Raw genomic sequence first — 95,924 nt, forward strand, 5'->3', positions numbered from 1 at the left:
GGCATTATTGAACAGGTGTATGTACTGCACTATGACCTGCAAGGCCTCGCGCAGGTTGGGCTGGTAGCTCAGCAGCAGGCTGACCTCGCCAAAGTCCGACAGCTGGCGATGCTCCGCCATGCGCAGACCCAGGCTCTGGCAGTTCCCGGTGCGGGCGGACAGCTCGAGCAGGTTGACGATGGTGGAGACGGGGATGCGCTGATTGGGCACATCCAGAATGGAGGCGCTGAGGCCGGCCTGCGACAGCAGGTTGGGGGTATTGAGGCCCAGCTGGCGGGCGACATCGAGATAGTTGGTGAGGGTGGCGGCTCTGGCAAGGAGGGTCATGATGCAATTCCCATGGCGACAGCTCATCTGCTGGTTGCTTGTTGTTAACTGGTTTTTATCATTTCGTTTACAAGTTGGAAAGTGCTTATTAACTGATCTATTAGTCGCAGGTGCCATGTGATGACCCTGCGTGCCAGCCCGATCCATGGCCTTTCGAGTCCGGTTCTATGCAGCCCGGTGGCGCTCACGCCATCAGACTCCTGTCATATAAAGACAACTCCATGGCACCCAAGGTAAAGCAGCCGGTAGCCTGGCACCTTACTGTGGTCCTGATGTCATCCGGCCGTCGCCGGAGCGCCTGAACAGGGGAAGAGAGATGAAGACATTTCAGCCCGAGGCCACAGTACTGATAGTGCCCGGCCTGCGTGACCACGTAGCGGATCACTGGCAGACCCTGCTCGCCGAGCGGCTTGAGAAGGTGGTGACAGTGCCGCCGTTGACCTCGGACAAGCTGAGCTGCCAGGCCAGGGTCGAGGCCATAGCGCAGGCGCTGGCGCGCATCCAGGGCCCGGTGATCCTGGTGGCCCACAGCGCCGGGGTGCTGATGCTGGCTCACTGGGTGGCGCAGCAGGGCGCGGCCCTGCATCGTCACCCCATCCGGGGCGCCCTGCTGGTGACGCCGCCGGATCTGGACGCCAGCTGGCCATCCCATTACCCGAGCCCGCAAGCCATGCAGGCCGGAGGCTGGCACCCGCTGCCCCGCATGAAGATGCCGTTCCCGAGCCTGGTGGTGATGAGCCAAAACGATCCCCTGGCGAGCCCGGCGGCGGTGCGTGCCCTGGCCCAGGACTGGGGGAGCGAGCTGGTGGATGCCGGGACAGTGGGACACCTCAACCCGGCGAGCGGATTTGGCCCCTGGCCCCATGCCGAGGCCTTGCTGCGGCGTCTCGACGCCCGCTAACCCAGATGGCGAGGGGAGACTGGCTCCCCTGCGCCCAGACACGAATCGGAAGGAGTCCGTATGGTGAAGACAAGGATCATACCGCCAGCCCAGGGAGCCCATGCCTATCCCTTGCTGATCAAGAGCCTGCTGTTATCCGGGGTGCGTCAGCACCCGGACCGGGAGATAGTCTATGCAGATCGACTGCGCTATGACTATCGCACCCTCAACCAGCGCATCCACCGCCTCGCCAACCTGCTGACGGCCTCGGGCATAGGGCCGGGGGACACGGTCGCCCTGCTGGACTGGGACAGCCACCGCTCCCTCGAATGCTTCTTCGCCGTGCCCATGATAGGCGCCGTGCTGCACACGGTGAACGTGCGCCTCTCGCCGGAGCAGATCGCCTTCACCATGCACCACGCCGAGGATCATCTGGTGCTGGTTCATGACGACTTCCTGCCCATGATGGAGAGCATCCAGGAGAGGCTGCCCACGGTGCGCGGCTATATCCGGCTGACCGATGGGGAGCTGCCGTCCACCGCACTGCCCCTGCTCGGGGAGTACGAGACGCTCTTGGCCGGGGCGCAGAGTCAGTTCGATTTCCCCGACTTTGACGAGCATTCGGTGGCGACCCTGTTCTACACCACGGGCACCACAGGGGATCCCAAGGGGGTCTATTTCAGCCACCGCCAGCTGGTGCTGCATACCCTCAACGAACTGGGCACCCTGGCGGCCCATGCGGGCCAGTCGCTGCTCTGCTCAGACGATGTCTACATGCCCATCACCCCCATGTTCCACGTCCATGCCTGGGGCGTCCCCTATGTGGCGACCATGCTGGGGGTGAAGCAGGTCTATCCGGGGCGCTACGAGCCGGACAAGCTGGTGCGGCTCTACCGCGACGAGGGGGTGAGCTTTTCCCACTGCGTGCCGACCATCTTGCAGATGATCCTCGACTGCGAGGAGGCAGCAAAGACCTCCCTTGTGGGCTGGAAGATGCTGCTGGGGGGCAGTGCGCTGCCGCTCGGGCTGGCGACCCAGGCTCACCGACAGGGGATACTGGTGCACGCCGGTTACGGCATGTCGGAGACCTGCCCGCTGCTGTGCGTGGTGCACCTCGCTCCCGAGGAGCTGGCACTGCCCATGGCCCAGCAACTGCCGCTGCGGATCCGCACCGGCAAACCCATCGGCCTGGTGGACTTGCGCATCATCGACGAGCAGGGCCGGGCGCTGGCCCACGATGGCCAGACCATGGGGGAGATAGTGGTGCGTGCACCCTGGCTGGCCCAGGGCTACCTGAAAGAGCCGGGCAAGGGGGCCGAGCTCTGGGAAGGGGGCTGGCTGCACACGGGGGACATGGCCTCCATCACCCCGGACGGCACTGTGGAGATCAGGGATCGCATCAAGGATGTGATCAAGACAGGGGGCGAGTGGATAAGCTCGCTGGCGCTGGAGAGCCTCATCAGCGCCCACGCCGCCGTTCATGCGGTGGCCGTGATCGGGGTGCCGGACGAGCAGTGGGGGGAGCGGCCCCTGGCCCTGGTGGTCGGCAAGGAGGGGTCGCATCTGGATGCTCAGGCCATCAAGGCCCACCTGCAGGGGTTCGTCGACAGCGGTCGCATCAATCGCTGGGCCATTCCGCGCCAGATCCACATAGTGCAGGAGATCCCCAGGACCAGTGTCGGCAAGGTGAACAAGAAGCTGATCCGGGAGCGTGAATGCCGCCCGGCGGCGGAAAACTGAGGGCGCCATCATGGATCCAGAGGCCTGTCTCTCAGTCATCCCCACTGCCTGAGGGGCCGCGTTGGCCTGGCTGCCATGGCTTGACTACGCTAACTGAGTTATCAAACAAGAGGCGTGCGCCATGAACAGAACCCAGATTCATCTCGTTGATGAAGAGGTGGATTTTCCGTCCAGTGAACAGTTGGTTTCCACCACGGATCTTCAGGGGGTCATTACTTATGCCAATGACCACTTCTGCCGGGTGGCGGGATACAGCAGGGCAGAGATGATAGGCCAGCACCACAACATGGTGCGCCATCCTGACATGCCCAAGGCGGCCTTCGCCGATCTCTGGGGCAAGCTGAAGCAGGGCAAGCCCTGGCGCGGCATGGTGAAGAACCGCTGCAAGGATGGTCGCTACTACTGGGTGGATGCCTATGTCACCCCCATCTTCGAGCAGGGGCGGATAAGCGGCTACCAGTCGGTGCGCAGCCGCGCCGAGCCCGGGATGAAGGCCGTCGCCGCCCGCACCTACGCCAGGCTGAAGGCGGTGGAGCGGGGGGAGCGCAAGGGGGGCCTGCGTCTGCGCCCCGTGCGCCATGGGGTGGCCATCGCCGGGCTGCTGCTGATGCTGGCGGCGGGCGCCTATCTGACGGGGCCCCTGGGGGCCCTGTTGATGCTGCTGCCGCTCTTGTGGCTCGGCCTCCTCTATCGTCATACCCTCATCACCACCCCCCGTTACCTGAGCCAGCTGGCCGAAGAGTACGACAGCCTGACCCGGCTCATCTACTCGGGGGATGAACCCAGCGCCATTGCCGACTTCCACATCAAGCTGCTGCAGGCCAGGATCCGCACCGTGCTCGGGCGGGTGGACGACGCCACCCTCTCCCTGCAGGATCTGGCGGTCCATCTCAAGACCGCCTCCAGCGAGGCGAGCGCCGACATCGCCGAGCAGGACATCCAGACCCAGCAGGTGGCGACCGCCATCACAGAGATGGCGGCGACGGCCCACGAGATAGCCCGCAACATCCAGGAGACGGACAACCAGATTGCCCAGGCCAAGGTGCATTGCCAGCATACCGACCAGCAGCTGGAGGATACCCAGCACAGGGTCACCGAGCTGGCCACCCAGGCGGAGCACGCCTTCACGGCGGCGGTGGCGCTGGCGGAGGAGTCGGACCGCATCGGGATCCTGATGAGCGAGATCCAGGGCATAGCGGATCAGACCAATCTGCTGGCCCTCAACGCCGCCATAGAGGCGGCCCGGGCGGGAGAGCAGGGGCGCGGCTTCGCCGTGGTGGCGGACGAGGTGCGCACCCTCTCAACCCGGACCCACAAGGCGACCGAGCAGATCCAGGGCAGCATAGGGCAGATCCAGCGCACCCTGAATGGCTGGAAGGGGATGATGCAGCAGAACCTGGAGCAGACCCAGTCCTGCGTGACCCTGACCCGGCAGGGTTCACAGAGCCTGCACCAGGTATTGGCCGAGATAGAGCGGGTGGTGGATCTGTCGACCCAGATCTCGGCGGCGGCGGAGGAGCAGCAGGCGGTGGTGGAGGACATCAGCCGAAACGTCAACGTCATCTCCCAGCACTCCCACGCCAACAGCAACAAGATGCACGACATGGATGCCTCGAGCGACATCCTGCTCACCAAGGCGCGCCAGCTCAAGTCCCTGGGGCAGACCTTCGGCTGACGGCTGCCTCGAGCAAACACAGGATGACAAAAGGCCACCTTAGGGTGGCCTTCTTGCATGGGCGCTGCGGCGGAGTGGGTTAGGCCGCCGTCAGCTCGTCTGCTCAGCCAGCGCAATGAAGCCGCCGCTCTTGTCGCAATACATGGCCCTGTCCGCCTGGATCAGCCACTGCTCCGTGCTCCAGCCCCGCTGGTAGTGGCTGACCCCTATGCTGATCCCGACCTGCATGGCCTGGCCATTGACCACGAAAGGGACCTGCATGGCGTGCCGGATCACCTCGGCCACATCCTGTGCCTGGGCGCTGCTGTAGCCGGGCAGCAGCAGGATGAATTCATCCCCCGCCAGCCGGGCAAAATAGCACTGGTGGCCGATGGCGTCATGGAGCCGGTTGGCCAGCTGGCAGAGGATGGCATCCCCCTGACTGTGGCCGAAGTTGTCATTGATGCGCTTGAAGTCATCGAGATCGCAAAACAGCAGGCAGCCGGGATCCTCGAGTTGAACTTGCTCCTTCAACTGCTCCATCAGGCTCAGGCGATTGGGCAGGCCGGTGAGGGGATCGAGGCGAGCCAGCTGCAGTATCTCCTGCTCGCGCAACTTGCGCAGGGTCACCTCCCGATTGAGCCGCTTGTTGCTGACAAGCAGATAGAGGGAGAGCAGCAGGATGAGGGCGCCGACCCCCAGGCTCAGCAAGAACCAGGGGCGCCAGAAGATCCACTGCGCGGAGGGGGCCTGATAGAGCAAGCGGGTCAGAGGCACCGCCCTCGGAACCAGGCCTATCTCGACCAGCTGCTGCATGATGTGGGCGAAGCGATCCGGATTCATATACCCGATCTCCACATAGAGCGGCTGTATCATCTCCTTGCTCATCTGCAGCTCGTACTCCATGTGGGCCTGACTGCGGTTGACGCCATACTCCTTGCGCAGCAGGTCGATGGCCTCCGCCGGGTGGGCGAGGGCGTAGCGCCACCCCTTGAGGCTGGCGGCCCGGAACTTTGCCACCCGCTCCGGGTTGACGCGCTCCTCGTTCTGGGTGGTGAACAGGATGTCGCTGTAAAAATCGATGCCGTAGTTGCGCGGATTGATGACGGAGACCGAGATGCCGCGCTCCTCCAGATAGAAGGGCTCGTTGCTGAGATAGGCGTTGAAGATGTCGATCTTGCCCGCGATCAGATCGTCTATGTTGACCGAGGTGGGCACAGGGATGAGCTGGCGTTCGTGCAGCCCCTGATAGTAGAGGGTGGCGAGCAGTTCGGCATCCTGATGGCCGGGGAACATCATGATCCGTTTGCCACGCATGTCAGCAACGGTGAGAATGCCGCTGTCGCGACGGGCCAGGAAGATGGAGGGGGAGTGCTGATAGACGCTGGCGAGGGCCAGCAGGGGTTCGCCATTGGCGTAGCTGGTGAGCACCTCTGTGTTGCCGACGCCAAAGTCGGCGCGCCCGCTGAGCACTTCCTGGACCGGGCTTATCCCCTTGCCGCCTGGCCTTATCTCGACATCCAGTCCGGCATCGGCATAGTACCCCTTCGCCTTGGCCATGTGATAGCCCACGAACTGGGGTTGATGCAGCCAGCGCAACTGCAAGACGACCCGATCCGGAGGCTCATGGGGACGGTCACTTGCCAGGACAGGGGAAGCATAACTGGCGCCAAGCAGTAGCAGCCAAAACAAGTATCTCTTCATCCGTGCGATTCTTGTGCTGAGGATCCATGGGGTGGCCAGCAGGCCCGCATTCAACTTGTTAACAAATCACATTCTAAAGGGTTATAGATGTACCGGATACAGTTGCAGCACAAAGATTTCATGGTGATCAACAAGGGCCCTGGCCTTGGCATGCACGACGAGGGGGGTGAGCCCGGGCTCGTCAATCGGGTCAAGATGGATACCGGCCTCGAACTCTATCCGGTCCATCGCCTCGACAAGATGACCTCGGGACTGGTGCTGCTGGCCCGCACCCCGGAGGCGAACCGCGCACTCAGCATGGCCTTTGCCGCCCGGGAGGTGAGCAAGCAGTATCTGGCCCTCTCCGATCGCAAGCCGAAGAAGAAGCAGGGGTGGATCAAGGGGGACATGGAGAAAGGGCGTGGCGGCAGCTGGATGCTGGCCCGCACCCAGGAGAACCCGGCCATCAGCTGGTTCGATTCTGTCTCGGTGCGGGAGGGGCTGCGGCTCTATCGCATCAAGCCCCGGACCGGCAAGACCCACCAGATCCGGGTTGCCTTGAAAAGCGTGGGGGCCCCCATCCTCGGGGATGTGCGCTACGGTGGCACGGCCGCCGATCGCGGCTATCTGCACGCCTGGCGCCTGCAGTTTACCCTGGCGGGGGAGGACTTCGACCTCGTCTGCCCGCCGGATGAGGGGGCGCTGTTCCTCCTGCCCGAGCTGCACACCGCCATCGCGGGATTGGGCGAATGACCAGCTCCCGCGCGGCGCCCGGCTCGGGCTGGATCCTGGCCGATTTTGACGACACCCTGGCGCCCGGGGACAGTCACGCCGGCCTGCTGCGCTTCATCCTGCGCCGGCGCCGCTGGCCACTGCTGCTGCTGCCGGTGATCGCACTGGGTAGCCTGGTGTATCTGGTGCCCAGCCTGCGCCGTCAGGGGATCTCGCTTATCTGGTGGGCCATCACCCTGGGGCTCTCGCCGCCGGGCTGGCGCCAGCTGGTGCGGGCCTATTGCCACACACGGCCCGGGCTCTTTCGGGAGGCCCGCTCCCTGCTGATGGCCGAAAGGGCGCGCTGCTGGGTCATCTCCGCCAGCCCCCGGGCCCTGGTCCGAGCCCAGCTCCATCGACAGCTGCCAAGGCTTCCCCATCGCATCACAGGCTCGCGGATGGGCTATCGCCTTGGCGGCCTGGTGCCGCGTTTTTATTGCCACGGCCGGCACAAGATCCTGCCCGAGATCCGCGCCCTCAGGGTGACGCTGGCCTTGAGTGACAGCCTGCACGACTTGCCGCTGCTGGTGCTGGGGCAGCAGGCCTGGCTCATCAACCCCGACGTCCGCCGGCTGCAACAGGCCAGGCTCCAGCTGCCCCATCTCGAGGTGAAAAACTGGCGGCTGTAAGGCAAAGCTGACAGCCCGGCGGTGCGCCGTGGGGCTGTCTGCAAGGCCCAGACTGCAATGTCACAATCTATTTACATCTTTTGGCGCTGACCCTCGCCAAACTATCTGAAACCCGCCTCTTCTCTTCTGCTCCGCCCCTGCCTCTAATGAAACAAGTTGTTAACAACGCCGTCCGGGCTGCCTGTCTAGCCTTCCCGGCGTGACCCGTTTCGTTATCAGTCCATCGCAAGGAGCGCATCATGACGACCTCTTCTTCCCCTTCTCGCACCATCAATCCCCTCGGCACCGATGGGTTCGAATTCGTCGAGTACACGGCCCCGGATCTCAAGGGCATTGCCGCCCTCAAGGCGCTGTTCGTTTCTCTTGGCTTTGCCGAGGTGGCCAGGCACAAGCACAAGCAGTGCTGGCTCTACCGCCAGGGGGACATCAATTTTGTGGTCAACGCCGAGCCTCACTCCCAGGCGGAGCAGTTCGCCAGCCTGCACGGGCCCAGCGTCTGCGGCATGGCATTTCGGGTGGCGGATGCGGGCCGTGCCCAGCAGTACGCCATCGCCAAGGGGGCCAAGCCCTTCGTCGGCAAGATAGGGCCCATGGAGCTCAACATCCCCGCCATCTACGGCATCGGCGAGAGCACCCTCTCCTTTGTCGACCGCTACGGCGAGCAGGGCTCCATCTACGACGTGGACTTCGTCTTTTACCCCGACTGGCAGGCGCGCATGGCCGAGGTGGATGCGGGGCTCTACGAGATCGATCACCTGACCCACAACGTCCATCGCGGCAACATGGACGTCTGGTCCAACTTCTACGAGCGGATCGGCAACTTCCGGGAAATTCGCTACTTCGACATCGAAGGCAAGCTGACCGGCCTGCATTCCCGCGCCATGACGGCCCCCTGCGGCAAAATTCGCATCCCCATCAACGAGTCCTCAGACGACAAGTCCCAGATCGAGGAGTACCTGCGCCAGTACAAGGGGGAGGGGATACAGCACATAGCCCTCGCCTCCCGCGACATCTACCAGACCATCCGCACCCTGCGTGGTCGCGGCACCGGCTTTATGCCGACCCCGGACACCTACTACGAGAAGGTGAACAGCCGGGTGGAGGGGCATCAGGAGGATCTGGAGGCGCTCAAGGCACTGCGCATCCTGATCGACGGCTCGCCGACGAAAGATGGGATCCTGCTGCAGATCTTCACCGACACCGTCATAGGCCCGGTGTTCTTCGAGATCATCCAGCGCAAGGGCAACGAGGGATTTGGCGAGGGCAACTTCCAGGCACTGTTCGAATCCATTGAACTGGATCAGATCCGTCGTGGGGTGCTGAGCGGGGCCGAGCAGGGCGAGAGAAAGGGAGAGCCGAGCGATGCGTAACCATATGGGCGATCGCCGGCCGGTATCTATGTCATGGGAGACACACAGCCATGCGTAACTGGATAAGTTTTCCCCACCGGGAGGGGACCCACTCCCGCCAGGCCCACGCCGATCTGCCCGAGCAGGCCATCTACGAGCGCGAGCTCGGGCGCTCCGGCTTCTTCGGCCCCGCCACCCACATGCACCACAAGCATGCCCCCACCGACTGGAGCCACTGGGAGGGGCCGCTGCGGCCGCGGGCGTTCGACTTGAATGAGCTGCAGGAGGAGGTGAGCTCCCTCTCCCCCTGGGTGATGCCGGATCTGCTCAGCAACCCCCACTGCCGCTACCGGATGTGGCGCCTGACCGAGAGAATGCCGTTTCTGGTGCGCAACGCCGACGGCGACGAGCTCTTGTTCATCCACGAGGGGGGCGGGGAGTTCTTCTGCGACTACGGCCATCTCACCCTGCGGGACGGGGACTACCTGGTGATCCCCCGCGGCACCATGTGGCGCATCGAGCCGACGGCGCCGCTGTTCATCCTGATGATAGAGGCGACCGAGGACAGCTATCAGCTGCCGGACAAGGGGCTGGTGGGCAACCACGCCATCTTCGATCCGGCGGCCCTTGACGTGCCCGCCATCAACGAGCGCTTCCTGGCCCAGCAGGACGAGGATCCCTGGTCGCTGCAAGTCAAGCGCCACGATCAGGTCTCTGTCATCACCTGGCCCTTCAACCCCCTGGATGCCCAGGGCTGGCACGGGGACTTGTGCGTGGTGCGCCTCAACTGGCGGGACATCCGCCCCCTGATGAGCCACCGCTACCATCTGCCGCCGTCGGCCCACTCCACCTTCGTGGCGAGCCGCTTCGTCATCTGCACCTTCGTGCCGCGCCCCATAGAGAGCGATCCCGGGGCGCTGCGGGTGCCCTTCTATCACAGCAACGACGATTTTGACGAGGTGCTCTTCTACCACGCCGGGGACTTCTTCAGCCGGGACAACATAGAGCGGGGCATGGTCACCTTCCACCCCGCCGGCTTCACTCACGGTCCCCATCCCAAGGCCTTTGCGGCGGGGCAGGCCCACGCCAAGACCTTCACCGACGAGGTGGCCGTGATGCTCGACACCCGGGATGCCCTGGGAGTCGGCCAGATCTGCGAGGGGATAGAGAATCCCCACTATGTGTCCAGCTGGCAGCGGCCAGACGGCACCCCCGGCAAATAAGGAATTCGATATGAAATTGGCAACCTTGAACAATGGCAAGCGCGATGGCGCCCTAGTGGTGGTCAGCCGGGATCTGACCCGGGCGGTGGCCGTGGCCGACATAGCCCCCACCCTGCAAGGGGCGCTGGACGAGTGGAGCGATCTCGCCCCCCGGCTGACCGCCGTCTATCAGGCCCTCAACGACGGCGCCTGCCCCGATGCCTTCCCCTTCGATGAGACGGCCTGTCTCTCCCCGCTGCCCCGCGCCTACCAGTGGGCCGACGGCAGCGCCTACGTCAACCACGTGGAGCTGGTGCGCAAGGCGCGCGGCGCCGAGATGCCCGAGAGTTTCTGGCACGATCCCCTGATGTACCAGGGGGGCTCCGACAGCTTCCTCGCCCCCCGCGGCCCCATCGTCATGGGGTCGGAGGAGTGGGGCATCGACTTTGAATCTGAGGTGGCCGTCATCACCGACGACGTGCCCATGGGCACCTGCGCGCAGAAGGCCGAGGAGCACGTCAAGCTGCTGATGCTGGTCAACGATGTGAGTCTGCGCAACCTCATTCCCGGGGAACTCGCCAAGGGCTTTGGCTTCTTCCAGTCCAAACCCTCCAGCAGCTTCTCGCCGGTGGCCATCACCCCGGACGAGCTCGGCGGCGACTGGCGGCAGGGCAAGGTGCATCTGCCCCTGGTGACCCAGCTCAACGGCGCCCTGTTCGGGGAGCCGGATGCAGGGCTGGACATGACCTTCAACTTCTTCGAGCTGATCGCCCACGCGGCCAGGACCAGACCCCTTGGCGCTGGCTGCATCATAGGCTCGGGCACCGTCTCCAACTACGACAGAAGCCGGGGATCCTCCTGCCTCGCCGAGCGGCGGATGCTGGAAATTATCGAGTCAGGTCAAGCCACTACACCCTTTCTTCGCTTTGGTGATACAGTGTCCATCGCGATGCAGGATCGCAACGGGATGAGTCTGTTTGGCACCATTTTGCAACGGGTCACGCAAGGGGGCGCCAGTCAGACGAGCTAGCAAGGCTTGGGCCGGCCAAGGTCGGCCAGGCGACACGGCAGGTGGCGCACACCTGCCACCATAGGGACATAATATGCTGCAGTTGTTTGGATATTGGCGTTCATCGGCCAGCTTTCGCGTACGTCTGGTGCTGCAACTCAAGGGACTTGGTTATGAGCAGCACCCGGTCAATCTGAGACAGGGTGAGCAGAAAGAGAAGGCCTATCGCCGGGTCAATCCCCAGGGGCTTGTGCCTTTTCTCATCGACGGGGATGTGCAGCTGGGTCAGTCGGTGGCCATCATGGAGTACCTCGACGAGACCTATCCGGCCTACCCCCTGATGCCCTCCGCTCCCGAGGAGCGGGCCAGGGTGCGCCAGATAGTCAACATGATCGCCTGCGACACTCACCCCCTCAACAACCTGAGGGTGCTGAACTACCTGGAGCAGGAGCTGGGGCAGGGCAAGACGGCGCGCGATGCCTGGTATCGCCACTGGATTGACGAGACCTTCACCGCCCTGGAGCAGTTGTTGATGACCACCGCCGGCGTCTATTGCGTGGGCAACGAGGTGACCCTGGCGGACTGCATGCTGGTGCCCCAGGTCTATAACGCCCGCCGCTTCAACATGACGCTGGACGACTACCCCACCATCGCGCGCATCGTCGCCAACTGCGAGCAGTTGCAGGCCTTTATCAAGGCGGCTCCCGCCAATCAGCCGGATGCGCAGCCATAACTATTATTTCCACGTAAACCACTGTTAGAGGGAGTTAATGATGGGAATCAAACCTGGTCCGAAAAGAAAAAATGAAGACGGAACACCAGATAAGCGGCAACGGGTTACACCTGAAAAGCAAAAGGAACATCCTGCACTCAGGCCGCACAAGCATAAACCGGGTGAATGATATTCGAGATACGAATGTTGGGCTTTGTTTTGGAAGCCCAACATATATGACCTGACGCAGGGCGATTCCCCCATCATCAATCACATCGCGCCAACTACAGGCCTTTATCAAGGCTTCACCAGAGCAGCAACAGGATGTACAGAGAATGTTCCGTGGGACCGCGTAACTCGGATGTCGGGGTGGGGGGGCGAAGCCAGATACACCTCGCTGCAATATGTTTTCATATATAAAAATATATTTCAGCTAATTGTTAATCGGGCTTGTCTGCTTTATCAGGTTTTGGTGGTGCAATCTGGGTCTTCCTTTTCAAAAGATAACTTACAGTGGCGCCATAACAAAAGGCCATTATGGCAAACATAATGGTTATTATGAAGTAACCTTTCGTTGAGTTATTATCTTCAGTAGTGGAAAATGCGATAAATGTTGCAAGGGCAAGCATCACACCACTTATGCTACTTCCAAAGAAGTAAATGGTTTTTGGAAGTTCAAAAAGAATTTCATCAATGAGTTCATTGACCAACTCACTGTCCGTCAATTTCTGAACTGTGGTAAAACAGCCAATAACAAACAAGATAGCTGAAAAAGTTAACAATAGTTCTTTTAAACTGCCATTGTTTATTTTAGTAGCAGCAAGTTCAGCTAGGGCTTTTTCATCAGATAAGAGACTGCTAGTCAACACAGCTACAAAGAAAAATACTAAAATCTGAGATGTGAAGACCACAAACTCTTTGATGAGAAACTGTTTTTTGTTTGTTTGGGTTTGTCAATGCTATCCATCGTATCCTCTTGGCTAAAGCCAAATTGTGTTCATGGGAAGGGGCCTGCGTTGTTCTATATCAGTAAAGGCTAATCATATTAGCTATGAAACTTACTTGTTGGTAGATATGCTTCACCTGTTTGTGAGGCATGGCGCCTTACTCTTGAAATTATTTCACCAAAGGCCATTGATCCAGACAGGAATAGATACAAATGGCTGGCATCCATAATTATTAAAGTTGTCTTGCTTCCAGGATGCCTCAGAGATCGCCACATTACTGTAGCCGCTGATTGAAATCATTATTCCCATTGTGTTATCGGCCATTTTATTGACTTTCGCTTTAAGCGAATCAATGTCTGTGGCTCCTGACTGATCTTTTGTGAACTTTAATTCTACAAGGTAGGTGGTGCCTTCATGTGTTAAAGATCCATCAATTTGCCTTCCGTCAGTTTTATATGGCCTTCTATTAGGTATTTCACAATAATCAAGCAATTGGTAAAACCAGTCTTCAAATGCGTAGCCACCTTCTTGAGTACCTACATTCGGGTGCATTGCATCAAGATGCTGTTGAAGTTTCGTTTTGTCGGTTAGAGATCGTTGAATACGCTCTCTTTCAACTCGGGCACGCTGCTGAGTTTCTTCGCGCTCCCTCTCATGTTTAATCTCTTCATCTTGCTTTTTCAAATAAGCTTTGAGCTCTTGAACTGCTTTGCTAGCATCTTGAATTTTTTGAGTAGAGTCTTCCCAGTTTCTAAGATCGGGGAATGTAGATTGCTCTGACAAGCTTCTTGCCATTTGATAAATTACCGCATTGCCTTTGTCTGTAGTTTGTAATTTTTGGAAAAGACGGTCCAGTAAGTCACGTTTTGACTCATCTTCTGACCACGTAGCGACAAAGTTACTAGCGACATGTGATGCAATGAGAAATTTCCGAAGGGCATTCTTACGCCAATAAGACTTGAGTACAGCTTCGTAAGTTAGCTCGATCAAGCGGGGTGTGATTTTTGTAGCCAAATCGGTACTTCCTCATAAAATAATCTGCGATTTTTAGACTAACAGGTTATGTTCATCAAACCTGTATTCTCAGGGTCAATAGATGTGAGGCGTATTTTACGGAGCCGGAAGGCATCGAACCATCCGTTTAATAAGACAATCATCACAGAAATTTTCTTTTTACATTGGCATAAATCCTGATTTATTTATGGCTAACACCAGATGTTTAGAAAAAAAGCCCCTCGTGAGGGGCTTTTCTGATGCTGGCAGCTAGGCCTACAGGCTGTCCGTCAACGGATCAGTAGCTCTGCTGGTGGACGTCCATCACGGCGCGGCCTGAGGGGTCGGCCATCTCCTTGAACTTGGCATCCCACTCCAATGCGGTCGGGGTGGAGCAGGCGACCGACTTGCCGTAGGGCACGGTGCGGGCGGCGGACTCCAGCGGGAAGTGCTCGTCGAAGATGGCGCGGTAGAAGTAGGCCTCCTTGGTGAGCGGGGTGTTGATGGGGAAGCGGAATGCGGCCGCCTCGAACATCTGATCCGTCACTTCGGTCTCGACCATGGCTTTGAGGCTGTCAATCCAGGAGTAGCCCACGCCGTCGGAGAACTGCTCCTTCTGACGCCATGCCACCTCGTGGGGCAGCAGCTCCTCGAAGGCTTCCCGCAGTATGTGCTTCTCGATCTTGCCGTTGCCGCACATCTTGTCGGCGGGCTGCAGGCGCATAGCCACGTCCATGAACTCCTTGTCGAGGAAGGGCACGCGGCCCTCCACGCCCCAGGCGGCCATGGATTTGTTGGCCCGCAGGCAGTCATACAGATGCAGGGAGGCGAGCTTGCGCACGTTCTCCTCGTGGAACTCGCGGGCGTTGGGGGCCTTGTGGAAGTAGAGGTAGCCGCCGAACAGTTCGTCGGAGCCTTCCCCCGAGAGCACCATCTTGATCCCCATCGCCTTGATGTAGCGGGCCATCAGGTACATGGGGGTGGAGGCGCGTATGGTGGTGACGTCATAGGTCTCGAGGTGATAGATGACGTCCCGCAGGGCATCCAGCCCTTCCTGCACGGTGAAGTGGATCTGGTGGTGTATGGTGCCGAGGTGATCGGCCACCTTGCGGGCGGCGGCAAGGTCAGGCGAGCCTTCCAGGCCGACGGCGAAGGAGTGCAGCTGGGGCCACCAGGCTTCGCTCTTGCCATCGTCCTCTACCCGGCGGGCGGCATAGAGCTTGGTGATGGCGGAGATGACGGAGGAGTCCAGACCGCCGGAGAGCAGCACGCCGTAGGGCACGTCACACATCAGCTGGCGCTTGACCGCCGCTTCCAGGGCGGCTTTCAGCTCGGCCTTGTCGCTGACATTGTGCTCGACCGCGCCGTACTCCATCCAGTCGCGCTTGTACCACTGCTTGAGCTCGCCATCCTTGCTCCAGAGGTAATGTCCGGGCGGGAAGGTCTCGACGCTCTTGCACACCGGCACCAGGGCCTTCATCTCGGAGGCGACATAGAAGTTGCCGTGCTCGTCGCGGCCGGTATAGAGGGGGATGATCCCCATGTGGTCGCGGCCAATCAGGTAGGCATCCTGCTCGGCGTCATAGAGGATGAAGGCGAAGATGCCGTTGAGATCGTCCAGGAAGGCGGGGCCCTTCTCCTTGTAGAGGGCGAGCAGCACCTCGCAGTCGGAGTGGGTCTGGAACTTGAAGTCGACCTTGAGGTGCTTCTCGAGTTCCTTGTGGTTGTAGATCTCGCCGTTGACGGCCAATACGTGAGTGCGCTCGGGGTTGTAGAGCGGCTGGGCGCCATTGCCCGGATCGACGATGGCCAGGCGCTCGTGCACCAGGATGGCCTTGTCGGAGCTGTAGACGCCAGACCAGTCAGGCCCGCGGTGACGCAGTCGCTTGGACATCTCCAGGGCCGATTTGCGCAAGGTGGCGGAGTCGGTCTTGATGTCCAGAATGCCGAAAATAGAACACATTGGCGGTAATCCTCTTGATTTTTATATGAGCCCCCCACGTTCGGGCTCGAAATTCCATTTACATTCCTCGCCAATCACAATGCCTAGCGCAAAAACCTTTTGCAAGCGGGAAAACCGCACAAAATCATGCCGCCAACGTCAAGTCGGCGGGTGAGAATGGTGTCGACAACGAGGGGCTTGCTTGACGTGCGCGTCAGGTCGCGGCGGGTTCGAAGATCACATAGAGCTTGCGGCAGGCCACCAGGGTCTCCCACTCGCCGACGAAGCCCGCCGGGATGACGAACTGATCCCCCGGCTTGAGGTGCAGCTCGCCCCCCTGGCCGTCGTGGATCCGCGCCTCGCCCTCCAGCAACTGGCAGTATTCGTGCTCTGTGTAGCGCACGGCCCAGCGCCCCGGCTCGCAGGCCCAGAAGCCCACGTGAAACTGCTGGCTGGGGTCCGAATAGTGGTTCCAGAGGGTCTGGCTCGGGTTGCCGGCCCGGATCCGCTCGGGGGCGGGCATCAGCGGGGTGGGGGAGACGGGGTGCTGGTCCAGCAGGATCCAGTCGTTCAGGCTCTTCATGGTGCGTCCTTGGGGTGGCGAGGGGAGCGTCCTGCTCCCGTTTAGTTTGTTTAACAATGTTGCGCTTACGTTAAACGATGTGCGCCACCTTGCCAAGGGGGCCAAGGAAGGGGATCAGACGATATCGATGTCCACCACGGAGTCGAAGATGTGATTCGGTCTGAACGGCATGCGGTCGATGTCCGCCACCTTGCTCACCCCGGAGAGCACCAGCACCGTCTCGAGGCCAGCCTGGAAGCCCGCCAGTATGTCGGTGCGCAGGTTGTCGCCGATGATGATGGTGTCGTCGGAGTGGGCCTCCATCCGGTTCAGGGCCGCGCGAATGATCCAGGCGCTCGGCTTGCCGACGTAGAAGGGCTTCTTGCCGGTCATCCGCTCGATGGGGGCGCAGAGGGCGCCACAGGCCGGGTGCATCATGGGGCCATGGGTGTCGGGGTTGGTGGCGATGAAGCGGGCCCCCTGATCCACGAATTTGGCCCCCAGCTGCATCATGGTCCAGTTGTAGTTGCGGGTCTCCCCCACCACCACGAAGTCGGGGTCGATGTCGGTGATGGTGAAGCCGGCCTTGTAGAGCTCGTGGGTCAGGGCCCCTTCGCCAATCACATAGGCCTTCTTGCCATCCTGGCGCTTGAGAAAGTCGGCGGTGCCCATGGCGGAGGTATAGAAGCACTCCTCCGGCACCTCGATCCCGGCGGAGCGGAAGCGGTTTTGCAGATCTTTCTGGGTCTGGGCCGGGTAGTTGGTGAGGAACAAGAGCTTGCTGCCCTGCTCCAGCAGGCGATGGACGAAACGGTCGGCGCCGGGCACCAGATCGTTGTTGTGCAGGATGACGCCGTCGATATCACAGATGACGCTTTTCTTCATGGAAACTCCTTGTAGGGGGAGGTGGTTGCCAACCTCGAATGTCTTCAATCACTTATGGCTTTTTTGTGCCGCCATTATAAGGCGCTTTGATGACAAGTCTCCCCCGGCGCGCCAGATGGGTGCACAATGACTGCAGAGGGAGGGCGCCGCTGGCGCCTGGACTTGCCTTAACCATCAGGCGCTGACGATGGAGCCGTCATCATGGAGAACTTTATTGCCGGCTTGCCCAAGCTGGAGTTGCACCTGCATATCGAGGGCACCCTGGAGCCCGAACTGCTGTTTGCCCTTGGCCAGCGCAACGGGGTGACCCTGCCCTGGCCCGACGTCGAGAGCCTGCGGGCCGCCTATGAGTTCGACTGCCTGCAATCCTTTCTCGATCTCTACTACCTGGGGGCCAGCGTGCTGGTCACCGAGCAGGACTTCTTCGACCTCACCTGGGCCTATCTGGAACGCTGCGCCGCCGACAAGGTGGTGCACGTGGAGATCTTCTTCGATCCCCAGACCCACAGTGCCCGCGGCATTCCCTTCGAGACGGTGCTCGGCGGCATAGAGCGGGCATTGCAGCAGGGGGAGCGGCAGCTTGGCATCAGCTGGCGACTCATCATGAGCTTCTTGCGCCACCTGAGCGAAGAGGATGCCTTCGCCACCCTGCGCGAGGCCGAGCCTTATCTGGCCCGGCTGCACGGGGTCGGCCTCGATTCGAGCGAGCTCGGCAATCCGCCAGGCAAGTTTGCCCGTGTCTTCGCCCGGGCGAGGGAGCTGGGACTGCCTGTGGTGGCCCATGCGGGGGAGGAGGGACCGGCGGCCTACATCTGGCAGACCATCCAGGAGCTGCAGGTCAGACGCATCGATCACGGGGTGCACTGCGCCGAGGATCCCGAGCTGGTGCGCTTCCTGGCCGATACCCGGCTGCCGCTCACCGTCTGCCCCCTCTCCAACGTACGGCTCAGGGTGTTTGACACCATGGCGGATCACAACGTGCTGACCCTGCTGGAGCAGGGGCTCTGCGTCACCATCAACTCCGACGATCCCGCCTATTTTGGCGGCTACATGGGGGCCAACTTCCAGGCCCTGGCCGACGGGCTCGGCGCCACGCGGGAGCAGCTCTGCCGTCTCTCCCTCAATGGGGTGGAGGCGAGCTGGCTGAGCCTTGCCGACAAGGTGAGGCTGACCCAGGAGATCAGGGGCTATGGTGCCTGCCACGGGGTGGCTCTCTACTAGCGCCGGATGTTCAACAACAACGCGCCCGCCGATAAGGGCGGGCGCGTGGCACCGAGGCCAGGCTGGTTGCCAGTCTCAGGCAGGCTGTGACGCTGTCTCGGCCTGATAGACGGGGTAGTCGATGAGCCCCTGCTCGCCGCCGCCAAACAGGGTGGCGGGATCGTGGGGCGCAAAGGGATAGCCGTGGCGCAGCCGGTTCGGCAAGTCGGGGTTCGCCACGAAGGGGCGACCGAAGCCAATCAGGTCGGCCCAGCCCGCCTGCAGCGCGGCTCTGGCCCGCTCGCCGTCATATTTTCCCGCATAGATGAGGGTGTTGGGGAAGGCGTCCCGCAGCCCCTGCTTGAAGCCCTCCGCCATCAGGGGGGCATCGTCCCAGTCCGCCTCGGCGATATGCAGGTAGACGATGCCTATTTCCCCCAGCAGCTTCGCGGCAGCCAGATAGGTCTCCTGCGGGTTCGCATCCACTGTGCCGTTGAGGGTGGTGAGTGGCGCGAGGCGCACCCCAACCCGATCGGCCCCGATCTCGTCACTGACCGCCTCGGTCACCTCTTTGAGGAAACGCAGCCGGTTCTCCAGGGATCCGCCGTAGTTGTCGGTGCGGGCGTTGGACTCGGAGTCGAGGAACTGGTTGATGAGGTAGCCGTTGGCGGCGTGCAGCTCGATGCCGTCAAAGCCAGCCTCCATGGCATTGCGGGCGGCCTGGCGGAACTGACCCACCACGGCGTCGATGTCGGCCTGGGTCATGGCGCTGGGAGTGACCGTCTCCACAAAGCCGGGAGCATCGCTGCCGTTGTCGACAAACACTTTCACCCCTTCGGCCTTGATGGCGGACGAGGAGATGGGCTGGGCGCCGCCTATGTTGTCCGGGTGGGTGACCCGACCCACGTGCCAGAGCTGGGCAAACATGATGCCCCCCCTGGCGTGCACCGCATCGGTCACCTGCTTCCAGCCGGCCACCTGCTCGGCGCTGTGGATCCCCGGGGTCCAGGCATAGCCCTTGCCCAGGGGATCTATCTGGGTGCCCTCGCCGATGATGAGGCCGGCGCCCGCGCGCTGGGCATAATAGGTAGCCATCATGGCGTTGGCCACGTCACCGGGCTGGCTGGCGCGGGAGCGGGTCATGGGCGGCATGACGATGCGGTTGGAGAGGTGCAACTGGCCGAGGCGAAGGGGGCAGAACAGGGGATCGTGGTGCATGGTGAATTCCTCGTGTTGAGATGGAGGATACTCTAGAGGGGATTGTCATTGTGAAAAAGAGGGGTAATTGCAGAAGAGAATTGCCATTGGCACAGCAATGGGCCTGAAACCATGAAAAAGAGGGCCTGTTGGCCCTCTTTCAGTGTCGCGGCAGATCAGGCGGCGCTGGCGCCTATCGGGGTGACCCGCACCCGCTCTATCCGGCGCTCGCTCACCGCCAGCACCTCGAAGCAGAGCTGGCCGAGGCGCAGTTGCTGGCCGCTGGTGGGCAGGCTGCCGAAGTGGGAGAGCAGCATGCCCGCCAGCGTCACGTACTCATCGCTCTCGCTCACCAGACCGTCATGGCCTAGGGTCTGCTCTATCTGGTGGATGTTGGTACTGCCGTTGATGAGCCAGCTCTCCCCCTCCTGGACGATGTCCGGGGTCTCATCCTCGTCCGGCAGCTCGCCGACGATGGCCTCCAGCAGATCGTGGTTGGTGACCAGCCCCTGGATGATGCCGAACTCGTCCGCCACCAGAATGAGGCTGCCCCTGGCCTGGCGCAGCTCCGCCAGCAGCCGGATCACGTTGATGGTCTGGGGCACTATGATGGGGTCATTCTGCCTGGCGAGCTCGGCCAGGGACTGCCCCTCGTTGAGGGCAAACAGCAGATCCCGCGCCTTCACCACCCCGATGATCTCGTCCAGCTCCCCGTCGCAGACCGGGAACAGGCTGTGGGGGGCCCGCTGCAGCAGGGTTCGGATCTCGTCCGGGGAGTCATTGACGTCGATCCACTCCATCTCGGCACGGGGGGTCATGATGGTGCGGATGGAGCGCTCGGCGAGCGACAGCACCCCGGTCACCATGTAGCGCTCTTCTTCTCCGAAGCTGATGGGGCGGGGGGCCTCCAGCTCCTCTTCCTCATCCTGCTGCGGGTGCTGGTTGGCCCGGCTGCCCCCCATCAGTTTGAAGATGGCGGCCGTGGTGCGCTCGCGCAGGGGCTGCCTGGATTCGTGGCGCTGGGCACTGCGCTGGGCGAGCTGGTTGAAAAACTCGATGAGCACAGAGAAGCCGATGGCGGCATAGAGATAGCCCTTGGGAATGTGGAAGCCGAAGCCCTCCGCCACCAGGCTGAAGCCTATCATCAGCAGGAAGCTCAGGCAGAGCACTACCACGGTGGGATGGGCGTTGACGAAGCGGGTCAGGGGTTTGGAGGCGATCACCATCACCACCATGGCGATGGTCACGGCCGCCATCATGACGCCCAGGTGTTCCACCATGCCGACCGCAGTGATGATGGAGTCCAGGGAGAAGACGGCATCCAGCACCAGGATCTGGGCGATCACCACCCCGAATCCGGCATAGACACCGGCCGGGCCCTGCTCCTCCGGCTTGGCCTCCAGCCGCTCATGCAGCTCTGAGGTGGCCTTGAACAGCAGGAAGAGGCCGCCCCCCATCAGGATGAGATCCCGCCCCGAGAAGGGGTGATCCCAGATGTGCAGTATGGGGGTCGTGAGCGTCACGAGCCAGGACATCACGCTCAGCAGGGCGAGGCGCATGATCAGGGCCAGTGAGAGGCCGATGAGCCGGGCCTTGTCCCGCTGGGCGGGGGGCAGCTTCTTCACCAGGATGGCGATGAAGACCAGGTTGTCGATCCCGAGCACTATCTCGAGGATGATCAGGGTGAACAGACCGACCCAGATAGACGGGTCCAGCAAGAATTCCATTAGGATGACCTCAATAAAAACAGATGCAGTGGATGTCGATCACGGCAAGGGGCCGTGACAGGGCAAGGCTGTTTTCAGAGGCGTTGGTTGAGCAGGTACAGATAGGTTTTGATGGGGAAAAACGAAGGGCTACTTCGGGGATTGTCCATGATGGGCAATAAAACCTCGGGTCAAAAGTGAGCCCTGATGATAACGGCTATCACCGATTTGGCAAGCGCCGGGCGCACATCACATAGAGATGAGCGACTACCGGGCACGGGGCGCCTGCGCTGCCGGGTCGGTCCATGGAAAGCCGCTCGCCATATGGAGGAAAAAGGCACAAGACGCAGGGGCTGTATATATCCGCGACTGGACAATGTGTAACAACCTATTTCAGGCGCCTATTATTTGGTGCTTGTTTTAATAAGTGTCAGCTCATTTGGTTATATAAGAAAGCGGTCGGCCCGCGGCTGTTTATGGTGTCGATGACAGGGGGGTATTTGAAGGGAGGCTGACGCCTCAATATAAAAAATGTGAATCTGAAGAGAGGCGTGTTGGCGCTTCAATATAAGGCGTTGAACATGAAGACAGGGAGGCATTGCCTCCCTGTCGGTCAATCCCCTCATGTCATGGGGATCGGATGTCGAGCACAATGGACCCCGTCACTGGCCCGTGTAGGCAGCGCCCTGAACATGGCCCTTCTTGTCACTGAGGCAGGACCAGGGGGCATCGGCACCCGGCACCTTGATGGTGACGCCGACCCCGGCTTCGGAGTCCATGACGTCAGTCACCTGAAGCTGGGCCTGGGGCACGTTCGTCTTCTCTGAGACCGCCTTCAGACAGGCTTTCTCCGCCGGGCTGGCAGGACTTGCCGAGGCCGCAGGCGCTGCTGACGTGGCTGCCGGGTGGCAGACGCCCGAGCCTTGCTTGCTGTTGTAGGAGACATCGTACTGGCCCCCGGTGTTGCTGATGGAGAGGGTGACCCCCGAGCCCTTGGCCTCATAGAAGTCATCGCTGAACTTCTTGAGCTTGGCCTCCTTGCCATTGATATAGACGGGGCCCCCCTCATCGCTGTGCATCTGGATCTGACCCGGGCACTCGTAATTAAGCTGGGGAAGGGCAGCACTGGCGGTGCCCGCCATGGTCAATGCAAATACTGTGATCAACACCTTTTTCATGGGACTTACCTTAACTGTTTAACAAAGTGGAATAAGTGTATTTGTTTTTATTGTCCGGTGGATAACTACATCACTGTATTTCGGCGCGCAGTCTGCCGTTTGTCCTTGGCGAAAACAAATAGCTGGCCGACTTAATTTTAGCAACGAAATTTTCGTAACTTTTTGTGCCGTTGAAAATGGTTATTGATTCAAGGGACTCGGCAAACGGTTTTCCCTGTCAATGGTTTAAAGATTAAAAAAAGCAGAGAAATTACGGGCAGGAGAGGGGCGGCGAGAGTGACAGCAAGAGTGATGCAGGGGGAGGTGGCAGGCGGGTTGCCGGGGCCTTGCCTGGGGCCCTTGTCACGCGGGGCGGCGGGGCCCCGCGTTGCATCAGGATGGCAAGCGCCGGATCAGAGCCAGCGTTTCTCGCGGGTGAAGCAGACCGAGAGCCAGGCATCCCCCAGGGTATCGCCGAGGCGGGACCAGAGCTCCTGGCGCAGGGCATCCTGGCGCTCTATGGGCCACTCCTGATCCGGGGCCACCAATATGTTCAATTCCAGATCGAAGCGGCGGCCGCTCTTGGCCAGATGGCTGTAGCACTCGATGCCATGGCGCAGGCGCAGGGCCTCGACTTCGCTGGCCACCAGCTGGGAGACATCCCCCTTGGGGGCGATTTTCAACACTTCCCGCAGGTTGCGGCCGAGCACCTTGATGGGGATCAGGGTGGCGCACAGGGCGAGCAGGGTGACCAGCACCGGGTCTATGTAGCGGTTGTACTGGCCGTAGCCGAGGGCGTCGAGGCCGATGGCGACCACGAAGCCGATGAGCAGGGTGGTGCTGAGCAGGGTGTCGACCAGCCACTCCTTGGAGTCGACCCGTACCAGTTCGGAGTCGATCCGCTCGGCGACGCCCGCCTCGATCCGGTAGATGATGGCGCAGAAGAAGGTGCAGACGGCGGCGTAGATGAGGGCGTGACCAAGGTCTATCTCCCGTCCCCCTTCGAGCAGGGAGGTGATGCCGCTATGGAGGGCGCCGAGGCAGAGCAGCAGTATGATGGTGCCGTTGATGACGTTGGTGATGGGTTCGAAGTGGGCGTAGCCATACTGGAAGCGCGCATCCGAGGGGCGGGTCACCAGGTAGGCGGTGATGAGTCCGAGGCCCGTCATGCCCATGCTGAACAGGGTGAAGATGCCATCGAGCATGATGGCGTTGGAACCGACGAAGAGGCCGTAGCCGATCCCGAAGATGGCGAAGCTGATGCAGCCGAACAGTGACAGGGTCAGGGCCTGTTTCTCGGTGCGAACCAGCGTACTGATAACATGGCTGTAATGAGCCATAAAAGTCCTCCTTTCAAATGGTGAAGATTGAACGCGCAAGCGGTTTTCTAGCTGATATACTGCCCGCTCACATGTGAGCGGACTGGTTCGGGCGCCCGCGAAGAGGCAGCCCCGAACGGTCGTTGTCGCCGGAATGCCGGCATCAAGCAAAGGATGGGAACAAGGATTCATGATCCCGAGACTCGATTACCAGGACAGTTTGTCACCTACAACCCTGCAGTTTCTTGAGTTGCTGGCGCGATCAGCATTTCGTGGTGATATCGAAAAGTCTTATGCAAGCCGGTTGGCGATGGCGACGGATAACAGCGTCTATCAGGTAGTACCTCAGGCGGTTCTCTATCCGCGCAGTGCGGATGATATAGCGGTAATGCTCAAGTTGGCTCAGGGGCCGGAGTACACCACCTTGAGTTTCTTCCCTCGCGGCGGCGGTACCGGCACCAATGGCCAGTCCCTGGGCGGCGGCATTATCGTCGATCTCTCGCGCCATATGAACCAGATCCTGGAAATTAATCTGGAGCAGGGCTGGGTGCGCGCCCAGGCCGGGGTGGTGAAGGATCAGCTCAACGCCTACCTCAAACCCCACGGCTACTTCTTCTCGCCGGATCTCTCCACCTCCAACCGCGCCACCCTGGGTGGCATGGTCAACACCGATGCCTCGGGGCAGGGGTCCCTGGTGTACGGCAAGACCTCGGATCACGTGCTGGGACTCAAGGCCGTGCTGGAGAACGGCGACATCATGGCGACCGAGCCGGTGAACGGCCAGCGGCTGGCAGACAAGCTGGCCCTCGAGAGCCGCGAGGGGGAGATCTACCGCACCCTCTATCGTATCGGCAAGGAGAGACGCGCCGACATCGAAGCCACCTTCCCCAAGCTCAACCGCTTTTTGACTGGTTACGATCTCAAGCACCTTTATCAGCCGGAGAGCGACACCCTGGACGTGAGCCGGGTGCTGTGCGGCTCCGAGGGGTCGCTGGGCTTCATCACCGAGGCTCGCCTCAACATCACCCCCATCCCGCGCTACCGCACCCTGGTCAACGTCAAGTACGACAGCTTCCCGTCGGCCCTGCGCAATGCCCCCTTTATGGTGCAGGCCCACGCCCTGTCGGTGGAAACCGTGGACTCCCGGGTGCTGGGGCTGGCCCGCGCCGACATCATCTGGCACTCGGTGAAGGACCTCATCCAGGACGTGCCCGGCAAGGACCTGCAGGGGCTCAACATCGTCGAGTTTGCGGACACCGACGAAACCGAGCACGAGGCCAAGGTGGCCGAGCTGTGCCGGCGCATCGACGGCCTGCTGGCCAGGGGGGAGGCGGGGATCATCGGCTATCAGGTGTGTGACCACCTGCCGAGCATCGAGACCATCTACGGCATGCGCAAGAAGTCGGTGGGGCTGCTCGGCAACGCCGAGGGGCGCAAGAAGCCGGTGGCCTTTACCGAAGACACCGCCGTGCCGCCTGAGTCACTCGCGGACTTCATCATGGAGTTTCGCGCCTTGCTGGACGGCCACGGCCTCGACTACGGCATGTTTGGCCATGTGGATGCGGGGGTGCTGCACGTGCGCCCGGCGCTGGATTTGTGCGACCCCGAGCAGGAGGTGCTGCTGCGGCGCATCTCGGATCAGGTGGTGGCCCTCACCGCCAAATATGGCGGCCTGATGTGGGGGGAGCATGGCAAGGGTTTCCGCTCCGAATACAGCCCCGCCTTCTTCGGCGAGCTGTGGGAGGAGCTGCAGCGGGTCAAGGGGGCCTTCGATCCGGCCAACCGCATCAACCCGGGCAAGATCTGCATCCCTTATGGCAGCGGCGCCGAACTGGTGTCGGTGGACGGGCCCAAGCGCGGCAAGTTTGACCGCCAGATCCCCATTGCGGTGCGCGAAAGCTACACCCGCGCCATGGATTGCAACGGCAACGGCCTCTGCTTCACCTTCGAGACCGACTCCCCCATGTGCCCCTCGGTCAAGATAAGCCGCGATCGCCGCCACTCCCCCAAGGGGCGGGCCGGGCTGATGCGCGAATGGCTGCGCCAGCTGGCGGAGCAGGGCTTCGATCCCCTGGCCGAAGAAGTTGCGCTGCAAAGCGGTGGTCTGCGCTTCAAGGCCATCGTCGACAAGTTTCGCAACACCCTGGCCCGCGCCCGCGGCCAGTACGACTTCTCCCACGAGGTGATGGAGGCGATGGAGGGGTGCCTGGCCTGCAAGGCGTGCACCAGCCAGTGCCCCATCAAGGTGGACGTGCCGAGCTTCCGTGCCCGCTTCATGCAGCTCTACCACAGCCGCTACCTGCGCGGCCCCAAGGATTACTTCGTCGGAACCGTCGAAGCTTACGCGCCCCTGCTTGCCAAGGCCCCCAAGCTGGTCAACTTCTTCCTGGAGAAAGAGTGGGCCCAGAAGGCGACCGAGAAGAGCATCGGCATGGTGGATGTGCCGCTTCTGAGCGTGCCCACCCTGGCCGAGGAGCTGCGCGATCACAAGGCCCGCTATTTCGATCTGCCGGGCCTCGAGGCCATGAGCCCCGAGCAGCGCCAAAAAGTGGTGCTCATCGTGCAGGATCCCTTCACCAGCTATTACGACGCCCCCGTGGTGCGCGACCTGGTGAGGCTCGCCAGCAAGCTGGGCTATCAGCCCTACCTGCTGCCGTTCAAGCCCAACGGCAAGCCCCAGCACGTGAAGGGCTTCCTGCGCGCCTTCGCCCGCACCGCCGCCAGCGGCGCCCAGTTCCTCAACAAGATGGCGGCGCTGGGCATCCCCATGGTGGGAGTGGATCCCTCCCTGGTGCTCTGCTATCGCGACGAGTACGTGAAGGCGCTCGGCCCCGCCCGCGGCGACTTCCAGGTGCTGCTGCCCCAGGAGTGGCTGCTCTCTCTTCCGGCCCCGCAAGTCAGGGCCGCAGCGAAAGAGCCGGGAGAGGCCGAGCCCTGGTATCTGTTTGCCCACTGCACCGAGAAGACAGCAAAGCCCTCGACCCACGGCGACTGGGGTACCCTGTTTGGCCGCTTCGGCGCCAAGTTGCAGCCGGTGTCGGTGGGTTGCTGCGGCATGGCGGGCACCTATGGCCACGACGCCAAGCAGGTAGACAACTCCAAGGGGATCTACTCCTTAAGCTGGGCTGAGCCCCTGGCACGCCTGCCCAAGGATCGCTGCCTGGCCACCGGCTATTCGTGCCGCAGCCAGGTCAAGCGGATGGAGGGGGAGAAACTCAAGCATCCGCTGCAGGCGCTGCTGGAACTGCTCTGATGCTGCGCTTCCCCAAGCGGTTTCGGGTGCCGCAAGCCTATCGGCACCCGAGCTTTCTACTGCTGCCTGCCAGCCCGAGCCAGGCCGTGGTGGAGTTCGTCGCCATGCTGCGCGAGCGGGAGCAGCTCCATCAGCTGTTTCGCCCCGATGACGTCTGGCCCTCGGCCCAGTTCAGCCTGAGCCAGCACGAGGCCGATCTGGAGTGGCAGCGCTCGGAGTTTCTCGCCAAGCGCTCCTTCGCCTATGGCCTCTGGAGCCCGGTGCGGGAGCCCGAGTTCTGGGGCGGGGTCTACCTCTACCCCTCGGTGCTGCCTGAGGTGGAGGTGGAGCTCTTCTTCTGGAAGGTGGCCGAGGCTCCTCTCGATGACGCCGTGCTGGAGGCCGAGCTGCGTGCCTGGCTGGGCAAGGTGTGGCACTGGCATCACCCGCGCCTGCCGGGGCGTGAGCTGCCCTGGGCCGAATGGCCCGGGGTGACCTACCCCTGGTGACGCAAGGCACTTGTCAAGATGCCCCGGTTCGGGGCATCTTTTTTCTTCGTCTTTTTTGCCGGCACTGATCGTGCCCAACTCATTGATCACATAAGGAGTCTGCTCGCCATGAGTCAAGAGAACGCCCCCATCTGGCGCAAACCCATGAGCCTTGAAGGGCTCAATGCCAGCTCCCGCAACACCCTGATGGCCCACCTTGGCATCCTCTATACCGCCTTTGGGCCCGACTGGCTCGAGGCCAGCATGCCGGTGGATCACCGCACCCATCAGCCGCTCGGCATGCTGCACGGCGGCGCCTCCGTGGTGCTGGCGGAGACGCTGGGGTCACTGGCGGCCAACATGGCGGTCGGGCCTGACAGTTACTGCGTGGGGCTGGAGGTCAATGCCAACCACCTGAGGGCCAAGCGGGAGGGGGTGGTGACGGGGCGGTGCTCGCCACTGCATCTGGGGGCCACGACCCAGGTGTGGCAGATTGAAATTCGGGACGAACGTGAGCGTTTATTGTGCACCAGCAGACTGACCATGGCGGTGCTCAAACACAAGCGGGACAAGGACTCCGGCGAGGAGTGATCTGCAATAACGCACCATGGGTGCAAAATAAGCAAGCCATAGTCGCGAGATCCCTCTATAATTGCCAACGTCTTGAGAGCCTTATCACATTTTTCAAGACAGCAGAACAAAGTGGCGCTATAATCGCCGCCTTTTTGCTATTCCGCGGTGTTAGCCGCCTGCCTTAATCTGGAAGAATCTATGTCTGATACCGAACAACTGCCCCTTTTTAGTGAGCTTGGACTGGCCGCGCCTGTATTGAAAGCGCTGCAGGACGTGGGCTATGAGCGCCCGTCACCGATCCAGGCCGCAGCAATTCCCCACCTGATGGCGGGACACGATCTGCTGGGGCAGGCGCAAACCGGTACAGGGAAGACCGCTGCTTTTGCCTTGCCTCTGTTGTCTCGTCTGGAAGCTGGTAACCGTAACACTCAGATTTTGGTGCTGGCACCGACCCGTGAGCTGGCGCTGCAAGTTGCCGAGGCGTGCCAACGTTACGCCAAGCACATGCCTGACTTCCATGTCCTGCCCATCTACGGTGGCTCCTCTTACGAAACCCAGACCCGCGCCCTGCGCCGTGGTGCCCAGGTGGTCGTCGGTACCCCTGGTCGCGTGATGGATCTGATCCGTCGCAAGAACCTGGACCTCTCCGGCCTGAAAGCCCTGGTACTGGACGAAGCCGATGAAATGCTGCGTATGGGCTTCATCGACGACGTGGACTGGATCATGGAACAGTGCCCGGCCACCCGTCAGGTTGCCCTGTTCTCTGCCACCATGCCGGACCAGATCCGTCGTGTTGCCCAGAAGCACCTGAAGCAACCCAAAGAGATCAAGATCATCACCAAGACGTCCACTGCACCGACCATCCGCCAGCGCTACTGGCAGGTAACCGGTCTGCACAAGCTGGACGCCATGACCCGTCTGCTGGAAGTCGAACCGTACGAAGCCGTACTGGTCTTCGTGCGCACCAAGAACGCCGCCGAAGAGCTGGCCAGCAAACTGGCCGCCCGTGGTCACGCCTGTGAAGCCCTGCACGGTGACATCCCGCAGAAGCTGCGTGAGCGTACCGTCGACAAGCTGCGTCAAGGCCAGCTGGACATCCTGATCGCCACCGACGTGGTCGCCCGTGGTCTGGACGTCGAGCGCATCACCCACGTGGTGAACTACGACATTCCGTACGACACCGAATCCTACGTTCACCGTATCGGCCGTACCGGCCGTGCCGGTCGCAAGGGCGAGGCCATCCTGTTCGTGGCTCCCCGCGAGCGCCGCATGCTGCGCGCCATCGAGCACGCCACTCGTCAGGCCATCGAGCCGATGAAGATGCCGAGCACCGAGGACATCAACCAGCACCGCATGACCAAGTTCAAGGAGCGCATCCGGGAAACCATGATGGGCGAAGAGCTTGAGATCTACGTGAACCTGGTGAACGAGCTGATCGAAGAAGATTCTGCCGATCCGCTGGAGCTGGCTGCCGCCCTGGCCAAGCTGGTACAGGGTGACCAACCGCTGCTGCTGGATGACTCCATCCCTGAACCGGCAAGCGATCGTGCTGGCCGTGAGTTCGAGCGCCGTGACTTCGGTGATCGCGCTCCCCGTGATTTCGGTGACCGTGGCGATCGTCCTGCCCGTCGCATGCCGTCCCTGGAGCCGCGTCCGCTCAAAGACAATCCTGACGTGGAGATGGAGCGTTACCGCGTAGACGTGGGTGCCCATCACGGCGTCAAGCCGGGCCAGATCGTGGGCGCCATCGCCAACGAAGCGAACATCGAGAGCCGTTTCATCGGCAACATCGACATCGCCGATGACTTCTCCACCGTCGATCTGCCGAAAGGCATGACAGCCGACGTGCTGGAAGTGATCAAGAAGGCCCGTGTCTGCCAGCGTCCGCTGCAGATCACCCGCTACACCGAGGTGCCGGCCGGCAGCAACACTGCCCCCCGTCCGCCCCGCAGCGATCGTCCCTTCAACAAGGATCGCCGCCCCAGCGGTGACCGTCCGTTCAACAAGAGCGGGGAGCGCCGTGAAGGTGGCTTCAACAAGGATCGCAAGTTCGGTGGCAACAAGCGCCGCGACAGCTGAGTCCAGATCTGATTGATGAAAGGCCGCTCCATGAGCGGCCTTTTTTTGTGCGCCTCGTTTGGACAAGAGTTCGGGCAAACGGATCGCGCCAGACAACGGACAGGATGGCAAGGGGCCAGCCCTGGGCCATGTCGGACAGGGGGGCGGCCGAGGAGGCGGGATGTTACCTTGTGCCACTGGATGCCGACGGCGCAAGGTGAGACGCCGCCGGCAGTGACGGGCAGGGGAGAGACGGATGGATCGATTGGGGGTGATGGAGGTCTTCGTGCTGGCGGTGGAGACCGGCTCCTTCTCGGCGGTGGGGCGTCGGCTGGGACTGGGTCAACCCACAGTCTCCAAGCTGATTGCCCAGCTGGAGGAGCGTCTTGGCTGCCGCCTGCTGCTGCGCTCGACCCGTGGCCTGGCCCCCACCGAGGCGGGGGAGGCCTATTATCGGCGCGCCAGGGAGATATTGGCGCAGGTCAACGAGGCCGACGCCATGGTGCAGCAGTGCCGGGCCGGCCTGAGCGGTCGCCTGCGGGTGAGCGCCCCCGTCACCTTCGCCCGCCTGCACATCATCCCGCACCTGTCGGATTTTCTCGGGGATCACCCTGGGCTGGATCTCGAGATCCTGCTGGATGATGGCAACGTCGATCTCATCTCGGCCGGCATCGATGTCGCCTTGCGGCTCGGGGAGCAGGCGGATTCGGCGCTGGTGGCCCGCCGTCTCTCCCGCTGCGAGATGCGGGTGCTGGGCACTCCGGCCTACTTCGCGGCCAGGGGCATGCCCGCCTCCCCCCAGGGGTTGCAGGATCACGATCTGGTGCTCTACAGCCCCAAGCCCGGCATGGGGCAGCAGTGGCTGTTTTGCCGGGGAGACGAGCGGATTGCGGTGCGAGGGCGGGGACGGCTGACGGTCTCGGCCGCCGAGGGGATGCGGGCCGCCGTGCTGGCGGGGCTCGGGCTCGGCATTGCCTCCGAGTGGATGTTCGCCCCCGAGCTTGCCCGGGGGGAGGTGGTGGTGGCGCTGCCGGAGTGGCAATTGCCGACGCTGGAGCTCTGGACCCTGCTGCCGGCAGGTCGCGAACTCAGCGCCAAGGCGCGCGCCTTCCTGACCTTCGTGGCCGGGCTGCCCGGCGTGGGGCAGGGGCCGGAGCATGCCGGGGTGGAATAGGTGTTATGGCGGGGCGCCTGCTAGTGCCGCCCCGTGTCCATGGGTAGTCTGTGCTCATCCAGCCCGTGCCTGCACGGGGTTCATTCATCTATGAGGATGGCATCATGAGTTCATCAGTCTCCACCGACCGGGTCGCCATGGCGAGCCGCACCCCAAGCCCCGCCCTTGTCTTTGCCATGGCCCTCTCCTGCGGTCTGGCGGTCGCCAACATCTATTACAACCAGCCCATGCTGGCGGTGATGGCACAGGATTTTCCCGGCCAATCCGCCATTCCCCTGATCGCCATGCTGACCCAGCTCGGTTATGCGGCCGGCCTGTTGTTGCTGGTGCCGCTCGGGGATGTGGTCGAGCGCCGCTGGCTCATTCTGGGGCAGTTTGTGCTGATTGCGCTGGCCTCCACGATGGCGGCCATGGCCACGGGGGCGACCATGTTGATGCTGGCCTCCGTCCTGCTCGGGATAGGCGCCACGGCGGCCCAGCAGATAGTGCCGGTGGCGGCCACCCTGGCCGATCCCGCCAGGCGGGGAGCCGTGGTCGGCAGCGTGATGAGCGGCTTGCTCGGCGGTATCCTGCTCAGCCGTACTCTGGCAGGCCTGGTCACCGCCTATGGCAGCTGGCGGGCCATGTTCTGGTGCGGGGTGCCACTGGCCCTGCTGGGGGGGCTGCTGATGGCCAGGATGATCCCGCAGGGATTGCCCCGCTCCACCCTGAGCTATCCTCGCCTGCTGGCCTCTCTCATCGGGTTGTGGCGCGAAGAGCCCGCCTTGCGCCGCGCCACCTTGACCCAGGCCTTGCTGTTTGCCTCCTTCAGTGCCTTCTGGACTGTGCTGGCCTTCTATCTCGCCGATCCCGCCTATGGGCTCGGTGCCGAGGTCGCCGGTCTGTTCGGGGTGATCGGCGTGGCGGGTGTGGTGGCTGCCCCGCTGGCGGGACGGATGGCCGACAGTCTGGGAGCAAGGCCAGTGGTGCTGGTGGGTGCCCTGCTGGCGGTGCTGGCCTGGATACTGTTCGAGACATGGCTCTCCCTGGTCGGGCTGTCGCTCGGGGTCATCTTGCTGGATCTGGGGGTACAGAGTGCGCTCGTCGCCCATCAGCAGCTCATCTATGGCCTGAGAGCCGAGGCGAGGGGACGGATCAATACCCTCTTCATGACGGGCATGTTCCTGGGAGGGACGCTCGGCTCAAGCCTGGCCATGCTGGCCTGGCAGCAGGGGGGCTGGGTCGATGTGGGCTGGGCGGGCCTCGCGCTGGCGCTGACGGCCTGCTTGGCCGCCCTCGCCGGGAAGCGGAGTCTGCAACCGGCCTCCTGAGACGAGTGCCAGAGACAACAAAGGCGACCCTGGGGTCGCCTTTCGTCTGCCTGCGTGGCGCCTTGTCAGAGCACCATGGCGGCTATCCAGCCGAAGATAATGAGCGGGATGTTGTAGTGAATGAAGGTGGGCACCACGCTGTCCCAGATGTGGTCGTGCTGGCCATCGGCGTTGAGGCCAGAGGTGGGGCCCAGGGTCGAGTCGGAGGCGGGGGAGCCCGCATCCCCCAGCGCACCCGCGGTCCCCACCAGGGCGATGGTCGCCATGGGGGAGAAGCCGAGGTGGATGCACAGGGGCACATAGATGGTGGCGATGATGGGCACGGTGGAGAAGGAAGAGCCTATCCCCATGGTGATGAGCAGGCCCACCAGCAGCATCAGGAAGGCGGCCAGCCCCTTGTGACCAGCCATCATGCCGGAGACGGACTGCACCAGGCTCTCCACCCCGTGGGTCTCCTTCATCACGGCGGCGAAGCCGGCGGCGGAGATCATGATGAAGCCGATGAGGGACATCATGCGCACGCCCTGGGTGAAGGCGTCCTGGCTCTCGCGAAACTTGATGACGCCACCACAGGTGAAGATGATGAAACCGGCGAGGGCCCCCAGCACTATGCTGTTGGTCATCAGCTGCAGCCCCAGGGCCACGGCGATGGCCAGCAGGGCGACCCAGATGTGGTTGAGGTTCAGTTCGACGGTTTCCGGCTCGGCGGCCAGGATCTTCTCCAGATCATACTGGCGCGGCTTGCGATAGCTGAAGAAGACTGCCACCAGCAGCCCGACGAACATGCCGAGTACCGGAATGGCCATCGCCAGCGGCAGCTGGCTGAACTCGACCGCCACCCCGTTGTCGATCAGGTTCTTGGCCAGGATGTTGTTGAGGAAGATGCCACCAAAGCCCACCGGCAGCAGCATGTAGGTCGCGGTCAGGCCGAAGGTGATGACGCAGGCCACCTGGCGGCGATCGATCTGCATCTGGGCCATGACGTGCAACAGCGGCGGGATCAGGATGGGAATGAAGGCGATGTGGACCGGGATCAGGTTCTGGGAGGAGATGGATACCCCCAGTACCGAGGTGAGCAGCAAGCTCTTGACCCAGAGGATGCGGGACGAACTGGCATCCTTGCCGAGTTGGCTGATCACCTTGCGGGCCAGCAGGTCGGTGATCCCGGAGCGGGAGATGGCCACCGCGAAGGCACCCAGCATGGCGTAGGAGAGGGCGATTTCGGCGCCGCCACCCAGTCCGCCGGTGAAGGTGCTGAGGGTCTGTTCGAGGGAGAGGCCGCCGAGCAGGCCGCCGACGATGGCGCCGATGGCGAGAGAGACCACCACATTGATCCGCAGCAGGCTGAGCACCAGCATCAGCGCCACCGCGATAACAACAGGATTCATTTGATTTCCTTATAGATTGTGTTGCTGTCTGTCGGGGGAAAGTCAGCTAGTTTGCGAAAAACGTGACAAATGTCGAGAAAAAAAACGGCAAAATGGCCTCTTCACGGTATTCCAGCCGAGCTAAATCAGTTCTGTCGGGATGGCGTGCTGAAAACGGTGCTGGATGACCCTGTTTGTGCCGTTCTGGTCAAACCAGCTGCCTGGCGGCGGCTCCGACCTCATGGAAAGAGGCTGCCAAGGCAGCCTCTTTCTCATTCCCCAATGGCACTGCCGGGGTTGTCATCGGCGGGCACTTCCTCCGGATTGGCCAGGGGCCAACCCCCCAGGCTCTTCCAGCGGTTGACGATATGACAGAACAGCTCTGTGGTGCGCTCGGTGTCATAGAGGGCGGAGTGGGCCTCTTTGTTGTCAAAGGGGATGTTCGCGCTCTGGCAGGCCTTGGCCAGCACCGTCTGCCCCAGGGCCAGGCCCGAGAGAGCCGCGGTGTCGAAGGTGGCGAAGGGGTGGAACGGATTGCGCTTGAGACCGGCACGCTCGGCGGCGGCCATCACGAAGCCGTGATCGAAGGTGGCGTTGTGGGCCACTATGATGGCCCGGCCGCAGTCGCTCTCCTTCATGCCCTTGCGCACCCCCTTGAAGATCTCGGTGAGCGCTTCCTTCTCGTCCACGGCGCCGCGCAGTGGGTTGAAGGGGTCTATGCCGGTGAACTCCAGGGCGGCCTTCTCCAGATTGGCCCCTTCGAATGGCGCCACATGAAAATGGAAGATCTGATCGGGCATGAGCCAGCCCTGCTCATCCATCTTGAGGGTATAGGCGGCGATCTCCAGCAGGGCATCGGTCTTGGCATTGAATCCGGCGGTTTCAACATCGATGACGACGGGGTAAAAGCCACGAAAACGGCCCTTGAGGGTGTGAACGGCGTCGGTCATGGTATCTCGGTCGGCGTGAAAGGAGGCGGCATTATGGCAAAAAAGCCGGCCCTTGTCCCTCCTGGGCCGCCATGCGCAGGCCAACTGGTTCTATTAAAAGCAGTTGCGCTTATAATTGGCCACTTCAACCATGGAGGGGCGAGGCGATGAAGAAGCTGGGATTGGCGCACAAGATGTTGCTGGTGGTCTGTCTGCCACTGTTGGCCCTGCTGTTTTTTTCCGGTCGATACGTCTATGAGCGTTATCGGGCCGAGCAGGAGATGAGTCAGGCAGAGGCTGCACTCGGGGTGGTGCGGGAGGCGGCGCAGCTCGCCCATGAGCTGCAAAGGGAGCGTGGCATGTCGGCCGGCTTCCTCGGCTCTGGCGGCAACAAGTTCCGTGATGCCCTGCCTGCCCAGCGCAAGGTGGTCGACACCCTGCTGGTGCGTTTTCATCAGGATCCTGCCTTGCTGGCATTGACAGAGGTGCAGCAGGAGTTGCCCGGGCTCACCGCCATGCGTGAGCGGGTTGGTGCCCTGGGGGTCGAGGTGGCGGAGCAGGTCGGCTTTTACACCCGTCTCATCACCCAGTTGCTGGCGGTGGTGGATCAGGTCAGCATTCGCAGTCAGGATGCCACCATAGCGCTGCAGACCAGTGCCTACGCCGCCTTCTTGCAGAGCAAGGAACGCATGGGGCTGGAGCGGGCGACCCTGAGCAATGTGTTCGCGCGAGGCAGCTTCACCCCGGCGCTGTTGCAGCAGTACATCTCCCTCCTCGCCGCCCAGAATACCTATCTCGAGCGTTTCCAGGCGTTAGCCAGCCCCTCACAACGTCAGCTGCTGGCCGACAGTCTGGCCTCTCCCGTGGTGGCCAAGGTGGCCGACATCGAAAAACTGGCGCTGGAGAAGGCGGCAAGCGGTGGCTTTGGGGTGGATGCCGAAGCCTGGTTTGCCTTGAGTACCGACAAGATAAGCCTGCTCAAGGAGAGCGAGGATCGCCTCTATCAACAGTTGTACGATCGGGTTGAGCAGATGCGGGCCAGGAGTGCCAGCGACTTCTGGTGGGCCGCCCTCGGCGTACTCTTGTGCGTGGCCCTGACCAGTGCCGTCTGCTGGCGGGTGGTGCGCGACCTGCATCTGGGCTTCATGGCGCTGCATCAGACCTTCAAACGGCTGGTGCAGGAGAATGACCTGACGGTGCGGGTCAACTGGCGGTCCGGTGATGAACTGGGAGCATTGGCACAGGATCTGAACCGCTTCCTCGAACATCTGGAAGGCCTGTTGCTGGCGGTGCGCCGCTCCTGCGACGTGCTGGCGCGCAGCGCCGCCGCCTCGGCAGAGGTGATAGCACAGGTCAACGCCGGTGTGGCCAAGGGGGTTGGCCAGGTGGATCTGGTCGCCACCGCCGCGACCGAGATGGCCTCGACGGTGGCGGAGATTGCCCGCAACGCCACCCAGACTTCGCAGGCGACCCAGCAGGCCATCGGACGTGCCCATCAGGGTGACAGGGAGGTAGATCAGACCATAGACGCCATCCAGCAGGTGGCGGGCACCCTGGTCGATACCCAGCAGCTGGTGGACAACCTGCATCGGGAGACGGAGTCGGTCGGCGAGGCGCTCAGCCTCATCAAGCAGATCTCGGACAGAACCAATCTGCTGGCCCTCAACGCCGCCATCGAGGCGGCCCGCGCCGGCGAGTCCGGTCGCGGTTTTGCCGTGGTGGCGGAGGAGGTGAGGGCGCTGGCCTCGCGCACCCAGCAGGCGGCGGATGACATTGCGGGTATGCTGGATCGTCTGCGCCAGGGCGCCAGTCAGGCGGTGACGGCCATGCACCTGGGCACCGAGCAGGCGGGGCTGAGTGTGACCGAAGCCAAACGGGCCGGCAGCGAGCTGACCGATATCGTCAAGGAGGTGCGCAAGGTGAACGACATGACCGCCCAGGTGGCGACCGCCACCGAGGAGCAACGTTATGTGACCGACGATATCCAGCACAACGTGCTGACCATTCGGGAGGTCTATGAGGCCCACCGCCTGCACTCGGAGACCCTGCAACAAAACAGTGTCGAGCTGGATAAGCTGGCCCAGGATCTGACGGCCCGCATCGCCAGCTTCAAACTGATGGATCGCCCCGCTCCCCATTGAGGTTTTGCCCTAAAGCTTGGCTTGCCGCTGCCGATAGTTAATCCGAGATCGTGTGGAGGGCAAGCCGTTGAATGCTTGGGTGTTAGGGTTGATCAGCATATCCGTGAGTATGCAGTTGCAGGCGGGAGTGACCGAGTTCGGTGCCGGTCTGGATCAATCCGTCTGGCGGTTGACCTCGGATACTCAGGTGGAGTGCCGTCTCGAACACCCCATACCCCGCTGGGGCACGGGCGCCTTCGTCAGCCGGGCCGGTCGCAAGATCAACCTGGACTTCGAGCTGAAGGGGCAGCGGCCGCAGGCCAGGACCCAGACGGTGAGCCTCGGGATCATGCCCCCCAGCTGGCGCCCCGGTGTCTCCGGACGCCAGATAAGCCAGCTGCAGTTCTATCAGCAGTTCGACGGCCTGGTGGCGGGGCAAACCGCCTGGACCATGCTGGACGAGCTGGAGGGGGGGCGCATGCCCACCTTCCAGTACAGAGACTGGTATCGCCAGGACAGGCCGGTGCGGGTGTCGCTCTCCTCGGTCAACTTCAGGGTCAAATACCAGGCCTTCATGGATTGCCTGAGCGGCCTCTTGCCCTACAGCTTCAACGACATCGCCTTCAGCGTGCTCTCCTATGACAAGAACAGCGATCAGCTGTCGCCTGCCTCCAGGCGGCGGCTGGCGCTGATCGGCGACTACGTGAAGGCGGACAAGAGCATAGACGTGGTGGTGATCGACGCCTACAGCGACAGCTACGGCGGTCGCTGGCCGAATCAGAAGCTCTCCGAGAAACGGGCAGATGCCATCAAGCAGGTGTTTGTGGATCTCGGCATCGAGGAGGGCAAGATCTCGGTGGAGGGGCATGGCGAGAAACAGCACGTGGCCTCTAACGAGACGGACGCGGGCCGAGCCAAGAACCGGCGGGTCGTGATCAACATGGGGCGTAACGGCACCATCTAAAGTGAATAACCGTGCACCTCTAGCCTGCTCATCTGGAACTTGGCAGGGGCCGGTTCCACGCTGCAGCGGCTGATTTTCCCGATCACTGAGATAAAAAAATGCCAGTCGGCTGGGCCGACTGGCATTTTTTTCAAGGGTTTGCGACTGACCTGGCCAGCTTATTTAGCCAAAGAGTCCGGCAGGTTTTCGCGGATCTTGCCGAGCATCTCTTTCAGGACGCGCGGGTTGGCAACCACCATGTTGCCGGAGTTTTCGTAGTTGTGACCACCCACGAAGTCGGTGACGATGGCACCGGCTTCCTTGGCCAGCAGCTCACCGGCGGCCGTTTCCCAGGGCTTCAGGCCGATTTCCCAGAAACCGTCGATGCGACCAGCGGCCACATAGGCCAGATCCAGGGCGGGGCAGCCGGCACGGCGGATATCGGCGCACTCGATGAACATGCTCTGGAACATCTTCAGGTACGGCTCGATGTGGTGCTTCTGCTTGAACGGGAAACCGGTGGCCAGTACGGTACCAGCCATCTCTTTGGCCTTGCCGACACGGATGCGGTAGCCGTTCAGCTGGGCGCCGTTGCCACGGGTGCTGGTAAACAGCTCGTCACGAATGGGATCGTAGACGACGGCTTGTTCGGTCTTGCCCTTGACGCGCAGGGCGATGGAGACGGCAAAGTGCGGAATGCCCTTGACCAGGTTGGTCGTGCCATCCAGTGGGTCGATGATCCATTGGTAATCCGGATTGGTACCGGCAATCTCACCAGACTCTTCAGCCACGATGCTGTGTTCCGGGTAAGACTTCTTGATGGTGTGAATGATGGCCGCTTCGGCTTCACGGTCAACGTTGGTCACGAAGTCGTGGCTGCCTTTTTGGATAGCCTCGATGTTCTCGGGCTGGGAGAAGGCTTTTACTACAACTTGACCGGCGTTGCGCGCAGCGCGCACGGCGATATTCAGCATCGGATGCATAGGTTCACCACTGGATGTTAAAGAACGGGGGATAAAAGGACGCGGTATCTTACCAAGATATTCTGGAATAGCAACCATGGTACCCGCATTCGGTCATGGTGGGGGCTGGCAGATCTGACGGCTCCAATAAAGGCCTGTTATCGGCTAGTCTTATCGCGACAGCCGGCTAACAGGCTGTGGTGAGCATAGGGACATGAGCCATGAATCTGTCATTAGTCAGTCAAAAACCGTCGGCAGCGACGACATTGGGTGTGCTGGCCGCACTGCGTGCCGCCAGTGGAGAGGGGGATTACTTCACCGAGGTGAGGGTGGCACAACCGGATAGTTGGCAACCGTCGAAGGAGGAGGCGGCCATCTTGCTGCTGGAAGAGGATGATGCGGCATGGCCGGAGCCGGTCTGGCCCGCCAGCGGCGCTGCCCTGGGATTGCCCGTGCTGCCCCTGCTGGTTCACCGACAATATGACAGCCCTCCCCAGGGGCCGGATGTCAGGGACCCGCGCTTTTACTTCGTCTCCAATGGCATAGTGCTGGATGAAACTGAACTCGCGGATCCCGCCTGCAGCCTGGTATTGCAGAGCAAGTTAGAGTCCTATTTCCCGCTTCTCTCCCGCCTCATCCTGCTGCGCCAGCGTCAACCCGTGGTGCTGTGCAGCTAACCGATCCCCCTCTATTCGGGCTGTTCAAGCGGCGCAATATTTGTCATAACAGACCGATATTGCGCCGTTTGGCTTTTGCTCCTCATGGGAATGGGAAGCGGCCCGCAGTGTTCCCGACAACGGAGGCGAGATGACGGTCTATGAGTTGAAACGTGCCCCCCAACGCCCGCCGGGTCAGGATGTTTCTGGCGGAGAAGGGCATAGTGGGGGGAGAAGTGCAAGCAGCAGGCCCTGACCTGGTTTGCCAGGCTCGATGCCCGCCTTGCCGAGGGCCCTATGTGGCAGGAGATCGCTTCACCATCGCCGACATCCTGGCCCTGTGCACCATCGACTTCGGCAAGGTCGTCGCTCTTCGCATCGCCCAGCACCAGCATCACTTGCAGGCCTGGCATGAGCGGGTGAGTGCCCGTCCCAGCGCCCAGGCTTGATCATTACGTTTGAACGACCAAGGAGTCCAAGATGATAGAGTTGTACACTGCCGCCACGCCCAATGGGTTCAAGGTGTCGATTGCCCTCGAGGAGCTGGGGTTGCCTTACAGGGTGATCCCGCTGGATTTCTCGACCATGGAGCAGAAGAAGCCCGAGTTTCTGGCCATCAACCCCAATGGCCGCATTCCGGCCATCGTCGATCGGGATAACGGTGACTTCGCCGTGTTCGAATCCGGCGCCATCCTTATCTATCTGGCGGAAAAAACCGGCAAGCTGCTGCCGCAGGATCCCAAGCGCCGCTCCCAGGCCATCCAGTGGCTGATGTTCCAGATGGGTGGCGTCGGCCCCATGATGGGGCAGGCCAACGTCTTCTACCGCTACTTCCCCGAGAAGATCCCGGCGGCCATAGAGCGTTACCAGAAGGAGGGGCGCCGTCTGTTCGAGGTGCTCGACGGTCACCTGGCGCACCATGAGTACCTGGCCGACGAGTACAGCATCGCCGACATTGCCACCTGGCCCTGGGTGCGGATCCATGACTGGAGCGGCATCTCCATCGAGGGCCTGCCCCATCTGCAGGCCTGGATGGCGCGCATGGAGGCCAAACCCGCCTGCCAGAAGGGCATCACCATTCCGCCCCGCAACGAGAGCCCCGAGGATCAGGTCAAGCGGGCACAGCAGATGGTGACCCGCTAGGATGATGACGATGGCCCGATGACGGGCCATCGCTTTTTATGATTGCCGCCCCATTGTCCGCCTGCTGGGCCGCTCATCTGTTCCCCCTTTCCCGCTGCAAATAAGCCATCTATCAAAAATGAAAAGTCATTCATTCTGATTAATTGTTATGTTATAACGCCAGATCTTGGTTGGTAATCATTATCGTTTGGATGGAAAGGATGACAAAAATACACGCCCGTTGGGGATGGTGCGCCCTGGTGTTGATGGCCGGGATGAATGTTGCTCACGGCAAGCCGCTGGCCATGGTGGGGCCCTGGGAGATCCACAGTGTCGACCCTGCCAGCAACGGGGTTTTCTTTACCCGCATGCAGGTGGCGGAGACCCTGGTCGAGGTAGACAGCCAGGGCAATCTGCAGCCCGGGCTCGCCAGCCAGTGGTCTCACTCCGAGGATGGCCTGCAATGGCGATTCACCCTGCGCCCCGGGGCCCGCTTTCACGATGGCAGCGAGGTGAGCGCCGAGCAGGTCGCCTTTGCCCTGCAGCAGGCATGGCGCAAGCCCGGCGTCATGACCAGCGCCCCCATCGCGTCCATCGAGGCCCATGAGGGGGCCCTGCTGGTCACCCTCACCGGCCCCTTCGCGCCCCTGGCCGCCGTGCTGGCTCACCCCAGCACCCAGATCCTGGCGAAGGGGGCCTATGATGCCAAGGGGGAGGTGACCCAGGTCATCGGCTCTGGCCCCTATCGCATCACCCGGTTGCAGCAGCCCCAGCGAGTCGAGACCGAGCGCTTCGATGGCTGGCAGGGCCCCCAGCCTGCCATCTCGCAGGTGAGCTACCTGACGGTGGGCCGCGCCGAGAGCCGCACCCTGATGGCCGAGAGCGGTCAGGCCGACATCGCCTGGGGGCTGGATCCGGTCAGCATCCGCCGCTTGCAGCAGGCGCCCCGGGTCTCCATCGTCTCCGTTACCCTGCCGCGCACCATACAGCTCAAGCTCAATGGGGCCGATCCTCTTCTGAAGGATCCGGCGGTGCGCCGCGCCCTCAGCCTCGCCATCGATCGCCGTGGCATGGCGGCTGCCCTGCTGCGGGATCCCGAGATGGCGGCGACCCAGCTCTTCCCTCCCACCCTGGGGGAGTGGCATCAACCCGGGTTGACCCCGCTCGCCTATGACGTCAAGGCGGCTCAGGCGGCCTTGGCGGCGGCAGGCTGGCTGTTGGGGGCGGATGGCGTGCTGCACAAGGGGGAGGAGCGCTTCGCCCTGACCCTGCGCACCTTCCCGGATCGCCCGGAATTGCCCCTGCTGGCCACGGCACTGCAGGCGCAGTGGAAGGCGGTGGGGGTGGACCTCAAGGTGGCGGTGGGCAACTCGAGCGAGATCCCGGCCGGTCATCAGGATGGCTCGCTCCAGCTCGGCCTCTATGCCCGCAACTATGCCCTGGTGCCGGATCCCCTGGTCACCCTGCTGGGGGATCTGGCCCCCGCCGGTGCCGACTGGGGGGTGATGAACTGGCAATCCCCGGCCATGGAGCAAACACTGGCCCGCCTTGGCAAGGAGACCCTGCCCGCGGGGGAGGCCGCGGCACTGCGCCGTGACATCGCCACCACCCTGCAGCAGGAGTTGCCTCTCCTGCCCATCGCCTGGTATCGCCAGAGCGCGGCGGTCAGCCGTGAGCTGAAGGGCTTTGAGCTGGATCCCCAGGAGCGCAGCTACCGTCTGGACAAACTCACATGGAGTGCACAATGACAGCGGCGCCCTTCTCTGCCGTCATGGGAATACTGGGCCAGCGGCTGGTGCAGGCGCTGATGGTGGCGCTGCTGGTGGCCGGGCTCTGCTTTCTGATGGTGCAATCTCTGCCCGGGGACATCGCCTTTCGTATCGCCGCGGGCCGCTACGGCTATGACTATGTCACCGCCGAGGCCGCCAACGCGGTGCGAAGCGAGCTGGGGCTGGCCGGCTCGGCCCTCTCTCGCTTCGGTGACTGGCTGGGCGCCCTGCTGCAGGGGGATCTTGGCAGCTCCCTGGTGACGGGCGCACCTGTGGCCAGCGAGGTGGGCCACCACTTGGGGGCCACCCTGTCCCTGGCGGTGGCCGCCGTGGCCCTGGCCCTGTTGCTGGCGCTGCCGCTCGGCAGCCTGAGCGCCCTGCGTCCGGGGGGATGGTGCGATCGCCTGACCCTGGGCTGGAGCGTGCTGATGCGCGCGCTGCCTCCCTTCCTGCTCGGCCTGGTGCTCATGGTGCTGCTCTCGGTGGAGCTGGGCTGGGTCAGCGCTGCCGGTCACGGGGAGAGGAGCAACCTGCTGTTGCCCGCCCTCACCCTGGGGCTGGGGCTTTCGGGCGTGCTCTCCCGGGTGGTGCGCGAGAGCGTGCTCACCGTGGTGCAGTCCGGTTATTACCGCTTCGCCCTCACCAAGGGGCTCTCGCCCGCCCGGGTCTTCAGGCGTCACGGCCTGCGCAACACCGGGGTCAGCGTCATCGCCTACACAGGGGTGCAGCTGGTGCTGCTCATCGAAGGGGTCGTGGTGGTCGAGAGCCTGTTCGCCTGGCCCGGCATCGGCCATGCCCTGGTACATGCCATCTTCTGGCGCGACATCCCCATGGTGCAGGGAACCGTGCTGGTGCTGGCTGCGCTCTTCGTGCTGCTCAATACCCTGACGGATCTGCTCTGCCTCGCCATCGATCCCCGCGGTCCCAAGGAGTCCTGATCATGTCTTTCTCTGTCAAGGCGGGAGCAAGCCTGCTCCTGCTGGTGGTGCTGTTCGCCCTGCTGGGCCCCGTGTTCTGGCCCGATCCCGCCGCCCAGGATCTGGTGCAGTTCCTGGCCGATCCCTCCTGGCAGGAGCCGCTCGGGCGGGATCAGATGGGCCGCAGCCTGATGGCGCGGCTCGCGGCGGCGACCCGGCTCTCCCTGCTGCTGGGGATGCTGTGCGTCCTGACGGCGGCCCTGCTGGGGTCGCTGCTGGGCTGGCTCTCAGCCTGGCGCGGCGGCTGGGTCGACGGCCTGCTGCGCAGCCTGGCCGACGGCGTGCTGGCCCTGCCGAGCCTGCTGCTGGTGCTGCTCTTCTCCGCCATGGCCCAGGGGGGCTTCGCCATCCTCTATCTCGGGTTGGCCATGGCCCAGTGGGTGGAGTACTACCGGGTGGTGCGGGCCCGCAGCCGGGCGCTGCTTGCCTCGCCCCAGGTGGAGGCGTCCCGGCTGCTGGGCTTTGGCAACGCCCACATCCTGCGGCGCCACCTCTGGCCCGAGCTGGCCCCCCAGCTGCTGACCATGATGGCCTTTGGCCTCGCGGGGGCCATCCTGACTCTCTCGACCCTGGGCTTCGTCGGGGTGGGCATCCAGCCACCCACCCCTGAGCTCGGCCTGATGATGACGGAGGCGCTGCCCCACTATCAGGAGGCGCCCCGCCTGCTGCTGGCCCCCATACTGGTGATGGGAGTGATGCTGCTGGCCCTGGTGCTGCTCAATCAGAAGGGCACCCTTCATACTGGATCCCCGCAAGGAGTCACCCCATGACAACCATTCATATCAAGGGCCTGCAGGTGGATGACGGTCGACAGACCCTGCTGCAGGCGCTGGATCTCACCCTGCTCCCAGGCAGCGCCTTGACCCTGATAGGGGAGAGCGGCTCGGGCAAATCCCTGCTGGCCCATGCCCTGATGGGGACCCTGCCTGACCCCCTGCGCGGCCGGGGTGAGATGGCGATGGGCGGCCTGTGCCACAGTCTGGCGGACCCCTGCGCCCTGCGCGTCCTCTGGGGGCGGGAGCTGGCCATGTTGCCCCAGGAGCCGGTGCTGGCGCTGGACCCCACCATGGGGCTGCTGCCCCAGGTGGAGGAGAGCTGGCTGGCGGGCGGCAAAGAGGCGCGCTCGCGGGCGCGGGACGCCCTCGAGCGGCTCGGGCTTGCCGGGCGGGAGCGCCACTTCCCGCACCAGCTCTCCGGGGGCATGGCCCAACGCGCCGCCTTTGCCGCCGCCACCCTGGGGCAGGCGCGCCTGCTCATCGCCGACGAGCCCACCAAGGGGCTCGACCGCCGGGCCAGTGCCAGGTTGCAGACATTGCTGCAGGGCTATCTGACCGAGGGGCGCCACCTGCTGACCATCACCCATGATCTCTCCCTGGCCCGGGCGCTGGGGGGCTGGGTGCTGGTGGTCAAGGGGGGCGAGATAGTGGAGCAGGGGCCCGCCGAGCAGGTGCTGCAGGCGCCTTCCCATGCCTACACCCGCGCCCTGCTGGCGGCGGAGCCCTCGGCCTGGCCCGAGGCCGTGCATCCTCCGACCGGCGACTGGCTGCTCAGGGGGGAGGGGCTCGCCATGGGCTACGGGGATCAGACCCTGTTCGAGGGGCTCGATCTGCCACTGGCCCGGGGGGAGCGGCTCGCCATCATGGCGCCGAGCGGTGCGGGCAAGAGCACCCTCGGCAATGTGCTGCTGGGGTTGCAGCGCCCGCTGCGAGGGCGGGTGTTGCGCCAGGGGGGCATAGCCCCCCACCGCTGGCAGAAGCTCTATCAGGATCCGGTGCAGGCCTTCGCCAGCCGGGTGCGTCTCGCCACCCAGTTTGACGATCTGCTGCGCCTGCACCGGCTGCCCCGCCAGCCCCTCACCGACTATCTGGCGAGGCTCGGCCTCGATGAGCGGCTGCTGAGCCGGCTGCCGAGCCAGGTGTCGGGGGGGGAGCTGCAACGGCTGTCGCTGATCCGGGCTCTGCTGCTGCGCCCCGTGCTGCTGTTTGCCGACGAGCCCAGTTCCCGGCTCGATCCCCTGAGCCAGCAGCAGACCATCGCCTGCCTGCTGGGTGAGCTGGCGGAGATAGGCTGCGCCCTGCTGCTGGTGACCCATGACGAGGCGTTGGCGGGCAAGGTGGCCGGGCGCTGCCTGCGACTGGGGGCGGCGGGCACAGCCGAGCACGGGCTGGCGCCTGCCGGGTTGGGGCGGGTGGGCTAAGGGGAGCGGGGCGCCTGGGCACAGGCGCCTCGCTCCCGTTCGATGTCAGTTCGACGGGGCCGCAGGCCCCGTCACATTAGAAAAACTTGGGAAAGCAGATTATAAAGATTCGTTCGTTTTTTGTGACATGAATCACTAAGATCACCGCAAGCCAAAGAGCGTCCTGCTCCTGGCGGGTGCGGGTCCTCCGCCTTGCGTTTCACCTTTGATTGACCCTGTTTATTGGATCCCCTCTGCGGTTCTCTGCCAGAGGCGGGCAGCTTTTCGATGATTTTTCGGGACTGAGATATGTATCGGCACAGTTTTTATCCGCTGTTTTTCCTGACCATTCTGATGGTCGCCGTGGGCCAGATGACCCAGACCCTCTATGTGCCCTCCATTCCCATGATGGCGGGGGACTTTCATGTGGCCTCCGGCCAGTTGCAGGCGGTGATGGCCTGCTACCTGATCCCGTACGGCCTCTCCCAGTTCGTCTACGGTCCGCTGTCTGATCGCATCGGCCGTCGCCCCGTGCTGCTCATCGGCATGATGGTGTTTCTGGTGGGCACCCTGACCATTCAGCTGATCCCGCACTTTGCCGCCCTGCTGGCCGGCAGCTTCATCCAGGGGCTGGGCACGGGGGCCGGTGGCGCCATGAGCCGGACCGTGATGCGGGATCGCTACAGCGGCGCCGAGCTCAACCGCGCCAACAGCCTGGTGAGCATGGGGGTGATCTTCTCCCCCCTGCTGGCACCCGTGCTGGGGGGCTGGCTGACCGAGCTGTTCAACTGGCGCGCCGGCTACTGGTTCCTGTTCGGCTTCGGCGCCCTGACCACCCTGGCCCTGCTGGCCTGGTTTGGCGAGACCCTGCCGGCGAGCGCCCGTCAGCAACCGCTGCGGGTCGGCGCCGCCTACCGTCACGTGCTCGGCAACCCGCGCTTTCAGGGCAACCTGCTCTGCCTGATGGCGACCTTCGCGGGACTCGCGGTATTCGAAGCGGCTGCCGGGGTGCTGCTCGGCGATGTGCTCAAACTGAGCGCCCGCACGGTGAGCGTGCTGTTCGTGCTGCCGCTGCCCGGCTACCTGTTCGGCGCCTGGCTCTCGGCCCGTCTGAGCTTTCGCCTGAGCCAGGGCAAGCTGATGCGCCTTGGCATCGCCTTCCTGGGGCTGGGGGCCCTCATCATTCTGGTGCCCGGCCTGTTCGGGGTGGTGAGTGCGGCCTCTTTGGTCGGGGGCGCGGCTGTCTACTTCATCGGCAGCGGCATCCTCTACCCGACCGCCACCTCCTGCGCCATCGAGCCCTTCCCGGGTCAGGCGGGCACCGCCGGGGCCATCCTGGGGGGCATGCAGAACCTGGGGGCAGGTATCGTCACCTTGCTGGCCGCCAGCTTCCCGATGGAAGGGCAGGTGACCCTGGGGGCCATCATGGTGGTGATGGTGCTGATCGTGGCCCTGAGCTTCCTCTGGCTGCGCCACCATGGCTCCCCCCACGAGCAGATGGCCGTCTGAGGCAGCCCACTCAGGTGAAGAGCCCGCCCTCGTCGGCGGGCTTTTTGTTGTCCGGTGTCTGGGGAGGGCCGCCCGCCGGTTTGCGGCGGGCCCCGCCTTGCGCCATGGCGGGTCAGTAGAGCGGCAGCCAGCGTCCGTCGGCGGCGTGGCTGGCCAGACTGGTCTCGATGAAGCGCATGCCCGCCACCCCGTCCTCCACCGTGGTGAGCGCCAGGCTCTCGGGGGGCGGGGCCTCCCCCGCCGCCAGGGCGTGGATCTGCAAGGCCGCGTCCGTGTAGAGCTGGGCGAAGGCCTCCAGATAACCCTCGGGATGACCGGCGGGTACCCGGCTGGCATGGGTCGCCGCCGGGCTTGCCACCCGGCCCCGGGTCAGCCGCTGGCTGGCCCCGCCAATGGGGGTCAGCCAGAGTTCATTGGGTGCCTCCTGGCGGAAGATCAGGCCGGCCTTGTCGCCATAGAGGCGGATCTGCAGCCGGTTCTCCTCGCCGCTGGCGACCTGGCTGGCGTTGAGCGATCCGCGCATCCCCTGGGGGTAGCGCAGCCAGACCTGCAGATGATCGTCCACCCGCCGCCCCGGCACGAAGCTGTGCAGCAGGGCGGCGAGCTCATTTGGCAACTGCCCGGTGATGAAGGCCGCCAGCTGGTAGGCGTGGGTGCCGATGTCGCCGAGGCAACCGGCCCGTCCGGCGCGGGTCGGGTCGGCCCGCCAGTCCGCCTGCTTGTTCTGACCCGGGGGGATGGGGTTGGCGAGCCAGTCCTGCAGGTATTCGACCTGCACATAGCGCAGCTCCCCCAGCTCGCCGGCGGCGACCAGCTCGCGGGCGTGGCGCACCATGGGGTAGCCGGAGTAGGTGTGGGTCAGGGCAAACAGCCGCCGCCGCTGGCGGGCGAGCCGGGCGAGTTCTTCCCCCTCGGCCAGGGTCAGTGCCAGCGGCTTGTCGCAGATAACGTGGATGCCGGCTTCGAGAAAGGCGCGCGCCACCGGGGCGTGCAGGTGATTGGGGGTGGTGATGGCCACCACCTCTATGCCGTCGGATCTTGCCGCCTCGGCCTGGGCCATCCTGGCGTAATCCTGGTAGGCGCGGGCCGGATCCAGCCCGAGGGCGAGGGCACTTGAGCGGGCGTTGGCGGGGTCGGCGGAGAGGGCGGCGGCGAGCAGCTCATAGTGATCGTCCATGCGGGCCGCCAGTCGATGCACGGCGCCGATGAAGGCTCCCTGGCCGCCGCCGACCATGCCCAGACGCAGTCGTCTCTTCATTTTTTCTCTCCCATCTTGCCGCCCGGATGACCGCTTACGCTGTCGCCGAGGCCTAGCAGGCTTCTGACCGTCTCCCGCGCCAGGCCGCTGCCCGCGAAGTCATCGAAGGGGCGCTCGGCGACCCGGATCAGGTGGCGGCGGATGAAGTCGGCCCCTTCGGCGGCGCCATCCTCCGGGTGCTTGAGGGCGCACTCCCACTCCAGCACGGCCCAGCCGGGGTAGTCGTACTGGGCGAGCTTGCTGAAGATGGCGCCAAAGTCTATCTGGCCATCCCCCAGGGAGCGAAAGCGCCCCGCCCGCCCGAGCCAGGGGGCGTAACCCCCATAGACTCCCTGGCGCCCCGAGGGCCTGAATTCCGCATCCTTCACGTGGAAGGCGCGCACCCGCTCGTGATAGAGGTCGAGGAAGGCGAGGTAATCGAGCTGCTGCAACAGCATGTGGCTGGGGTCGTAGAGCACGTTGACCCGGGGGTGGTCGCCGGTCGCCTCGAGGAAGCGCTCCAGCGTGGCGCCATCGAACAGATCCTCCCCCGGGTGCAGCTCGTAGCAGACGTCCACCCCGGCCTCGTCAAAGGCATCGAGCAGGGGGAGCCAGCGGCGGGCGAGCTCGGCGAAGGTCTCCTCGATGAGCCCGGCGGGCCGCTGGGGCCAGGGGTAGAGATAGGGCCAGGCGAGGGCGCCTGAGAAGGTGACGTGGGCGCTGAGGCCAAGCCTTCGAGAGGCGAGGGCGGCCGCCCTGAGCTGCTCGCCGGCCCACTGGGTGCGGGCGGCAGGCTTGCCGCGCACCTCTGGGGGGGCGAAGCCGTCGAACAGGGCGTCATAGGCGGGATGGACGGCCAGCAGCTGGCCCTGCAGATGGGTGGAGAGCTCTGTGATGACCAGCCCCCGCTCGGCCAGCAGGCCGCTTGTCTCGTCGCAATAGTCCTGGCTGGTCGCTGCCAGGGTCAGATCGAACAGGCGCGGATCCGTCGGAAGCTGCAGGCCGCGAAAGCCGAGGCCGGCGGCCCAGTCCGCCAGGCCGGTGAGGGTATCGAATGGCGGCTTGTCCCCCATGAACTGGGCGAGGAAGATGGCCGGTCCCTTGATGGTCTTCATGGGCACTCCTGCATCAAAGCACGGTGAAAGGTTGCACGGATGACGGGCTGGCGATCGGCGGTGCCGATCGCCAGCCATTGCTTAGAACGGGGAGTCGGGGAAGTAGAACTCCTTGGCCGTCTGCGGGGTGATCAGCACAGAGGGGATGATGGTGTTGGCCGGCAGGCGTTCACCCTTGAGGCGGGCCTCTGCGGTGAGCATGATGGCGTCGTACATGAACTTGGGGGAGTAGGAGACGTTGGCCTGGATGCGGGGATCGCTGCCCTCCATCAGGGTCTTGATCGCCCCCTTGGCCCCGGCGCCACCGAACACCAGCTTGATGTCGGTACGCTTGGCCTGATCGATGGCCTTGAGTACCCCCACCGCCATGTCGTCATCGGCGGCCCAGACGGCGTCGATATGCTTGAAGCGGGTCAGGAAGTCCTGCATCACCTTGAAGGCGTCATCCCGGTTCCAGTTGCCATATTTGGCGTCGAGGATCTTGATCTCCCCGTGCTGCTTCATCACGCCGCTGAAGGCGTCGAAGCGCTCGTTGTCCAGGGTGGTGGGAATACCGCGCAGGGCGACGATATTCCCCTTGCCATTCAAGGTCTTGGCGATGAACTCGGCGGGCAGCTTGCCGAAGGCGGTGTTATCCCCGGCCACGTAGGCATCCTGGGCGCTGGTGTCCGTCAGCCCCCGATCGACCACGGTAACATAGACCCCCTTCTGCTTGACCTGGGCCACCGGCTTGGTCAGGGAGGCTGACTCGAACGGGAAGATGACCAGCGTGTCTATCTTGTTGACCGTCAACAGATCCTGCAGCTGGTTGGCCTGCTCCGGGGCATTGGCGGCGGTCTTGACGATCACCTTGAGATCGGGATGGGCCTTCTCCAGATCCTCCTTGGCCTTGTTGGCCCACCAGACGATGCCGGCGGTGAAGCTGTGGGTCGCGGTGGGGATGGAGACCCCCAGGGTCATCTTCTCGGCTGCCGAGGCGCTGCCGGCTGCGATCATCAGGGCGCAGGCGCCCAGGGCGTGTAGCATCTTGTTCATCTTGATAGCCTCTTGACTGTTGGGCTTGTGCCCGTTCCTTGTCTCTGGCGAGGGGAGGCCCCGCCACTGGTGTCACTGCCGTTTCTTCGCTTTCGTCTTCCTGTCCACAACAGCCTCAACGCCTGTGTTGCATGAAGGCAACCATGATGATCACTATGCCCTGCACGGCGGCATTGAGGTAAACACTGATGATGCTGGTCAGATTGAGGATATTGCTGATGACCGACAGCAGGATGGCGCCCACCAGGGTGCCGAAGATGCGCCCCTCTCCCCCCCTGAGGGAGGTGCCCCCCACCACCACGGCGGCGATGGCCTCCAGTTCCCACAAGAGCCCTGTGGTGGGGGTGGCTGAGCCCAGGCGCGGCACATAGAGCAGGGTGGCGATGCCGACGCAGAGCCCGAGCAGCGCATAGGTGAGCAGCTTGACCCGATCGACCCGGATGGCGGCGTAGCGAGCCACCTGCTCGTTGGAGCCGATGGCCTGCACATGGCGGCCGAAGGCGGTGCGGTTGAGCAGCAGCCCTCCCGCCAGTGCCACCAGCAGCAGGACCCAGACCGGGATGGGCACCCCCAGCAGGCTGCCGTAATAGACGGGGCTGTAGCTATCGCCGAGGGCATCGTCCAGGGTCAGGGCGCCGCCGTCGGCCAGATAGGTCAGCACGGCCCGAAAGATGCCGAGGGTGCCCAGGGTGACGATGAAGGGTTCAATCCTGCCCCGGGTGATCAGCAGGCCGTGACAGGCGCCAAACAGCAGGCCGAGCAGCAGGGCCAGCCCTATGCCGAGCACGACCACCAGCAGGGGGGCATCTGCCAGCACCCCGGCGCCGAGCCGGTTCATGATGAGGATCATGGCCCCGGCGATCAGGGCGGCCATGGCGCCCACCGAGAGATCGATGCCGCCGGACATGATAACGAAGGTCATGCCCACCGCTATGATGCCGATGAAGGCGGTGCGGGTCAGCACGTTGAGCAGGTTGTCCAGGGTGGCGAAGTCGGGGTTGAGCAGGGCGCCGAGCAGGCACAGCAGGATCAGCCCGAGCAGCGGGCCACTCCCCGATAGCAGGGAGAGCAACCGCTCTTTGCGGCTGTCAGTGGGTTCCGGTTGCATAGGCGATCAACTCCTCTTCGGTCAGATGGTGGGCGGGCAGCACCGCCTGGAGGCGACCGGCCCGCAGCACGGCGACTCTGTGGCACAGGCCGATCAGCTCGACCAGCTCGCTCGAGATGACGATGACGGCGCGCCCCTCGGCGGCCAGTCGCTGGATCAGGAAATAGATGTCGCGCTTGGCGCCCACATCCACCCCCCGGGTGGGCTCGTCGAGGACGATGACCCTGGGGTCCGGGTGCAGGAACTTGGCGAGGGCCAGCTTTTGCTGATTGCCCCCCGACATCATGCGGGCCCGGGCCGAGTGGGCGCCGGCCTTGATGCCGAAATCATTGATGGCCCGGGTGAGGGCCGCCTGCTCGGCCCCCTTGTCCAGCCAGGGGTGGGCGTAGCGCGCCAGCGTCATCAGGGTGAGGTTCTCGGCCAGCCCGAGGTCGATGTGCAGCCCCTTGCCCTTGCGATCCTCCGGCAGATAGGTGAGCCCCTGGCGCATGGCGGCGAGCGGACTGTCGATGCGCACGGCCTTACCTGCCAACTGGATGCGACCCCCCTTGCGCTCGCGCAAGCCGAGGATGGCCTCGAAGGCCTCGGTGCGACCGGCCCCCACCAGCCCGGCGAAGCCATAGATCTCGCCGCTGCGCACCTCGAAATCGAGGTCGACCACCCAGCCGGGGACGCAGAGTCCGCTCACCGCGAGGGCTATCTCTGCGCTCTCCGGCGGTGGCAGCCTGGGGGGGAACATGTCCGACATCTCGCGTCCCACCATGAGGTTGGCCATCTGCTGGCGGGTGAAGGCCGCCGTCTCCCCCCGGCTGACGAAGCGACCATCGCGCATGACCACCACCTCGTCGGTGATCTGCTTGACCTCGTCCAGCTTGTGGGAGATGTAGATGATGGTGGTGCCCTGGGCCCTGAGCCTGGCGATGAGGGCGAACAGCCGCGCCGTCTCCCCCGGGGTCAGGGTGGCGGTCGGCTCATCCATGATCAGCAGGCGGGCCTGCCGTGACAGCGCCTTGGCGATCTCCACCAGCTGCTTCTCCGCCACGATAAGCTGCCGTACCTTGGTGGAAGGGGCGCGTTGCAGCCCGACCTGCTCCAGATAGTGCTGCGCCCGGGTCGCCATGGTGCGCTCGTCCAGCAGGCCGCCCCTGGTCAGCTCATGGCCGAGGAAGAGGTTCTGGGTCAGGGTCAGGTGCTCGGCCAGGTTGAGTTCTTGATGAATGAGCACGATCCCCGCCTGCTCCGCCTCGCGGGAGGAGTGCCAGCTGCGCGCCTCGCCATCGATTCGGATCACCCCGGCGCTGATGGGCTCGTACCCGGCGAGGATCTTCATCAGGGTGGACTTGCCCGCGCCATTCTCCCCCAGCAGGCCGTAGACCCTCCCCGGCGCCAGGCTGAAGTCAACCCCGTGCAGCACCCGGATGGGGCCGAAGTCCTTGCAGACGCCGCTAAATTCGACACCAAGACTCATCGTCTTCTCCTTTGTCTATCTCGCGCACTCTGCCGACGGGGGCTTGCATCAGGCGCTGGCTCTGCTGACGAGCCGATGGGGGAGCAGGCGCCCGATCAACGGGGTATCGGGGGCGTTCAGGCGCTGCAGCAGCAGTTGGGCGGCCTCGGCGCCGAGCTCCTCCATGGGTTGCGCCATGGTGGTGAGCGGTGGATTGAGCTGGGCGGCCATGGGTATGTCATCGAAGCCCATGATGGCGATGTCGTCCGGGATGCGCAGCCCCGCCTCCTGCAAGCGGTGCATCAGGCCGATGGCCAGCGCATCGGCGACGGCGAAGATGGCGGTGGGGCGCTGCGGACAGTCGAGCAACTGCTGCGCCGCCTCGGCCCCGGCCAGGAAGCCGAGGCTGGTGACCCGGATATTCCACTCATCCACGAGAGTTAGACCGGCTTCTGCCAGGGCCTGGCGGACCCCGGCCTCTCGCTGGCGGGCGTAGAGGTAGGCGGGATCCGCGCCTATGAGGGCGATCTGGCGATGGCCCCGGCTCAGCAGATAGCGGATCGCCGCCGCCGCCGCCCCCTGGTTATCTATGCCCACGTAGGGAACCGGCATGGCGGGGTCAAACTCGCAGCAGGCGACCCAGGGCAGCGCGTTGATCTCCTGGCTCAGTCCCTGCTGGATGGAGTCGGGATCCAGACAGATGGCGCCGTCGGCTCTGTGGGTGCGCAGCAGCTCGAAGGCCGAGCGCTCCCGGCCCGGATCCGCGCCTGTGTCGCACAGCAGCACGAAGTAGCCGTGCTGGCGGGCCACCCTGTCGATGCCGCGCACTATCTCGATATAGAAGGGGTTGCCGAGGTCGGGCACCATGATGAGCAGCAGCCAGCTTCTGGCGGTGCGCAGGCTGTTGGCCAGCTGATTGACGCGATAGCCGAGCTCCTCGACGGCGCGGTTGACCTTGGCCTGGGTCTTGTCGGTGACCCCCTCCTGATGGTTCAGCACCCTGGAGACGGTGGCGACCGACACCCCGGCCCGCGCCGCGACGGCGGCCATGGAGACGGGATTGACAGGGGCGGGGGCGCGGCTCATTCCAGGTTCCTGTGATTGAAATGTAATCGATTACATTTTTAGGTGACGTCGGGACAGTTCGCAAGGCTGAAATAACAAAAAAACAACAAATGGCTATTGCATTGATATGGTAGGTATTTTTAATGGCGGTTTTGCTGTGGTGGGGGCAGGGAGTGCGAATAAAAAAAGCCCGTCATATCAATGACGGGCTCTTGCACTAGGTACCCCGGAGATGCCGTTGCCGGTTTGGGCCCTTGAACCGTGAGTTCAAGGCGGAGTTCTAAACTGGCCGCAGGCTTCTCGGTCGGGCCGAGCATGCGCAATAGTCAGAAGATAGAACTCCTGTTGGGTATGATTATCGGCTCGGGGACTTGAACCGGCTGACGCACACCCCAGGGAATTTTAAAACGGGTCGCGGTTAGGGCTTAAGGCCCTCATCGCTGGAATCACCATATTGTCCGTGCTCGATCAAGGCCGCTTCTATGGTGCGCTGCAGCATCTTGATCCGCTTGTCCATGGTCTCAGAGTATTGGTGGTTCTTCTCTTTTTCAAGGCAGAGCTCATGACAGAAATTGAGCGCCGCCATGATGGCAAGCTGTTCATTGCTGGAGACCTTGGAGCGTTGACGCAGCTCGATAAGCTTGTCACTCAGCTGGTCGGCGGCCTGGCGCAGGGCATCCTGTTGTCCCAAGGGACAGGATACCTTGTAGGGACGTCCCAAAATGACGATTTCTACGGCCTCTATGCTCATGCCTTCCTCAATACGGCGGGGCTGATTCCCGCCTTTATCCACGTGGACAACTGGGCGGGACTATATAGGGCAGATGCAGAAGTTTCAAGGCCTTGCTGGCTCTGGGAGGGGGAGAATGCTAGGATCTCGGCCATAATTTTTGCATATTTGCCTGAACTTTGAGCGGATCTTCGATGAGCAAAACGAACCCCCTGAAATACGCGGCCGTGGCCGACCTGATGGAGCAGCACGAGCTGATGGCGACGGCTGTCGAGGCCCATGGCGTGATCTGCGGCCTGGTGTGCGGTGGCGTGGTACTGGATGACAAGAGCTGGCTGCCCCCTTTCAACGATCTGATCAACGATGGTTTCGGCCTGCCGGCGCCGGTGCGCCAGGTGATGACAGATCTCTATCAGGGGGTCATCGAGAGCCTGATGGCGCAAAAAGGGGTCGAGCTGCTGCTGCCAAGCGACGAGGCGCCGCTGGACGAGCGCATCGATGCCCTGGTGGACTGGTCCCAGGCCTTCCTGGCCGGTTTCGGCGTGGTGCAGCAGGAGCTCTCCAAGGCTTCCGAGGAGCTGCAGGAGATGATCCAGGACATCGCCAGCATCACCCAGGTCTCTGCGGAGTTCGATCAGGAGGATGACGAGAACGAAGCCTCCTTCCTGGTGCTCTACGAACACGTGCGCCTCGGGGTCATGATGGCGTTCGAGGAGTTTGGCAAGCGCCCGGATACCCCGAGTACCCCGCCGACCCTGCACTGAATCCCGCAAGAGTCCCCACTCGGACATAGAAAAGAGCGCCTGATGGCGCTCTTTTTACCTGACGGCTCCGGGCGGGGCAGGGGAGTGCCAGGCGCTCTCTTGCGGGCCAACTGACGGTGCCAAATCGGTTTTTTGCCCGTGGCCTCGCATCCCGCCCCCCGCCTTTGTGATAGCATTGGCCCACGTTTTTAGCCTATGCCCTCTTCTCATGTCTCATTCTGATCCGGTTCACGTCGACGTGGCTATCGTCGGCGGTGGTATGAGCGGCGCCGTGCTGGCCCTCTCCCTCGCCGCCCTGAAGGGGCCGAGCGGTACCCCCCTGCAGATCCTGCTGCTGGAGGCGAGCGCCCCCGAACTCAATGCCCATCCCGGCTTCGATGCTCGCGCCATCGCGCTGTCCGCCGGCACCTGCGATGCGCTGGCCCGTCACGGGCTCTGGTCCCGTTTTGTCCCTCACTGCGCCCCCATCACCCATATCCATGTCTCGGATCGGGGCCACTGCGGCCAGACTCGGCTCACGGCGGCGCAGTTTGGTCTGCCCGCCCTCGGCCAGGTGATCGAACTCTCCGCCGCCGGCATAGCGCTGCAGCAGGGGATGGACGCCACCGCGAACATCAGGCTGTGCTGTCCGGCCCAGCTTTCCACCATAGCGCCGCAGGAGGAGGGGGTGACCCTGACCCTCGCCAGCGGCGAGCGCTACCAGACCCGGCTGCTGGTGGCGGCCGATGGGGGCAACTCCTTCGTGCGCCAGCACTTCAAGCTGCCGGTCAGTCGCCATGACTATGAGCAGAGCGCCATCATCGCCACGGTCAAGACCGCCGAGGATCCCGCCGGTCGGGCCTTCGAGCGCTTCACCGAAGGGGGGCCGCTGGCGCTGCTGCCCATGCAGGAGGGGCTCTCCTCCCTGGTGTGGAGCGTCCCGCGGGACGAGGCGCAGGCCCTGATGGCGCTGGATGATGCCGCCTTCCTGGCCCGCCTGCAGCAGGCCTTTGGCTGGCGGCTCGGGCGCTTCGTGCGCACAGGGGCGCGCCACCTCTACCCTCTGGTACTGACGGTGGCCGACTATCCCCTGGCCCAGCGCACCGTGCTGGTGGGCAATGCCGCCCACCTGCTGCACCCCATCGCCGGCCAGGGCTTCAACCTCGGCATGCGCGACCTGGACCTGCTCACCCAGGCGGTGGCCCGGGCGCTTGCGGCCGGGGAGGACATCGGCAGTTTCGAGGTGCTGAGCGCTTACTGGCAGCGGCGCAAGTGGGATCAGGAGCAGACCATCTGGCTCACCTCCTCCCTGGCCCAGCTCTTCTCCAACGGCCATGCCCCCCTGGTGGCTGGCCGCAATCTGGCACTCTCCCTGATGGAGCGACTGCCCTGGCTGCAGGCGCCGCTCGCCTCCCGTACCCTGGGGTTTGTCGCCGATCTGTGCCGGAAATGAGGTGTGCCCAGAAGAGGCCGCAGCAGACAACTTGATGCGGGGATGCCAGCGGGCGTCCCCCTGCTGATCCTGGCGATCAGCCACGAAAGGATAGAGATGATGCAGATGCAAAATGTGGATGTGGTGATTGTGGGGGGCGGCATGGTGGGCCTTGGGCTCGCCGCCGCCCTCAAGAGCAGCGCGCTCAAGGTCGCCATCGTCGAGGGGCAGTTGCCCGACACCCAACTCGGGGAGGCACCGGACAACAGGGTCAGCGCCCTGAGCCTCGCCAGTCAGCGCATCCTGCAGGGGGTCGGCGCCTGGGACGGCATAGTGGCGCGCCGCCTGCAAGCCTACGACAGCATGGCGGTGTGGGAGCAGGACAGCTTCGGCCATATCGGCTTTGATGCCGCCAGCCTGCGCCAACCGGCACTCGGCCACATCGTCGAGAACCGGGTCATCCAGCTGGCGCTGCTCGATGCCATTGCGGGAGCGAGCAACATCAGCCTGCTCACCCCGGCCCGGGCCCAGAGCCTGCAAGTGAGCGAGGCGGGGGCCCTGTTGCTGCTGGAAGATGGCCGCGCCCTCTCGGCGCGCGTGGTGGTGGCCGCCGACGGTGCCCACTCCTGGGTGCGCCGCCAGGCGGACATCCCGCTCACCAGCTGGGACTACGGTCACCACGCCCTGGTGGCGACGGTGCGAAGTGCCGAGCCCCACGAGGCGGTGGCCCGCCAGATCTTCACCCCCGAAGGCCCGCTCGCCTTCCTGCCCCTGTGGGAGCCTAACCTCTGCTCCATCGTCTGGTCTGTGCCCGCCGCGCGGGCCGAGGCGCTGTGCGCCATGGATGACGAAGGGTTCAGTCGCCAGCTCACCGCCGCCTTCGATGGGCGGCTTGGGCTCTGCAAGGTGGAGGGGGCCCGCAGCGCCATCCCGCTCACCGCCCGCTACGCCCGGGACTTTGCCCGCGAGCGGCTGGTGCTGGTGGGGGATGCGGCCCACACCATACACCCGCTAGCGGGGCAGGGGGTGAACCTCGGCCTGCTGGATGCGGCGGCCCTGGCCGAACAGCTCCTCAAGAGCCAGAGCGCGGGGGCGGATATCGGCCTGCTGGCCAACCTGCGCGGCTATGAGCGCTGGCGCAAGAGCGAGGCCGCCCGCATGCTGGCGGCAATGGAAGGGCTCAAGCGGCTATTTGGTGGCAGCCACCCCCTCAAGAAGCTGGTGCGCGGGGTGGGATTGCGGGCCGTCGATGGCCTGGCGCCGCTCAAGCACAGCGTGATCCGGGCCGCCATGGGGTTAGAGGGTGAGCTGCCTGCCCTGGCCAAGGGGAACAATTTGCCGACCCGGCCGAAGTAAGAGGGTGAACCGGGTAGCAATGGGGCTGGACGGTGAGCTGCCGGCCCTGGCCAAGGGTGAAAAAATCTAATCTTACTCCCGGGTTTTGACAATAAAACTAATCTGACAAGGCTGAATGCCCCTCCGGGGTGTCAGCCTTTAATGTTGGCGGGAAGCGAAACGTTTTTCTGTAAATTGTGACGTAACGGTAAAAATCAACATTAAATCTCGCGCATGCCGGGTTTGTACTGTTTTTATCACTGTTTTTGTCTTAGTGTCTGGTGTCAGTTTGTCGGTGCGGTATTAGTTTTTTTTGAGCGGCACCCAGGCGCTCTTGTCATATAATCCGCACCGTTCAAGGAATCACTCCTGCCCCACGGGTGGGAACGAGCACAGACCTTGTGGTCCGCCCTCCCGCTGTGCTGGGGAGCCGGAGCGGATTGCGAGCGTTGTCGCGAACGCTTAAGGAAACACAGCGATGATCCAGACTACTGTACTGCATCCCAAACACCTGGAAGCTGGCGCCAAGATGGTGGACTTCCACGGTTGGGAAATGCCCATCAACTACGGCTCCCAGCTGGAAGAGCACCACGCGGTGCGCAGCGATGCGGGCATGTTCGATGTCTCCCACATGACCATAGTCGACCTGACCGGCGAGCGGGTCAAAGCCTTCCTGCAACACCTGCTGGCCAACGACGTGGCCAAGCTCACCGTCCCCGGCAAGGCCCTCTACAGCGGCATGCTCAACCCGGAAGGCGGCGTCATCGATGACCTCATCACCTATTATCTGACCGATACCTTCTACCGCCTGGTGGTGAACTCCGCCACCCGTGAGAAGGATCTGGCCTGGATCCGCCACCACGCCATCGACTTTGCCGTGAGCGTGACCGAGCGCCCCGAGCTTGCCATGATCGCGGTGCAGGGCCCCCACGCCAAGGCCAAGGCGGCCAAGGTGTTTACCCCTGAGCAGAATGCGGCGGTCGAGGGCATGAAACCCTTCTTCGGCGTGCAGGCCGGGGATCTCTTCATCGCCACCACCGGCTACACAGGTGAAGACGGTTACGAGATAGTGGTGCCCCAGGAGAAGGCGTGCGATCTGTGGCAGGCCCTGCTGGACAACGGCGTGGCCCCTTGCGGCCTGGGTGCCCGTGACACCCTGCGCCTCGAAGCGGGCATGAACCTCTACGGCCAGGACATGGACGAGAGCATCAGTCCGCTCGCCGCCAACATGGCCTGGACCCTGGCTTTTGAACCTGGTGACCGCCAGTTCATCGGCCGCGCCTCCCTAGAGGCCCAGAAGGCCGCCGGCACTAGCCCTAAGCTGGTGGGTCTGGTGATGGAAGAGAAAGGGGTGCTGCGTGCCGGCATGCCGGTCACCTTCACCAGCGCGAGCGGTGAGCAGCGCGAAGGGGTGATCACCTCGGGCTCCTTCTCCCCCACCCTGGGTTACAGCATCGCCCTGGCGCGGGTGCCTCGCGACATCGGCGCTGAAGCCCAGGTGGAGATCCGCAAGAAGCTGGTCACCGTGAAGGTCACCAAGCCGGCCTTCGTGCGCAACGGCCAGCCCCTGGTGTAATGATTGATTGCGGCGAAGGGGTGTCCCTTCGCCGACCCATTTTTGTTGAAGCGATCCAAGAGCATAAAGGAAGCACAAATGAGCCATATCCCGAGCGAACTGAAATATGCCACCTCCCACGAGTGGGTTCGTGTTGAAGCCAACGGCGAAGCCGTGGTCGGTATCACCGAGCACGCCCAGGATCTGCTGGGAGACATGGTGTTCGTCGATCTGCCGGAAGTGGGCAAGCAGGTGAGTGCCGGCGAAGATTGCGCCGTGGCCGAGTCTGTCAAGGCCGCCTCCGACATCTACAGCCCGGTGAGCGGCGAGATCCTGGCCATCAACGAAGAGCTGGAAGGCAGCCCCGAGCTGGTCAACTCCGACCCCTACGGCGCCGGCTGGCTGTTCCGCATCAAGCTGGACGACGCGGGCGAGCTCGCCAACCTGCTGGATGCCGAAGGCTACCAGAACGTGGTGGACGAAGAGTAATGCCCCCGGGCCCTGCCAACACAGCAGGGCCCTCTTGTATGACTGCCATCCTGCGACCATGGAGGTTGCAGGAAGGGCGCAGCCTTTGCGCCTTCGGGATGCCCTTGCCGCATTCCCCGTCTGCCTGCGGCGGACACAGAACATGAGTGGAGCCGGTTTCCGCCGGCTATCAGGAACATCAGGTCTTGGTTATCAGGACTTAATACCAGGAATAGGGAAATGACCCAGTCACTGTTTGAACTCGAGCAAAAAACCGATTTTATCCGCCGTCACATCGGCCCGGGTGAGGAAGAAGTGCGGGCCCTGCTCGCCACCGTGGGGGCCGAGAGCCTGGACGATCTGATTGAGCAGACTGTCCCTGCAGCCATCCGTCGCCCGGGCCCGCTCGGCATCGGCGCCCCCATGACCGAAGTGGAGGCCCTGGCCAAGCTCAAGGGCTATGCCGCCAAGAACCAGATCGCCAAGAGCTACATCGGCATGGGCTATCACGACACCCACGTGCCCCACGTCATCTTGCGCAACGTCCTGGAAAACCCGGGCTGGTACACCGCCTACACCCCCTATCAGCCGGAGCTGGCCCAGGGCCGTCTCGAGGCGCTGCTGAATTTCCAGCAGCTCACCCTGGACTTGACCGGCATGGATCTGGCGAGCGCCTCCCTGCTCGATGAAGCCACCGCCGCCGCCGAAGCCATGGCGCTGGCCAAGCGCATGGCCAAGTCCAAGTCCAACCTCTTCTTCGTGGCCGACGACGTACACCCCCAGGTGATCGACGTGGTCAAGGAGCGCGCGGTGCACTTCGGTTTCGACGTGGCGGTGGGCCCCGCCTCTGACGCGGTGAGCGAAGAGGTGTTCGGTGCCATGTTCCAGTACCCGGGCACCACAGGCCAGGTGACCGATCTGCGTTCCCTGATCGCCGCCGTCCAGGCCCAGAAGGGGCTGGCCTGCGTCGGGACCGACATGCTCTCCCTGCTGCTGCTCACATCCCCGGGTGAACTGGGGGCCGACGTGGTGTTCGGCTCTGCCCAGCGCTTCGGTGTGCCCATGGGTTACGGTGGCCCCCACGCGGCCTTCTTCGCCACCCGCGATGCCTACAAGCGCTCCATGCCGGGCCGCATCATAGGCGTCTCCAAGGATGCCCGTGGCAAGAATGCCCTGCGCATGGCGATGCAGACCCGCGAGCAGCATATCCGCCGCGAGAAGGCGAACTCCAACATCTGTACCGCCCAGGTGCTGCTGGCCAACATGGCGAGCTTCTATGCCGTCTACCACGGCCCGGTGGGGCTCAAGACCATCGCCTCCCGCGTTCATCGCCTGACCAGCATCCTGGCGCTCGGCCTCAAGGCCAAGGGCCTGGCCCTCAAGCACGACAGCTGGTTCGACACCCTCACCGTGCTGACCGCAGGCAAATCTGAGCTGATCGCCCGTGCCGAAGGGCTGGGCATCAACCTGCGCGCGGATCTGGACGGCGCGGTCGGTGTGTCCCTCTCCGAGACCACCACCCGTGGCGACGTGGCCGAGCTGTTTGATCTGTTCCTCGGCCAAGGTCACGGCCTGGATATCGAGGCCCTCGACAAGGCGGCTCAGGGCCATCAGGCCATCCCGCAGGATCTGCTGCGTACCGACGCCGTGCTGACCCACGAGGTGTTCAACAAGTACCACTCCGAGACCGAGATGCTGCGCTACATCCACCGTCTCGAAGCCAAGGATCTGGCCCTGAACTACGCCATGATCTCCCTGGGCTCCTGCACCATGAAACTCAACGCCACCGCCGAGATGATCCCGGTGACCTGGCCCGAGTTCGGCAAGCTGCACCCCTTCGCGCCGCTCAAGCAGACCCAGGGCTATCAGCTGCTGCTGGCAGACCTCGAAGACTGGCTGGTGAAGGTGACAGGTTACGACGCCGTCTGCATGCAGCCGAACTCCGGCGCTCAGGGCGAGTACGCGGGCCTGCTTGCCATCAAGAAGTACCACGAGTCCCGCGGCGAGGGGCATCGCGATGTCTGCCTGATCCCGGCCTCCGCCCACGGCACCAACCCGGCTTCCGCCCAGATGGCGGGCCTCAAGGTCATCGTCACCGCCTGTGACAAGGCCGGCAACGTGGATCTGGACGATCTGCGCGCCAAGGCTGCCGAGGTGGGGGACCAGCTCTCCTGCCTGATGGTGACCTACCCCTCCACCCACGGGGTGTACGAGGAGACCATCAAGGAGGTGTGCGACATCGTTCACCAGTATGGCGGTCAGGTCTACCTGGACGGCGCCAATATGAACGCCCAGGTCGGGCTGACGGCGCCAGGCTTTATCGGCGCTGACGTGTCGCACCTCAACCTGCACAAGACCTTCGCTATTCCCCACGGCGGTGGCGGCCCGGGCATGGGCCCCATCGGCGTGAAGCAGCACCTGGCCCCCTTCGTGGCCGGTCATGCCGTGGTCAAGACCGAACTGGCGAGCCGTGACAACGGCGCCGTGTCTGCCGCCCCGTTCGGCTCGGCCAGCATTCTGCCCATCAGCTGGATGTACATCGCCATGCTGGGTGACGAGGGGCTCAAGAAATCCACCCAGGTCGCCATCCTCAACGCCAACTACCTGGCCAAGAAGCTCGGCGACTCCTTCCCCGTGCTCTACACCGGGCGCAACGGCCGGGTGGCCCACGAGTGCATCCTGGACATCCGCCCGCTCAAGGAGGCCTCCGGCATCAGCGAGATGGACGTGGCCAAGCGCCTGATGGACTACGGCTTCCACGCGCCGACCATGAGCTTCCCGGTGGCGGGTACCCTGATGGTCGAGCCGACCGAATCCGAATCCAAGCGCGAGCTGGATCGCTTCGTGGAGGCCATGACCGCCATCCGTGCCGAGATAGCCCGGGTGCAGGACGGCCACTGGAGCCTGACCGACAACCCCCTGGTCCATGCGCCGCACACCCAGGATGATGTCATGGACGAGCAGTGGAGTCGCGGTTACACCCGCGCCGAGGCGGTCTTCCCGTCCGAGGCCGTGCGCGCCAGCAAGCTGTGGCCCTCGGTGAACCGCATCGACGACGTCTACGGCGATCGCAACCTGTTCTGCTCCTGCGTCCCGACCGAGGATTACGCCAAGTAATAGCGGCGCCCGGAAGGGCTTACAACCCATAAGCACAAGGCCACCCCCAGGGGTGGCCTTGTCGTTTGTAGAGGTGGTTGTGAAGAGTGCGCTGGCACAAATAATCAAAGCTTTGCAGAAGTTGCCGGCGAAAATCGTACTAGCCAAAGTCGATTTCATTTTGCTTGATTATAGGGGTGAGCATTAACGTCAAAAAATGAGGTGGTGGGAATGATTTGTCTGAGTAAGCTCGCTGTTTACGAACGATCTAATATAGCCCGAGATCCGACAACTCCCTCGGCGGTGTTGGTTGCATTGACGAGTGATGAAGAGTCGTTGGTTCGCTACTACCTGGCTCTCAATCCCGCGACTCCTATCGAGGTGATGATTGAGCTGGCGGGTGACGATGATGACGACGTTAGCCGGATTGCATCTAGCAGCCCAGCTCTCCCACCCGATACGTTTATGGCACTGGCAGAACACACAAATGTAGTGACTCGCGTCACTGTGGCCAGAAACCGATCAGCTCCGCCCGAGGCGTTAGCAATGTTGGCGTGTGATAGGGATAAGCATGTTCGCCGTGGTGTCAGCTGCAATCCAATTACACCGATATCTGTATTGGATATGCTAGCCAATGACGCAGAGGAGGATGTTCGAGCGGGCGTGGCCTGCAATCCTACAACACCACCTGATTTGCTTGATCGGGTTCTGAGCTTGATGAACCATGATGAAGTGAAGATCTTGATGGCTGTGGCAAGCAATCCTTCCATGTCGCCAGACACTGTCGGCAGATTGGCGTCTGACGATAGACCAGTAATCCGTACGGCGGCAGCGGTCAACCCCATACTGCCTGTTAATCAAATGGTCGAACTGGCTTGTGATGAGGATAAACATGTTCGCCTAGCTCTCCTCAATAACCCCGCCTTACCAACTCAGGTTCTGCTCAAACTGGCAAGTGATGAGGATGAATGTGTCCGACAAGCCTTAACTGAGCACCCGTCTTTGTCTGCGGAGGTGCTACTCCAACTTGCCTTAGATGATGGAAGGGGCTCCTTTGGTTCCCTGTGGCTGCCCAATGTGCTACTTAAACTGGCTTGTGATGAGGATAATGATGTTAAAAAGGCCCTTATCATTAATCCTCTCTTAACCGCTATGGTTCGGAACAAACTGAATAGAGTCGAGATGCCCTATATTGGAGATAAGGATATTCGAATGGCTTTAATCAACCACCCTGCTATACCCCCTCAATTGTTGCTATTGTTAGCATTGACAGATAAAAACTCTGAGGTGAGAGAGGCTGCACGGCTTTCTGCCCAAGCAAAACCAAATATCTTCTGGCAACAAGAAATCTGGATAATAGCGACGGGGAATGTGATGAATGAAGCTCTATTTTCTGCTAAGGAGTCTGTGACTAAAGCCATATTTAATACACTGCACATAGCAAGAAAAGTGCTTTTTAGCGTAAATCATCTATTGAGCTGCAATCCTCAACAGGATTCTAATTTCTTATGTTAATATTATTTGACTGCGTTAAACATTTAAGTGTAAACATTTATTGGTAAATGATTGTATGCATTGATAATAGGAGTTTTAATAGCGGCATTTATATGTCATCGAATCTATGTTTTTTAAATTTCATACTGGAAGGATCTAAGATGTTGGAACCTGATGTACTTCACTCTATTTTAAAGGGAGCGGCAGAAAGAGGTGAACTGGTCACTTTAAGTACCGTAGTTCAGAGTGTATTTGTGGGGCTGGTAAATGACCTTCCTCCTTACGTTGAAATAAAAATTAAAATAAATAATGAGACCAAGCTTACACAGTTCCGCCAAGAGCTTAGTGCCGAGCTATGTGCGCTATACCATATCGACATTGCTGCCCATAGGCTGCCACTCAGTGCTTTGTTCGTTTGCGAAAAATCCCATCAGCCTGGACCACCGCTCAGAAAACTTATGGAGTCAACTTATGGATTAGAGTTTGCTACTGATTCTGAGTGGTGCACCTATTGGTGTGGCATCGTTGACGCAATCTACAAACATTACCAACAGAATTTAGCGATTATCTTGTGACGACAGTCACGTAAGTTGTTCTTATTACTTTAATGTTTTCCTGCGATCATTCAAAGTTAATTTTAAGAATACAGTTCGATGTGTTTAGGTCCGAGCATAAGACATTTTGTGTCAGGGATGAGGAATTTGATGTGACATATAGCATGCGTAGTTATCATCAGCAGGCACAGCCTAAGATGATAGTGGAATGTTTCCCACGTATGCGGATAAAGTGAATTCTTTGTATGTCGTTGTTGATATCATAAATTTCAGCAATAAAAATACTTATTTCTTTTGTCGTAAAAGAATGATAGGCCCTCAATATTTAGGGCCGTAAAAATCCCATGCATATATTTAACATCCTTTTGTTTATAATGAGAGTTATGATGGAACATCACATTTTTATATCAAAACAAGCAACTGCACAGTTGATTCTCAATGGGTTCGAGGCATTTGTTGTTCAGCACAATGGTCACCGACGTAGTGGTATAGAGATTCATGCTTCGGTCTATGGAACAGTAAAGCAAGGGAAAAGTAAAACCAAATATAAAGTTGAATTTATTTCCGTGGATACCACGGCAGATATGCAAGCTGGTTCAGTGGCATTCAAGGGTGAGACACAATATCTGAAAGAGCACTTGGCTAAGCAGATCGGTTTTGAAAGAATAGGTGGAGTTCACACTCATCCATATCTTGCTCATGAAGGGGATATGAATTTTATAAGAAAGGAAGGATGTGATTTTTCTCCTGGTGACTTAAGTTACATTATCGACAAATTGGATAGCCAGAAAAATTTACGCGTAGTGGAATTCTTGTTAACAATAAAGCAGAATCAGAGAGAAAACACAAAACGAGATGGAGCTCTTGACGATCAAAAGAATGTGTTTGAATTTTCAGTAGGGAATTGCAAATGCTTCATCAGAGCGCAAGTGTTCTCTCTTAATGAGAATAATAAGCTAAATTATGAAGAAACGATTCTGGAGGATGAATTTTTCAAAACCTTTGAATATCTTCTTGCAGATTTTGGCCGTATAAAACCTAAAGATGGTCGGAAGCATATATTGGAATATAATTGTTAATAATTTTTTCTGCTGCTTAAGTGTGGTTTTGTAAAGGTGTTTTGAGGCATTATGACTTTATGGAAGGTGCTAACAAGCACCTTCCATAATAGAGTGGATATTTTTGGTAATTTCAATTTAATCGTTTACAGAAGCACTATTCTGAGCTTGGTGACTGACTTGCACTTTCTCTAGAAGGAGTAAGTCTTACCAAACGTGATAAAACAACCAAACGTGATAAAACAAACAGTATTGCAGTAATTTAAAAATTGTCATGTTGATGCCCTAGCGGGCTGTACTTATTTTCTGCTGCTCTGGAGGTCCCATGTCTTTTATTGATCGTATTATTGCCGCAGCTGAGCAAGGTGATGCCAAAGTGCAATGCAGCCTAGCGAGGCGGTACAGGACCGGTTTGGGTGTGTCGCGGGACCCCCAGAAGGAAGCTACATGGTATCGCAAGGCTGCTGAGCAGGGGGATGCTGGAGCGCAATGCTCCCTAGGGGATATGTATAACGATGGTCGAGGCTTGCCGCAAAATTTTAGACAGGCAGCCATCTGGTATCGCAAGGCGGCTAAACAGGGTGATTCTTGGGCGCAATTTAAACTAGGCGATATGTATCTCCATGGTAAGGGTGTGCAGCAGGACGACCAGAAGGCTGCATCTTGGTTACGCAAGGCGGCTATGCAGAATGATTTCGACGCACAATTTAAGCTAGGCGATATGTATCGCTATGGTCGGGGTGTGCTGCAAGATGACTATCAGGCGGTATCCTTGTTTCGTAAGGCGGCTGAACAAGGGCATGCTGCTGCCCAATACAATTTGGGAGAGATGTATCGCCTTGACCTTGGCGTGAGCCGAGATGCACGACCAAACTATTCTGAACATAGTCAGCAGAAGTTGTATTGGTGTCGCCTAGCTGCTGAGCAGGGGCATGCTGATGCTCAATTTGATCTTGGGTCGTATGAAGCCTTTGATACAGAAGCTGGTGTGTTTGACTCTAGGCGGGGAGAGCCTTGGTATCGCCTTGCGGCTGAACAGGGACATGCCGCAGCGCAACAGGTTTTGGGTGATATGTATTTTGAAGGCAGGGGAGTGCAGCAGGACGACCAGCAGGCTTATGCTTGGTCCTACTCTGCGGCGGTCAATGGCCGCAGCCATGCACTGGAAATGTGCGATAGAGTGGCCAAGCGCTTGACCTCGGCTGACCTTGCCCAAGCGCAAGCCCTCGCCGCTCAATACGTCAAGCAATATCAACCCCAATAAGGCGGGTGGGAATGGTTACACCAAGACTCAGTTATGGGCAGAGCAGAGAGGCCACTTTGACAAGAACAGTGCCGGGCTCATTAGTGAGTGCGATGATGGAAACGATGAATCAGCATAGGCAGGATAGGGACGATCCGGCGTTGTGATGTAGGCGAAATACAGGTGTCTGCTTGAATATTACACATCAATTAATGTTTGGTTTCCAACTTAATTGTCACACTGGGTATCGCTAAGATATTGAAATATTTGATTCGCGAGTTTCCAACTTAAATGGACATGATCACATGAAGGGGACATTCGAGCCCAGACAACAAAAGACCACCCCCAGGGGTGGTCTTTTTTTATCTTCAATCCGTGGTTCTCACCCCTTTCCCGGGCGTGCTTGTGACGCTCGTCCCTGGCCTCAGAAGCTGTGCTCTGGGCCGGGGAAGGTGCCCGCCTCGACATCGGCGGCGTAGTCGCGCGCCGCCTGATGCAGCAGGGTGCGCATGTCGGCGTATTGCTTGACGAAGCGTGGCAGGTGCCCGGTTCGCAAGCCGGCCATGTCTTGCCAGACCAGCACCTGGGCATCGCAGTGGACTCCGGCGCCTATGCCTACTGTGGGGATGGCGACCGCCGCCGTGATCCTCTCGGCCAGCTCGGCTGGCACCATCTCGATGAGCAGGGCGAAGGCGCCAGCGGCTTCGAAGGCGAGGGCGGTGTCGACAAGCTGCTGGCCATCCTCGCCGCGTCCCTGCACGCGGTAGCCACCGAGTTGATGCTCCGCCTGTGGAGTGAAGCCGATGTGGGCCATCACCGGGATACCCGTGCTCACCAGTTTTTCCACCTGGGGCAGCATCTGCTTGCCACCCTCGAGCTTCACGGCGTGGGCGCCGGCTTCCTTCATGAAGCGAACCGCAGTATGAAAACACTGCTCGGCCGAGCCCTGATAGGAGCCAAAGGGGAGATCCGCTATCACCAGCGGACGGCGGGTGGTGCGGGTCACGGCCCGAACCAGCGGGATCAGCTCGTCCACCGTGACCGGGAGCGAGGTCTCGTTGCCATAGACGTTGTTGGAGGCGGAGTCTCCCACCAGCAGCACCGGGATCCCCGCCTCCTCAAAAATGGCGGCGGTATACATGTCGTACGCGGTCAGCATGGCCCACTTCTGTCCCAGCGCCTTCATCTGCTGGAGGTGAGGGATCCTGATACGGGAGACGGCCCGGGTGTCTTGACCGTATGGGGAGGCGTGTTCACTCATGTTGGGGTTCTCGCGGGGTTGGAATGACATTCAGGGGAAGACCTGATCGACGAACAGGAGCATGGCAATGGCGATCATGGCCGCGCCGGAGAGCTGGCTCACTCTGCGCGCCGCCAGGGGGCGGGTGCTGAGTATGGCCTGGGCGCCGTACCCCACCAGCAGGTAGACGATGGCGCAGCTGGCGACATGGACCAGTCCGAGCGCGACTATCTGTCCCGGCACCGGCCAGGGGGCGGCGGGATCGGTGAACTGGGGCAGCAGTGCCAGGAACAGCAGGAAGACCTTGGGATTGAGGCCACTCACGCAGATGCCCTTGAGGGTCCAGTGGTGCCAGCCTCCCGGGCTCTGATCCTTGTCCGCCGCCGGCATGGCGGGGTGCAGCAACAGGTTGATGCCGAGCCAGAGCAGGTAGGCCGCCCCCAGGAGGGTGAGCAGGCTGAGTGCCAGCGGGTTGCTGGCCACCAGGGCTCCCACCCCGGCGGCCACGATCAGGATGGCCGTCAGGTGGCCGAGCAGCAGCCCGGTCACGGCGGGGATCACCACTCGCCCCCGCATGCTTGCCGAGATCGCATAGGCCCAGTCCACCCCTGGGGTGATGACGAACAGGATGGAGACCGCCCAGAAGGCGCCAAAGAGAGCGAGTGTCATGATGAGGAGACCTCCTGCAAGGGGGGCGTCGCCATGCGTGCAAGCGGCCAACTTCTGATGGCCATGGCCGGGTCAGTGGATGGGCGGATTCGCCCGTGGTGTTTGGCCTGCCGGCGCAGGGCAGGGGACTCCCTCATGGCCAGCGCAACGAAGCCACCGTCAAGGAGTTCGCGATTCATCTTTTCTCTCCTGTGTGGGTATGAAACTGAGGTTGAAACTGCCAATCCTCATCCAAGATTGAAAATAATATCCCCCGATGATTAGAATGTGCTGTCTGATATTTGCCAATATCGCTCTATAAATGGGAAGATTTTCCAAATGGACAGAATTGATCGCAGGATCCTTGCCGAGCTGCAGTCTGACGGGCGCCTCTCCGTCACCGAGCTGGCCGAACGGATCGGGCTCAGCGTCTCCCCTTGTCACCGGCGGGTGCGTGCCCTCGAGGAGGCGGGGGTGATCAGGGGCTATCGCGCACAGCTCGATCCCGGCAACCTCGGCCTTAACTTCTCCGCCATCGTCTTTGTCACCCTGAGGGAGGGGGATCGCCAGGCCGTCGCCACTTTCGAACAAGCCCTGGTGGCGATCCCCCAGGTCATTCAGGCACAGCGTCTCTTCGGCGATCCCGATTACCTGCTGAACGTCATCACCCGGGATCTTCCCGCCTTCCAGCGCTTGTATGATGAGCAGCTCTCGGCGCTGCCGAGCGTCCAGCGACTCACCTCGACCCTCGTCATGAAGAGCGTGGTGCAGGAGCGGTCGCTGCCCCTTTGAACTGATGGCCAAGTAAGGGAAGAGGGGTCACCCGGGGCTGCGCTCTCGCCAAGCCGCATGAACGAACAGACCCCGCCTGCTGGCGGGGCCTGTTCGTTGGCAGGCGGTGGAGCTGAATGGGCGCTCAGCCCCGGCGCGCCGCCTCTATGGCGGCGATATCTATCTTGCCCATCTGCATCATGGCCTCGAAGGCGCGTCTCGCTGCCTCGGGGTCGGGATCCGTGATCGCCTCGGTGAGGGCCAGGGGGGTGATCTGCCAGGAGATGCCCCACTTGTCCTGGCACCAGCCGCACTCGCTCGCCTGGCCGCCATGGTCGATGATGGCGTGCCAGTAGCGATCCGTCTCGGCCTGGGTCTGGGTGGCCACCTGGAACGAGAAGGCCCAGCCGTGGCTGACCCCGGGGCCGCCGTTGAGCCCGAGGCAGGGGATCCCCATCACCCTGAACTCGACCGTCAGCACATCCCCTTTCTTGCCGGCGGGGTAGTCGGCAGGGGCCCGGTGCACGGCGTCGACGGCGGAGTCGGGGAAGAGGCTTGCGTAAAACCGTGCCGCCTCCTCGGCATCCCCGTCATACCAGAGGCAGATCCTGTTCTTTGCGGCTGTCATCATCTCGTGGCTCCTGTCGGTTGCTGTCATCCTGTGCCCCTCCCTTTCTCTTGCCCCAGTGGTTGCTACCTGGCGCCCTCTGTTGCCAGCCGGGGAGTTGCATGATGTCGTCAAGTGTAGTGGCATAGGGATCCGGGCCGCCCGGTTTGGCAGGCAGAGCGACAGGCTGGGCGACCGGATGCCCCGCCAATGACAAGAGAGGTGTGCGCGATGGACAGTACCCAGCGATTCTCGACCCGGGTCGAGGCTTATGTGAAGTACCGCCCCGGTTATCCGGCGGCCATGCTGGACTTTCTGGCTGACGAGCTTGCCATGGGGCCCAAGGCCCAGGTGGCCGACATAGGGGCGGGCACCGGCATCCTGACCGCCCTGCTCGCACCTCGGGTGGCGCGGGTCTGGGCGGTGGAGCCCAATGACGAGATGCGCGCCGCCGCCAGACGGCTGCTGGCGGAGGTGGGCAACATCGGCTGGTCCCACGGCAGTGCGGAGGCCACCGGCCTGCCGACGGGCTCGGTGGACCTGGTGACGGTCGCCCAGGCGTTTCACTGGTTCGATCGCACCGCCTTTCGGCAGGAGTGTCAGCGGCTGCTCAGACCCGGTGGCCGGGTCGCCCTCATCTGGAATGACAGGCTGACCGACACCCCGTTTCTCAAGGCCTATGAGGAGGGGTTGCACGCCTATTCGGGGGATTACGAGGAGGTCAATCATCGCAACCTCGGTGAGCACGACTTTAGTGCCTTCTTCGAGGGGGAGTACCGGCTCGATCGCTTTGAAAACCGCCAGCTGTTCGATCTGGACGGCGTGCTGGGGCGGCTCAACTCCTCCTCCTATGCCCCCGCCGTCGGCACCCCGGCCCATGAGCAGATGACGGCCCTCATCCGCCGCGAGTTTGCACGTCATGCCGTTCACGGCAAGATAGCCTTCAACTATTGCACCCTGGTCTACAGTGGCCGGGTTTAGCCCCGGCAAGCGCTGACACCCGCAGTGAAAAGGCCCCCGCCAGTGATGGCGAGGGCCTTGTTTCATCTGGACTGCCTGTCGCATCCGGGCGGTGCGAAGCAGACAGTCGCGCGGGGCATGGGCAGTGTCAGCCTTGATCAATGCCGAGGATGGCCATGGCCTTGGCCAGGGTATCGACGGATTCCTGATGCTTGCCCGCGTTATGCAGGGTCTCTCCTTCGGCCCTGAGCTGCTTCACCTCGGCCAGTTTCTCGGCACTGAGGGCGGGGTTCGTGGCCAGGGCATCATCAATCTTCTTCATGTCCATGGGGCAGTGGAAGGCGATGGCGCTCCCGGCGAAGAGCAGGGCTGCCAACAACAGCATGAGTCTCATCTTGACGACCTCCTTGATGGGATCCCGTTAAGAATAGCCCGGAAGGGCCGGGACTATTGGGTTGAACCGGGCAAGAAACAGACGCTACCATGATCTTTTCGTCACGAGGAGGCGTCATGACACTCACAAGGTTGCTGTCACCCCTGACCAGTCTGGTGATCTTCATTCTGGGCCACGGCATGTTCAATACCCTGCTGACGGTGCGTCTCTCGGCCGAACAGGTGTCGGTGCAGGCCATCGGCCTGGTGTCGGCCGCCTATTTCGGGGGCCTGGTGCTGGGGGCCTTCATCAATGCCCGTCTCATCATACGGGTGGGTCATATCCGGGCCTATGCGGCCTATGCCTCCCTGCTCTGTTTCCTGTTCCTGCTGCACGGCATGGTGGTGGAGCCCGTCACCTGGGCGGCGCTGCGGCTGCTGGGGGGCTTTGCCACCGGCGGCCTGTTCGTGGTGCTGGAGTCCTGGATGCTGGTCTCAAGCACCCCGGCGAACCGGGGCCGGTTGATGTCCCTCTACATGATCCTGCTCTACGGTTCCCTCGCCCTGGGCCAGTTGCTGCTCAAGTGGGTGGATCCCATGGTATTGACCCCCTTCGCCCTGTGCGCCATGGCCGCCACCCTCTCCGTGGTGCCGCTCGCCCTCTCCCGGGTGACCACCCCTGCCATGGTGGCGCCCCAGCCGGTGGGGGTGCTCGAGCTTGTCCGGCTCACCCCGGCGGGCATGGGCAGCAGCTTCACCTCCGGCCTCATCCTCGGGGCCATCTATGGCCTGTTGCCGCTCTACTTTACCGACAGCGGCGCCTCGCTCTCCCGGGTGGCGGACATGATGGCGCTGGTGATCCTGGGGGGCATGTGCCTGCAATACCCCATAGGGCGAATGTCCGACCGCTATGACAGGCGGCTGGTGATCCTGCTGCTGTGCGGGGCGCTGACCCTGCTCGCCCTGCTGATGGTGCTGCTGCCCGGGGCGTGGCGCGAGCCGATCGCGGGTGCCCTGGTGTTCCTGTTGGGGGGCATGGCGTTCTCCATCTACCCCTTGAGCCTCAGCCACGCCTGCGACGAGTTGCGCCCGGATCAGGTGCTGGGGGCCAACCAGGGGCTGCTGCTCGCTTACAGCCTGGGGGCCATGATAGGGCCGCTGCTGGCGCCCTTCGTCATGTTGCAGTTCGGGCCAGAGGGGCTATTCGTCTATTTCGCCCTGTGCGGCGCCCTGCTGGCGGGCTATCTGGGCTGGCGCCGGCGGCAGCGGGCACCCATTCCCCTGGCCGAGCATCAGGTGTTCATGCCGGTGCCGCCCAATACCCCCATGACGGCGGAGCTGGAGCCGAGAACGGATCTGGAAGGGGAGGCGGTGCCCGCGAGCTATGCCGCGCCCGAAGTGGAGGACGTGGAGGGGATGGAGGAGCCGCAGGTTCGCTGAGGCAGCCAGCCCGAAGACACGCATAAAAAAAGCCGACTCCAGGGAGTCGGCTTTTTGTCGGGCGATGAGCCTGTCAGGCGGTCACGGCCTCGCTCTTGGCCGCAGCGGCTTCCGGCGCCGCATTGCGGATGAGGTAATCGAAGGCCCCCAGGGCTGCGGTGGCACCGGCGCCCATGGAGATGATGATCTGCTTGAACGGCACCGTAGTGGCATCCCCTGCGGCGTAGACGCCGGGCAGGGAGGTAGCGCCCTTGGTGTCGATCTCTATTTCGCCAAAGCGGGTCAGGGCGACTTCGCTCCCCTTGAGGAACTCGGTGTTCGGGACCAGACCTATCTGCACGAAGATGCCGGCCACCGCCAGGTGCTTGATCTCGCCTGTGGTGCGATCCTCGTAGTCCATGCCCACCACCTTGCTGCCGTCACCGATCACTTCGGTGGTGCGGGCGCTCATGATGATGTCGATGTTGCCCATGGAGCGAGCCTTCTTCTGCAGCACTTCGTCGGCGCGCAGGGTATCGGCGAACTCCACCACGGTGACGTGCTCGACGATACCGGCGAGATCGATGGCCGCTTCTATGCCGGAGTTACCGCCACCGATCACCGCCACCCGCTTGCCCTTGAAGAAGGGGCCGTCGCAGTGGGGGCAGTAGGCCACGCCCTTGGTGCGGTATTCGAGCTCCCCCGGCACGTTCAGATCGCGCCAGCGGGCGCCGGTCGCCAGGATCACGGCACGGCTCTTCAAGGTGGCACCGGAGGCGAGATCCACATTCACGTAGCCATCCTTGCTGATGGCGGCGGCACGCTGCTCGGTGATCACTTCCACGCCGTACTGCTTGACGTGCTGCTCCAGGCTCGCGGCCAGCTTGGGGCCCTCGGTGTAGGGCACGGAGATGAAGTTCTCGATGCCGACGGTGTCCATCACCTGACCGCCGAAGCGCTCGGCGACGATGGCGGTGCGGATCCCCTTGCGGGCGGCATAGATGGCGGCTGCGGCGCCAGCCGGGCCACCGCCCACTACCAGCACGTCGTAGGGGGCCTTTTCGCTCAGCTCTTGCGCCTTGCGCTCTGCCGCGCCGGTATCGAGTTTCGCGACGATCTCTTCGAGCGAGGTACGGCCCTGGCTGAACGGCTGGCCGTTCAGGTAGACGTTCGGGACCGCCATGATCTGGCGCTCGTTCACCTCGTCCTGGAACAGGGCTCCGTCGATCATGGTGTGGGTGATACCGGGGTTCAGGGTGGCCATCAGGTTCAGGGCCTGTACCACATCAGGGCAGTTGTGGCAGGAGAGGGAGATATAGGTCTCGAAGTGGAACTCGCCCTTGAGGTTTTTCACCTGCTCCAGCACGGCCGGATCGGCCTTGGAGGGATGGCCGCCGCTTTGCAGCAGGGCGAGCACCAGGGAGGTAAATTCATGACCCATGGGGATGCCGGCAAAATGCACGCGCGGTGCCTGGCCTTGTGGCGCCACGCTCATGGAAGGCTTGCGGGCGGCTGTGCCATCGGTCATGGAAATCTTGGGGGACATCTCTGCTATCTCGTTGGCCAATGCCAGGAGCTCTGCGGATTTGTCGCTGTCATTGCCGGACACGCTGATCTCGATGGGATTGACGATGTACTGCAAGTAACCGTTGAGTTGTTGTTTGAGGTTGGTATCTAACATGGTCGAATTCCTTCTTGTTATGGCGGTCGGCACTATTGATGAATACAGAAAGCACTGGATGCAAAAAACAGTGAATGCAGGAAGCGCTGGGCCAGAAAGCAGACCGGCCCTTGAGTGGGCCGGTCTTGGAGAGCAGGAGGCTTAGATTTTGCCTACCAGATCCAGGGACGGGGCCAGGGTGGCATCGCCTTCTTGCCATTTGGCCGGGCACACTTCACCCGGGTGAGCGGCAACGTACTGGGCAGCCTTGACCTTGCGCAGCAGCTCCAGAGCGTCACGGCCGATACCGCCGGCGTTGATTTCAACGATCTGGATGACACCGTTCGGGTCGATGACGAAGGTACCGCGGTCAGCCAGGCCAGCTTCTTCGATCATCACGCCGAAGTTGCGGGTGATGGTGCCGGTCGGGTCGCCGATCATCGGGTACTGGATCTTCTTGATGGTGTCAGAAGTGTCGTGCCAGGCCTTGTGAGTGAAGTGGGTGTCGGTGGAGACGGCGTAGATCTCGACGCCCAGCTTCTTGAAGGAAGCGTAGTTGTCAGCCAGATCGCCCAGCTCGGTCGGGCAAACGAAGGTGAAGTCAGCCGGGTAGAAGAAGACCACGGACCACTTGCCTTTCAGGTCAGCGTCAGACACCTGAACGAATTTGCCATTGTGGTAGGCGGTAGCGTTGAACGGCTTGATTTCGGTGTTGATATAGGTAGACATGTATTTGCTCCTTGGTGATGTACATATGCCCGTCTGGTCGTGAAGTGCTTGGCCAGGCGAGGCGCTTAACTTTCGATGGAGGCATCATAGGGCTTTTCTCTAATCGGTCAAAGCCACAATTTTGAATCACTTAAATCTACTTATTAGATAGCCCATCGCAACTGTACCTAATATGAATATCTCAGGCCTTCAGAGATAACTCATTGTCGAAGTTCAATTTCTGTCCTCCATGTCACATTTTCAAGTCCCGGATGGCAACTTGTTTTATGCCGGAGGTGATGAGAGGGGTACTGAAGGCGCGTCGGGGCAGAGGGGGAGGGGGTGAGAGACGGGCAAAAAAAATCCCGGCGCCGTCGCACAGACAGGGCCGGGTCATCAAACAAGGAATGGCGATATAAAAATGCTTTACAGCAAAGACTAACTACGGGGTGTGCAAACTTGCAGACATATGAAGAGAAGACATCGGGTGCACAATCCTCATCTCCTCTTCGGCAACCATTGCATGGACGGCATCATAGTGTGATGGAGATCACAAAGCAAGTTTGTGGTGTAATTTTTCAGTCAAACTGAAAGTGTTTCAGCTATTTAGCCGATTAATCAGGCTGAAAACGCTTTTATTGTAATTTTATTACAGTTTTTAGTGATCAGAAATCGGAGGGTGGCTCCTGCTCCTCCATCAGTTCCAGCAGATTGATGGCGACAGTGATGAAGTCCGACTCCGTGACTATGCCCACCAGCTTGCGTCCCCGCACCACCGGCAGGCAGCCATATTTGTGGCGCTGCAGGTAGAGGGCCGCCTCCTTGATGCCGGCGTGGGGATCCACGCTCGCCACCTGGCGGGTCATGATCTCGTCGAGCTGGACGCTGTCGGTGAATTCCGCCTCCCGCTCCGGATTGATCAGCAGCAGCTTGGAGTCGCGGGTTGCCAGGATGTCGGAGAGGGTGACCAGCCCCAGCAGATGCAGGTGCTCGTCGACGATGGGGATGTGGCGGATCTGCTCCTGCTGCATCAGCTCCATCGCCTGCTTGACGCTGTTCTGCGGCCCCAGGGTGAAGGGGTGTTCGGTCATGATTTCAGTCAGGGTCATCATGGTGGGCCTCCTTGTGTCTCTGATCTCACCCTAGCTCAGCTCCTGGCCTTGGAACCTGATCAGGGTCAATACAGATCATTAAAGAATCATTAACCCAGGGTTGTTGGCACGGCGGGGTACAAATTGGTGTCCAAGCGCCCGTGTCGGCACGCCAAGGGCCCCCAAGGCTCGCAAAAAGAGCGCTATCCCTTGCCGGCCTTGGGTTTTTGGTCTTTTGGGTTGCCTTGGCAGAGGGGGATAACTAGACTAGCCGCCGATTCCCCCGAGGTGAAAGATGCAAGTATCCGATTTTCATTTTGATCTGCCAGACGAGCTGATTGCCCGCTATCCGATGGCAGAGCGTACCGCCAGCCGCCTGTTGCAGCTCGATGGTCAAAGCGGCGCCCTGCGCCACGGTCAATTTGTGGATGTGCTGGACCAGCTCAACCCGGGCGACCTGCTGGTGTTCAACAACACCCGGGTCATTCCGGCGCGCATGTTTGGCCAGAAGGCCAGCGGCGGCAAGCTGGAGGTGCTGGTGGAGCGCATTCTGGACGAGCACAGCGTGCTGGCCCATGTCCGCTCCTCCAAGTCTCCCAAGCCCGGCACCCGCCTCATCCTGGATGGCGGCCCCGATGGGGAGAAGGTGGATGCCGAGATGCGCGCCCGCCACGATGCCCTGTTCGAGATCCACTTCCTGGACCCGCGCCCGGTGCTTGAGATCCTGGAAGCCATCGGCCACATGCCGCTGCCCCCCTATATCGACCGCCCCGACGAGGATGCCGACAAGGAGCGCTACCAGACCGTTTACAACCAGAAGCCGGGCGCCGTGGCGGCGCCGACTGCCGGGTTGCACTTCGACGAGCCGCTGCTCGAGAAAATTCGGGCCAAGGGCGTGGAAACGGCTTTCGTTACCCTGCACGTGGGGGCGGGCACCTTCCAGCCGGTGCGGGTGGAGAAGATTGAAGATCACCACATGCACTCCGAATACGCCGAAGTGCCCCAGGAGGTGGTGGACGCCATCGCCGCGACCCGCGCCCGCGGTGGCCGGGTGATTGCGGTGGGGACCACGTCGGTGCGATCCCTCGAGAGCGCGGCCAAGGTGACCCTGGCCCAGGGCAAGCCGCTGGCGCCGTTTTTCAGCGACACCGACATCTTCATCTTCCCGGGTTACCAGTTCCAGGTGGTCGATGCCATGGTCACCAACTTCCACCTGCCCGAATCCACCCTGATCATGCTGGTCAGCGCCTTCGCGGGGTACGACAACGTGATGACGGCCTATCAGGCTGCAGTGGAAGAGCAGTACCGTTTCTTCAGCTACGGGGACGCCATGTTTGTCACCCGTCGCCAGGTCGAGGCATAAGCCTTAGCCTTCAGAAGCCGTTCAGGGAGGCCTTGTCAGGATCCTTGCCGGTTTCTTGTATCGGGCCCATGGGGCCCTCCGCTGTCAGACTGTTTCTCTGACTGAATAGAGGTAGCAATGAAATTTGAACTGAAAACCACAGATGGTCGCGCCCGTCGCGGTCAGCTGGTATTCGAGCGCGGTGTGGTCCAGACCCCGGCCTTCATGCCGGTCGGTACCTACGGCACCGTCAAGGGGATGACCCCGGAAGAGGTGCGCGAGACCGGTGCCCAGATCCTGCTTGGCAACACCTTCCACCTCTGGCTGCGGCCGGGTCAGGCGGTGATGCGCGCCCACGGGGATCTGCATGACTTCATGAACTGGCAGGGCCCCATCCTCACCGACTCCGGTGGTTTCCAGGTGTTCAGCCTGGGTCACATTCGCAAGATCACCGAGGAGGGGGTGCACTTCCGTCATCCCATCAACGGCGAGAAGATCTTCCTCGACCCCGAGAAATCCATGGAGATCCAGTACGATCTGGGCTCCGACATCGTGATGATCTTCGACGAGTGCACGCCCTATCCGGCGACCTACGAAGAGGCGCGCAAGTCCATGGAGATGTCCCTGCGCTGGGCCAAGCGCTCCCGCGAGAAGTTCGATGCCCTTGGCAACAAGAACGCCCTGTTCGGCATCATCCAGGGCTCCGTCTACGAGCCGCTGCGGGATGTCTCCCTGGACGGTCTGCTGGAAATAGGCTTCGACGGCTATGCGGTCGGCGGTCTGGCGGTGGGTGAGCCCAAGGAAGACATGCATCGCATCCTGGATCACGTCTGCCCGAAGATCCCGGCCGACAAGCCGCGCTACCTGATGGGGGTGGGCAAGCCCGAAGATCTGGTGGAAGGGGTGCGCCGCGGCATCGACATGTTCGATTGCGTGATGCCGACCCGTAACGCCCGCAACGGTCATCTGTTCACCACGGACGGGGTGGTCAAGATCCGCAACGCCAAGTATCGCGAGGACACCAGCACCCTGGATGCGGACTGCGACTGCTACACCTGCAAGAACTACACCCGCAGCTATCTGTACCATCTGGACAAGTGCAACGAGATCCTCGGTGCCCGTCTGAATACCATTCATAACCTGCGTTATTACCAGCGTGTGATGCAGGGTTTGCGGGACGCGATCGAGCAGGGTAAATTAGACGACTTTGTAACTGAGTTTTATCGTCGGCAAGGGAAGCCCGTGCCTCCGTTAACTGAAAATGACGTGAAATAACAACGACATATAAGTTAGTTTTCAAATCTACATCAATAAGAGGTTGTTAAATGAGCATTATCTCCAAGGCGTATGCAGAAGGCGCAGCTCCGGGTGCACAGGGTGGTGGCATGGAAATGATCATCATGCTGGCCGTGTTTGGCCTCATCTTCTATTTCATGATCTACCGTCCCCAGGCCAAGCGCGCCAAGACTCATCGCGATCTGATGAGCTCCCTGGCCAAGGGTGACGAAGTGCTCACCTCAGGTGGCCTGGTCGGCAAGATCGCCAAGGTCTCCGCCGATAGCGACTACATAGTGCTGGCCCTGAACGATCAGACCCAGGTCACCATCAAGCGTGATTTCGTCTCTGCCGTTCTGCCCAAGGGTTCTATCCAGTCCCTTTAATCTCCCGAGGAGCACAGCGTGTTAAATCGCTATCCGCTGTGGAAATACCTGATGGTGATCGTCGTGATCGCCATCGGTTTTCTATATGCAGCCCCCAATCTTTACGGCGAAGACCCGGCCTTGCAGGTATCTGCCAGCCGTGGTGCCGAAGTCAAACTAGAGACGCTCGATCAGGTGAAGGAGACGCTCGAAGCGGCTCAGATCCCGGTCAAACATGCTGCGTTCGAACACGGTTTCATCCTGATCCGGTTCACCAATACCGAAGACCAGCTCAAGGCACGTGACATCGTCGCCAACAAGCTGGGCGACAACTTCATCACTGCCCTCAACCTGGCACCTTCCACCCCTGCCTGGCTCGAAGCCATCGGCGCCGCTCCCCTCAAGCTGGGTCTGGACCTGCGCGGTGGTGTGCACTTCCTGATGGAAGTGGACATGGCCGAGGCGCTGACCAAGCAGCAAGAGCAGATGGTGCAGGATTTCCGCTCCGAGCTGCGCACCCAGAAGATCCGTTACTCCGGCGTGCGCCGGGTGGGTGATCAGGTGCAGGTGGTGTTCCGCGAGGAGGCCGATCAGGCCAAGGCGGCCTCTTTCCTGCGTCGGCAGAATCCGGATCTCACCTTCACCACCGAGCAGAAAGGGGATGACTTCATCCTGCTGGCCGGCTTGAGTGAAGCCAAGATCAAGGAAGTGAAGAAGTACGCCCTCGAGCAGAACATCACCATCATCCGTAACCGGGTGAACGAGCTGGGTGTGGCCGAGCCGCTGGTACAACAGCAGGGTGCCGAGCGCATCGTGGTGGAGCTGCCCGGTATCCAGGACACCGCCCGTGCCAAGGAGATCCTGGGGGCCACCGCCACCCTGGAGTTCCACATGGTCGATGAGGCCGCCGACATCCAGGCCGCGGCCGCAGGCCGGGTGCCGCCGAGCTCCAAGGTCTACAACGATCGCAACGGTCGTCCCGTGGTGCTGCAAAAGCGCGTGATCCTGACCGGTGACCACATAGTGGGTGCCCAGTCCGGTTTCGATGAATACAGCCGTCCCCAGGTCAACATCAAGCTCGATGGCCAGGGTGGCAACAAGATGGCCAACTTTACCAAGGACAACGTCGGTAAGGGCATGGCCACCGTCTTCATCGAGTACAAGCCGGTGGGTCAACCCGGTCCGGACGGCAAGCGCAAGTTCCGCAAGCAGGAGGAGGTGATCAACGTCGCCACCATCCAGTCGCGCCTTGGCAGCCAGTTCCGCATCACCGGCATCGACAACGCCAACGAAGCCCACAACCTGGCACTGTTGCTGCGTGCCGGTGCCCTGATAGCCCCCATCCAGATCGTCGAAGAGCGCACCATAGGCCCGAGCCTGGGTCAGCAGAACATCGACAGCGGGATGGAAGCCATCGGCTGGGCCATGCTGGTGATAGTGCTGTTCATGGGGATCTACTACCGTGCGTTCGGTTGGGTGGCCAATCTGGCCCTCTCCATGAACCTGGTGCTGATCGTCGGCATCATGTCGATGATACCGGGGGCCACCATGACCCTGCCGGGTATCGCCGGTATTGTACTGACGCTGGGCATGGCGGTGGATGCGAACGTGCTGATCTACGAGCGTATTCGTGAAGAGATCCGCAACGGCCGCGGGGTGCAGCAAGCCATCCACATGGGCTTTGACCGCGCCTTCTCGACCATCGCCGACTCGAACGTCACCTCGCTCATCACCTGTGTGATCCTGTTTGGCATCGGCACCGGCGCCATCAAGGGCTTCGCCCTGACCCTGGGCATAGGTCTGACCGCCTCCATGTTTACGGCCATTACTGTATCCCGCGCCATCATCAACCTGGCCTGGGGCGGACGGCGCATCGACAAGCTGCCGATCTAAGGAAGAGACATGTTTCAGATCCTACATTTTGAAAAGCCCATCCCCTTCATGCGTTTCGCCAAGTCGGGAATGGTGTTCTCTGCCTTGCTGACGATGCTCGCCCTGTTCTGCCTGTTCGATCGCGGCCTGAACTGGGGGCTGGACTTTACCGGGGGCACCACCATAGAGGTGGGGTTCCAGCAATCGGTGAGCCTGGACAAGATGCACGAAGCGCTGGACGAGCAGAAGATTGAAGGGGCGACCCTGCAGTTCTTCGGCTCCAGCCGCGACGTGCTGGTGCGCATGGCCCCCCAAGAGGGGGTCAAGGTCGAGCAGCAGGGCAACGAGGTACTGGCAGCCGCCAAGCTGATCGACGAGGGCGCCGTGCTCAAGCGGGTCGAGTTCGTCGGTCCTTCGGTGGGTGACGAGCTGGCGACAGACGGTGCCCTGGCCATGCTGGCCTCCATCCTCTGTATCCTGGCCTACGTGGCGGTGCGGTTCGAGTGGCGTCTGGCCATGGGGGGCATCCTCTCCCTGGCCCACGACGTCATCATCACCCTCGGCATCTTCGCCTACTTCCAGTACGAGTTCGACCTGACCGTGCTGGCGGCGCTGATGACCCTGGTGGGCTACTCCCTGAACGACACCATAGTGGTGTTCGACCGGGTGCGGGAGAATTTCCGCAAGGTGCGTCGGGGGGATACCGCCGAGATCATGGATCTCTCCATGACCGAGACCCTGAGCCGGACCATCATCACCTCGGGGTTGACCTTCGTGGTGGTGGTGGCGCTGCTGCTCAAGGGGGGCCCGCTGATCCACGGTTTTGCCATCGCCATGGTGATAGGGGTGGCCTTCGGGACCTACTCCTCCATCTATGTGGCGAGTGCCTCTGCCATGTTCTTCGGGGTCAAGCGGGAGCACATGCTGCCGACCCAGGTGGAAAAAGAAGGGGCGGATCAGCAAGAGATCCTGCCGTAACAGACAAGGGCGCCACAAGGCGCCCTTTCTCTTGGGGCGCGGCTGAGTCATTATGCTCCCCAGCCCCCATCCTCAAATGCAAGGAGCAAGCCATGCAACACAATCCCCGTTTTCTGGCCCTGGTAGAGGCCATTCGCCCGCAGGTACGGGAAACCGACGTGCACCAGATCAGGCGCTGGCAGGAAGAAGGCCGTGCTTTTCACCTGATCGACGTGCGGGAAGATAACGAGTGGGCGACAGGGCACCTGCCGGGGGCGGAACACCTGGGCCGCGGTGTGATGGAGCGGGACATCGAGACCCGTTTTCCCGATCCCGACACCGAGCTCTACCTCTATTGTGGTGGGGGATTTCGCTCCATCCTGGCGGCGGACAACCTGCGGAAGATGGGGTATTCCCGGGTGGTCAGCGTCGATGGAGGCTTTCGTGGTTGGCGTGATGCCGGATACCCTGTCGAATCCTGATTTATTTGAGGGATAGGGGTTGCGCCACATGACAAAAGGCCGGTTGACCTTTACCATATGCGGGGTCAAGCGTAAGCGTCGGAGTGTTCATTGAACGTCAGGATAGGGATTGGATACCTCACCGGTATCCTGTTGTTGCTCCCCATGTGGGGATGCAGCAGTAGCAGTCAGGTTACAGCGCCTCAAGTTCCCAAGCCGCAACCCGCTTCATTGGTATTGGCGACCCCCTTGCAGGTCTCCTACCAGAGCGAGTTGGCCTTGGCGCGACTCGGGCAGATGCTCAGTGAAATGGAATTGACGACCGAACAGCGCGCCGAACTCTTCTATGAGCGTGCCGTGGTGTTTGACCGGGTTGGCCTTCGTTCCCTCGCTCGGCTCGACTTCAACCGCGCCCTGCGGGAGAAGCCCGACTTTGCCGAGGCTTACAACTTCATCGGTGTCTATCTGGTTCAGCAACAGAACTATGACGAGGCCTATGAGGCATTCGATTCGGCACTCGAGCTCGCCCCGGATTACGATTACGCCTACCTCAACCGTGGCATAGCGCTCTATTACGGCAACAGGCCCGAGCTGGCCACCGCCGACATGAAGCGTTTCTACGAGGCGCAGCCGGAAGATCCCTACCGGGTGATCTGGCTCTATCTGGCCGAGCAGAAGCTCAACGGGCCGGCGGCCATGAGCCGGATGCGCGAGCGGCTGAACAAGTATGATGACGACGCCTGGAACTGGGATCTGGTCCGCCTCTATACCGGCGAGATCAACGCCACCCAGCTGATGGGCAACGTGGTGAAAGGGGTGAAAGACAACCGGGAGCTCGCCGAGCGCCTGTGCGAAACCTACTTCTACCTCGGCAAGTTCGAGCTGGCCAAGGGCAACCGCAAGGAAGCCATCAGCTACTTCAAGCTGGCGCTGGCCAACAACGTCTATGACTTCATCGAGCATCGCTATGCCCTGCTCGAGCTGGAGCTGATGGCGCGCAAGCCCTTGCCGCCGGGTGCCCAGGGCAAAAACAGCAAAGCGTGATAAGGGCATCCGCCCTCAGTGAAAAAGGCCTCTTGATGAGGCCTTTTTGCTGTCTGTGACACAGGTTGTGCCGTTATTCCACCAGGCTCATGCCGGGGATCTGCCGCCAGTAACCGTTGCAGTCCCGCTCCTGCTGCAGGGGGAGGGGGGCCTGACCCTGCTGGTTGGCCTTGAAACGGGCCAGCATGTCGAGTGTCTCCATCCCTTCGGGGGAGAGGCGCACCACGTCTACCAGTCCCGCCATGCCTTCGATCTCGTTGCCGAGGTTGTAGCAGTAGCCGGACTGGGTCTGGATACCGTTGAGATTGAACACCTTCTGCCCCTCGCGGCTGCTGGCGAGGCGCCCAGTGGGGTAGTGGATGCAGGCGAGCTCGCAGTTGTCCTTGGGCTTGTCGAGGGAGCGGGCGGTAAAACAGCGCGCCGAATAGGCGAGCGGCAGGTGGCCGTAAGCGAACACCTCCACCTCGAACTGCTGGCGGGCCGGCCCCAGATCCTGGCTGAGCTGTACCAGCCAGTCGCGGGAGAGCTCCACCGGCATCACCCAGCGCCGCATCCCCTGCTTGAGCAGCATGCGAAGCACCTCGGCATTGTAGGCATTGATGGCCGGGCCACACACGAAGGGCAGCCCCGCCTCCCAGGCGAGCTGAACGGCGCCGAGATCGTTGGCCTCGATCATGAGATCGCCGTTGTCGACCAGCCGCTTGACCTCCTTGAGCTCAGACGGCGCCGAGATCAGCGCCAGGGTGGAGAGCACGGCCTGCTTGCCCGAGCTCGCCACCTGGCGGGCCAGGGCAATCCAGTCATCCCCTTTCAGTTCGCGGCGCTTGCTGCACACCGTCTCGCCCAGATAGATGATGTCGGCCTGGCTCTGCGCCGCCGCCTCATAGAAGGCCTGGGTATCGGCCTTGGGCCAGTAGAAGAGCAGGGGCCCGAGAGAGAATTGCATGATGTGCTCCTTTTATTGCCACTGGCGATGATAGGCGCCGAGGGTTGTCTGGCTTCCCTCGGAGACGCGGGCAAGCTGGGCATCCCACTCGCTCTTGACGCTGTAGGCGTCGGGGTTGGCCTGATAGGCGTCGATGGCGGCGCGCCAGACCCGGGTCACCTGTTCGACATAGGCGGGGCTGCGCTGGCGGCCCTCGATCTTGACTGACTGGATCCCGGTCTGGAACAGCTCGGGCAAGAGGCCGAGGGTGTTGAGGCTGGTAGGCTCCTCCAGGGCGTGGTAGGTCTGGCCATCCACCTCGAAACGCCCCTTGCACAGGGTCGGGTAGCCGGCGTTTTCCCCCGGGCCGTAGCGATCGATCAGCACCTCGTTGAGACGGGATTCGAGACCGCGGGGGGTCTCTTCCCAGCGTACGAACTTGGCGGGGGAGCAGGCGCCCACTGTATTGGGGCTTTCGCCCGTCATGTAGGAGGAGAGATAGCAGCGCCCCTCCGCCATGATGCAGAGGCTGCCGAAGGCGAACACCTCGAGGCCGACATCGGTCTCGCGGGCCAGCTGCCTGACCTGGTGCATGGAGAGCACCCGTGGCAGCACCACCCGGCCGACGTTGAAGTGCTGCTGGTAGAAGCGGATGGCGGCAGCGTTGGTGGCGCTGGCCTGGACCGAGACATGGAGCTCCATGTCGGGATGGTGGCGGCTGGCGTAATCCAGCACGGCGAGATCGGCGATGATGAGGGCATCGGCACCGAGCGCCACCCCTCTGTCCACCGCCTGCTTCCATCTGGCATCCGAGCCCGGGTGGGCGAAGGTGTTGATGGCGATGTGCAGCTTGCGGCCGTGTCGGTGCACATAGTCCACCGCTCTTTCCAGCTTGCTGTCCGTGAAGTTGAGCCCGGCGAAGTGGCGGGCATTGGTGTCATCCTTGAAGCCGATATAGACGGCATCGGCCCCGTTATCCACGGCTGTCTTCAGTGCCGGCAGGCTGCCTGCCGGGCAGAGTAATTCCATCGGGTACGCTCCGAGAGGGCAAAAATGCAAAAAGTGGCCCGATTGTATGCAGGCTTGGACCCCCGCTTTTTGACCTGAGGCAGCTTTAGGTGGCTTTACCCTTCTTGAGGTAAGTGGGCACAAGTTTGATTTTCAACAGGATCCTGATAATTGCACTGTGTTTGAATGGGCAAAAAACTGGGAGTTTATCGTGTTTCAACAACTGCAACGCCGCCTGATCGAACAGGCCCCTCGTCTCTTGCGTCATCCCCTCAAGCTGGTGCCCTTCACCCTGCAGCAAAACCTGATGGAGGCCTTGCTGGCGCAGGCGTTCAAGGAAGCCATCCAGGACGGGGATTTCGCCTTCCTGGCGGGCAAGTGGCTCAAAGTCGAGGTATCGGATCTCGATCTCTGCTGGTTCGTCAGCGAGCGAGAGGGAAAACTGGTGGTGGCCCGTGAATGCGAGCGAGCCGATGTCTGCTTCAGCGGCAGCAGCCAGGATCTCATCCTGATTGCCGGTCGCAAGGAGGATCCGGACTCCCTCTTCTTCCAGCGCAGGCTGAAGATAGAAGGGGATACCGAGCTGGGCCTCGAGGTGAAGAACCTGATGGACAGCCTGGATCTCGATGGGCTGCCCGGGCTGATGAAATATCCCCTGATGGATCTGGCCACCCTGATAGCGCGGGTGCGATCAGCGCAGGATCCGCTGCCCGCGTCTATGGCCTGAGCCGCGTCTCAGCTGCAGGGCCAGCCCCCGGGCATGATGGCGGTGACGCCGCCGGGCCCACAGGCAGCGACCGGCCCAGAGACAGGGGAGCAGGGCGAGCAGGGCCGTGGTGTCAGGCAGGCGCAGCAGCACCAGCCCGAGTGCCAGCCACAGGAAGGGCAGGGCCTCGTAGTACCACTCCGGTTGCAACCAGCGCTTGGCGGGATAGATGATCAGATCGGTGCGCCTGTAGTTGGAGCGCATCATCCAGAGGAGAGCACCCACGGCAAACAGCAGAGTTGCCGCGAGCCAGAGCAGCGGGGAGTGGGCAAAGGACCACAGCGCGGCGGAGAGCAGCAGGTAAAGCAGCGGCAGTTGTTCATAGATCCAGGGGGGAAGCATGAGAGGGTGACTCCGGGTAATGCAGCTCGACCCTCTAAGGTTAGCCCTCCCTTTTCCCGCCTTCAGGCCGGTTGGTTATACGAACCATCACTTTTGTTCTGAAATGCGGGGTCAGAAGCGGTGCCAAAATAGCGATTGGTTATGTTACAATTGCGCGCCATTTTTGACTGAAGATTGACTGGGCATGTTGGATCAGATTCGTATCGTGTTGGTAAACACCTCTCACACCGGCAACATGGGGTCTGCGGCGAGAGCCATGAAGACCATGGGGCTGACGCAGCTGGTGTTGGTCGATCCGCAAGCCTTGCCAGATGACGATGCCATCGCCCTGGCAGCAGGGGCCAGCGATGTGCTGGCCAATGCCCGCATAGTCCAGACGCTGGACGACGCCATCGCCGATTGCGGCCTGGTCATCGGCACCAGTGCCCGATCCCGCACCCTGAGCTGGCCCATGCTGGATCCCCGTGAAGCGGGCGAGAAGCTGGTGACGGAAGGGGTGACGCACCCGGTTGCCCTGGTGTTTGGCCGTGAACGCACCGGCCTCACCAACGACGAGTTGCAAAAGTGCCACTACCACGTGGCCATCCCGGCCAATCCCGACTACAGCTCCCTCAATCTGGCCATGGCGGTGCAGACCCTCTGCTACGAGGTGCGGATGCACTGGCTGGATACTCAGGGGAGTGACACGGCGGGCGCAGAGGCGGAGCGGGCCGATTATCCCAGCGCGCAGCAGCTGGAAGGCTTCTATCTGCACCTGGAGCAGACCCTGCAGAAGACAGGTTTCATTGCCGATGATCACCCCGGTCATGTGATGAGCAAGCTGCGTCGTCTGTTCAATCGCGCCCGGCCGGAAGTGGTTGAATTGAATATATTGCGGGGCATTCTCACCTCGGTGCAGAAAGCCCGGCCACAGGATTAATCCCGACTGATTTACTCAAGCATATACTTGACTGTTTTAGTCGGGTATGTGACCATGTGCCCATATTGATTTGTTCGCAAGACGGTAAGGCATATGAGACTGACCTCAAAAGGACGTTACGCTGTGACAGCCATGCTAGACGTGGCGTTGCATGCAGAGCAGGGGCCCGTTCCCCTGGCTGATATTTCAGAGCGCCAGGGCATCTCCTTGTCCTATCTGGAACAACTGTTTGCCCGTCTGCGCAAGCATGGACTGGTGAGCAGCGTGCGCGGCCCGGGTGGCGGTTATCGCCTCGGCCTGGCCCCTGGCGAGATCTCGGTAGGTCAGGTGATCACCGCGGTCGATGAGTCGGTCGATGCGACCAAGTGTCTCGGCAAGGGTGGCTGCCACGGCGGTACCCAGTGCCTGACCCACTCCCTGTGGCGTGACTTGAGCGAGCGTATTTCCAGTTTCCTGGGGGACATCACCCTGGCGGAGCTGGTCGGTCAGGCCGATGTGCGCCGCATCGCCGGCAAGCAAGATGAACAAATGAAGACCGTGTTGTCCCTGGTTGACCGGGCAGAACGCGGTGATGTGAGCTTGAAAGTCCAACTATAAACGTGCTTTCCACGACGAGTCGCTGTGTGACCCCGTCGTAACGGAGAAAAACATGAAACTGCCTATTTACCTTGATTATTCGGCAACCTGTCCGGTGGACCCGCGTGTCGCAGAAAAAATGATGCAGTGCCTCACCATGGACGGCCTGTTTGGCAATCCTGCCTCCCGCTCTCACCGTTTCGGCTGGCAGGCCGAAGAGGCGGTGGACCTGGCCCGTAATCAAGTGGCAGAGCTGATTGGTGCAGATCCTCGCGAGATCGTCTTCACCTCCGGCGCGACCGAATCCAACAACCTGGCCATCAAGGGCATAGCCCACTTCTATGCTGGCAAGGGCAAGCACATCATCACCTCCAAGACTGAACACAAGGCGGTGCTCGACACCTGCCGTCAACTGGAGCGTGAAGGCTACGAGGTGACCTACCTCGAGCCGATGCCAAACGGCCTGTTCACCCTGGCGCAGATCGAAGGTGCCCTGCGCGATGACACCATCCTGGTCAGCATCATGCACGTCAACAACGAGATCGGTGTGGTGCAGGACATCGCCGCCATCGGCGAGCTGTGCCGCTCCCGCAAGATCCTGCTGCACGTGGACGCGGTCCAGAGCGTGGGCAAGATCCCGGTCGACGTGGAAGCCCTGAAAGTGGACCTGCTCTCCATGTCCGCCCACAAGGTATACGGCCCGAAAGGCATAGGTGCCCTCTACGTGCGCCGCAAGCCGCGGGTGCGCCTGGAAGCCCAGATGCACGGTGGCGGTCATGAGCGCGGCATGCGTTCCGGCACCCTGGCGACTCACCAGATCGTCGGTATGGGCGAGGCTTTCCGCATCGCCAAGGAAGAGATGGCGAGCGAGAGCCAGCACATCATGGCCCTGCGTCAGCGTCTGTGGGACGGCATCAAGAACATCGAAGAAGTCTATATCAATGGCGATCTGGACCAGCGTGTCCCGGGTAACCTGAACGTCAGCTTCGCCTATGTGGAAGGGGAATCCCTCATCATGGCGCTGAAGGATCTGGCTGTCTCTTCCGGTTCGGCCTGTACCTCGGCCAGCCTGGAGCCTTCCTACGTGCTGCGCGCCCTGGGCCTGAACGACGAGCTGGCACACAGCTCCATCCGCTTCAGCATTGGTCGCTTCACCACAGAGGAAGAGATCGACTACGCAATCAAGCTCATCTGCGACTCCATCGGTCGTCTGCGCGAGATGTCCCCCCTGTGGGAGATGTTCAAGGACGGCGTCGATCTGAACACGGTCGAATGGGCACATCACTGATCCTTGCCAGCGTGGCAAGTGTTTGGTGAACAACGGCATTAGCAGGAGTTAGATATGGCTTACAGTGAAAAAGTAATCGACCACTACGAGAATCCCCGCAACGTCGGTGGTTTTGACAAGAACGACCCCAGCATCGCGACCGGCATGGTCGGCGCGCCGGCCTGTGGCGACGTGATGAAGCTGCAACTGAAGATCAGCGACGACGGCATCATCGAAGACGCCAAGTTCAAGACCTACGGCTGTGGCTCCGCCATCGCCTCCAGCTCCCTGGTGACCGAGTGGGTCAAGGGCAAGACCCTGGACGAAGCCGCCGGCATCAAGAACACCGACATCGCCGAAGAGCTGGCCCTGCCACCGGTGAAGATCCACTGCTCCATTCTGGCGGAGGATGCCATCAAGGCCGCCATCGCCGATTACAAGCAGAAGAAAGGTCTCTAAGGTCCGGAGAGCAGTATGGCCATTACCATGACAGATGCCGCAGCGGCACGGGTTTCCTCTTTCATAACCAACCGGGGCAAGGGCATAGGCCTGCGCCTCGGCGTTAAGACCACCGGCTGTTCTGGCCTTGCCTATGTGCTCGAGTTTGTGGATGAGCTGGCCGCTGAGGATCAGGTGTTCGAGCAGAACGGTGTCAAGATCATCGTCGATGCCAAGAGCCTGATCCATCTGGATGGCACCGAGCTGGACTTCGTCAAGGAGGGCCTCAACGAGGGCTTCCAGTTCAACAACCCGAACGCCAAGGGCGAGTGCGGTTGTGGCGAGAGCTTCAGCGTCTAATCGATGAAGCCGGCAGCCTGCTGCCGGCTTTGCCGTTCAAGATGGATGGTGAGGAAGGCACTAGCCTTCGAGTCTGAGGACACAGAATGAATCATTTCGAGCTGTTCGGGCTGGCAGAGGGCTTCGAGCTCGATACCCGCCAGCTGGCAGACACCTACCGCCAGTTGCAAACCCGGTTTCACCCCGATCGTTTTGCCACCGCCCCCGAGCGGGAGCAGTTGGCCGCGGTGCAGCGTGCCGCCCAGATCAACGATGCCTTCACCACCCTCAAGTCCCCCCTGCGCCGAGCCGAATACCTGCTCTCCCTGCGCGGCACCGACATTCGAGGCGAGCAACAGACCCTGCAAGACACCTCTTTCCTGATGCAACAGCTGGAGTGGCGCGAGCGCCTGGCCGAGTTGAAAGGAGAAGCGGATCCTGAGGGGGCCATCGAAGATTTTCGTCGCGAGATCAGGCATGATCACCAGTCTCTGATGCAACGGCTGACCGATGCCCTCACCGCGGGTGAAGATCTGGCGGCGGCCGACTGCGTGCGCAAACTCAAGTTTGTCGACAAGCTCCTCGAGGAGCTGGAACGATTCGAAGACTCGCTGTTCGAGTCTTGACCCTCTAACGCTGGAATTGTGATTACCCATGGCATTACTGCAAATCGCCGAGCCCGGCCAGAGCGCCGCACCTCATCAGCACAAACGTGCCGTAGGCATCGATCTCGGCACCACCAACTCCCTGGTTGCCGCCGTACGCAGCGGCCAGGCCGACACCCTGTGTGACGAGCAGGGGCGCGATCTGCTGCCCTCTGTGGTGCACTATCAAGCTGGCCAGGACGCCGCCATCAGGGTGGGCTTTGACGCCAAGCGCGAAGCCGCCCTCGATCCCCACAACACCATCGTCTCGGTCAAACGGATGATGGGCAAGGCGCTGGCCGACATGGATACCCGTCAGCAGCCTTACGAGTTCGTGGCCGCCGACAACGGCATGCCCCAGATCCAGACTCGCCAGGGGCTGGTCAATCCGGTGCAGGTCTCGGCGGAGATCCTGAAAAAACTGGCCGAGCGCGGCGCCGCCTCCCTGGGGGGCGACCTCGACGGCGTGGTCATCACAGTGCCCGCCTATTTCGACGACGCCCAGCGCCAGGGCACCAAGGATGCGGCCCGTCTGGCCGGCCTGCACGTGCTGCGCCTGCTCAACGAGCCCACCGCCGCCGCCATCGCCTACGGCCTCGACTCCGGTCAGGAAGGGGTGATTGCCGTCTATGACCTCGGTGGCGGCACCTTCGACATCTCCATCCTGCGTCTGCATCGCGGGGTGTTCGAGGTGATGGCCACCGGCGGCGACTCGGCGCTGGGAGGCGATGACTTCGATCACCTGCTGGCGGACTGGATCAAGGCGCAAGCCGGCCTGAGCGGCCAGCTCGATGCCCGCACCCAGCGCGAGCTGCTGGACGTGGCGGCGGCGGTCAAGCACGGCCTGACGGATGCCGACCGCGTTGCCTGCACCTTTGCCGGCTGGCAGGGGGAGGTGAGCCGCAGCCAGTTCGACGAGCTCATCCTGCCGCTGGTCAAGCGCACCCTGCTGGCCTGCCGCCGCGCCCTGCGCGATGCGGGGCTCGAGCAGGTGGAGGTGCTGGAAGTGGTGATGGTGGGGGGCTCCACCCGGGTGCCGCTGGTGCGCGAGCAGGTGGGGGAGTTCTTCCAGCGTACGCCGCTGACCAGCATAGATCCGGACAAGGTGGTCGCCATCGGCGCCGCCATCCAGGCCGACATCCTGGTGGGCAACAAGCCCGATGCCGAGATGCTGCTGCTGGACGTGATCCCGCTCTCTCTCGGTCTTGAGACCATGGGGGGGCTTGCCGAGAAGGTGATCCCGCGCAACACCACCATACCGGTGGCCCGTGCCCAGGAGTTCACCACCTTCAAGGATGGCCAGACTGCCATGGCTATCCACGTGGTGCAGGGAGAACGCGAGCTGGTGGCGGATTGCCGCTCCCTGGCCCGCTTCACCCTGACCGGTATTCCGCCCATGGCGGCCGGCGCCGCCCACATTCGCGTCACCTTCCAGGTGGATGCGGACGGGCTGCTGTCGGTCAGCGCTATGGAGAAATCCTCCGGCGTGCAGGCGGAGATCCAGGTCAAGCCCTCCTATGGCTTGGCGGAAGAGGACATCCTCAGCATGCTGAGCGCCTCCATCGCCAATGCCCAGCAGGACATGGATGCCCGCATGCTGGCGGAGCAGCAGGTCGAAGCCGATCGGGTGGTGGAGAGCCTCAATGCGGCGCTGGCCGCCGATGGCGAGGCGCTGCTGAGTGCCGCCGAACGTGCCGAGATCGACACCGCGATCACTCATCTGCTGGCCATGCGTGCCACAGGCACAACCAATCAAATCAAAGATGCCATCGAGGCGGCGGATGCCGTCAGTGGCGAGTTTGCGGCCCGTCGCATGGATGCGTCCATTCGCAAGGTGCTGACCGGCCAAAACGTCAACAAGGTGTAATATGCCCAAACTGATCATTCTGCCTCACCCCGAACTCTGTCCGGACGGCGCCGCCCTCGAGGGCGCGACCGGTGAGACCATACTGGACATCGCCCTGCGCAACGGCATCGAGATCGAGCATGCCTGCGAGAAGTCCTGTGCCTGTACCACCTGCCACTGCGTGGTGCGTGAGGGGTTTGACTCCCTCGAGCCGAGCGATGAGCTGGAAGACGACATGCTGGACAAGGCATGGGGACTGGAGCCGGAATCCCGCCTGAGTTGCCAGGCCCGTCTGGCGGACGAGGATCTGGTGGTGGAGCTGCCCAAGTACACCATCAACCTCGCCTCCGAGCGTCATTGATTGACCCGCTAATTACACATGAGTGAATTGCGCGTGCAGCATCCCATGGCGCAGTGATGATATGGTGAAGGCCGTACCCCTCGGGGGAACGGCCTTTTTTGTCTCCGTTACCCCGCGTTGTTAATGAATCGTGCCAAGAAAAAAGGAAGCAAGAGAAGATGGCTGACATGATGAAGGTACTGTTATCCGCCCAGGCCGCTGCCGCCCACTGGGGTGAAGGCGCCCTGCTCAGTTTCAGCGGTGAGGAGACCCTGATCCACCTGGGGGCCAGCGTCCAGCAGCAGGATGCCCTGCGCACCATTCAACGGGCGGCCCGCCGACTCGAATCGAGCGGCATCAAGGGGGTGAGCCTGGCCGGTGAGGGCTGGGATCTGGAGCGTCGCTACGCCTTCGCCCAGGGTTTCTACGCCGCCAAGGGGCAGCGTGAACTGGACTTCGGCGAGCAGAGCGCAGCGGATGCCCGCGAGCTGGAGGCCCTCGTCAAGGCGACCCGCTGGGTGCGCGAGGTGACCAACGGTTGCCCGGAAGAGATCTACCCCATGAGCCTGGCGGAGTCCGCCCTGCTGCTGATCCGCGGCCTGGGTGGCGATCAGGTCACCGCCCGCATCACCGCAGGGGAAGCCCTGCGGGAGGCCGGCCATATCGGGATCTGGTCGGTGGGCCGCGGCAGCGAGCGCGAGCCAGTGCTGCTGGAGCTGGACTACAACCCGACCGGGGATCGCAACGCCCCCGTGGTGGCGGCCCTGGTGGGCAAGGGCATCACCTTCGACTCCGGTGGCTACTCCATGAAGTCCTCTGACAACATGCTGCCGATGAAGTCCGACATGGGCGGTGCCGCCATGGTGACCGGCGCCCTGGCGCTCGCCATCAGCCGCGGTCTCGACAAGCGGGTGAAACTCATCCTCTGCTGCGCCGAGAACCTGGTCTCAGGCCACGCCTTCAAGCTCGGCGACATCCTCACCTACAAGAACGGCATCTCGGTGGAGATCCAGAACACCGACGCCGAAGGGCGCCTGGTGCTGGCCGACGGCCTGCTGGCGGCCTCCGACAGCGGCGCCGCCCACATTCTCGATGCCGCCACCCTGACCGGCGCCGCCAAGACGGCGCTGGGCCGCGACTACAACGCCGTGTTTGCCCTGGACGAACGGGAGCAGGCGCGCGCCCTAGCCGCCGCGAAAGCCGAGAACGAGAAGGCCTGGCCCCTGCCGCTGGAACCCTGGCATGTGGGGCAGCTCACCTCGGCCTTCGCCGAGCTGGGCAACGTGGCCTCCGCCGAAGGCACCGCCGGTGCCACCACGGCCGCCGCGTTCTTGTCGCGCTTCGTCCGTGACGAGGGCAAGGGCTGGGTGCACCTGGATCTCTCCGCCTCCTATCAGAAATCCGGCAACGAGCTGTGGGCGACCGGTGCCAAGGGGCACGGTCTGCGCACCATAGCGCGCTGGTTGCAGGAGGTTGCTGAATGAACAGCTGTTTGAGTCACGAGTGGCGCCGTGAAATGCGCCAGATGCCGGCAGGCCAGGCCTGCGCATCCATGATTGCGCGCTGGTTGCAGGAGGTTGCTGAATGAACATCTGCTTGAATCACGAGTGGCGCCGTGAAGTGCGCCAGATGCCGGCAGGCCAGGCCTGCGCATCCATGATTGCCCGCTGGTTGCAGGAGGTTGCTGAATGAACATCTGTTTGAATCACGAGTGGCGCCGTGAAGTGCGCCAGATGCCGGCAGGCCAGGCCTGCGCATCCATGATTGCCCGCTGGTTG

Annotated in this window: 88 protein-coding genes and 1 other RNA gene (1 of these 89 only partly in view); 57 read left to right on the plus strand and 32 right to left on the minus strand. The window is 62.1% G+C overall.

Annotation, left to right across the window (positions count from 1 at the left end):
* Positions 1–327: the beginning of an AraC family transcriptional regulator gene (locus tag AC3WR3_RS09040; protein WP_454009334.1), read on the minus strand. Its footprint begins 726 nt before the window's first position; the window shows 327 of its 1,053 coding nt (coding positions 1–327); the start codon lies at positions 325–327; its stop codon lies off the left edge, out of view.
* 316 nt (positions 328–643) lie between these two features.
* On the opposite strand from AC3WR3_RS09040, the gene AC3WR3_RS09045 reads away from it, so the two are divergent.
* The 3 genes from AC3WR3_RS09045 (at position 644) to AC3WR3_RS09055 (ending at position 4,622) form a co-directional block, all read left to right on the plus strand.
* Positions 644–1,228 (plus strand): RBBP9/YdeN family alpha/beta hydrolase, encoded by a 585-nt coding sequence (locus AC3WR3_RS09045; protein WP_492291690.1) that lies wholly within the window; start codon positions 644–646, stop codon positions 1,226–1,228.
* 60 nt (positions 1,229–1,288) lie between these two features.
* Complete coding sequence (locus tag AC3WR3_RS09050; RefSeq protein WP_492291691.1) at positions 1,289–2,947, plus strand: fatty acid--CoA ligase; 1,659 nt, start codon at positions 1,289–1,291, stop codon at positions 2,945–2,947.
* 121 nt (positions 2,948–3,068) lie between these two features.
* Complete coding sequence (locus AC3WR3_RS09055; protein WP_492291692.1) at positions 3,069–4,622, plus strand: methyl-accepting chemotaxis protein; 1,554 nt, start codon at positions 3,069–3,071, stop codon at positions 4,620–4,622.
* Between the two features lie 90 nt (positions 4,623–4,712).
* On the opposite strand, the gene AC3WR3_RS09060 is transcribed toward AC3WR3_RS09055, so the two are convergent.
* Positions 4,713–6,305 (minus strand): ABC transporter substrate-binding protein, encoded by a 1,593-nt coding sequence (locus tag AC3WR3_RS09060; protein ID WP_492291693.1) that lies wholly within the window; start codon positions 6,303–6,305, stop codon positions 4,713–4,715.
* An 87-nt stretch (positions 6,306–6,392) separates the two neighbouring features.
* On the opposite strand from AC3WR3_RS09060, the gene AC3WR3_RS09065 reads away from it, so the two are divergent.
* The 7 genes from AC3WR3_RS09065 (at position 6,393) to AC3WR3_RS09095 (ending at position 12,146) form a co-directional block, all read left to right on the plus strand.
* Complete coding sequence (locus tag AC3WR3_RS09065; protein ID WP_454009330.1) at positions 6,393–7,037, plus strand: TIGR01621 family pseudouridine synthase; 645 nt, start codon at positions 6,393–6,395, stop codon at positions 7,035–7,037.
* Entirely contained in the window at positions 7,034–7,684 is a 651-nt protein-coding gene (locus tag AC3WR3_RS09070; protein ID WP_492291694.1) for an HAD family hydrolase, read from the plus strand. The genes AC3WR3_RS09065 and AC3WR3_RS09070 overlap by 4 nt, the downstream gene beginning before the upstream one ends.
* 236 nt (positions 7,685–7,920) lie before the next feature.
* Positions 7,921–9,054, plus strand: coding sequence for a 4-hydroxyphenylpyruvate dioxygenase (hppD, locus tag AC3WR3_RS09075; protein ID WP_406569421.1), 1,134 nt, complete (start codon positions 7,921–7,923; stop codon positions 9,052–9,054).
* Between the two features lie 50 nt (positions 9,055–9,104).
* On the plus strand, positions 9,105–10,256 hold the full coding sequence (locus AC3WR3_RS09080) for a homogentisate 1,2-dioxygenase (RefSeq protein ID WP_492291695.1): 1,152 nt from the start codon (positions 9,105–9,107) through the stop codon (positions 10,254–10,256).
* Positions 10,257–10,266: 10 nt separating this feature from the next.
* Complete coding sequence (locus AC3WR3_RS09085) at positions 10,267–11,265, plus strand: fumarylacetoacetate hydrolase family protein (protein ID WP_342058274.1); 999 nt, start codon at positions 10,267–10,269, stop codon at positions 11,263–11,265.
* A gap of 73 nt (positions 11,266–11,338) precedes the next feature.
* Positions 11,339–11,977, plus strand: a complete 639-nt coding sequence (gene maiA / locus AC3WR3_RS09090; protein ID WP_139439539.1) for a maleylacetoacetate isomerase — start codon at positions 11,339–11,341, stop codon at positions 11,975–11,977.
* A 40-nt stretch (positions 11,978–12,017) separates the two neighbouring features.
* Positions 12,018–12,146: a hypothetical protein gene (locus tag AC3WR3_RS09095; RefSeq protein WP_275066085.1), complete on the plus strand. Its 129-nt coding sequence runs from the start codon at positions 12,018–12,020 to the stop codon at positions 12,144–12,146.
* A 250-nt stretch (positions 12,147–12,396) separates the two neighbouring features.
* Here AC3WR3_RS09095 and AC3WR3_RS09100 read toward each other — a convergent pair whose 3' ends face one another.
* The 5 genes from AC3WR3_RS09100 to AC3WR3_RS09120 all read right to left on the minus strand — a co-directional run bounded on the left by AC3WR3_RS09100 (position 12,397) and on the right by AC3WR3_RS09120 (position 17,285).
* On the minus strand, positions 12,397–12,867 hold the full coding sequence (locus AC3WR3_RS09100) for a hypothetical protein (protein WP_492291696.1): 471 nt from the start codon (positions 12,865–12,867) through the stop codon (positions 12,397–12,399).
* 210 nt (positions 12,868–13,077) lie between these two features.
* Positions 13,078–13,917, minus strand: a complete 840-nt coding sequence (locus AC3WR3_RS09105; RefSeq protein WP_492291697.1) for a hypothetical protein — start codon at positions 13,915–13,917, stop codon at positions 13,078–13,080.
* 277 nt (positions 13,918–14,194) lie between these two features.
* Positions 14,195–15,859 (minus strand): asparagine synthase B, encoded by a 1,665-nt coding sequence (gene asnB / locus AC3WR3_RS09110; protein WP_429160023.1) that lies wholly within the window; start codon positions 15,857–15,859, stop codon positions 14,195–14,197.
* Between the two features lie 193 nt (positions 15,860–16,052).
* The gene (locus tag AC3WR3_RS09115; protein ID WP_429107626.1) at positions 16,053–16,421 is read right to left on the minus strand and encodes a cupin domain-containing protein; all 369 of its coding nucleotides are present in this window, start codon (positions 16,419–16,421) and stop codon (positions 16,053–16,055) included.
* Between the two features lie 114 nt (positions 16,422–16,535).
* Complete coding sequence (locus AC3WR3_RS09120) at positions 16,536–17,285, minus strand: HAD-IIA family hydrolase (RefSeq protein ID WP_005302324.1); 750 nt, start codon at positions 17,283–17,285, stop codon at positions 16,536–16,538.
* 201 nt (positions 17,286–17,486) lie between these two features.
* Between AC3WR3_RS09120 and AC3WR3_RS09125 the strand changes: the two genes are divergently transcribed.
* Entirely contained in the window at positions 17,487–18,506 is a 1,020-nt protein-coding gene (locus tag AC3WR3_RS09125; protein ID WP_492291698.1) for an adenosine deaminase, read from the plus strand.
* A gap of 75 nt (positions 18,507–18,581) precedes the next feature.
* Here AC3WR3_RS09125 and AC3WR3_RS09130 read toward each other — a convergent pair whose 3' ends face one another.
* The 4 genes from AC3WR3_RS09130 to AC3WR3_RS09145 all read right to left on the minus strand — a co-directional run bounded on the left by AC3WR3_RS09130 (position 18,582) and on the right by AC3WR3_RS09145 (position 23,885).
* Positions 18,582–19,703, minus strand: coding sequence for an alkene reductase (locus tag AC3WR3_RS09130; RefSeq protein ID WP_492291699.1), 1,122 nt, complete (start codon positions 19,701–19,703; stop codon positions 18,582–18,584).
* A 155-nt stretch (positions 19,704–19,858) separates the two neighbouring features.
* On the minus strand, positions 19,859–21,409 hold the full coding sequence (locus AC3WR3_RS09135; protein WP_492291700.1) for a TerC family protein: 1,551 nt from the start codon (positions 21,407–21,409) through the stop codon (positions 19,859–19,861).
* A gap of 641 nt (positions 21,410–22,050) precedes the next feature.
* Positions 22,051–22,566 (minus strand): hypothetical protein, encoded by a 516-nt coding sequence (locus AC3WR3_RS09140; protein ID WP_139439465.1) that lies wholly within the window; start codon positions 22,564–22,566, stop codon positions 22,051–22,053.
* A gap of 392 nt (positions 22,567–22,958) precedes the next feature.
* Entirely contained in the window at positions 22,959–23,885 is a 927-nt protein-coding gene (locus AC3WR3_RS09145; RefSeq protein WP_492291701.1) for a cation diffusion facilitator family transporter, read from the minus strand.
* 169 nt (positions 23,886–24,054) lie between these two features.
* Between AC3WR3_RS09145 and ydiJ the strand changes: the two genes are divergently transcribed.
* From ydiJ to AC3WR3_RS09175, 6 genes are all read left to right on the plus strand, one after another.
* Positions 24,055–27,117 (plus strand): D-2-hydroxyglutarate dehydrogenase YdiJ, encoded by a 3,063-nt coding sequence (gene ydiJ / locus AC3WR3_RS09150; RefSeq protein WP_492291702.1) that lies wholly within the window; start codon positions 24,055–24,057, stop codon positions 27,115–27,117.
* Positions 27,117–27,605, plus strand: coding sequence for a hypothetical protein (locus AC3WR3_RS09155; RefSeq protein ID WP_492291703.1), 489 nt, complete (start codon positions 27,117–27,119; stop codon positions 27,603–27,605). Before ydiJ ends, AC3WR3_RS09155 begins: the two co-directional genes overlap by 1 nt.
* Positions 27,606–27,713: 108 nt before the next feature.
* Entirely contained in the window at positions 27,714–28,175 is a 462-nt protein-coding gene (locus AC3WR3_RS09160) for a hotdog fold thioesterase (protein ID WP_307764814.1), read from the plus strand.
* 180 nt (positions 28,176–28,355) lie between these two features.
* Positions 28,356–30,236 carry a DEAD/DEAH box helicase gene (locus AC3WR3_RS09165; RefSeq protein ID WP_162519317.1) on the plus strand — a complete coding sequence of 627 codons (1,881 nt, stop codon included), beginning with the start codon at positions 28,356–28,358 and terminating at the stop codon, positions 30,234–30,236.
* Positions 30,237–30,471: 235 nt separating this feature from the next.
* On the plus strand, positions 30,472–31,389 hold the full coding sequence (locus AC3WR3_RS09170; RefSeq protein ID WP_492291704.1) for a LysR family transcriptional regulator: 918 nt from the start codon (positions 30,472–30,474) through the stop codon (positions 31,387–31,389).
* A 104-nt stretch (positions 31,390–31,493) separates the two neighbouring features.
* Positions 31,494–32,699 carry an MFS transporter gene (locus tag AC3WR3_RS09175; RefSeq protein ID WP_492291705.1) on the plus strand — a complete coding sequence of 402 codons (1,206 nt, stop codon included), beginning with the start codon at positions 31,494–31,496 and terminating at the stop codon, positions 32,697–32,699.
* 65 nt (positions 32,700–32,764) lie between these two features.
* Here AC3WR3_RS09175 and AC3WR3_RS09180 read toward each other — a convergent pair whose 3' ends face one another.
* On the minus strand, positions 32,765–34,087 hold the full coding sequence (locus AC3WR3_RS09180) for a Na+/H+ antiporter family protein (RefSeq protein ID WP_319916064.1): 1,323 nt from the start codon (positions 34,085–34,087) through the stop codon (positions 32,765–32,767).
* A 251-nt stretch (positions 34,088–34,338) separates the two neighbouring features.
* Positions 34,339–35,016 (minus strand): ribonuclease T, encoded by a 678-nt coding sequence (gene rnt / locus AC3WR3_RS09185; RefSeq protein WP_162519318.1) that lies wholly within the window; start codon positions 35,014–35,016, stop codon positions 34,339–34,341.
* 146 nt (positions 35,017–35,162) lie between these two features.
* On the opposite strand from rnt, the gene AC3WR3_RS09190 reads away from it, so the two are divergent.
* Both AC3WR3_RS09190 and AC3WR3_RS09195 read left to right on the plus strand, forming a co-directional pair.
* Complete coding sequence (locus AC3WR3_RS09190; protein ID WP_492291706.1) at positions 35,163–37,136, plus strand: methyl-accepting chemotaxis protein; 1,974 nt, start codon at positions 35,163–35,165, stop codon at positions 37,134–37,136.
* A gap of 67 nt (positions 37,137–37,203) precedes the next feature.
* The gene (locus AC3WR3_RS09195) at positions 37,204–38,079 is read left to right on the plus strand and encodes a flagellar protein MotY (RefSeq protein WP_193558756.1); all 876 of its coding nucleotides are present in this window, start codon (positions 37,204–37,206) and stop codon (positions 38,077–38,079) included.
* A 158-nt stretch (positions 38,080–38,237) separates the two neighbouring features.
* Here AC3WR3_RS09195 and suhB read toward each other — a convergent pair whose 3' ends face one another.
* The gene (suhB, locus tag AC3WR3_RS09200; RefSeq protein ID WP_139439477.1) at positions 38,238–39,041 is read right to left on the minus strand and encodes an inositol-1-monophosphatase; all 804 of its coding nucleotides are present in this window, start codon (positions 39,039–39,041) and stop codon (positions 38,238–38,240) included.
* 200 nt (positions 39,042–39,241) lie between these two features.
* On the opposite strand from suhB, the gene AC3WR3_RS09205 reads away from it, so the two are divergent.
* From AC3WR3_RS09205 to emrD, 8 genes are all read left to right on the plus strand, one after another.
* Positions 39,242–39,697: a hypothetical protein gene (locus AC3WR3_RS09205; RefSeq protein ID WP_139439478.1), complete on the plus strand. Its 456-nt coding sequence runs from the start codon at positions 39,242–39,244 to the stop codon at positions 39,695–39,697.
* 278 nt (positions 39,698–39,975) lie between these two features.
* Entirely contained in the window at positions 39,976–40,125 is a 150-nt protein-coding gene (locus tag AC3WR3_RS09210; RefSeq protein ID WP_392459587.1) for a glutathione binding-like protein, read from the plus strand.
* A 31-nt stretch (positions 40,126–40,156) separates the two neighbouring features.
* Positions 40,157–40,819 (plus strand): glutathione S-transferase family protein, encoded by a 663-nt coding sequence (locus tag AC3WR3_RS09215; protein ID WP_139439479.1) that lies wholly within the window; start codon positions 40,157–40,159, stop codon positions 40,817–40,819.
* Between the two features lie 200 nt (positions 40,820–41,019).
* A complete protein-coding gene (locus AC3WR3_RS09220; RefSeq protein ID WP_265436662.1) occupies positions 41,020–42,546 on the plus strand; it encodes an ABC transporter substrate-binding protein in 1,527 nt (508 codons plus the stop codon).
* Positions 42,543–43,505: an ABC transporter permease gene (locus tag AC3WR3_RS09225; RefSeq protein WP_492291707.1), complete on the plus strand. Its 963-nt coding sequence runs from the start codon at positions 42,543–42,545 to the stop codon at positions 43,503–43,505. The genes AC3WR3_RS09220 and AC3WR3_RS09225 overlap by 4 nt, the downstream gene beginning before the upstream one ends.
* A 2-nt stretch (positions 43,506–43,507) precedes the next feature.
* Positions 43,508–44,314 (plus strand): ABC transporter permease, encoded by an 807-nt coding sequence (locus tag AC3WR3_RS09230; RefSeq protein WP_492291708.1) that lies wholly within the window; start codon positions 43,508–43,510, stop codon positions 44,312–44,314.
* The gene (locus AC3WR3_RS09235) at positions 44,311–45,741 is read left to right on the plus strand and encodes an ABC transporter ATP-binding protein (protein WP_492291709.1); all 1,431 of its coding nucleotides are present in this window, start codon (positions 44,311–44,313) and stop codon (positions 45,739–45,741) included. The genes AC3WR3_RS09230 and AC3WR3_RS09235 overlap by 4 nt, the downstream gene beginning before the upstream one ends.
* Positions 45,742–46,029: 288 nt before the next feature.
* Complete coding sequence (gene emrD / locus AC3WR3_RS09240; RefSeq protein ID WP_202045974.1) at positions 46,030–47,229, plus strand: multidrug efflux MFS transporter EmrD; 1,200 nt, start codon at positions 46,030–46,032, stop codon at positions 47,227–47,229.
* 112 nt (positions 47,230–47,341) lie between these two features.
* Here the strand turns inward: emrD and AC3WR3_RS09245 are convergent, their stop codons facing one another.
* The 8 genes from AC3WR3_RS09245 to zapA all read right to left on the minus strand — a co-directional run bounded on the left by AC3WR3_RS09245 (position 47,342) and on the right by zapA (position 54,987).
* Positions 47,342–48,487: a Gfo/Idh/MocA family protein gene (locus AC3WR3_RS09245; protein ID WP_492291710.1), complete on the minus strand. Its 1,146-nt coding sequence runs from the start codon at positions 48,485–48,487 to the stop codon at positions 47,342–47,344.
* Positions 48,484–49,581 (minus strand): sugar phosphate isomerase/epimerase family protein, encoded by a 1,098-nt coding sequence (locus tag AC3WR3_RS09250; RefSeq protein WP_492291711.1) that lies wholly within the window; start codon positions 49,579–49,581, stop codon positions 48,484–48,486. Before AC3WR3_RS09250 ends, AC3WR3_RS09245 begins: the two co-directional genes overlap by 4 nt.
* An 81-nt stretch (positions 49,582–49,662) precedes the next feature.
* Positions 49,663–50,616: a substrate-binding domain-containing protein gene (locus AC3WR3_RS09255; protein WP_492291712.1), complete on the minus strand. Its 954-nt coding sequence runs from the start codon at positions 50,614–50,616 to the stop codon at positions 49,663–49,665.
* A gap of 115 nt (positions 50,617–50,731) precedes the next feature.
* Complete coding sequence (locus AC3WR3_RS09260) at positions 50,732–51,724, minus strand: ABC transporter permease (RefSeq protein WP_492291713.1); 993 nt, start codon at positions 51,722–51,724, stop codon at positions 50,732–50,734.
* Positions 51,705–53,192, minus strand: a complete 1,488-nt coding sequence (locus tag AC3WR3_RS09265; RefSeq protein ID WP_492291714.1) for a sugar ABC transporter ATP-binding protein — start codon at positions 53,190–53,192, stop codon at positions 51,705–51,707. Before AC3WR3_RS09265 ends, AC3WR3_RS09260 begins: the two co-directional genes overlap by 20 nt.
* 48 nt (positions 53,193–53,240) lie before the next feature.
* A complete protein-coding gene (locus AC3WR3_RS09270) occupies positions 53,241–54,257 on the minus strand; it encodes a LacI family DNA-binding transcriptional regulator (protein WP_492291715.1) in 1,017 nt (338 codons plus the stop codon).
* A 198-nt stretch (positions 54,258–54,455) separates the two neighbouring features.
* Positions 54,456–54,638: non-coding RNA, 6S RNA (gene ssrS / locus AC3WR3_RS09275), on the minus strand.
* A gap of 16 nt (positions 54,639–54,654) precedes the next feature.
* Positions 54,655–54,987 (minus strand): cell division protein ZapA, encoded by a 333-nt coding sequence (zapA, locus tag AC3WR3_RS09280; protein ID WP_139434231.1) that lies wholly within the window; start codon positions 54,985–54,987, stop codon positions 54,655–54,657.
* Between the two features lie 173 nt (positions 54,988–55,160).
* On the opposite strand from zapA, the gene AC3WR3_RS09285 reads away from it, so the two are divergent.
* The 10 genes from AC3WR3_RS09285 (at position 55,161) to AC3WR3_RS09330 (ending at position 67,965) form a co-directional block, all read left to right on the plus strand.
* Complete coding sequence (locus AC3WR3_RS09285; protein ID WP_139434232.1) at positions 55,161–55,730, plus strand: UPF0149 family protein; 570 nt, start codon at positions 55,161–55,163, stop codon at positions 55,728–55,730.
* Between the two features lie 208 nt (positions 55,731–55,938).
* The gene (gene ubiH / locus AC3WR3_RS09290; protein WP_492291716.1) at positions 55,939–57,162 is read left to right on the plus strand and encodes a 2-octaprenyl-6-methoxyphenyl hydroxylase; all 1,224 of its coding nucleotides are present in this window, start codon (positions 55,939–55,941) and stop codon (positions 57,160–57,162) included.
* Between the two features lie 99 nt (positions 57,163–57,261).
* Positions 57,262–58,497 carry an FAD-dependent 2-octaprenylphenol hydroxylase gene (locus tag AC3WR3_RS09295; protein ID WP_492291717.1) on the plus strand — a complete coding sequence of 412 codons (1,236 nt, stop codon included), beginning with the start codon at positions 57,262–57,264 and terminating at the stop codon, positions 58,495–58,497.
* A gap of 457 nt (positions 58,498–58,954) precedes the next feature.
* A complete protein-coding gene (gcvT, locus tag AC3WR3_RS09300; protein WP_492291718.1) occupies positions 58,955–60,052 on the plus strand; it encodes a glycine cleavage system aminomethyltransferase GcvT in 1,098 nt (365 codons plus the stop codon).
* 78 nt (positions 60,053–60,130) lie between these two features.
* Positions 60,131–60,520 (plus strand): glycine cleavage system protein GcvH, encoded by a 390-nt coding sequence (gene gcvH / locus AC3WR3_RS09305; RefSeq protein ID WP_005329287.1) that lies wholly within the window; start codon positions 60,131–60,133, stop codon positions 60,518–60,520.
* Positions 60,521–60,739: 219 nt separating this feature from the next.
* The gene (gene gcvP, locus AC3WR3_RS09310; RefSeq protein WP_492291719.1) at positions 60,740–63,616 is read left to right on the plus strand and encodes an aminomethyl-transferring glycine dehydrogenase; all 2,877 of its coding nucleotides are present in this window, start codon (positions 60,740–60,742) and stop codon (positions 63,614–63,616) included.
* A gap of 210 nt (positions 63,617–63,826) precedes the next feature.
* Positions 63,827–65,110 carry a hypothetical protein gene (locus tag AC3WR3_RS09315; RefSeq protein WP_492291720.1) on the plus strand — a complete coding sequence of 428 codons (1,284 nt, stop codon included), beginning with the start codon at positions 63,827–63,829 and terminating at the stop codon, positions 65,108–65,110.
* A gap of 140 nt (positions 65,111–65,250) precedes the next feature.
* Positions 65,251–65,664, plus strand: a complete 414-nt coding sequence (locus AC3WR3_RS09320) for a hypothetical protein (RefSeq protein ID WP_492291721.1) — start codon at positions 65,251–65,253, stop codon at positions 65,662–65,664.
* A gap of 365 nt (positions 65,665–66,029) precedes the next feature.
* Positions 66,030–66,722, plus strand: coding sequence for a hypothetical protein (locus tag AC3WR3_RS09325; protein ID WP_492291722.1), 693 nt, complete (start codon positions 66,030–66,032; stop codon positions 66,720–66,722).
* Between the two features lie 304 nt (positions 66,723–67,026).
* Complete coding sequence (locus tag AC3WR3_RS09330; protein ID WP_492291723.1) at positions 67,027–67,965, plus strand: SEL1-like repeat protein; 939 nt, start codon at positions 67,027–67,029, stop codon at positions 67,963–67,965.
* Positions 67,966–68,368: 403 nt separating this feature from the next.
* Here AC3WR3_RS09330 and panB read toward each other — a convergent pair whose 3' ends face one another.
* Complete coding sequence (gene panB, locus AC3WR3_RS09335) at positions 68,369–69,235, minus strand: 3-methyl-2-oxobutanoate hydroxymethyltransferase (RefSeq protein WP_492291724.1); 867 nt, start codon at positions 69,233–69,235, stop codon at positions 68,369–68,371.
* The gene (locus AC3WR3_RS09340; RefSeq protein ID WP_492291725.1) at positions 69,236–69,853 is read right to left on the minus strand and encodes a LysE family translocator; all 618 of its coding nucleotides are present in this window, start codon (positions 69,851–69,853) and stop codon (positions 69,236–69,238) included.
* A gap of 318 nt (positions 69,854–70,171) precedes the next feature.
* Here AC3WR3_RS09340 and AC3WR3_RS09345 point away from each other — a divergent pair, with 318 nt between their 5' ends.
* The gene (locus tag AC3WR3_RS09345) at positions 70,172–70,624 is read left to right on the plus strand and encodes an Lrp/AsnC family transcriptional regulator (protein WP_025327261.1); all 453 of its coding nucleotides are present in this window, start codon (positions 70,172–70,174) and stop codon (positions 70,622–70,624) included.
* 124 nt (positions 70,625–70,748) lie between these two features.
* Here the strand turns inward: AC3WR3_RS09345 and AC3WR3_RS09350 are convergent, their stop codons facing one another.
* The gene (locus AC3WR3_RS09350; protein WP_202045961.1) at positions 70,749–71,234 is read right to left on the minus strand and encodes a VOC family protein; all 486 of its coding nucleotides are present in this window, start codon (positions 71,232–71,234) and stop codon (positions 70,749–70,751) included.
* A 207-nt stretch (positions 71,235–71,441) separates the two neighbouring features.
* Between AC3WR3_RS09350 and AC3WR3_RS09355 the strand changes: the two genes are divergently transcribed.
* Positions 71,442–72,191 carry a class I SAM-dependent methyltransferase gene (locus tag AC3WR3_RS09355; RefSeq protein ID WP_492291726.1) on the plus strand — a complete coding sequence of 250 codons (750 nt, stop codon included), beginning with the start codon at positions 71,442–71,444 and terminating at the stop codon, positions 72,189–72,191.
* Positions 72,192–72,318: 127 nt separating this feature from the next.
* Here AC3WR3_RS09355 and AC3WR3_RS09360 read toward each other — a convergent pair whose 3' ends face one another.
* Positions 72,319–72,564 carry a PA2433 domain-containing protein gene (locus AC3WR3_RS09360; protein ID WP_025327258.1) on the minus strand — a complete coding sequence of 82 codons (246 nt, stop codon included), beginning with the start codon at positions 72,562–72,564 and terminating at the stop codon, positions 72,319–72,321.
* A 116-nt stretch (positions 72,565–72,680) separates the two neighbouring features.
* Here AC3WR3_RS09360 and AC3WR3_RS09365 point away from each other — a divergent pair, with 116 nt between their 5' ends.
* Positions 72,681–73,982 (plus strand): MFS transporter, encoded by a 1,302-nt coding sequence (locus AC3WR3_RS09365; RefSeq protein WP_492291727.1) that lies wholly within the window; start codon positions 72,681–72,683, stop codon positions 73,980–73,982.
* A 73-nt stretch (positions 73,983–74,055) separates the two neighbouring features.
* On the opposite strand, the gene ahpF is transcribed toward AC3WR3_RS09365, so the two are convergent.
* From ahpF to AC3WR3_RS09380, 3 genes are all read right to left on the minus strand, one after another.
* A complete protein-coding gene (gene ahpF, locus AC3WR3_RS09370; RefSeq protein ID WP_025327256.1) occupies positions 74,056–75,642 on the minus strand; it encodes an alkyl hydroperoxide reductase subunit F in 1,587 nt (528 codons plus the stop codon).
* A gap of 141 nt (positions 75,643–75,783) precedes the next feature.
* On the minus strand, positions 75,784–76,350 hold the full coding sequence (gene ahpC / locus AC3WR3_RS09375; protein WP_025327255.1) for an alkyl hydroperoxide reductase subunit C: 567 nt from the start codon (positions 76,348–76,350) through the stop codon (positions 75,784–75,786).
* Between the two features lie 644 nt (positions 76,351–76,994).
* Complete coding sequence (locus AC3WR3_RS09380; protein ID WP_042650441.1) at positions 76,995–77,441, minus strand: CBS domain-containing protein; 447 nt, start codon at positions 77,439–77,441, stop codon at positions 76,995–76,997.
* A 274-nt stretch (positions 77,442–77,715) separates the two neighbouring features.
* Between AC3WR3_RS09380 and queA the strand changes: the two genes are divergently transcribed.
* The 7 genes from queA to nlpI all read left to right on the plus strand — a co-directional run bounded on the left by queA (position 77,716) and on the right by nlpI (position 84,736).
* Positions 77,716–78,783, plus strand: coding sequence for a tRNA preQ1(34) S-adenosylmethionine ribosyltransferase-isomerase QueA (gene queA, locus AC3WR3_RS09385; protein ID WP_492291728.1), 1,068 nt, complete (start codon positions 77,716–77,718; stop codon positions 78,781–78,783).
* Positions 78,784–78,900: 117 nt separating this feature from the next.
* Positions 78,901–80,037 carry a tRNA guanosine(34) transglycosylase Tgt gene (gene tgt / locus AC3WR3_RS09390; RefSeq protein ID WP_247626404.1) on the plus strand — a complete coding sequence of 379 codons (1,137 nt, stop codon included), beginning with the start codon at positions 78,901–78,903 and terminating at the stop codon, positions 80,035–80,037.
* 50 nt (positions 80,038–80,087) lie between these two features.
* Entirely contained in the window at positions 80,088–80,423 is a 336-nt protein-coding gene (yajC, locus tag AC3WR3_RS09395; RefSeq protein WP_041205953.1) for a preprotein translocase subunit YajC, read from the plus strand.
* Positions 80,424–80,441: 18 nt separating this feature from the next.
* On the plus strand, positions 80,442–82,295 hold the full coding sequence (secD, locus tag AC3WR3_RS09400; RefSeq protein WP_025327250.1) for a protein translocase subunit SecD: 1,854 nt from the start codon (positions 80,442–80,444) through the stop codon (positions 82,293–82,295).
* A gap of 9 nt (positions 82,296–82,304) precedes the next feature.
* Complete coding sequence (gene secF / locus AC3WR3_RS09405) at positions 82,305–83,252, plus strand: protein translocase subunit SecF (RefSeq protein WP_139434242.1); 948 nt, start codon at positions 82,305–82,307, stop codon at positions 83,250–83,252.
* 92 nt (positions 83,253–83,344) lie between these two features.
* Complete coding sequence (locus AC3WR3_RS09410) at positions 83,345–83,713, plus strand: rhodanese-like domain-containing protein (protein WP_205641923.1); 369 nt, start codon at positions 83,345–83,347, stop codon at positions 83,711–83,713.
* Between the two features lie 90 nt (positions 83,714–83,803).
* Complete coding sequence (gene nlpI, locus AC3WR3_RS09415) at positions 83,804–84,736, plus strand: lipoprotein NlpI (protein ID WP_307764782.1); 933 nt, start codon at positions 83,804–83,806, stop codon at positions 84,734–84,736.
* Between the two features lie 73 nt (positions 84,737–84,809).
* Here the strand turns inward: nlpI and AC3WR3_RS09420 are convergent, their stop codons facing one another.
* Positions 84,810–85,682 (minus strand): U32 family peptidase, encoded by an 873-nt coding sequence (locus AC3WR3_RS09420; RefSeq protein WP_492291729.1) that lies wholly within the window; start codon positions 85,680–85,682, stop codon positions 84,810–84,812.
* Positions 85,683–85,694: 12 nt separating this feature from the next.
* Positions 85,695–86,690: a ubiquinone anaerobic biosynthesis protein UbiU gene (gene ubiU / locus AC3WR3_RS09425; RefSeq protein WP_139434245.1), complete on the minus strand. Its 996-nt coding sequence runs from the start codon at positions 86,688–86,690 to the stop codon at positions 85,695–85,697.
* Positions 86,691–86,880: 190 nt separating this feature from the next.
* On the opposite strand from ubiU, the gene ubiT reads away from it, so the two are divergent.
* On the plus strand, positions 86,881–87,396 hold the full coding sequence (gene ubiT / locus AC3WR3_RS09430; protein ID WP_139434246.1) for a ubiquinone anaerobic biosynthesis accessory factor UbiT: 516 nt from the start codon (positions 86,881–86,883) through the stop codon (positions 87,394–87,396).
* On the opposite strand, the gene AC3WR3_RS09435 is transcribed toward ubiT, so the two are convergent.
* On the minus strand, positions 87,361–87,777 hold the full coding sequence (locus AC3WR3_RS09435; RefSeq protein WP_342058312.1) for a hypothetical protein: 417 nt from the start codon (positions 87,775–87,777) through the stop codon (positions 87,361–87,363). The genes ubiT and AC3WR3_RS09435 overlap by 36 nt on opposite strands.
* Before the next feature lie 184 nt (positions 87,778–87,961).
* Here AC3WR3_RS09435 and trmJ point away from each other — a divergent pair, with 184 nt between their 5' ends.
* The 9 genes from trmJ to pepB all read left to right on the plus strand — a co-directional run bounded on the left by trmJ (position 87,962) and on the right by pepB (position 95,630).
* Complete coding sequence (gene trmJ / locus AC3WR3_RS09440) at positions 87,962–88,696, plus strand: tRNA (cytosine(32)/uridine(32)-2'-O)-methyltransferase TrmJ (RefSeq protein WP_492291730.1); 735 nt, start codon at positions 87,962–87,964, stop codon at positions 88,694–88,696.
* Between the two features lie 93 nt (positions 88,697–88,789).
* Complete coding sequence (iscR, locus tag AC3WR3_RS09445; protein ID WP_025327241.1) at positions 88,790–89,293, plus strand: Fe-S cluster assembly transcriptional regulator IscR; 504 nt, start codon at positions 88,790–88,792, stop codon at positions 89,291–89,293.
* Positions 89,294–89,345: 52 nt separating this feature from the next.
* Positions 89,346–90,560, plus strand: a complete 1,215-nt coding sequence (locus AC3WR3_RS09450; protein WP_492291731.1) for an IscS subfamily cysteine desulfurase — start codon at positions 89,346–89,348, stop codon at positions 90,558–90,560.
* Between the two features lie 54 nt (positions 90,561–90,614).
* Positions 90,615–90,998, plus strand: a complete 384-nt coding sequence (iscU, locus tag AC3WR3_RS09455; RefSeq protein WP_005299770.1) for a Fe-S cluster assembly scaffold IscU — start codon at positions 90,615–90,617, stop codon at positions 90,996–90,998.
* A gap of 15 nt (positions 90,999–91,013) precedes the next feature.
* Positions 91,014–91,337, plus strand: a complete 324-nt coding sequence (gene iscA / locus AC3WR3_RS09460; RefSeq protein WP_005324290.1) for an iron-sulfur cluster assembly protein IscA — start codon at positions 91,014–91,016, stop codon at positions 91,335–91,337.
* A gap of 86 nt (positions 91,338–91,423) precedes the next feature.
* Positions 91,424–91,942, plus strand: a complete 519-nt coding sequence (gene hscB / locus AC3WR3_RS09465; RefSeq protein ID WP_043131709.1) for a co-chaperone HscB — start codon at positions 91,424–91,426, stop codon at positions 91,940–91,942.
* A gap of 28 nt (positions 91,943–91,970) precedes the next feature.
* Positions 91,971–93,827 (plus strand): Fe-S protein assembly chaperone HscA, encoded by a 1,857-nt coding sequence (gene hscA, locus AC3WR3_RS09470; RefSeq protein WP_492291732.1) that lies wholly within the window; start codon positions 91,971–91,973, stop codon positions 93,825–93,827.
* 1 nt (position 93,828) lies between these two features.
* Complete coding sequence (gene fdx, locus AC3WR3_RS09475; RefSeq protein ID WP_005324284.1) at positions 93,829–94,167, plus strand: ISC system 2Fe-2S type ferredoxin; 339 nt, start codon at positions 93,829–93,831, stop codon at positions 94,165–94,167.
* 158 nt (positions 94,168–94,325) lie between these two features.
* Positions 94,326–95,630, plus strand: coding sequence for an aminopeptidase PepB (gene pepB, locus AC3WR3_RS09480; RefSeq protein ID WP_492291733.1), 1,305 nt, complete (start codon positions 94,326–94,328; stop codon positions 95,628–95,630).
* The last annotated feature ends 294 nt before the right edge of the window (positions 95,631–95,924 follow it).

This window comes from Aeromonas sp. EU05-FHT14A05, assembly GCF_058791175.1.

Excerpts from the sequence above, each read along its gene's own strand:
- AC3WR3_RS09420 (WP_492291729.1), bottom strand. The coding sequence starts at position 85,682 with ATGCAATTCTCTCTCGGGCCCCTGCTCTTCTACTGGCCCAAGGCCGAT.
- AC3WR3_RS09355 (WP_492291726.1), top strand. The coding sequence starts at position 71,442 with ATGGACAGTACCCAGCGATTCTCGACCCGGGTCGAGGCTTATGTGAAG.
- AC3WR3_RS09180 (WP_319916064.1), bottom strand. The coding sequence starts at position 34,087 with ATGAATCCTGTTGTTATCGCGGTGGCGCTGATGCTGGTGCTCAGCCTG.
- suhB (WP_139439477.1), bottom strand. The coding sequence starts at position 39,041 with ATGCATCCGATGCTGAATATCGCCGTGCGCGCTGCGCGCAACGCCGGT.
- AC3WR3_RS09205 (WP_139439478.1), top strand. The coding sequence starts at position 39,242 with ATGAATCTGTCATTAGTCAGTCAAAAACCGTCGGCAGCGACGACATTG.
- ahpF (WP_025327256.1), bottom strand. The coding sequence starts at position 75,642 with ATGTTAGATACCAACCTCAAACAACAACTCAACGGTTACTTGCAGTAC.
- AC3WR3_RS09245 (WP_492291710.1), bottom strand. The coding sequence starts at position 48,487 with ATGAAGAGACGACTGCGTCTGGGCATGGTCGGCGGCGGCCAGGGAGCC.
- pepB (WP_492291733.1), top strand. The coding sequence starts at position 94,326 with ATGGCTGACATGATGAAGGTACTGTTATCCGCCCAGGCCGCTGCCGCC.
- ubiU (WP_139434245.1), bottom strand. The coding sequence starts at position 86,690 with ATGGAATTACTCTGCCCGGCAGGCAGCCTGCCGGCACTGAAGACAGCC.
- hscA (WP_492291732.1), top strand. The coding sequence starts at position 91,971 with ATGGCATTACTGCAAATCGCCGAGCCCGGCCAGAGCGCCGCACCTCAT.
- AC3WR3_RS09265 (WP_492291714.1), bottom strand. The coding sequence starts at position 53,192 with ATGAGTCTTGGTGTCGAATTTAGCGGCGTCTGCAAGGACTTCGGCCCC.
- AC3WR3_RS09130 (WP_492291699.1), bottom strand. The coding sequence starts at position 19,703 with ATGCACCACGATCCCCTGTTCTGCCCCCTTCGCCTCGGCCAGTTGCAC.
- AC3WR3_RS09410 (WP_205641923.1), top strand. The coding sequence starts at position 83,345 with ATGCAACACAATCCCCGTTTTCTGGCCCTGGTAGAGGCCATTCGCCCG.
- gcvH (WP_005329287.1), top strand. The coding sequence starts at position 60,131 with ATGAGCCATATCCCGAGCGAACTGAAATATGCCACCTCCCACGAGTGG.
- AC3WR3_RS09340 (WP_492291725.1), bottom strand. The coding sequence starts at position 69,853 with ATGACACTCGCTCTCTTTGGCGCCTTCTGGGCGGTCTCCATCCTGTTC.
- AC3WR3_RS09190 (WP_492291706.1), top strand. The coding sequence starts at position 35,163 with ATGAAGAAGCTGGGATTGGCGCACAAGATGTTGCTGGTGGTCTGTCTG.
- AC3WR3_RS09435 (WP_342058312.1), bottom strand. The coding sequence starts at position 87,777 with ATGCTTCCCCCCTGGATCTATGAACAACTGCCGCTGCTTTACCTGCTG.
- AC3WR3_RS09345 (WP_025327261.1), top strand. The coding sequence starts at position 70,172 with ATGGACAGAATTGATCGCAGGATCCTTGCCGAGCTGCAGTCTGACGGG.
- AC3WR3_RS09160 (WP_307764814.1), top strand. The coding sequence starts at position 27,714 with ATGAGTCAAGAGAACGCCCCCATCTGGCGCAAACCCATGAGCCTTGAA.
- AC3WR3_RS09165 (WP_162519317.1), top strand. The coding sequence starts at position 28,356 with ATGTCTGATACCGAACAACTGCCCCTTTTTAGTGAGCTTGGACTGGCC.
- AC3WR3_RS09220 (WP_265436662.1), top strand. The coding sequence starts at position 41,020 with ATGACAAAAATACACGCCCGTTGGGGATGGTGCGCCCTGGTGTTGATG.
- queA (WP_492291728.1), top strand. The coding sequence starts at position 77,716 with ATGCAAGTATCCGATTTTCATTTTGATCTGCCAGACGAGCTGATTGCC.
- AC3WR3_RS09135 (WP_492291700.1), bottom strand. The coding sequence starts at position 21,409 with ATGGAATTCTTGCTGGACCCGTCTATCTGGGTCGGTCTGTTCACCCTG.
- gcvT (WP_492291718.1), top strand. The coding sequence starts at position 58,955 with ATGATCCAGACTACTGTACTGCATCCCAAACACCTGGAAGCTGGCGCC.
- AC3WR3_RS09145 (WP_492291701.1), bottom strand. The coding sequence starts at position 23,885 with ATGGCTCATTACAGCCATGTTATCAGTACGCTGGTTCGCACCGAGAAA.
- AC3WR3_RS09225 (WP_492291707.1), top strand. The coding sequence starts at position 42,543 with ATGACAGCGGCGCCCTTCTCTGCCGTCATGGGAATACTGGGCCAGCGG.
- AC3WR3_RS09325 (WP_492291722.1), top strand. The coding sequence starts at position 66,030 with ATGGAACATCACATTTTTATATCAAAACAAGCAACTGCACAGTTGATT.
- fdx (WP_005324284.1), top strand. The coding sequence starts at position 93,829 with ATGCCCAAACTGATCATTCTGCCTCACCCCGAACTCTGTCCGGACGGC.
- AC3WR3_RS09450 (WP_492291731.1), top strand. The coding sequence starts at position 89,346 with ATGAAACTGCCTATTTACCTTGATTATTCGGCAACCTGTCCGGTGGAC.
- maiA (WP_139439539.1), top strand. The coding sequence starts at position 11,339 with ATGCTGCAGTTGTTTGGATATTGGCGTTCATCGGCCAGCTTTCGCGTA.
- ubiH (WP_492291716.1), top strand. The coding sequence starts at position 55,939 with ATGTCTCATTCTGATCCGGTTCACGTCGACGTGGCTATCGTCGGCGGT.
- emrD (WP_202045974.1), top strand. The coding sequence starts at position 46,030 with ATGTATCGGCACAGTTTTTATCCGCTGTTTTTCCTGACCATTCTGATG.
- AC3WR3_RS09285 (WP_139434232.1), top strand. The coding sequence starts at position 55,161 with ATGAGCAAAACGAACCCCCTGAAATACGCGGCCGTGGCCGACCTGATG.
- iscR (WP_025327241.1), top strand. The coding sequence starts at position 88,790 with ATGAGACTGACCTCAAAAGGACGTTACGCTGTGACAGCCATGCTAGAC.
- AC3WR3_RS09350 (WP_202045961.1), bottom strand. The coding sequence starts at position 71,234 with ATGATGACAGCCGCAAAGAACAGGATCTGCCTCTGGTATGACGGGGAT.
- AC3WR3_RS09080 (WP_492291695.1), top strand. The coding sequence starts at position 9,105 with ATGCGTAACTGGATAAGTTTTCCCCACCGGGAGGGGACCCACTCCCGC.
- AC3WR3_RS09095 (WP_275066085.1), top strand. The coding sequence starts at position 12,018 with ATGGGAATCAAACCTGGTCCGAAAAGAAAAAATGAAGACGGAACACCA.
- asnB (WP_429160023.1), bottom strand. The coding sequence starts at position 15,859 with ATGTGTTCTATTTTCGGCATTCTGGACATCAAGACCGACTCCGCCACC.
- AC3WR3_RS09170 (WP_492291704.1), top strand. The coding sequence starts at position 30,472 with ATGGATCGATTGGGGGTGATGGAGGTCTTCGTGCTGGCGGTGGAGACC.
- AC3WR3_RS09140 (WP_139439465.1), bottom strand. The coding sequence starts at position 22,566 with ATGAAAAAGGTGTTGATCACAGTATTTGCATTGACCATGGCGGGCACC.
- AC3WR3_RS09250 (WP_492291711.1), bottom strand. The coding sequence starts at position 49,581 with ATGAAGACCATCAAGGGACCGGCCATCTTCCTCGCCCAGTTCATGGGG.
- AC3WR3_RS09085 (WP_342058274.1), top strand. The coding sequence starts at position 10,267 with ATGAAATTGGCAACCTTGAACAATGGCAAGCGCGATGGCGCCCTAGTG.
- AC3WR3_RS09065 (WP_454009330.1), top strand. The coding sequence starts at position 6,393 with ATGTACCGGATACAGTTGCAGCACAAAGATTTCATGGTGATCAACAAG.
- AC3WR3_RS09235 (WP_492291709.1), top strand. The coding sequence starts at position 44,311 with ATGACAACCATTCATATCAAGGGCCTGCAGGTGGATGACGGTCGACAG.
- AC3WR3_RS09315 (WP_492291720.1), top strand. The coding sequence starts at position 63,827 with ATGATTTGTCTGAGTAAGCTCGCTGTTTACGAACGATCTAATATAGCC.
- AC3WR3_RS09115 (WP_429107626.1), bottom strand. The coding sequence starts at position 16,421 with ATGAAGAGCCTGAACGACTGGATCCTGCTGGACCAGCACCCCGTCTCC.
- AC3WR3_RS09120 (WP_005302324.1), bottom strand. The coding sequence starts at position 17,285 with ATGAAGAAAAGCGTCATCTGTGATATCGACGGCGTCATCCTGCACAAC.
- trmJ (WP_492291730.1), top strand. The coding sequence starts at position 87,962 with ATGTTGGATCAGATTCGTATCGTGTTGGTAAACACCTCTCACACCGGC.
- iscA (WP_005324290.1), top strand. The coding sequence starts at position 91,014 with ATGGCCATTACCATGACAGATGCCGCAGCGGCACGGGTTTCCTCTTTC.
- AC3WR3_RS09060 (WP_492291693.1), bottom strand. The coding sequence starts at position 6,305 with ATGAAGAGATACTTGTTTTGGCTGCTACTGCTTGGCGCCAGTTATGCT.
- yajC (WP_041205953.1), top strand. The coding sequence starts at position 80,088 with ATGAGCATTATCTCCAAGGCGTATGCAGAAGGCGCAGCTCCGGGTGCA.
- AC3WR3_RS09050 (WP_492291691.1), top strand. The coding sequence starts at position 1,289 with ATGGTGAAGACAAGGATCATACCGCCAGCCCAGGGAGCCCATGCCTAT.
- AC3WR3_RS09230 (WP_492291708.1), top strand. The coding sequence starts at position 43,508 with ATGTCTTTCTCTGTCAAGGCGGGAGCAAGCCTGCTCCTGCTGGTGGTG.
- secF (WP_139434242.1), top strand. The coding sequence starts at position 82,305 with ATGTTTCAGATCCTACATTTTGAAAAGCCCATCCCCTTCATGCGTTTC.
- gcvP (WP_492291719.1), top strand. The coding sequence starts at position 60,740 with ATGACCCAGTCACTGTTTGAACTCGAGCAAAAAACCGATTTTATCCGC.
- AC3WR3_RS09260 (WP_492291713.1), bottom strand. The coding sequence starts at position 51,724 with ATGCAACCGGAACCCACTGACAGCCGCAAAGAGCGGTTGCTCTCCCTG.
- ahpC (WP_025327255.1), bottom strand. The coding sequence starts at position 76,350 with ATGTCTACCTATATCAACACCGAAATCAAGCCGTTCAACGCTACCGCC.
- AC3WR3_RS09175 (WP_492291705.1), top strand. The coding sequence starts at position 31,494 with ATGAGTTCATCAGTCTCCACCGACCGGGTCGCCATGGCGAGCCGCACC.
- AC3WR3_RS09125 (WP_492291698.1), top strand. The coding sequence starts at position 17,487 with ATGGAGAACTTTATTGCCGGCTTGCCCAAGCTGGAGTTGCACCTGCAT.
- iscU (WP_005299770.1), top strand. The coding sequence starts at position 90,615 with ATGGCTTACAGTGAAAAAGTAATCGACCACTACGAGAATCCCCGCAAC.
- zapA (WP_139434231.1), bottom strand. The coding sequence starts at position 54,987 with ATGAGCATAGAGGCCGTAGAAATCGTCATTTTGGGACGTCCCTACAAG.
- AC3WR3_RS09330 (WP_492291723.1), top strand. The coding sequence starts at position 67,027 with ATGTCTTTTATTGATCGTATTATTGCCGCAGCTGAGCAAGGTGATGCC.
- AC3WR3_RS09070 (WP_492291694.1), top strand. The coding sequence starts at position 7,034 with ATGACCAGCTCCCGCGCGGCGCCCGGCTCGGGCTGGATCCTGGCCGAT.
- AC3WR3_RS09055 (WP_492291692.1), top strand. The coding sequence starts at position 3,069 with ATGAACAGAACCCAGATTCATCTCGTTGATGAAGAGGTGGATTTTCCG.
- AC3WR3_RS09215 (WP_139439479.1), top strand. The coding sequence starts at position 40,157 with ATGATAGAGTTGTACACTGCCGCCACGCCCAATGGGTTCAAGGTGTCG.
- AC3WR3_RS09045 (WP_492291690.1), top strand. The coding sequence starts at position 644 with ATGAAGACATTTCAGCCCGAGGCCACAGTACTGATAGTGCCCGGCCTG.
- AC3WR3_RS09365 (WP_492291727.1), top strand. The coding sequence starts at position 72,681 with ATGACACTCACAAGGTTGCTGTCACCCCTGACCAGTCTGGTGATCTTC.
- rnt (WP_162519318.1), bottom strand. The coding sequence starts at position 35,016 with ATGACCGACGCCGTTCACACCCTCAAGGGCCGTTTTCGTGGCTTTTAC.
- AC3WR3_RS09155 (WP_492291703.1), top strand. The coding sequence starts at position 27,117 with ATGCTGCGCTTCCCCAAGCGGTTTCGGGTGCCGCAAGCCTATCGGCAC.
- hscB (WP_043131709.1), top strand. The coding sequence starts at position 91,424 with ATGAATCATTTCGAGCTGTTCGGGCTGGCAGAGGGCTTCGAGCTCGAT.
- AC3WR3_RS09380 (WP_042650441.1), bottom strand. The coding sequence starts at position 77,441 with ATGATGACCCTGACTGAAATCATGACCGAACACCCCTTCACCCTGGGG.
- AC3WR3_RS09360 (WP_025327258.1), bottom strand. The coding sequence starts at position 72,564 with ATGAGACTCATGCTGTTGTTGGCAGCCCTGCTCTTCGCCGGGAGCGCC.
- AC3WR3_RS09270 (WP_492291715.1), bottom strand. The coding sequence starts at position 54,257 with ATGAGCCGCGCCCCCGCCCCTGTCAATCCCGTCTCCATGGCCGCCGTC.
- panB (WP_492291724.1), bottom strand. The coding sequence starts at position 69,235 with ATGTCATTCCAACCCCGCGAGAACCCCAACATGAGTGAACACGCCTCC.
- AC3WR3_RS09320 (WP_492291721.1), top strand. The coding sequence starts at position 65,251 with ATGTTGGAACCTGATGTACTTCACTCTATTTTAAAGGGAGCGGCAGAA.
- ydiJ (WP_492291702.1), top strand. The coding sequence starts at position 24,055 with ATGATCCCGAGACTCGATTACCAGGACAGTTTGTCACCTACAACCCTG.
- AC3WR3_RS09255 (WP_492291712.1), bottom strand. The coding sequence starts at position 50,616 with ATGAACAAGATGCTACACGCCCTGGGCGCCTGCGCCCTGATGATCGCA.
- tgt (WP_247626404.1), top strand. The coding sequence starts at position 78,901 with ATGAAATTTGAACTGAAAACCACAGATGGTCGCGCCCGTCGCGGTCAG.
- AC3WR3_RS09295 (WP_492291717.1), top strand. The coding sequence starts at position 57,262 with ATGCAGATGCAAAATGTGGATGTGGTGATTGTGGGGGGCGGCATGGTG.